Here is a 115,343-nt window from a genome sequence, read left to right on the forward strand (position 1 = left end):
ATCCGAATAGATGGCTGCAAAACGCTTCTTGTTAGATCTTGATTTTGCTTGCAAAAATCGGGGTGTCCATAGATGTTAGGTGAGCATGGATATATCATTAATCGAAGTAATATTGCCTATTTATCATAAAGCTCCCAAAAAGCGACATGATCTACTTTGTGATGACTTAGCAAACATAGCTGAACTAAAAGGTATAAGTGTCGAGACGATAAGTTTGTGCGTAAAAGAAATTGAAACTGTAATCTCAAACTCTGTTGGTATTGCTAGAGATGAGATGTATGGTGCAATTGATAAAGTGGAAGCAATTGAAAGGATAAGAAAAGTCTATCCTACAAAAAATTTGGAAAGCTTAGATATATTCTTTGAAAGAGCACACTATTATGCTTGCAGATAAGTCACCTAACAAAAAGTTGGTGTTCGCACCTGCGGTGCTGGGACGGTTTCACTTCACTCGTTCCTCGCTACGTTTTACCGCCCCACAACAAAAGCGTTAGATTAAATATCGAGTAAGTTTTAAGTATGAATTTTCTAGGAAAAACCGCCGCCGTAGCTACAATAATTGCAGCTGGGTTTACTGTGGCTGCCTATTTTGATCCGAAGCCTTCTAGCACTAAAGAGTGGCAAGAGTTAGTTAATCAGCTGCCAGAAATCCCTAAGCCGCCTATTGCGGAGATCTCGCCAAAAATAAATGATGAAGCGCTAGAGGAAGCTAAAAGCCAAGATGTAATAAAGAGCGTGGTTATTGACTCACCTGAAGCTCTAAAAAATCTTCACGAGATAGCAAAAAAGATATCATATAGCCCTACAAGAAATTCTGAGCTTAAAAAGCTCGTTAAAATTTCTATGCAAAAAGGTCATGTGGAGTATGCAACACTGATCGCTAACGATATTTCGTATTCGCCCACACGGAATGATGCGCTAAAAATCATTTCTACAAGACTTCTAGAGGATGGTGAAATTCAAGCTGCATTGAAGGCTGCAGAGTTAATTAGCTATAGCCCAACAAGAAACGAAATGCTTCAAACCATTTTAAAACGAGTAGCTGAGAACGAACCTAACAAATCACTGCAGCAGACCGCTAAAGCGGCAGCTGAGTGAGGCGTTAGGCTATCTCTGAGGATGACTACGAACTTTTAATAATAAGGACAAACATGGCAGATATTTTAGAATTGCACGAAATAGTGGATAAATATATCCATAAGTTGGTAGCACTGCATGAAGTTTTTCCATATCAGATGACTATGGCGGCAGCCGTTGCTCATAAGTCAGCAGAAAAGCACAAGAAATTTTTGGATGAAAATGCTGAAAAAATTGAAGAAGATGGGGAGACAACTTCATATAAGCTGGATTTTAAGTCCTTCGGTCAATCCTCCAGGTTGGGACGTCGTAGCGATAGATCAAAAACTGTTTTAGATCTACTTCCAAGAAACTTCGTTGTGTCATATGTTTCTGAATATGATTCTTTTTTAGGCCAGTTGATTACTCAGATATTGAAGTTTAAGCCAGAAATAATTGATTCAAAAGACAAGTCAATATCTCTTTCTGATCTAGTAAATTTGGGAAGCGTAGAGGCTGCGAGAGATAAGATCTTTGCCAAAGAAGTTGAATCTATTTTGAGGTCAAGCCATGCAGATCAATTTTCTTGGATGGAAAAAGCGTTTTCCACACCTTTGACAAAAGGGTTAAATTCATGGCCACTATTTATTGAGCTAACAGAACGTAGAAATCTTTTTGTTCATTGTGATGGAGTAGTGTCGGAGCAATATCTTAACGTTTGCAAAAAACATAATGTTTCTGTTAGCTCGGATGCACTTGTCGGCAATAGGCTTCAGGCTGAAAAGAAATATCTCAGACAAGCTCATGAAGTTTTATATGAAATAGGGCTCAAGCTGTCTCAAGTTCTATGGAGAAAACTAAGCCCTGACGATATTGCAAAAGCAGAAACAAGTTTATCTCATTTTACCTATGAGTTATTGATCGAAGAAAACTATAAATTGGCTAAAAATTTACTCGACTTTGCCTGCTGTACGCTGAAAAAGTGGGACTCAGAGGGAACTCGTTTGGTTTATGTAGTTAATCGGGCATTAGCTTACAAGTTTTCCGGCGATAATGATAAATGCATTTCGATTCTAGATGGTGAAGACTGGTCTGCATGTGGTGATAATTACAATCTATGTGTAGCCGTTCTTCGAGAAGAATTTGATTTGGCCAAGAAGCTGATGCTCAGGATAGGGGCATCAGGAAGCGTCAGTGAAGTTGACTATATAGAATGGCCTTGCTTCAAGGATTTTAGATCTACTGATCAATTTGTTGATGCATTTACTGAAGTATTTGAAAAAGCTCCAACTACCATCGAGCAAGTAGATAATGATGAGCTTGAAAGCCAATCAGAGAACAATGAAGAAGTAAGCGAGAATGAAGAAGAATCAGAAGAGATTGATGACTCACTCGAGCTAGAAGTGGCAGATGAAGCCTAACAAGAAATTGCAGCGGATAAATTTCCGCTACGCTTCAATTTACCGCTGAATTAGGCGTTATGTTTTCTGGAGAGATCGTGCGTAAAGAAGATATTAATGACCCTTTAAAGGAGTATGCGTTTGATTTCTTTTATTGGTTCTCACGATTTGAGTTTGCGCTTAAAGAAAACCGTTTCTTAAAACGCAATGGCGCTGGAGAAAATGCAGAACCGGGGTGGGATGCGTTCGTAGAAAGGTACGCAGAGACGTTCGAGCACACAGCGGAAACCAATAAGCTAATCGCACTTAACCCCAAAAGACAAAAGATTGGGGAGCATTCAGACCTTCAATGGCGCGAAGTAGGCTTAGCAGATTGTAACTCTGAACTCTGTAGAGTTGTTCGCTTACTTAAAACGATCAGAAATAACCTCTTTCACGGAGGTAAACACGGTGCAGAGGGCTGGGATAATCCAGAACGAACACAAGACTTATTGGATACAGGTAAATCAATCCTAGATCAATTGGCAAGGTTGGCTGACATTGAAGCAGACTATACCCAATACTATTAAAAACATAACAAGTAAAGGCAGCATCGCCCTGCGGGCTGGACGCGCTACCGCGCGCCGCTGCTTTGGGCGTTATAGCGCTGTTCAAAATTCAGCTAAGGGAACTAGATGAGAGGAAAAGTGGAAGTAGCCTTGAAGTGGCTGAAAGGACTCTTGGATGCAGAAAGTATAGAATATCAAATTGTAGGTGGACTCGCTGCAACTATTCATGGTGGCAGTCGTGACATTGTAGATATTGATCTTTATATCCACAATTCTGACGCAAACAAGGTATTAACTCAGGTATCTGAATTTATATCTAAACCGTTAACTCGTTATACTGAATACGGTTGGGATCTAGAGTATTTTCAGTTGGTTTATCAAAACCAAAAAATTGAAATCGGTTTATCTCAAAATACGAGGATACAATCGGTTTTAGACGGTTCTTGGCATCAGCTTGAAATTGATTATTCAGCGTCAGTTGAAAAAGAGTATCAAGGCATCGCATTGCCAGTAATCCCAGTTCAACATTTAATCGAGTACAAGCGAATATTGGGTAGGGAAGTTGACTTAATTGATATACAAGAGCTAACGTTGAGTTCAGCGCTATAACAAAGCGTTTAAGACAGATTCGCAACACTCAGCGTTTTCAATTTAAGTTGAGTTTTGTGTTTACGGTGTAATGGTTTAGTAAGGTGGTAGTGTTGCTCACTACTTAACGCGGCGTAACCAGTGCCATGTACACAAGCTTTGAAACGGATATTTTTCGAGGCACTAATTGGGCTAATGAAACCCAGAGTTAAACCCCTCCCACCCACATTAAAGGCTTAACCCCGTGCTTTTCGAAATCATTCCCGCCAGATTAAAAGATGCTGATGACATCATGCATCTAACCCAAGCATTAGGTTATGAGGCGAATCGAGAAGAAACGAGCCTCTGGTTACAATCCCTAGTGCATTCAGCTTCCCATCATGTCTTTGTGGCTGTTTGTGAGGGCAAAGTGTCCGCTTGGTTGGTAGTGGAGAAGCGTTTGTTTCTTGAGTCGGGTTATAAGGCAGAAATTACGGGGTTGGTGGTGGGTGAAAATTATCGTCGCTACGGCATTGCCAAGGCTTTAGTCTCAGCTGCTGAGGGTTGGGCGAAAGAGCAGGGTTTAGCAAAAATCGTCGTGAGGTCAAACATATCGCGTGAAGATTCTCATCTTTTTTACGCAGCGATGGGGTTCCGTTGTGCTAAAACGTCTCATGTTTACGACAAGGCGATTTAATAAATAATCAGGAATTTGTACTCTAGCCAAAGACGTATTGATCGGCTTCGCACCCCCCTTTAATCCCCCTTGGTAAGGGGGATTAAAGGGGGGTGTTCAAAATCTTTTAGTCTGACCAAATTGAAATGGCGTGTATTTGGTCATGTACAACATACTGTACATAAAAATATTTCCAAGCTACACTTGTCCCATATAATGTACAAGTGAGGTGCAAAATGCGAATTGTCTCTTTTACCGAAGCTCGCAATAGTCTAAAAGCCGTTTTGGATAATGTCGTTAATGATGCGGATACTACGGTCATTACCCGTCGTGATTCTGAAGATGCTGTTGTCATGTCATTGGATTACTATAACAGCCTCATGGAAACCGTCCATTTACTTCGTTCGCCTGCGAATGCAGAACATTTAAACCGTTCTATTGAACAGTTTAAAGCCAGTAAAACGACTCAGCGAGATCTGATTGATGAGTAACAGGTTGTTATCATGGACTGATGAAGCCTGGAAAAGTTATGTCTATTGGCAGACTCAAGACAAGAAAACCTTGAGGCGTATCAATAAATTAATAACCGATGTTCAGCGCTCTCCGTTTGAGGGAATGGGAAAACCGGAACCCCTTAAAGAAAACCTTTCCGGCTTCTGGTCGCGCAGAATAGATGATGTTAACCGTTTGGTATACGCGGTGGATGATACCGCGATTACGGTAATTTCGTGTCGTTATCATTATTCGTAGCGATAAGCTTAGTGACGTATTAATCAGTTTCGCAAGCCGCTTTAATAATTAGGGGCAGAGTAAAATCATACTTAATTTTACTCTGCCCCTTTACATTTTACTTTAGATTTTAAGAAAGTATGATAAAAGATTCGAGTTAAAGTGATGCTTTCGCTTAGGATTAATTAATGATCAGAACGTCAATAAAATCAAGGAGGATGAATGGGACTTACGATTAATATCATAAATTTTCTAGTGCTGATAATCCCTCCAATTGGTATATGGCTCTATCTGAGACCAAAAAGAAAAAAAATCTTGGCTCGTCATGTTACTACGAGGACTGAAAAAGCTCATCAAAATTTAGATTTGAGAGATTGGAGTAATCATTCCACCCAGTTATTTGCTAAATGTTTATTCCCAATTATTATAACTACAAACCTAATCTCAATATGGACGACAATGATGGACACAAAAGAGCAAGATATTATTAACTTAAAGTCTCAAATATCGACTTTAGCGGAAAATCACCACGATAGAATTAAGTTTATTGAAGAATACCTTTTCCCTCCGGAGGGCCCTACAGGACCAACTATTTTTCAAAGAATGGATTCAATGGAAAAAAGCAGGGATGACTTAGAGACATTAATGCTCAGAGTTACTAATCCGAATCCTGAGCTTAACAGACAGATGGAAAATCTAAAGCAGGAAATTATTTCGCTTAGAGAAGAAATGGATTCTCTCAAGCTTCGTTTAGGCCGTTCTCAACAATCAGGTTATTCTTCTAGTTCGATGTAATTGGAATAATCAGGCTCAGAATCCTAACCCCTTAAATTGGTCTCTTGATGTTTTGCATTTCGTTTAGCGATAGCCCTGTGCTTGTAACGAAAATAAGTGGGCATATTGACCCTGTTGGGCAAGTAGAGCGTCATGGGTTCCGCGTTCTTTGATTTGACCTTGACCCATGACGATGATCTCGTGGGCGAGGCGAACCGTAGAGAAACGATGGGATATTAAAATCGCCATTTTGTCTTTGGTGTGTTGTTGGAAGTGCTGGAAGATACTGGCCTCTGCTTGGGCATCCATGGCCGCTGTGGGCTCATCGAGAACCAGTATATCGGCTTCTTTGCGCATGAAGGCGCGAGCTAGGGCGATTTTTTGCCATTGGCCACCAGACAGTTCTTGTCCATCTTTAAACCAGCGGCCTAGTTGTGTGTGATAGCCGCTTTCTAATTGGTCGATAAAGTCGGTGGCTTTGCCTAGTTCAGCGGCTTTTTGCCAGCCTGTTTGATCGTTGAAACGGTCATTGTCGCCTGCTCCTATGTTTTCACCGACAATGAATTGATAGCGGACGAAGTCTTGGAATATCACACCAACCCGTTTTAATAGGGTCGTTTCATCCCATTCAAGCAAATCTAAGCCATCGAGCAAAATTCGCCCTTCAGTTGGGTTATAAAGGCGAGTAAGTAGCTTAATTAAGGTGGTTTTCCCTGACCCATTTTCGCCGACAATGGCGAGGCTATGTCCGGGTCTAATATGCAAGTTGATTGCTGATAGGGCGGGTTTTGTACTACCTGGGTATTGAAAGCTGACATTCTCGAAGCGAATGCCATCGTTGGGCTTTGTGCCGACCACTAAGCCTTGTTGCGATGATGGGGTTTCTTGTTCCAAATATTCATATAAGTTAGACAGGTAAAGATTGTCTTCGTACATGCCGCTAATCGAGGTTAACGAAGCGGATACCGAGCTTTGTCCTTGTTTGAACAGCAATAGGTACATGGTCATCTGACCCAATGTAATGGCACCGATAATGGTATCACTGACGATCCAGCCGTAAGCACCGTAGAACACCAGAGTGCTGATGATACCGAGGGTGAATCCCCAGCTTTCACGGCGTAGAATTAAACGCTTACTTTCTTTGAATAGCTTGAGAAAAATTTCCGTGTAACGCTGTAAGAAACGCTCGCCTAATTGGTAGAGACGTACTTCTTTAATGTTGTCTTCCCTAGATAATAGGGTTTCCAGATAATTTTGCTGACGAACCTCTGGGGAGCGCCAGCGGAACATGATGAAGGCATCCCCTGAAAATTTGGCTTCAGCCACAAAAGCGGGTAACGCGCCGAGCACTAATAATCCCAAGGCCCAAGGGGAGAATTGCCATAATAAAACCGCAAAGCTTGTAAGAGAGATGGCGTTTTGGATAAGAGCGAACGTTTTATTGACCAGCGCGAGTGGACGACTAGAGGCTTCGCGACGGGCGCGAACCAGCTTGTCGTAAAATTCGGAATCCTCAAAGTGTGAGAGTGTTAATGTCTGGGCTTTCTCCAGAATTAGCATGTTGACCTTTTGCCCTAGTAAACCTTGTAATATGGCCTGTTGAGCTGTGATCGAGCGTTGGGCAGCGGCAATGATTAAAACCAAAATGCCTTCAACGACAACATAGTTAAGTGCGGTTTGATAATGCAGGATTTGATCTTGCTGGTACATTGCCATTGCAGCGACCACCGCATCGACAATTAATTGCCCCACATAGGCCATCGCTGCTGGGACAACACCCGCAATCAAGGTGGATATTGCCAAGCCAATGGTTAGCGCTGGAGAAGTTTGCCACACTAATTCAATAGCACGACGACTGTAGCGAAACACACCTAACATGTTCTTATCGACGGTATTTTTAGGTGCGGCGGCGGGCTTCATTGTTTGTCCTAACGTTAATGAGTGCCTCTATTATAAGGTATTTTTCGTGGCTTTTAGGTATTAAAATCATCGTCCTTTATCGTCCCAAATTCAATAATTAGAGTCAGAGTGAAATTAAAAAACAGCCTGAACCAAGGCACACATAACGAATAAAATCCAATTAATTTGTTATAACTCAAAAGGCGTTACTCAAATGCTATCCATCGAAAACAACATCAAATAGATCATGCTGGTTGCGGGGTTAATGACGTGCACTATGGTGGTTTCGTTTGGAAATCACTCTCTAGACACCGCTATGTTGACGATTGCATTTGATAGTCTCGTAATCATCAAATATCCATGTATCAATCGGATGCGCTGCCACGTAAAGGATAATAGCGTGTTTGGCTGAGAAGCAACGCCATTACCTAAGAAAAAAGCTTAAAAACTAAGCTAAGAAAACCGAGCCAAGGCGCTCGGTTTTCTTTATCTGACTCATCAAGATGGCTCGTTGCCGTCATCCTTTGCTTACTGCTAAGTTGGGTTGGCCTAGAGCTTGGACAAGATTTTGAGAACATCAATAAAGGCATCCACTGATGGTACGGCCACGGATTCGTGCATGGTGTGGTAGCCAATGGTGGGAATTTGTATAGTAGTGCCGTCCACTAGTCGGTTTGACGCGGCGATGATGCGACCCAGCTCTGTGCTACCAAGGGAGCTAGCTGGTAAACCTTGGGCAATACGGCTGGCGTTGTCATTTTCCACGTAACGGTTTTTGTACAAATAGCTGATGTTATTCGCTCGACAGAGAGCTTCGACCTGTTCGGTACTTTCTTGATTGAAGCTAGCGTTGGCGTCTTTTTCACGCAGTACCAAAAGTTGTTGGTTGGCGGCTTCAAGGTTAGGGAAGGGGCTGGTATCAACCACAAACAGGCGGTTTGTTGAGCCACCAAAACGACGAAACCATTCCAAGAGATAGCGCCAGCTTTTACCGGCTTCTTCCTGCGCGGTAAAAAAGGCCGTTCCTTTAAAGCCATGATCGAACAGATGAACCAAGGCCGCGGCGGAAATCACGTTGTCCAACTGGCCTTCAAGACGATTATCAACGAGTTGCAATTGATCTTTGAAGGCAATTGGTGTGCCCGCAACCACGCCTTCAAGGCCGTCTATTTCAAACATTAGGTTGTTTCGAAATTCGCATACATAAGACCGTTTGATCACGCCTTTGCCACGATATACGCCAGACCACGGCTCATAAGCGTAGACTTCTTCGTGATTGAAGCGTTCTGTGACTTTACTCATGAGTTCTTCAGAAACGGAGTTGTTGAGCAAGTCTGTGCGATTCGCTGACACAAAGGCGGCGTATTGGAATTCGTTTGGGCCTGTGCAAACTAAGCCATGACGATCAATATGAGCGGAAAACATGGTGCTAAACGGGTCACTTCCTTGAGCAACCAGCAAGCCTTCGTACCACGTCACTTGTGCGCCACGCTCCTCTAATTCGCGTTGTAATACACGAAAAAAAGAGTGTTCCGCACCCACTACGCTGGGCGCACGAATGAGCAGTTTTAGTAGGTCAATAAAGGCATCGCTTGGCATCTATGAGGCTTCCTTAACAACAAGGCTAATAAAAACTTGGTTATAAACGCAAACCGTTAAATCACCTAACGATTTATGCGTTTTTAGGAGAGAAAATGGGATATTTTTTGCGACTGACAAAACGGTCTTACTGCAGTATGTCTGAGTAATAGATTCGAGCAGATAGAGACTTTACAAATAGACAACTTCTAGTAAGCTCAAAACAGCTTTTAATCAAGATGCAAAGATAGCGAAAAGGCTTGTTCCTTACCCTTTTATAAGGAGTTACCGTGTTGTTTTCATTGTTTACTGAATCGCAATCCCAACAAGTGATTGAGCTTTTTAAGCGAGTCTTCTCTGCCGCTGAGGGGGAAGCCGAAGGTGAGGTGATTGCGAGTTTCGTTACCCAGCTGGTGACGACCACTCAGCCGGAAGATTTAATTGGCTGCATTGCAGAAGAAAATGACAGTCTTGTTGGCTGTCTCTTTTTCAGCCGACTGTGGATTTCTAGTGGTCAAGTGGCTTTTATTCTGTCACCTCTTGCTGTTGCCACAGAAGCGCAAAGAAAGGGAGTGGGTCAGGGGCTTATTCAGTATGGTTTAGATCAGCTCAAGTCCTTAGAGGTCAATTTGGCTTTTACCTATGGTGATCCAAGTTATTATGGCAAAACGGGCTTTCAACAAATCAGTCAAGACTTAGTGAAAGCGCCTTGCCCGTTAAGTCAGCCGATTGGTTGGTTAGCGCAATCATTGGATGGCAGTCCAATCCAGGCTCTGTCTGGTTCGACCCAGTGTGTTGAGGCATTAAATGACCCAAGCTTATGGTAGTGGCGTTATTCTTTTCCCTTGAATTTTAGGAGTAACATATCAAATCATGCGTAAATCCGATAAGAAGCTTGATAATCAAATCCGCTTAGCACTAACGGACGTGTGTGAGTCTGCTCTGAAGAAGATTCATGGTTTTGAGTGGCTTACTCACAGTGCTCAATACGACCGTTTCCCAGACAGTTTGCGGGTGACCTGTATCTTTGATACCAACGAACATCTTGAGGCGTTTAAAGCCTCCACTGCGAATCAGCAGTTACAGCAACAGATTCAAGATGAATTGCAACCCATAGGCATTCGTATTAGGACGATTCAGAAGCAGGTTGCCTACGATACAGAAGAAAATTGCGAGCGCTTTCATGATGGCAATTGGGCCAGACGGTTACAAGATGGTTAATGAAAGAGTCTCGTAATGCTATCTTGTATTGATCATTTTTGGGCGTCACACTTCTCCTGACTCGTGGTAACTGAAGGTATCTTTTTGAGCCAAATGCCCAAGAAATGTTAAGGCTTAAGCAAAGTAATATGAGTATCAAATATCGGAAGGCGTTAAGGTACTTGAGTATGTAGCTGAAGAAACATGGGGAATTTAATGGCTGCTAAGGGGATCAATGAAAAATCATGTCGCTTCTTAAAACGTGGTTTTGAGGTGTTCAGAAAATGAAAAATTTAAATACAGTCGAAATAAAATCATTCGTTCCTGCTAAAGATTTTGAGTGCTCTAAGCGTTTTTATCAGGCCATTGGTTTTGAAATGGCATCGGAATTAGACGGCATCGCTTATTTTAGGTTTGGTTCCTGCTCATTTTTGCTTCAAGACTTTTATGAGCCGACTCATTGTAATAATTTTATGATGCATCTATTGGTTGAGGATGCTCAGAGTTGGTATCAACATGTATTACAGCAGAATATGGTCAAAGAGTTTGCTGTTAAGGTAACGGAATTGGTTAAGCAACCTTGGGGGATGCTCGAATTTTGTGTCACAGACCCTAGTGGTGTTCTGTGGCGAATCGCAGAGAATAAGTAGTTTAATACGAAAAGAGTAGATTTTGTGATGATTGAATTTCTACTCATTTCGCTCATTGTAGTGATGATTCTCAGCCCTGTTTTATGTTGATGAACTTAGCTGCACTTACAGTCAAATTGGCGCTTAGTGAACGTTTGTCGTAACCCATTGCTTGCTGTGTTAGGAAGGACTTTGTCCTTCTCTGTCTGTTGATGCAACGAAAACGCACCATGAAGAAGGTGATAAGCGCAATGCGACGCCAGATTTTGCGAGTGTTGTGTCTTATTCACTTAGAATAATATGAGTTGTATAGGAGTCTTTCCCCCTTGATTTCACAATTACCGAGATGGGTAGAGGTCGGTGCGTTTTTTCTGGCCTTGGTAGCAGGTTGTGTGAATGCCATTGGCTTGCTGAGTTTTGATCATCAGTCTGTGTCGCACTTGTCGGGCACGGCGACCTTGCTTGGTACGGGCTTTTTAAATTCTTCCTTTCAAACCAGTTTGCATTTAATGGGCGTTTTACTGTCCTTTTTGCTGGGTTCCGTTTTATCTGGTGTGTTATTGCATGGATCGAGTCTCAAGCTGGGAAGGCATTATGATACCGCCTTGTTTTTAGAAGGCATCTTGTTATTAGTCTCGTTATTCTTGTTATCGAACGGTTCTTTTTATGGGCATTTTTTTGCGTCGGCGGCGTGTGGTTTACAAAATGCTTTAGCCACGACTTACAGCGGAGCCATCATTAGAACTACTCACGTCACGGGGATTTTTACCGATTTGGGCATTATGCTGGGGAAGTGCATCAGGGGCGAAGCGCTTGATAAACGTAAGGCTCAGCTGTTCCTGTACATCATCATTGGTTTTGTGTCTGGCGGTTCCATTGGGGCCTTATTGTATGAGTCGTATCAGTTCATGGCGCTTTTGTTTCCGGCGGCAAGCTGTTTCATCATGGCGGTTGTTTATCGTGTTTACATGACGGGACAGCCGCAGTAGAGCCGCGATGGCGAGAGATTAAACCGTAGAGATTTTCACCAGAGTGGCCTTGAGTAGACTATGATTGGTGTTATGTTGCTTTTATCGTCCATCAAGTGTGCCGAGGGATAAGTTATGGAAGCTGTCGCTAAATGGTTGTGGAATGTGTTGGTGGCTATTGATCAACTTGGCAATGCCATTGCTGGAGGGGATCCTGACATTACCATCTCTGCGAGGGTGGGGTACTTTGCCAACAGGAGCTCCGATAAGCGATTCCATTATTACTGGAAATTCCTAGAGCAAATCATTGATTTTACCTTTTATCCTTTGGATGGCCCAAAACATTGTTTGAGTTCGTTATTAAACGATAACGAGCAAGGTCATGTGCATGGTAGCGATTTTGTACGGGCGATACTGGCGTTAATTGCGATAACCGCGTGTGTCTTTATTGGTCTTTTGACTTGGAGTACGTATTTACTGGGGCACCGACCAAAGTAAATCAAACAGATTACTTTGCGTGACACCAATAGAGGTATTTAACCAATTTAGACTCAATTCACAGGAGCTTAACATGTCAAAACTTGAGTTGCGTATTCCGCCTGTTTTATTGATGTTTATCTGTCTGATCGGTATGTGGACAACGGCGGTGCTTACGCCTGCTGCCTCTCTGTCTTTTCCTTGGGTTAAGCTTGTTGCTGGTGTCTTTTTTCTACTTGGTGGGGTATTGCCCATTCTGTCGGTGGTCGAGTTTCGCAGAGCGAAAACGACGCTGGACCCACGTTTTCCAGAAAGCTCTTCTTACTTGGTCAGCCGTGGTGTGTTTGGGGTGAGTCGTAACCCCATTTATCTCGGTTTTGTGTTGTTGTTAATCGGTGTTGCTTGGCTCTTGATGAACCTTGCTGCTGTGTTTTGGATTGTGGCATTCGTACTGTATATGACGCGCTTTCAAATCCAGCCAGAAGAGCGGCACATGAAAGAAAAGTTTGCAGAGGAATTTGACTCCTACTTAGCAAGCGTTAGGCGCTGGTTATAGTCCCCTCATTCTTTAGGTAAAAAAATAGGAGCCCATGGCTCCTATTTTTTTGTCTAAAGAATGGTGACGTTAAGCTTGTTTTTTGCTCCATGCAAATGGCTTGAACATCTCATCAACTGGGGTCTTCGCGACATGATTCACATAGTTACTAATCACTTTCTGTGACAATCCTAAGATGATTTCCAACACTTGCTTAGGCTCGTAGCCAGCGGCATAAAAAGCGGCTAATTCTTCATCAGAAGCAAAACCACGCTTTCTGACCAGTGTTAACGTCAAATCTTGCAAGGCTTGTAATTTTTCCGTGGGCATTGGTTCGCTGTTGCGTAAGGCTTCGATTAACGCTTTATCCACGCCCATAGAATGAGCAATGGCCGTGTGTGCAGGAACACAGAAGTGGCACTCGTGTTCAACGTTAATGGTTTGCCAAACAACGGTCAGTTCTTCGGCATCAAAAGAGGTGTTTGTGAAAGCTTGATGCAGTTGAGTGTAAGCTTGAAGAATTTCTGGCGACTCTGCCATAACAGCATACAGGCTAGGTACCGTCCCCATTTGTTTTACGGCGTTTTCTAAAATGGCTTTGCTGCCTTCAGGTGTGGTATCCAAGTTATGTAAGGTAAATTCGGTCATGTTTGCGGCCTTAGGTTGGTGAATTAAACGCTTGGTTTGCTTAAGTAATGAGCAATTTAACTTTAATTGAACGATCGTTCAATATATATTTGAACATTCGCTCAATTATATTTTTTTATAAGGTTATGCTGTGAGTAAAAAGCCAAGGTTTGATCGCCAGCAAGTCATTGAAAAAGCGACAAATTTGTATTGGGGAAAAGGCTATCACGCGACGTCGATGCGCCATCTTCAAGACGCGATTGATATGCGCCCCGGAAGTATTTATGCTGAATTCGGTAGTAAAGATGGGGTGTTTAAGGCGGCGATTGAATACTACGTACAAGTCAGCCTAGATCAGCTTGAACAATTGCGAGCACAATCGGACTCACCGCTTAATACCTTGCAGCGCTTTGTGAGACTGGTGGTGATTGAATCACGTCAAAATGCACCGAGCAGTATGTGTTTGTTGGCAAAAACTGTGGCTGAGCTGACGGAAGAGCAGGGGGAATTGTTTGAGCAAGCCAAGGCCGCTTTAAAAAGAGTGGAAGATGCGTTTGCTAAGCTCATGACCGAAGCGCAACAGCATAATGAAATCTCCAAGCAAAAAGACCCACAACAACTGGCGAGATTGCTACAAATTCAAATCACGGGCTTGCGCGTCTACGCTAAAACCTGTGATGATATTGAGATTTTAGAGGCGATGATCGAGGATGTGTTCGCGCATTCCCAGAGCGGATTAAATGGAGTTCAATGATGAAGTTTTTGGTATTTCTTGGCAGTGTTCGTAACAGTACGCCACCGAAACCGGCCCGCTTGGGTGAACGCGTTGCTAAAGCTTGCTTAGACTGCTTTGCTGAGCGTTTTGCCGACCATGATATCGAACTCATCGATGCATTGGATTACCCAATGGAGCCTGTCTTCAAGCCACATTTTGCCTATGCGAAAGGTAAAGCTCCAACAGCATTAGATGACTTGGCGGATAAGATTGCCACGGCCGATGGCTACGTCATGATGAGCCCAGAATATAATCATTCTATGAGCCCCGCGTTAGCAAACTTGTTGAATCATTTTGGCAGTTCCATTTTTTCTTATAAACCCAGTGCCATTGTGACCTATTCAGCTGGTCAGTGGGGGGGTATGCGAGCGGCGTTAGGCATGAGAAATTTTTTAGCGGAATTGGGCTGTTTGTCTGTCTCGGCTATTATCCATATTCCTAAGGCGCAAGAAGTCTTTCAGGAAGATGGTACATTGCAAGCAGGGGAAGAGCAGAGTGTTTGGTTTGATTATTTTGGTCGCAGCTTTTATCAACTGGTTTGGTGGGCAGAAGCAACCAAACAACAACGCAGTGTAGAAGACCCTTTTACCCATGCTAAGGTGTTTAAAACCACCCCATCACAACGCAATGCGCCATGACGATAAAGTGAACGGTTAACCGTTAAACATCAAAATGCAGCTCGACGAATTTCTCGTAGAGCTGTGCTTCACTTTCTCTGTGCTTAGGATCAGGTTTGACACAATCAATTGGGCACACGGCAACACAAGTCGGTTGGTCGTAGTGTCCCACACATTCAGTGCATCTCTCAGGCGCGATTTGGTAGATTTTAGCTCCAATGCTGATGGCATCATTAGGGCATTCGGGTTCGCACATGTCGCAGTTAATACAACGCTCATTGATCAACAAAGCCATCTTATCCTCTTTAGGCTGTGGTTTGTTTGTGCGGTTGTCGGGTGGTTTGACCCTCTGGCAAGTTGCGCAACAGTATGCCCATAGATGCTTCCATGCCGTCAGGGCAAGGGAGGCTGACAATGTGGCCGCTGCCTTTGGCTACGTCAATATCTTGGTGTTTTTTATCCCACAGTTGAGTGAGTGTGAAGGTGTGGTTGCCCTGCGGTGTCATTAATTCTAAGGAATCGCCCACACTGAAGCGGTTTTTGACTTCCAGTGTCAATTTGTTGTTCTGGCGGGATAAGACTTCACCAACGAATTGTTGTTGATGGCTAACAGAGTTGCCTGTTTCATAGTTTTGCAAATCCACATGGCGATGACGTTGTAAGAAGCCGTCTGTGTAACCACGATTGGCAAGATTTTCTAAGTTGTCCATTAATTGTGGATTAAAGCTTTTGCCAGCCACAGCATCGTCAATGGCTTGACGATAGATTTGTGCCGTTCGCGCGCAGTAATAAAAAGACTTGGTTCGACCTTCTATTTTTAAAGAATGTATGCCCATTTTGACCAAGCGTTCCACATGCTGTATCGCTCGCAAGTCTTTGGAGTTCATGATGTAGGTGCCGTGCTCGTCTTCAAAGGCTGGCATGTATTCGTCTGGACGACCTTGTTCTTGTAATAAAAACAGTTGATCGGTTGGCTCTTGAATTTGCACCGCTGAGTTGGCCGTGGCGATGATGTGGCCGTTGCTGTCTTCGGTGGCAGAGTGAGCATTGTATTGCCAGCGGCAGGCGTTGGTGCAAGCCCCTTGGTTTGGATCGCGTTTGTTCATGTAGCCAGACAGCAAACAACGGCCAGAGTACGCCATGCATAACGCCCCATGAACGAAGACTTCGAGCTCCATTTCAGGTACCTTCATGCGGATTTCTTCGATTTCGTCTAAGGACAATTCTCGGGATAAAATAACGCGGGAAATGCCTTGTTGCTGCCAGAATTTCACCGTGGCCCAATTTACCGCATTGGCTTGAACAGATAGATGTATTGCTTGATCTGGAAACGCTTCACGAACCATCATGATCAGACCTGGATCTGACATAATCAGTGCGTCAGGCTGCATTTTTACGACCGGGGTTAAGTCTTGTATGTAGGTTTTTAGCTTGGCATTGTGGGGGGCGATGTTGCTGACCACATATAGCTTTTTACCCAGCTCATGAGCTTCATTGATGCCGATTTCAAGTTTTTCTAAATCAAACTCATTATTGCGCACGCGAAGAGAGTATCTAGGTTGTCCGGCATATACAGCGTCTGCACCGTAAGCAAAAGCATAGCGCATATTTTTTAATGAACCGGCTGGCGACAATAATTCTGGTGTAAACATGACTTGGCCCTAAAATTGAAAACGCGCGGAGTTTAACTTCTTGAAGAACGAACTCAAGAGATTGTCACGGCTTTGCCAAGCTAATTGAGGGCGGTTTGATTTAGGTCAAAATTTCGCTAAAAGGGAAATCTTGAACACAAAAAAAGCGAGTACTCAGACTCGCTTTTATCGAAGTGTTTATTACCAAGTCACACTAAAATTGGTAAGCCGCGCTCAGGTAAACGCGACGACGTTCACCTACGAAAGAGCCAATTTTATCGGTACTAAGATATGTGTCATCGTAGACTTGTTTGTCATCTATTGGATTTAGTGTTCCTCGCACAAGAGAAAGACAAGTATAGAAATAAGCGACAGGTATCTCTGATATTGGACTAGAAAAACACATTATGTGAACGCATTCGCCTTTCTAAAGGCCACGACGAGTAAAACTGCAATCGCAATTTCTACAGCTAGCGCTGCCAAGATAGCCCCAGAGGGCATACCATCGGCAAATATCCCTATCACTCTACCTAAAGGAAAAGCGAAAAAAACGATTTTTGCGACAACGATTGAGGTCTTAGATAAGGGATGATAGAAGAGGCCGGCTAGCATTAATGCTCCTAATACAGCGAGGTTTGCCCCCGGTCCTCGTAGCTCACTGAGTAGGCTAGGGTCATCAGCGAGCGTAATATTATAGCTTAAGTAAAAAATATGTGGTTCTAGCGCAATAACCCCGCCGATAGTAAAGGCAGTAACCCCTGCTATCCCTAAAACAATACGCTCAAACATAGATACAATCATTGTGCTTTCTCCTTCTAGATTTAATGACATAATTGGATTAACTGACTAGAGCCACAAACTGCGGCAGGCAGTGAACGTTGTTTATTAAATCTAATTAAGCGATGATTTAATTGACAGAAAGTTGCTGAATGTTTGCAGGAAGTACATATTGATGGACGATAAAAGAACACAAGCAATGGCGAAGTTTGAACAAAGTAGGCACCAGCATGAGGAAGTCAGCTCTCCGCTCAGTCAGCTTAAAATGAGTAGCGTTTTTTATACTTACTCGACAATGAAGCAACCTTGGGGTGTGAAGATCCCTTCTATTCCATCTAGCACTATTTTTCACTTAGTTCTAGAAGGCGAAGCGTTCGTTTCAGTGTATGGGGTACGCGTAAAACTGGGCCCCGGTGACTTTATTTTGCTACCACGAGGTACTGGTCATGACATCGTTGACGTGAATAACACACCAGCCAGTGACCTGTTTGACAATGAGATCGAGAAAATCACTGAACACTATGAGCGTTTAACGACGACTGGTGAAGGTGCGTTGACGACGACTTTGTGCGGTACGGTATTGTTTGATAACGAGGTGACGACCTCCATCATTCAATCAATGCCGGATTATATCTTAGTGCCGTCACAATCCCCTGCACATCAAACTATCGAAAGTGTGGTGCAATCTATACACAGAGAAACCGAAAATGAGGATTATGGCGCAGGACTTATCGTCTCGAAGTTGGCGGATGTATTAATCCTTCAATGTATCCGTACTTGGATCAATGAGATATCTGATGAGCATCAGAGTTGGCTACTGGCACATACTGATAAGCGTCTTTCTCGTGCGATGAAAAAAATACATGGAGACCCTTCTGCACATATAGATATTGAGTCTTTAGCCGAGTTATCTGGTATGTCTCGTACGAGATTTATTGATTATTTCAAGAAAATAGTGGGCCAGACGCCTAAGAAGTACATTACACATTGGCGTTTATCGTTAGCGCGAGAGCGGTTGTTTCATGGCAATGAGCATGTTCTCAATATTGCACTCGGTGTTGGATATCAATCTGAAGCCGCGTTCAGTCGTGCATACAAGAATAAGTACGGAGTGTCACCATCTTATACCAAGAAGTTCGGTTAACACCGTTTTATAGCGGTAATGGCTGGCAACCCGATGTTAACTCGGGCAGTCCTATTGAGATGGTTAAATCAACTCGCCTGAATATTTTATCCCCAGTAATCATCTTTAATGACTTTGATTGCAGTAGACCAAACGGCAAGCGAGAGTAGGAACTCGCTTGCCGATGAATAAAAAGTGACGTTAAAACTGATATGCCGCACTCAAGTAAACGCGACGACGTTCACCTACGAAAGAGCCAATTTTATCGGTAAAGCCACTGACGGCGTATTCTTTATCAAACAGGTTTTTGACGTTGACTTGAAATTTCCAATCTTGCCAGTGTGTTTGCCAAGACAAATCGTAAACAGTATAAGGTTTGACTTTTTGTCCTTGACGATTGATCTGACCACTCACGTAATCCGAACCCAAAGCAATGGACGATGCTAGGCTTGGGAAGTCGTAGCGAGTCCAGGCACCAAGTTGATGATAAGGTGTGTTCGCAAAGCGGTCGCCATCGGCGTATTGAATGCCATCGTTGGCTTCTTTCACCACAGTGTCATTGTACGCATAGCTCACATTCGCCACCCAACGAGGCGTAATGTCCGCCATAACATCCAATTCAACCCCTTTGCTGCGGACTTTGCCAATGGCAACCAGCATGTCGCTGTCGTTAGGGTCTTCTTGCAAAATATTCTCGCGAATAATTCGATATGCAGCCAGATTGACGTTCAGCTTGTTGTTTAACCAATAGCTGCGCACACCGACTTCCACTTGGTGGCTTGCTTCTGGGTCAAATGGGCCACCGACACTGCTTTGTTGGTCTGCGGCGTCTTGCGGTACAAAACCTGTAGAGACAGAAGCATAGGGTTTCCAAGTGTCATTTAGTTGATAGCTACCGCCAAAGCGTGCTGTGTAGCCTGTGTCGTTATATTGCTTTTCACCCTCACTGGACATATGGTCTTGGTAGCTTTCTTCATAACGATCAATGCGGATACCACTGAGTAAATTCAGTTTATCGGTAATCTGCCACTGGTCTTGGGCGTATACACCAAGACGATCTGATGTGGTGGTTTCGTCTGTTTTAAGGTTCATGGTGTAATCGCTGACATTGTCTTGACCATAGACAGGATCAGTCAGACTCAGATTGGACACACCATCCGCTGTTTTGCTGGCACGGTAGTATAAAAAGCTGTTTTTTTCATGGAAGTAATCACTGCCAAGCAGCACAGTGTGATCGCCCAGTTCGGCAATCAGATTGCCTGCTAAGGTGATGCCTTTTCTTGAGCGAACTTGATCACGATACTGTCGCTGCGTGGTGTCTATAACACCGTCACTGTCGCTGTCTAATAAGCCAACGACTTCGTGGTATTTTTGGTTTTCGGTATTCTCAAAGTAGCGAAGGGCGACGTTGCTTTCGAACCAGTCATTGATGCTGTGATCAAGGCGCGCTTGGAAAACTTGCGCATCCAGTTCTTGGTAGTCGGATTTCTCATTGTTGTTCCATGAGGTATCGGCTAAGAAATTACCATCGTCATCGGTTGGAATGCCGCGTAAACGAGCACCGGAAAGGTATTGGTGAATGTCTGTGTATTGCACCGTTAAGGTGTTGTCTTGATCAATGTCCCAAGCGTAGCCAAGATCAATGATTTGGTTTTCTTCTTCCACATTGTTGCGGTAAGAGTCTTGCCCATCAGAATAAATGCCCACGCGGTAACGTTGTGAGGCCGCTTCGTTAGCTGGCCCAGATGACTCAATACTGCTACTTAAGAAGTCTTTGTTGCCTGCGGTGACTTGTAGGGTATTTTGCTGTTCATAAGTTGGCTTTTTCGTCACATAGTTGATCACACCGCCCGGTTCACCAGCGCCATAGACTGCACCGGAGGGGCCTTTTAGTACTTGGACTTGCTCGATGGTGAAAAGCTGCGGAATGGAAAAATCGCCAAACGGATCGCCTTTTAAGCCATCATAGAGAATCTCGTCTTGCATAAAACCACGTAATGTCACGGTTGCGGGTTGATATTGTGACAGACCTGAAATGGAGCGATAGAGATCAGTAATCTGACGAGCCGCTTGGTCTTCAATCAGGGTTTTGGTCACCACTTGAACGGATTGAGGTGTGTTGTCGATACTGGTGTTTGTCTTGGTAACCAAATTGGTTTCATCTTCTTTGTAGTAGGATAGAGCGCGACCTTGCACTTCTAATGCCTGTAATTCAATGGTGTTATCATCCGCTGAGGCTTCTGCAAAGGCGATACATGAGAACGTCACAGCGCCGCATGCCTGCATCATCAAAAAGGTTTTCTTAAACATGGAGAGTGTCTCTAGGTCGGGGGGTTGAAATTCGGCATGATAATGATTATGAGAATGATTTACAATTGTTTTTTGTAGGATAATTCTTACAAAAGGGTGGCGACGCTTGGGCTTTTGGGATAGCTTGTTACCTTGATGAGTGGCAGTCTAAATTTGTTATGGATTGCCGGAGTAAACACACTTTAGCGTGAGAAGCTCGTTAGAGAAAGCGTGTTGGCTTAGCGAGAGGAGGAACAAAAAGCGAGCCAGAAAGGCCCGCTTTTTAACGTCTTTGAGTGGTTATGCTGAGGCTTTTTCGGCGGCGGCTTTGCTCGCCCTTATGTAACCTTGCAGTGTGTCTTTTAATTGTAAGCGTTGTTTTTTCAGGCTCTCTTCTTCTTGAGTGGTAGACGGAATCAATTCTTGTTCCATTTTCTCAATCTCATGAGTCAGGTGGTTGTATTCATCAAATAATTTTTTGAAATGGGCGTCTTCCATTTTTAAGTGATGAATGTCGTCTTTGTACTCAGGGAATTCATTGACTAAGTTGTGATCTGAAATTGGCATCGTGTCCTCCGATCTGCATTAATTTAATCATTAAGCTTATTTATAGATTAGCTTAGGCAAGGGGAAACATTCTTGACCCTTGTCAGCTTTTCTAACCTTAATCTTCTTATCTTAAGTAATAGGTCATAAGCCTGTATTTTCAATGCTGTCTTCAGTGACTACGCATTTATTGGACATTTGTGGTGAGACTTGAAAGCTTGCTGACAGAGCATTTGTCCGTTGCGTGACAACGGACAAATAGAAGCGGATTGAAAAAACGAGAAAGGAAAAGCGTTTCAATTAAAAGTTGAGTTCCACTCGTGGTTGGCTGTCTTTGGATAAGTCAATTTCAAGTGAGCAGAGCAAAATACGTGACGAGCGAATACCTGAAGACACAAGGTAATCTTTCAAACGATCTGCTCTTGCTTGTGCCAATTCTCTCGCTTGTGCTTTCTGGCTTTCATCCAAGGTCGCTGGTGGTGTATCAAAACCAAGGTCAACATAGCTGGTGACACCACAGGCTTTAAGTTGGCTGTCTTCTTTGTCTTTCATCAGTTGACTTAGTTGCACTAAAAAGTCATTTTGATTCTCACTGAGTTGAGTTTCTGTTGGCTCGAAGATAAGCGGTTCAACACGAATTTTTAGCAGCTGATCCCCAGCTAATTGAGCAATGCTGATGACATTGGCATAAGGAATGAAAGTTTGCATCAAGTAGTTACTGGACGCTGAGTACAAGGCTTTTCTAACCGGTAGGAATAAGAAGTTACGCCAGCCGAATTCAGGGTTGTCGACGTCCCCTGAGAGTGGAATGTCGAGATCAATGTTATTGTCACTGTCTTTTAAAATTCCTACGGCAATATTGAGCGGGACAACTCCAGCTTGCATTATTGAGCCACTTTCTTGCCGACCGCCCAAGTCAAATTCTCTGAGTAAAATATGTGCATTGCCATCCAATAAGCCCTGTTGCGCATGCAATTTGAGGTCAAGGTCTAATTGTCCTGAGTCAATTTGATACCCTAAAACGGAGGCGAGATAAGCGGAATAAGGCGGTAATTCGGCTTCTTTAATGGTTAACTCACTTTGCATAGTGAGTCTGTCGGCCAACGGCCAAAGGGTTACATCGGATTGGATTTTTGTGTATTTGCCATTATGGGCTTTTAGGGTGACATCCATGGCTTGTTTTTCGTCTTGGGTATTCAAGTTAGCCAGGGTTAGGGTGTCAATGTCTAAGGTGCGCTCTAATGCTGGTGAAATACTGTCGTCTTTAACATAAACATGAGATTTGCCCGTCATGGCATATTGGTTTAACACCAATTGATAAGGGGCTTTAAACGCTGACTCGGTTGTTTCCGTTTCTTGTGTGCTTGAGGGGCTGCTTTCACGGATGTCAGACACTCTCGGGGTAGCGTTCGGTTGCAGTTTTGGCTCTGGCAAGGTCGCTGGCGTGTCGTTGATTGAGACTAGATTAGCGAGATTTTTTTCGACGTCTAACAGCAAATTAATGATCACATCTTGAGTGTTGATGGTGTCTATCTTTGCCGCGTCTTGATCGGCTTCCAGTTGGCTAATGCTAATCTTCCCTAATGTCGCTAGTGCTGGCATGTCTGGGGCGTCAAGATGGTCTGATAAACTGATTTGATTAACGTCTAAACGCTCAGCTTGCACCGAAAATAAGTTCCCTTGTTGTTCAAAATTGACCCCAGAAAGCTGGCTGCTTTGCCATGCGGCAAGGCGCTTATCTTGACTGGCGTAGCTGTCTAAGCCTTCGGTGCTGAGAGAAACCTGTCGACCTGAAAGGCTGGTTGCTATTGGTGACTGATCTGTCGTTTGATCCAGTGTCAGCTGATCTGCCTTTAACTTAGTTGTTTGCAAGGAAATGCTTTGCCCGTTAATGAGGTCGCCATTAAATTCGTCAAGTTGAAGGCTGAATGCTTTACTTTGTGCCTGTGTGTGTTGGGCGTCTTGTAAAAAAGCTAACTGGCTGTCCAGCGCCAGTGATTGGTATGACAAGCTGTTGCCTGCTTGTTTAACCGCCATCTGCTGGCTGTTAAATTGACTGTCGACGGTCACTTTAATTTGCTTATCGGTGGCCAGAGTAAGATCAAGGTTTGCCAGCTGTAGAGCAAGGGCTTGACCACTTAGAATCAGGCTGTCGGAGGAGAGCTTTAATTCAGATAGGGCGAGTGTCGAACGGTCAGACTGCAATTGATATCCGGATTCATCGCTAATGGCCTTGATTGGGCTCGTGATGTCCAATGTTTGCCAAGCCAGACTTTGTTCACCTTGTTGGATGGACACATCTGAAGCCTTTAGGGTTAGCTTGGTATTGGCTGTTAGATTGATGATTTCATGGTCCGCATCGGTCGCTTTGGGAGGAAGGGCATAGTCTAGTTGGCTGTTTTTTAGGTCTAGATTAGCCGCTTGCAAGCGAATGCTCTGTGCTTGCTTAACAGGCACGAAGGCATTTTTAAGGTCTAAGTTAAAGGATGATGCATCGAGTTTAAATTGTCCGCTGGTGGCATCGTGCGTCAAGGATAAGGCGGTATTTAAGGTTATGTCGCCTTCTGTTGTCTGATAGTCGACGGGTAAAAAGTGTCGAATACTGTCAACCGAAAGGTCTGTGGTCAATGTGTTGATGACGAGGTTGGCCTGTTTTTTCTGGTAGTTTAACTCGCTATCAAGGCGCAACGTCGCATCGTTCACTTGTGCTGACAGGGCGATGTCAGCTTGCCAATCTAAACCTTGTCCAATGAGGTTTTGAACCTCTAAATAGGTTAGGCCAAGTCGATCCGTTTGCGCGTTTTCGTTTTGTTTGGTGTCACGGGTGAGATCCACAAAGGCGTTTTTAACCTGGATTTGAGGCACAGAAATGCGCCAAGGAGATCCGTTTGCGTTGGGATCCATGTCTGCTTTTGATTGGTTTGATTCTGCTACATCACTTTTTTCTGTGCTGTCTGATGTCAGTTTTGCCAGATCCAGTCCAGCGATGATCCAATTGTTTGCTTGTTGTTCTACGTTAAGGTTTAAGCCTGCTATGTCGGCAATGGACACCGCTAAAGTTTGGTTGAACAAGGGCCAAAACTCAATGGCCAACTCGGCATGTTCCAGTGTCAGTGTTGGGATATTCTGCTGTTGAACGATGAGGTTATTGACCTCAAGTCGAGGTGGAAAGAAATCAATGTTAGGGGCATCCAGAGTCGCGCTCTGACCATGTTGTTGGAAAAAATCCTGTAGGTAGTGTTTGGCCACAAACGGCGCGGCTCCCCATAAGCACATCATCACTAAGCTGATAACGAGAATAGGGTAGAAGACAAATAGGCGAAACTGGTGACGGGTTATCATGGATGACCTTATGATGGTTTGGAATTTAAATGTCTGTCAATCTGCAAACAGCGCAGGGTGTTAGTCTTGCTGATCTTCGCGGAGCGGTAATCTGAGTAAATAAATGCTGACGCAAACGCCGATGCTTATCAAGCCCACCGTTGCCCAGAAACGGTAAACAATCAGCATGGAAATGCTCATTCCGAGCCACATGAAGATAATGGCTCGGTTGCGAGAGCGTTTTGGAATGCCATCTTCCGATTGCCAATCGCGGACAATGGGGCCGAAGAATTTGTGGTTCAACAGCCAAGAATGGAAACGCTTAGATGACTTGGAAAAACACCAAGCTGCGAGCAGCACCAAAGGTGTGGTCGGAAGCAAGGGGAGGTAGATGCCAATAATACCTGTTATTAACGATAACCAGCCGAGTAGCAGGTAAAGGTATTTTTTTGCTGGCATCATAGCAACCACCTTATGGACGAAGCGAAGACAGTAAAAATCTGCGATAGGGTTTCATTATGGTGCTTATTGACCAGAATTGAAAATCGCAGACATGTCATCTTCGGTTTCGTTAGCAATTAACGGCCAGCCACCAAGGCGTTTCCAACGGTTCACCATTTCACAAAATAATTCGGCGGTTTTTTCCGTATCGTATTTGGCAGAGTGTGCTTCTGAATTACTGAAAGGAATGGAGGCGACTTCACAGGCTTTGGCCAACACTGTTTGTCCGAACACCAAACCGGCTAAGCTGGCTGTGTCAAAACTGGAGAAAGGGTGAAATGGGTTGCGCTTGATGTCAGCTCGTTCGATGGCGGCATTTAAAAAACCATGATCGAATGCGGCATTGTGGCCCACTAGAATCGCCCGTTTACAACCTACAGATTTCAGCTCTTTGCGAACTTTAGCGAACATTTGAGTGATGGCTTCGTTCTCGGTTATGTCTTCTCGACCAGGCTCAAAAGGATCAATGCCAGTAAAATCCAAAGCGGCTTTTTCAAGGTTGGCACCTTCAAACGGTTTGATTAAAAAGCCAACGGTTTCATGTATATAAAGGTCACCATTGTCATCCATTCTTAGGATGCTGGCAGCCATTTCTAACAATGCATCGGTTTTTTGATTAAAGCCTGCGGTTTCGACGTCGATAACAACGGGTAGGAAGCCGCGGAATCGATCTTTGATTTCATGGTTTGACAAAAGAAGGTCCTTAATTCTGCCGCTTGTATAAGATTAACGGTACAATAGGATTTGATGATAACACAACTGATTACGCTTGAACGAGATGTCTCAATGGGAATTGCCCAACAACTGCTAATTCGAACAACGTTTTTACTGACGGCTGGGTTAAGTTTTAACCAGGCCCATGCATTGACTCATTATCAGTCCGGAATTACCGATTCTGAATGGCTGCTATCAGGGGACATTTTCTCTTGTAGCTTGACGCACCCAGTACCGCATTATGGTGAAGGTCAGTTCATTAAAGAAGCCGGTGAGCCAATGAAGTTTGTGTTGCAGCCTAGAAATGAAAAGCTCGGACCGGGTCAGGTATACATTATTTCTCAAGCGCCGGATTGGTCTCCTGGCAGCAAACCTGAAACCTTGGATATTTTACCCTATCCGGGATACGGGCTGACGGTGGAAGTGGGCGGTAAAGTGGCAGAACGCATGCTGACCAGTTTAGACCGCGGACGTCATCCTGTTGTCGCTGGTCGTGCTTGGGAAAACAGTAAAGAAACCGTTGAAGTGGGCTTGTCGAATATCAATTTCGCCCCCGCCTATAATGAATTTCGTCGTTGCTTAGCCACCTTGTTACCCGTTAATTATGATCAAATTGCACGAACGGCAGCTTTATTTCCTTTAAATGGCGTGGATTTAACGGAGCGAATCAAAGCGCGTTTGGATTTGGTGGCGCTGTATGTGTCGTCCGATCCAAGTGTTGAATACATTTACATTGATGGCCATACCGATAACATAGGTTCTCGTCGAGATAACCGTGAACTGTCGAAAATTCGAGCGGAAAAGGTGACGGCCTACTTATTAGAAAAAGGTGTCGCCGCGGGTAAAATTATTTCTCGTTATCACGGTGAGCGTTACCCATCGACCAGCAATAATGATGTGCAAGGTCGTGAGCGTAACCGACGGGTGACCATTCGGTTAGAAAAAAATGACATCAATTAGTCTACCGTTTAATAGTATGAATTGATTTCTCTTCTAAAAGCCTTATTTTCTCTTCTAAAAGCCTTATTTTCTCGCGAAATAAGGCTTTTTACTTGCTAAGCCAGTAGCGAAAATTTAAACTTACAGCCCCTTTTTTAAAATTATTTGCGCCGCCGTGTACTGGTTTGAAGGCATTGGCGTGGGAGCGCGAGCTCGTTGAGGAGAATAGAAATAATGTCTGACGTGAAGAAGGTAGTGCTTGCCTATTCAGGCGGCCTGGATACTTCCGTAATCGTGAAGTGGCTTCAAGAAGAGTATAACTGTGAAGTGGTGACCTTTACCGCTGACCTAGGACAGGGTGAAGAGGTTGAACCAGCTCGCGCGAAAGCTCAAGCGTTGGGTATTAAAGAAATCTACATCGAAGATTTGCGTGAAGAGTTTGTCCGCGACTTCGTATTCCCTATGTTCCGAGCGAACACTATTTATGAAGGTGAATACCTACTAGGTACGTCAATTGCTCGTCCTTTGATTGCTAAGCGTCTGATTGAAATTGCCAATGAAACCGGTGCAGATGCTATTTCTCACGGTGCGACGGGTAAAGGTAATGACCAAGTTCGTTTTGAATTAGGTGCTTACGCATTGAAGCCAGGCGTTAAAGTGATTGCACCTTGGCGTGAATGGGACTTAACGTCTCGTGAAACGCTAATGGCGTACTGTGAAGAACACAAAATCCCAGTGGATTTCTCAACTAAGAAGAAAAAATCACCATACTCAATGGATGCGAACTTGCTTCACATCTCTTACGAAGGTGATCAGTTAGAAGATCCTTGGATGGAAGCTGAATCTGACATGTGGCGTTGGTCTGTTTCTCCTGAAGAAGCACCAAACGAAGCAACATACATTGAAATCGGTTACGAAAAAGGTGACCCAGTATCATTGAATGGTGAAGCGTTATCACCTGCAACCATGTTAGAAACATTGAACAAAATTGGTGGCGAAAACGGTATTGGCCGTGTCGATATCGTCGAAAACCGTTTTGTTGGTATGAAAGCTCGTGGCTGTTACGAAACACCTGGTGGCACCATCATGATGAAAGCTCACCGTGCGATTGAATCTATCACTTTGGATCGTGAAGCGATGCATTTGAAAGATGAAATGATGCCGCGTTATGCGAAAATCATCTACAACGGTTTCTGGTGGTCAGAAGAGCGTCGTATGATGCAAGCCTTGATCGATACGTCTCAAGAGCACGTAAGTGGCACGGTTCGTCTTAAATTGTATAAAGGCAACGTAGAAGTGGTTGGCCGTCAATCACCAAATAGCTTGTTCGATAGCTCTGTGGCGACATTCGAAGATGACGCTGGTGCTTATGATCAGAAAGATGCGGCTGGCTTCATTAAGTTGAATGCTTTGCGTATGCGCATCGCGGCGCAAAAAGGCCGTGGCTTTCTAGATAAAAAATAAAGACTAATATTGTTTTATTCGTGTTTCTAAGAAACGCTCCTTCCAAATTGGATTGAGCGTTTTTTTATGTTTTGTCCAATTGGTCAAAATTTGCTAATTTATCCATTGATGAAGCCGACGAGTGACTTTTTTATCGTACACTCTTGGCTGCGAATAAAAATGGGCCAAGTGTTTGGCTTTGTGTCACCCAGAAGGATGGGCAATATGACAATTTATAATGTTGGTTCGATTAATCTCGACCATCTCTATCAGTTAGACCATTTCGTTCGACCTGGTGAAACCATGGCCTCAGACCATTATCAGTGTTTACTGGGAGGAAAAGGGGCGAATCAATCCGTTGCTTTGGCCAAAGCGGGCGCTGACGTGAAACACGTTGGCGCGATTCACCATAGCGATCAAAGTGTGGTGACACAATTACAGTCTTTGGGGGTCGACACCAGTTTGATCCGACAAATTGATGTACCAACAGGACACGCGATTATTCAGCTGACGAAAGAAGCGGAAAATTCGATTATTCTCTACCAAGGTGCGAACCATGCTTTAACAGAAGAGCAGGTGGATCAGGTATTGGAAAAGGCTCAGCAGGGCGATTGGGTGTTACTGCAAAATGAGACCAATCTCATTGAATATGTGATGCAGAAAGCGCAACAGCAAGGTGTAAAAGTGGCTTTTAATCCTGCGCCAATGGACGCAGCTCTGACCAAACAAGTACTTGGTTTGGTGGATTTATTGATCGTGAATGAAGTGGAGGCGATGGACTTAATCGGCACGCCTGACATTGATAGCACCATTGCGGCTTTTCCAGACGCTTACCCAGATTTAGCGGTACTGATGACGTTAGGTAAAGCCGGTGTGTGTTATTTCAATGGTGAAGAACGTATTCAAGTTGAGGCTTTTTCCGTGCAGGCCGTTGATACCACGGCCGCTGGTGATACGTTTATTGGTTTTTGCCTGTCGGCCATGATGAAAGGCCAAGGCATGGCCGAATCCATCCGACGTGCTTGTGCCGCTTCGGCAATATGTGTCACCCGTTTAGGGGCGGCTTCATCTATACCCACGCAGCAAGAAGTGACTGAATTTCTTGCTCAGCATGACTAGCTTAAAAAGAGGAACAGGCGATATGGCTCGTAAAATTATTATTGATACGGATCCAGGCATTGATGATGCTATGGCGATTTTCTTTGCTTTCCAAGCGCCACAATTAGAGGTACTTGGTCTGACCACAACCTTTGGTAATGTGTCGGTGGATTTAGCTACTCAAAATGCCATCACCTTAACGGAAATTGCAAAAGTCGATGTGCCTGTTGCTAAAGGTGTTGCGGTACCGAGTGTTATTGCACCACGACCACATCCGGATTTTGTGCATGGTACAGATGGGTTCGGTAATATCGATTGGCCAGCACCAAAGGGTCAAGCTGTTGAGCAAAGTGCTGCGCAGTTTATTGTGGATGCAGTACGCGCCAACCCTGGTGAAGTGACGATCGTCGCGCTTGGGCCTTTAGGAAACTTAGCGAAAGTCTTAGAGTTGGACCCTGAAGTGGCCAATCTAGTAGATGAAGTGGTGTTGATGGGCGGCACAGCGATTGAATACGGTAACGTTTCCCCTGTGGCTGAGGCGAACATTATGAACGACCCTCATGCGGCTGATAAGGTCTTTACCGCGCCTTGGCAGGTGACCATGATAGGTTTAGATGTGACGCACCAAGTCTTGTTAGACAATGGCGTGCTTGAGCGTATTCGTGAAGCCAATCCGACTGAAGGTGGTTTCTTGTACGATTGCGCGCAGCATTACATCAATTTCTACAGCAGTCGATTTGATATGGATGGCTGTTACTTCCATGATGCGTCGACCATTGCTTATCTTATGGACCCAAGCATCTTTGGGGTTGAGCTTGGTGCGGTACGTGTTGCTTGTGAAGGCATCGGTATTGGTCAAACTATCTTTGCACCAGAAGGCATGACTTTCCCTGAGCCACATTGGACAGACGTGCCAATGACACAGGTGTGCATGGAAGTAGACAGTGACAAGCTGCTTAAGCTGTTTGAAACGACATTATCTTAACGGAAAATATATGACGTCTTAACGTGACGTTTGTGCGTTAAAAAAACCACAAAGGCATTGGCCTTTGTGGTTTTTTTATGGGCTTTTTATGACAGAAATAGGCGGAATGATTTGCCCTTGTTGGCACATTACTCGTGTGCTTCAACGAAGTCTCTAATAAAGGCCACATCTTTGTCTGAAATGGTGTGGTACTTGAGTTTAATGTAATGCTTGTTGTGTTCGTTGAAAATGTCGAGATCGGGATCACACAATACCTTAATCAGTTTGCGCTCGCCTTCGTGCATGGCTTTCAGTTCCAACTTAACCATTTTGGAACCTTCTAGCCCAGTTGGTGCTTCCACTTCAATCATCTTGGTTGAGATGTGGGTGCAGTGAATTGGCATAACCTTGCCATTGGTAAGATACAAAGAGCCCGTCCAAAAGCAGCGGACATAAGGTGATTGGGTAATAGACATGGGTCAATCCTTTCCTATCTATGAGGTGTCGCCTGTGGCGTTATTGGTAACAGTATAGTGCATGTTTTTTGGGGAAGGAAGGAAGGCAAATCAATAGATTGAAAGAAGGGGGCGAAATTCAATCTATTGATTTTTGGTACTGATTTTAGCGAATTTAGCCGAATTTCTTGATACTTTCCCCTAGCGCGTCAATAAGGCTACTCATTTCAGATTCCTCCGTTGTGAACGGTGGCGCCAATTGAATGGTGTCACCGCCATAACGTACATAATAGCCTTTATCCCACATGGACATCGCAATTTGGAAAGGGCGTTTCGCAGGTTCTCCGTCAGCGGCGGCTAAGGTAATGCCAGCGGCAAAGCCATAGTTACGAATGTCCGTAATGGCATCGCTTGCGCCTTTTAAGGAATGAACGTAATTTTCCCATGTTGGACTCATTTGATGAACTCGCTCAATCAGTCCTTGAGAACGAATGGTTTCTAAAGACGCTAAACCCGCCGCACAAGCAATAGGGTGGGATGAATAGGTATAGCCATGAGGAATCTCTAGCATATAATCTGCGCCACCAGTGTCCATAAAGGTATCGTAAATTTCCTGTTTAAATACCGCCGCGCCCATTGGAATGACACCATTAGTCACTTGTTTTGCCATGGTGATGATGTCAGGCGTGACACCAAAGGCTTCAGAACCAGATTGCGCTCCCATACGGCCAAATGCGGTGATGACTTCATCAAAGATCAACAGGATGTTGTGCTGGTCGCAAATTTCCCGCAAACGTTGTAAGTAGCCTTTTGGTGGTACGATCACGCCTGCTGAGCCCGACATAGGCTCAACAATGACAGCGGCGATGTTAGAGGCATCGTGCATGGCAATCATGTTCAGCAGTTCTTCTGCTCGTTCTTTGCCTGTGTCTGCCATGCCTTTGCTGAACTCTGTGCCTGGTACTTGAGTATGAGGTAAATGGTACGACTCTAAGCCTTGTCCATATAAAATTCGGTTCGCTGGAATGCCACCCACGCTGAAACCAGAAATGCCTGCACCATGATAACCTTTAGCGCGACCAATGAACTTAGTCTTGGTGCCCATGCCTTTTTTGCGCCAATAGGCTCGCGCTACTTTGAGTGCGGTATCCACGGATTCAGAACCTGAGCCTGTAAAGAAAACACGGTTTAAACCCGCTGGCATGAACTGAGTGATTTTCTCTGCCAGCTGAAAAGACTTTTCGTGACCAAATTGAAAGGCAGGGGAGTAATCGAGTGTTTTGACTTGCTTGGCTACGGCTTCGTTGATGGCGGGGACGCTGTGCCCTAGACCACAGGTCCAAAGACCTGACAAGCCGTCAAAGATCTGGCGGCCATCCGCATCTGTGTAATAGTGGCCGGATGCCGCTGTGATAATACGAGGATCTTTCTTAAATTGACGGTTGCCTGTGTAGGCCATCCAATGGGCATCAAGTTGAGCTTGAGTTAGGTTGGTTTTAGCGATGTGGCTCATAGCATCCTCATTATCATGGGTAAAAACATAATAATGAGCATGCCTTGAAGGAAAGGTTAGATAAATGTCAGGTTAGTTAAATTTAGTTTAGCTTTTATTTAACTAAATGGTGTTGGTTAATTGAGCGCTCGCGATAACAAAAAAATAAGATTTAATCGGATGTTTTTTCTTTAAATTCACACAAATCTTCAATGATGCAAGCACCACATTTGGGTTTACGGGCGACGCAAATGTAGCGACCGTGAAGAATCATCCAGTGATGGGCGTCCAGTAGAAATTCTTTTGGGACGAATTTTAAGAGTTTCATTTCCACTTCTAAGACGTTTTTTCCAGGAGCCACTTTGGTGCGATTACTGAAGCGGAAGATGTGGGTGTCCACAGCCATAGCAATTTGTCGAAAGGCGGTGTTCAATACCACATTTGCCGTTTTGCGCCCAACCCCTGGTAGCGCTTCAAGGGCTTCACGGGTTTCAGGTACTTGGCTATTGTGTTGTTCGACCAAAATTTTGCAGGTTTTAATGGCATTTTCGGCTTTGGCATTAAAGAGGCCAATGGTTTTTATGTACTCTTTTAACCCCTCCACACCCAAAGCCAACATGCTCTCAGGTGTGTTGGCGACGGGAAAGAGTTTGCGTGTGGCTTTATTAACACTGACGTCCGTCGCTTGTGCTGAAAGCAAAACCGCAATCAATAACTCAAACGGTGAATGGTATTCCAGTTCGGTCATTGGGTTAGGGTTTTCCGCTCGTAATCTGGAAAAGATTTCATGGCGTTTGGCTTTATTCATTTGTGAGCAACCTTAACCTGTTTGCCCAGTCACACGCACACGTTTGGATTCTGCAGGACCGGCTTTGGCTTTCGCAGCAGCAATGCGTTCTTTCTCTTTTTCATCAAAGTAGTTCTTGCCTGCAATCAGTAAGCCTAATCCGATAAAAGCACCCGGTGGTAAAATGGCAAATAAGACATTCGGGTAATTTTGGAAAACGGTAAGTTTCCAGTGCAGCGCCATGTCACCAAATAACAAATGCATGTCAGAGAAAAGTGTGCCTTGACCAATCAATTCACGCATGGCACCCAAAGCCACCAAAATCACCATGAACCCCAAGCCCATCATTAAACCGTCAATCGCCGACGGCAAAATAGGGTTACGGCTGGCAAAGGCGTCAGCGCGACCTAGAATCGCGCAGTTGGTCACAATCAGAGGGATAAAGATGCCAAGGATCTGATACAGCTCATACGTATAAGCCTGCATGATGAGTTCGATGGAGGTGGTGAAAGAGGCAATGATCATCACGAAAGCCGGCAAACGAACGGCTTCAGAGACATAGTTACGGATAATAGACACCGCGATGTTAGAACCGACCAACACCACCAGTGTGGCGAGGCCAAGTCCTAATGCGTTAACAACCGTACTAGTGACTGCCAACATGGGACATAAGCCAAGTAACTGTACTAAGGCTGGATTGTTCTTCCAGATACCGTTGTAGATAATCTCGGCATAATTTGCGGTTGGCTTTGCCTCAGCTGAATCTGTGCTTTGTGAACTAGGGTCTTGTACGTCGTCAGCGACGGCGGTTTGTGCGCTCATTTTCATCGTCATTCACTAACGCGCCAACAGCGCGTCCTTGTTTTGATCAAAGTACAAAAGGGTGTTTTTGACCGCTCGAACCACGGCTCTTGGCGTAATGGTCGCACCAGTAAATTGGTCAAAGTCACCACCGTCTTTCTTCACCGCCCAGCCAGATAGCTGTGGGTTGCTTAAGGACTTATTGGCAAAGCTAAGGATCCAGTCGGATTTTTTTAAATCCACCTTATCGCCTAGGCCGGGTGTTTCTTTGTGACTGATGACACGACTACCGGTGACGACGCCATCACGGTTAATCGCCACCAGCATATCCAAATTACCATTGTAACCACGAGTGGCGGTGGTTTCGAAGATGATGCCAGTGACCTCACCGTCTTTACGGGCAATATGAATGTTAGTGCCAGTTTCACTGCCTAACAGAGGATCAACTGGTAAAGTGGCGGTGTCCTTGGTGAGATCGTTGTCATACAAATCAGCGGGCAAAATGTCATTAAAGGCAGAGATCTGCGCTTCAAGAATATTGTCCTTAATAGTGTGGTTTGTTAGTTGATGGGTTACGGCAATCAAGCCTGCGGTTAAGACAGCGTAAATGCCTAAGCCAAGACTGTTGCGTCGAATCGAAGCAAGGATTTCCACTATTTGTCCTCCCCGAATTTTAGGCCTTTTTTGGCTTTGCTGTGACCGTAACTGCGTGGTTGTGTGTAGTAATCAATTAGCGGCGCAGCAAAGTTCATCAAGAGTACGCCAAATGCCACACCATCAGGGTAACCACCCCAAGTGCGAATAATGTAAATGAGAATGCCGATACCAAAGCCGTAAATCAGTTTGCCACGGTTGCTGGTGCAAGAAGATACAGGGTCAGTAGCAATGAAAAAAGCGCCAAACATGGCCGCACCTGTTGCCAAATGAAAGGCTGGGGAAGCAAAGTGACTTGGATCAATGGCATAAAATACACCTGATAGAATGAATAGACCGGACAAAAAAGCCACTGGCGTGTGCCAAGTAATGATGCGCAACCAAAGTAGCCCTAAACCACCCATTAGGTAAGCAAGGTTGATCCACAGCCAAGCATTGACGCTGGCCGCTTGTAAGGCTGGAATGCTATTAAACGCAGCATCACTGTCGAGCAAATCTTTGTGCTTAAAGCCGTCTAGTGGTGTTGCCATGGTGTAGCCATCAATGCTAGGTAAATGATGGAAAATGGCTTGTAAGCTTTGTAAGAAAGACAGGGTGTCACTAGACGTCGTAAGGCTGGTGTGACCTAGCCACTGACTCATGGGCACAGGGAAGGATACCAGTACAATGGCGTAGCCAACCATGGCGGGATTGAATGGGTTATTCCCCAAACCACCGTACAATTGTTTGGCGAAAATAATGGCAAAACCAACCGCGGTAACCGTGACCCACCAAGGCACCACAGGGGGAAGGGCAATGCCCAGCAATACCGCCGTTAATAAGGCACTGTAGTCTTTTAGAAAGAAGGCTACTGAGCGTTTACGGATCAACAGAATTAGCGCTTCACTGGCAAGTGCTGTTAAACAAGCAATGATAATGTTGATCAGGGTGCCAAAACCAAACAACCAAGTCTGCACTAGGATGCCTGGCACGGTTGCCAAGATGACCATTTGCATCACCCAAGAAGTGCGATGACCGGCACGTTGCGCATGGGGAGACGATATTCTCAATAATGCCATTTATTGACTCTCTTGCTGTTTCATCAATTGCTCAAGCAAATGTTCCGCTTGCGCTTGCTTGTCTTTAAGTTGAGCGATTTCTATTTGAACTTGCTCTGCATTGTCTGGTTCCACGCCAAGTTTTTTCGCCAGTTTGTTGGCTTGGGCTTTAGCGAGTGCCGCGGCAATTTTTTGTTGTTTAATTTGCTCAGCCAAACTGGCTTGAGGCGCGTCGTCATTTGCTGGTTTGGTTGTCGATGCTTCGGTTTTGGCTGGATTCGACTGTTGCGCTTCGGCCGATTCTAATTGTGCCAATTTTTGTTGAGCTTCAAGCAATTTTTGTGGCCACTCAGACGCTTGGATTGCTTCGTCGCTCTTACCTTGCTCTTTCAATAGAGCAATGTTCTTTTCCGCTTTCTTGATACCGGCTTTGGCAATGGCGAGGTCAATCTTGCGCTTTTTGACATCGTCTGCATTAGTCGGAGCCGCTGACTGTGCTTGCGCCGCCGTCGATGTTTCCTTGGCTGAGGCCATTTCCACTGCTGGTGTTGCGGTTTCTAATTGTGCCAGTTTTTGCTGGGCATCGAGCAATTTCTGTGGCCACTCGGACGCTTGTATGTCGGCTTCGCTCTTACCTTGTTCTTTTAATAGGGCAAGGTTCTTTTCAGCCTTCTTGATACTGGCCTTGGCAATGGCAAGGTCCACTTTACGTTTTTTATCTCCGTCTGCTGTGCCGACACTGTTTTCCGCAGGTTTGGATGCCACGGTCGTTTTAGTTTGTGCATTCGGGTTGGCTAGGGCATGTTCCAATTCAGAGGCTCTTTGCTGAGCGTCTTTGAATTGCTGGCGTAAGGTGTCTAGCTCAGGCGCTTGCAGCTCTTCGGCTTTTTTCAAGGCCTTTTCCACTTTCTTCACAGCTGCTTTGGCAATGGCTGCGTCAATTTTGAGTTTTTTCAACTCATCGTTATTGGCCGTCGTTCCATCATTAGCTGGTTTGGTTGGCGCTGTATCAGTTGTTTGCGCTTGATCTAATTTGGCTTGAGCCGCTTTTTGCTGCGCTTCCAAGTCGGCCACTTTTTGTTTCAAGTCTGCGTCATCAGGTACTTCAGCTAGCTGCTTTTGTGCTTTTTTCAGCTTCACGCCAGCGAGCGCTAGATCTACTTTCGCTTTTTTCAATTCATCGCTGTTAGTGCTTGCTGCTGCTTTTGGCGTCGTCTGAGCGGGTGCGGCACTTGTTGCTTGATCCAATTTGGCTTGAGCGGCTTTTTGCTGTGCTTCCAAGTCTGCGACTTTTTGTTTCAAATCCTCATCGTCTGGTGTTTCGTCCAATTGCTTTTGGGCTTTTTTCAGCTTCACGCCCACCAGAGCAAGATCCACTTTGGCTTTTTTCAATTCATCGCTGGCACTGTCTTGTGCGGCTGGTGTTGGTTTAGCAACCGGTGCAGCCTCTGCAACCTTGGCCATTTGTGCTTCCAAGTCTTTCACTTGGTTCGCTTGGTCTGTCACTTGCAATTGTAAGCTGTTGATTTCTTCAACATGCTCGCTTTCTTGCGCGCTCAGTAATTGCTTCTCTAATTTCTTCAGTTTGGTTTTGGCAATGGCCAGATCCACTTTGAGCTTTTTGGCTTCGTCGTTTGTTGCAGGTGCCGCACTGGCCGCCGCTTTTGGTGCGACTTTGCTGGCGTCTTTAGCTGGTGCCGGTTTTTGGCGTGCCAGACGTTTCGCTTCTTTCTCAGCCGCTTCCGCGTCTTGACGTGCTTTACGCGCTTCAAAGCGTTGCTTAGCCAGATCGGCTTTCACAGCGGATTCACGAGCTTCACGAATGGTACTCTTAGAGTGACGATAATACTGCACTAATGGGATGCTACTTGGGCAAACATAAGAGCAAGCACCACATTCTATGCAATCAAACAGATTATGATGCTCGGCTTTTTCGTGTTCTTGGCTTTTGCTGAACCAAAGCAATTGCTGTGGTAACAAGCTAACAGGGCAGGCTTGTTCACACATGCCACAACGAATGCAGGCTTGCTCTGGGGCTGGCGGCGGCAACTCTTCTTTGGTCGCAGCTAAAATACAGTTACTGGTTTTCACCACAGGTACTTGGGGAGAGTCTAGAGTAAAGCCCATCATAGGGCCGCCCATTACCAAGCGATGCAGTCTATTGTTTTGGGATTCTGCGTATTCCAATAGGTGAGACACAGGTGTGCCCAATAATACTTCCACGTTTTGTGGTGCATTTAAGGCATCGCCCGTTAATGTGGTGAAACGAGAAATTAGGGGTTTGCCCAAATAAACCGCATCGTGCACAGCCACACAAGTGCCGACGTTTTGGCACAAAATACCAATGTCCGCTGGGTGTTGGCCGCTCGGTACTTCTTTGCCAGTAAGCAGTTGAATCAGCTGTTTTTCACCACCTGACGGGTACTTGGTTGGTACCACCGCCACTTTGATGGTGCTGTTACGCTCATTCAGTAAGTCATTCAGTAATTTGATGGCCGTTGGTTTGTTGTCTTCAATGCCGATCACGACTTGGCTGGCGTTGACTAGGTGTTGTAATACTTCGATGCCAAGAATCAATTCCAGGGTTTTTTCGCGGATCAGCATATCATCTGCCGTGATGTAAGGTTCACATTCGGCAGCATTGATGATGAAGTGAGTCAAAGGAGATTTGTTGGCACCTTGCAGTTTGACTTGCGTAGGGAAGCCTGCGCCGCCCATGCCGACAATGCCCATTTCTGATAAATATGCCAACACATCGGTGCGGTTTTGGGTTTGCCAATCGACCAAAGGTTCGAGGGCCTGCCATTCTTCCAAACTGTCTGGTTGCAGAATGACACACAGGTCGCTCAAACCAGACGGATGAGCGATCAAGCGTTCTTCAATTGCGGTGATGGTGCCAGAAGTCGGCGCGTGTAAAAAACTGCTTAAGAAGCCATTGTTCATGGCAAGAGCTTGGCCTTTTAATACCCTATCACCGGCTTTTACCATAGGTCGTGAACTCTGACCAATGTGTTGACCCAACGGCAAAATTAATTCGCTTGGTAGACTTGGACGTCCCAAAGGCAGTTGCAGTGATTGTGCCTTATTTTCTGGTGGGTGAATGCCGCCATGAAAAGAGAAAATATCAAACGCCTGCATTAGTGTGCGGCCTCCGTCTGACGATCTGTCACAATAATATTTAACGAGGTGCTGGCCACGCCTTGAGGTTTATCCCAAGACCAAGTTTTAGTGTTTACGCCCACTTCCACCATATCAATACAATCTACCGGACAAGGCTCAACACATAGGTCGCAACCGGTACATTCATCTGAAATCACTGTATGCATTTGCTTTGCCGCACCCAAAATGGCGTCTACAGGGCACGCCTGAATACATTTGGTACAGCCAATGCATTCGTCTTCACGAATCACCGCGACGCGTTTGGCGCTTTCGGTGCCGTGATCACCATCTAAAGGTATGGCTTCTACATCGAGTAAATCGGCCAGCGCTTGAATCGTTGCTTGACCGCCAGGTGGGCAGTGATTGATGGCTTCGCCATTAGAGATGGCTTCGGCATAAGGTCGACAACCTGGGTGACCACATTGGCCACACTGAGTTTGGGGAAGCAAGGCATCGATTTGATCAACAATCGGATCGCCTTCCACGTGGAAGCGCACATTGGCATAACCTAAGATACCGCCGAAGACTAAAGCTAATAATACTAGGATGCCGATGGCCAATAATACAGTCGTCATGGTTTGGCTCCTAAATCTGTACCAAGGCGGTAAAGCCCATGAAAGCCAAAGCCATTAAGCCTGCTGTGATCATGCCGATTGCTGAACCTTTAAACACCACAGGCACATCGGCCACATTGATGCGTTCACGCATGGCGGCAAACAATACTAGGACAAATGAGAAGCCAACCGCGGCACCGAAGCCATATAAAATGGATTCAACAAAGTTGTTTTGTTTGCTGATGTTTTGCAGCGCCACACCCAATACTGCACAGTTGGTGGTAATCAAGGGTAGGAAAATTCCCAACACGCGGTACAACAAAGGACTGGTTTTGTGTACTACCATCTCAGTAAATTGCACAACAACAGCAATCACCAAGATGAAGGAAATGGTTTGCAGATATTCCAAACCAAAGGGCTGCAATATGTAGGTAAACGTAAGATAACTGCACAGACTAGAAAGTGTCAGTACAAAGGTGGTGGCCATCGCCATACCAATAGAGGTTTCCAGTTTGCCAGACACACCCATGAAAGGGCAAAGTCCTAAAAACTGTACCAAGACAAAATTGTTCACCAAAATGGTGCTGACTAGTATCAACAGATATTCAGTCATCTCACGTCCAAAAAAAGGGTAAATTCATCGAAACTAATAGTGCTTGCCCGAGCACTTCCTGCGAGCGTAACTATACCAATCTGCTTATAACTAACAAAGCTAAAAATCCAGTATATATAGTCTGATTTAGTATATAGATAATAAGTTTCGATTATATAAGCTGGATTTATGTATCTATTACAATGCTATTGTTTAACCTATTAAGAATCTTTCTCATCTAGGTTAAACAATAGCAGATGGCGGCTACATGACGCGTTGGCCAGGTTTGGCGCCAGCGTGTGGTTCCAGTAGGTAAATTTCTTCACCACCAGGGCCTGCTGCTAATACCATGCCTTCAGATAAACCAAACTTCATCTTACGCGGCGCTAAGTTTGCGACCATGACCGTATATTTGCCTTCTAAGTCTTCAGGCTTATAAGCTGATTTAATACCAGAGAAAACGGTGCGTGTTTCACCACCTATATCAAGAGTCAGTTTCAAAAGCTTGTTGGCTTTTTCTACATGCTCTGCTTTCGCAATCAAAGCAATGCGCAAATCCACTTTCGCGAAATCGTCAAAGTTAATTTCCTCAGCAATCGGCTCTTTGCTCAGTTCGGTTTCTTCCTTGTTGGTGTTTGACGATTCTTTCGACGCGGCTTCGGCTGCGGCTTCTACCTTGCCTTCTTCAATCATGTCATCGATCTGTTTTTGCTCAATACGCCCCATTAATGGCTTGAACTTATTGATCGAGTTGCCGAACAATAATGTCGTGCGGTTATCCCAAGTTAGCTCTTTATTCAAGAAGGCTTCGGCGTCAGCGATCATGTTTGGCATAACTGGTTTTAAATACGTCGCCAAAACGCTGAATAGGTTGAGTGCAACGGTACAGACTTCTTGAACCTTAGGTAGCGTGGCTTCGTCTTTTGCCAATACCCAAGGGGCTTGATCAGCAATGTAAGTATTCGCTACGTCAGCCAAACGCATGATTTCACGAACGGCTTTACCGTATTCGCGGCTTTCAAAATGGTCGGCAATTACATCGCCTGCATCAATGAAAGATTGAATCATGTCATTTTCGCTGACCTCAGTAGCCAACTGACCATCAAACTTCTTAGTAATAAAGCTGGCGGTACGGCTGGCAATGTTAACGACTTTACCTACTACGTCAGAATTCACTCGTTGGATGAAATCTTCTAAATTTAAATCTATGTCATCGACACTGGCGTTAAGCTTGGCGGCAAAGTAGTAACGTAAGTATTGCGGATCCAAATGATTCAAGTAAGTACGTGCTTTAATAAAAGTACCACGTGACTTAGACATCTTAGTGCCGTTTACCGTGACATAGCCGTGGGCATTGACGCCAGTTGGCGTGCGGTATCCAGCACAATCCAACATGGCTGGCCAGAACAGGGCATGGAAGTTGATGATGTCTTTACCGATGAAGTGGTAAAGCTCAGCGTCTGAGTCTTTCGCCCAGTAATCATCGAAGTTTAACCCTTCCGTGCGATTACACAGATTCTGGAAACTCGCCATGTAACCGATCGGGGCGTCTAGCCATACGTAGAAATATTTGCCTGGAGCATCTGGAATTTCAAAACCAAAATAAGGCGCGTCACGGCTGATGTCCCATTCTTGTAACCCTGAATCTAACCACTCGGCCAGTTTGTTTGCCACTTGGTCTTGTAAGGTGCCACTGCGGGTCCATTTTGCCAAGAAATCTTGGAAGTCTGGCAGTTTGAAAAAGTAATGCTCAGACTCTTTTTCAATGGGGGTCGCACCGGAATACACCGAACGTGGATTGATCATTTCCATTGGCGTGTAAGTGGCTGAACACACTTCACAGTTGTCGCCGTATTGGTCTTCCGCTTTACACTTAGGGCATGTGCCTTTGATAAAGCGATCTGCTAGGAACATTTCTTTTTCTGGATCGTAAGCTTGCACGATGGAACGTACTGAGATTTTGCCGTTATCACGCAGCGCTTTATAGATGCTGGTAGAAATGTCACGGTTTTCGTCTGAGTGAGTTGAATGGTAGTTGTCGTAACCAATCAAGAAATCATTGAAGTCTTTCATGTGCTCTTGGCGTACGCCTTCGATCAACTCTTCAGAAGTGATGCCATTTTGCTCCGCTTTAATCATGATGGCGGTGCCATGGGCGTCATCGGCACAAACCGCAGTACACACGTGCCCACGCATTTTCTGAAAACGCACCCAGATGTCTGTTTGGATGTGTTCCAGCATGTGTCCTAAATGGATAGATCCATTTGCATAAGGAAGGGCGCTGGTGACGAGTATTTTGCGTTGCGTTTGTGCCATTTTTGATAAGCCTACTGGATTAAAAAAGGTCGAATATTCTATCAGAATTTAGAGGTGGACGACGAAAAAAAGTCTCAGTCTAAATAAGGGATAGCATGTTGGAAGGCGACATTATAAGTCGCCACTTATTCAGTGCAAGTCTAAGCCTTGCTTTTCCACGATTTGCCCCCACATTGGCATCATCATATCCATTTATTCGCGCCGCTTGTTAACTAGGAGCCTACATGCCCACCTTAGACGAACTGCATGCTCAACAGCAGACCATTCTGGCTGAACTGATCGATCCCAATACCCAACAAGCCTATGGTGATGTCTGGCAATTGACCGGTGACGACGCCCGTTTACATTTGCGTATTACCTTACCTTACCCAGCGCAGCAACAGCAGGCACAACTAGAACAAATGGTTCAAACTGCGCTAAACGATACTCGGGAACTGACGTTAGAGGTTGAACACGAAATCAGCCAATACGCTACACAGGGGAATTTACCTGGCCTTAATGGGGTGAAAAATGTGATTGCCGTGGCGTCGGGTAAAGGTGGGGTTGGTAAATCGACCACGACAGTGAACTTGGCCTTGGCCATGGCGCGTGAAGGTGCACGCGTGGGGATTCTGGATGCGGATATTTACGGTCCAAGCCAAGGTATGATGCTGGGTTTTGCCGATGGTACTCGACCACAAGTGCGCGATGAAAAGTTCTTTATTCCGCCGAGCGCTCATGGTGTGCAAGTCATGTCGATGGCCTTTTTGATGACCAAAGATACGCCTGTGGCGTGGCGTGGTCCTATGGTTACTGGGGCTTTGATGCAAATTCTCACGCAAACCGATTGGGATGACTTGGATTATTTGTTTGTTGATATGCCGCCAGGTACTGGGGACATTCAATTGACTTTATCGCAAAAAGTGCCAGTAGCAGGCTCAGTGATCGTCACCACACCACAAGACATTGCGTTGTTGGACGCTCGTCGTGGCATCGAAATGTTTAATAAAGTGAAGATTCCGGTATTGGGTGTGGTGGAAAATATGTCGACACACATTTGCTCTAACTGTGGTCATCATGAAGCCATCTTCGGGGATGAGGGCGGTGCCAGCTTAGCAAAAGAATACGGTGTGAATGTGCTTGGCAAGCTGCCATTGAGTTTATCGATCCGTGAACAGAGTGATTTAGGGAAGCCGATTGTGGTAAATTCCCCCGGTAGTGAGGTGACGGGCATTTATCAGTCGATTGCTCGTCAGTTGGGTGCTACTCTTGCCCGCCTACAAGAACAGCAATTTGTGATGCCAACCATTGGCATGAGCGACGATTGAGGAAGTAACATGCGTTTGTGTGACCGAGATATAATTAAAGCCCTAGACCAAGGCGACATCGTGATTGAGCCACGCCCAGACAACAGCGTGATCAGTGGCGTGTCGGTGGATTTGCGTTTGGGCAACTCGTTTCGAGTGTTTCAAGGTCACCCTGCGCCTTACCTTGACCTGAGCAGTTCCAAAGACGATCTGAGTAAAGTCATCGAATCTGTCATGAGTGATGAGATCTTAGTCGATGATGGCAAACCTTTCTTTATCCACCCTGGTGAACTGGTATTGGGTGTAACTAAAGAGTCGGTCACGATTCCAGACGACTTGGTAGGGTGGTTAGACGGTCGCTCTTCTCTGGCGCGTTTAGGGCTCATGGTGCACGTAACGGCTCACCGTATTGATCCCGGTTGGAGTGGTGGCATTGTTTTAGAATTCCTTAATGGCGGTAAACTGCCGATTGCCTTAAGCCCGGGCATGACGATAGGGGCGATTAATTTTGAAACCTTGTCTGGCCCTGCGGAGCGTCCATACAACAAGCGTGATAATGCCAAATACAAAGATCAAACATCGGCGATTGGCAGTCGCATCAGTGGCGATAAATCTCAATAGAGACGATTTTTTAGTAAACACCATGACGTATCAAAACATTCCAGTGAACATTATTACCGGATTTTTAGGGGCTGGTAAAACGACCCTCATTCGCCAGCTTCTCAGTAAGGTACCTGCGGGTGAACACTGGGCGGTATTGGTCAATGAGTTTGGTGAAGTGGGCATAGATGGTGCGTTACTGGCAGACAGTGGTGCTAGCATCAAAGAAGTACCGGGCGGCTGTTTGTGTTGTGTGACCTCGGCGGCGTTTAGTACAGGCTTGAATGCACTGATCAAACAGGTGAATCCAGACCGCATAATTATTGAGCCCACTGGCATTGGCCACCCCGTGCAAATCATGGCGCAACTGCAAGTCGAACATTACCGTGATGTGCTGGATGTCAAAGCCTCGGTTTGTCTGTTGGATGTGCGTAATCTGCAAGACCCAAGATACTTAGGTCATCCGGCGTTCTTTGATCAGATCGATCAAGCCGATGTGCTGATTGCATCAAAGGCTGACCAATACTCGGAAGCGCAGCAAGATCAATTTCTCGCGTTCGTCGCACAGCTTAACGATCCGAAAAAGTATGCTTTTTCTTATCATGGTGATATTGCTTTATCTTGGCTGGATTATTCAAAGAGCAATGCTTCGTCCGTTCTGCCTCATCACCATGTGCACCATGATCACTCAAACCATAATCACTCCCATGATCATGAAAACAGTCACCATCATGAGTCTGATACGCTCAGATTCCAGCATGAAAAGATCACTTGTTATGAAAAGCGCGATCAAACCCTTTGTAGCATTGGTTGGGTGATTGCAGGTGAAATGCGTTTTCAGCAAGACACGGTTGAAAACCTTGCCCAACAACTCAAACAGCACAAAGGTTTTTGGCGACTCAAAGGCCGACTCAACCTTAATAACGAGAGCGCCATTGAGTGCAACGTCACCCAAACGGAGCTGGATTTCGCCACGCAAGACAGTGTTCCGCAATCCAAAATTGAGTGTCTTGTCGATGATGAACATCAGCTTGCTGAAGTAAAAGGTCTGATAGAAAAGGCGTTGTTTTAGTTTTCCATGCTCTAGGCTTTTACATTAGGTCTGATTAGCTTGAATTGAATTGGGTGTTTTTCTGCCTTTTAATTCAGGGAAGTTGGGCGAATCACTTCATTTATTGAAACTTTTTCCGACGGCGAATTCAACAGCAAACGCTGTCAAACCTGTAAAGAAATCTTCCTTTTATGTATGAATCCGTTAATGCCTTGGGAATAACTAGAAGAGGGTATTGAGCCTTTTTATCCTAAATTAGGGAATGGCAGAAGGCCTTATCTATGATACCCCTGTTGCTGATCACTCTATCACTCTATCACTCTATCACTATGAACTTCAGGTACTTATGTGTTTATCATCGACCAGATGATACGCGCAGTGAGGGGAATCCGTTTAAACATTATAAAATAAGGTTCAATCATCTTGTTTAATGGTATAAAAGTGATGAAATAGCCGTATTACTGGTTGATATTGGACTTTTGGGGAAGTTAAGGTGCATTACTCGACTTGATCGCATGTTTCTAAGTTTTGTGAGTCGATCAAGAATAGGCGTTTATTCTTAATAAACGTACTCTAATCATGCAAAATCGTAGAAATGTTTATGAAGACATCGCATAATCATACCGTATTACATTTTGTAATGCAGATAGCATCTTAAGCTGATGTTTTAGTAATAGTAAATACTTTTAATCGTTTAAATCAGAAAGGATTATCTATGTTACGGTCTTTGAAGTTTCAAATATACATGCTTACCTTATTGCCATTGCTTCTTGCAGGTGTGTTATCGGCTATCGGGATGCTAACCGCTATTCAAGTTGTTCAAGAAAAAACCACAGAAACCATTTCTCATTCTGTTTTGGACGTGGAGAAAAAAGGCCTAATGGCTGTGATGGAGTCGGTGAGGACATTAGTTGAACCCTATGCCGAGAAGCCCAACAAAGAAGGCTTGGATGAAGCGTTAACGCTTTTAAATTCAATAAAATTTAATGATGGCCAAGGCTATATATTTTCTTTTACCTCTGACGGCACCATGCTGCAACATGGCGTAAGTAAGAAAATTGTAGGAACCAATATTCTTGATCGTACCGATGCTAAAGGAACATTTTTCTTCAAAGAGCTGGTTAAGGCTGCAAAAAATGGTACGCATTTTGTCGAATATTTTCACCTCAAACCCGGTGCTGAAGAGCCGTCACTAAAATACGCTTATTCCTTATATATCCCTGAATGGGATTTAATGATTAATGCGGGTATTTATCTAGATGAGACACAAAAAATAGTTGATACGATAAAAGCAGAGATTAATGGTTCTAAAAATTCGATACTGATTCAAAATACAGTCATTACTGTTGTTGTTATGCTGCTTATTATTCTATTGGTTTCTTTCGCTGTATCGATACTGTATCGATCGCTTAATACGCTGCGCCTTTCTGTTGCCGACCTTGCGAATGGTAACGGTGATTTGACTGTAGAGTTACCCTATAGCTATATCGATTTAATTGATGAGATATCGAAAAACTTTAACCGCTTCCTTGCTTCTCTTAACTCTGATATCACGCATTTAAAAGCGACAACTCAAGAGTTAAATCAGATTGCAAAAACGTCTTCAGAGCATCAATTACTCTTGGTTGAGTCTGTTAACACTCAAAAAGATGGTGCTTTACAGGTTGCTGCCGCAATAGATGAAATGTCCTCTACTGCCAGTGATATCGCTAATAATGCGGAGGTTACTCGCTCATCTGCCGAGTCTGCTAATACACAAACCAAAGATGTCCTTAATCAGGTGGAAACATCAAATGAGCAACTTGAGAACCTCAACATCTTGATGACGGATGTTGAGAAGTCTATTAATGAGTTAGGACAAAATGTAGAAGATATTAATTCAGCATTAGGCGTGATTCAAAGCATCTCTGAACAAACTAACCTACTGGCACTGAATGCTGCTATTGAAGCCGCACGGGCTGGGGAGCAAGGTCGAGGCTTTGCTGTTGTTGCTGATGAAGTGAGAACGCTTGCCCAGCGCAGCCAAGAGAGTACTGTCGAAATTAGTGGTATTTTGGAGAAGTTGCAAGCCAGCGCTGCCAACACGGTTAACGATATGGAACGTTCTGGCGTGCAACGCAACAAAGTGCTTGAAGCTATGTCAAATATTCGTGCACTCATCAGCAGTAGCACTGAATCCATTGAGGGGCTGACTCTGTTGAACATTCAGGTTGCGACCGCCGCAACAGAACAGTCAGCGGTTGCTGATGAGATTGCAGAGAATATCAATGGCATTGTGGTACAGGCTGATAACATTAGTTCTGGAGCAGAAAAAGCGTCTGAGCAAATGTCTGGTCTGGAGAAACAATCTCTGCTTATTGAAAGTATAACGAGCAAATTTAAAGTGTAATAATCATTCCCCTCCGTAACGAAGCCCTTGTGCGGAGGGGATTCTGCTCTCAAGGCTAATGAGTCTCCTCTAATAATATTAACTGATTGTTATTTATGAAAATAAATTACATACCTCAGACTCTACCCCTATTAAAACTCAAGATAATTTAATGTCCGAGTGGCTATTATTTAATAGTGCTACGCAGGGATTTAGTAATAAAAAGGATGAATATTATGTGTATAAATAGAAAGTGGTTGTGGACCGCATTCGGGATTGTTTTAGCAATGTCTCCTCTTGTGACGCAGGCAAAAGTCACGGATTTTACTGTTACCAACACCATTCGCCCTGTTTTTGAGGGCACTCGTTTTGGTGAGGTAGGCACCTATGAACGTATCGATGCGATTGCTGAACTGGCGATTGACCCGAACTCAACGCGGGGGAAAAAAATTGTCGATCTGGAATATGCTCCTGTTGGCAAAGATGGACTTGTTCATTACTCAACTAAGGTGTCAATTTTACGTCCTATCGATGCGGAAAAAGCGAACGGCACAGTATTGTATGAAGTGTTAAACCGTGGAAGAAACTTGTCTCTTGCTTTATTAAACAGGGCAAGCAGCCTTGGTATGCCTGAAACAGCTCAAGATGCAGGGGATGGTTTTTTGATGGACAATGGCTACACCCTTGTCTGGAGCGGTTGGCAAACTGATTTGCCCGAGAATAAACTCAAGCTGAATGTTCCCGTGCTGCCTTCTGTTACTGGTCTTTCACGGGAAGAATTTATCTTTGATAAAGCCGATCAGGTTATGACTGCCAACTTGACCTATCCGGCGATGGATATGGACAGTAAAAGTGCCACGCTGACCGTGCGGCAGAGCGCAGATGACCCGCGTTCCACTGTGTCTGGTTTATCATTTAAATACCTGTCACCTACGCAAATCGAGATTACTCGCCCCGAGGGTTTTGATAACGGTGCCATTTATGAATTCATCTATAGGGCGAAAAACGCCGTACCTGCTGGACTGGCTTTTGCTGCCACTGCGGATGTGGTGAGCTTCTTGAGAGGTTACAAGGGGCATGATGTGGTATCGCCATTGAAAAATATCGATAACAGTATCGCTCTTGGCCTTTCACAATCGGGGCGTTTTTTGCGCGATTTCATCTATCAAGGCTTCAATGCCGATGAGTCCAGTACTAAGGTATTTGATGGGGTGATTACTCACATTGCTGGGTCCCGTAAGACTTATACGAATTATCGTTTTGCCAAAGTAGGCCGTTACTCTCGCCAACATGAAGACCATGATGTGCAAGGTGACCAATTTCCCTTTAGCTATGCTTCGTTAACCGACCCTTTGACGGGTCGTACCGATGGCATTTTAAAAGCATGTCGTATCAGTAATACTTGCCCTAAAATCATGCAAACGGATACCTCGACAGAGTTTTGGCAAGCTAGGGCGGCTCTAATGTCTACTGCGCCAGACGGTAGTGAGATAAACATTCCGGACGAGGTTCGTTGGTACTTCTTGGCTGGTGCACCACATTTTAATGTTTGGGGGGCGGTGAGTAAAATCGATGAGGTATGCCAATACCCAACGAATCCTATTAGTGCTGCACCGGTGATGCGGGCGTTAACAAGTGCAATGCAAAGCTGGACAACCAACGGTACTAAGCCTCCTGCTAGTCAGTACCCAAATACTCGTGATGGCAGCCTTGTTGCCTTGTCTGAACTGCATCTACCTAATATTTCAAACGACAGCGTCATGCCTGTTTATAATGTGCTTAAAGTAATGGATCACAGCGTTATTCCTCCTATTGCTGGTGAAGCTTACCCTGTATTTGTGCCACAGCTCGATGCAGATGGTATTGCCACGGGAGGCATAAAGGTGCCCCGTGTCGCTGCACCTTTAGGAACCTATTGGGGGTGGAATTTACGCAATGAAGGTTATGCCAAAGGTAACCTTTGTGGTCTGAAAGGCTCGTTTATTGCCTTTGCAAAAGATAAAGGCGAGATAGAGGGTGATACACGTTCCTCGATATCTGCACGTTATGGTGATGTGGAAGGCTATGTGAAAGTCGTGAAAGCAAAAGTGAAAAGCTTAGTTGATGATGGTTTTATGTTGCCGGGTGATATGGACTTTGTGGTTCAACAAGCGAAAAAAGATTTTGAAAACCTTTAAGGACGGTGCGAATAAGTCTATTAGGTGTCAGGTGAGTATAACGTCTGACACCACCTCTGTTTATTCATTTAGTATCCGTTATTTCATTGGTATTTTTTAAAATAATACGTTTTTGAGGGATTGCGTAGGGAGCCTGTTTAATATCAATTAGACGAAATGGTTGTTGGGCAGCATCAGCAACGTTATTTTGTTGATGCTGCCTAGATTATTTTATGTTTTTAAAAAGCCACTAAAAGGTGTTTTCAAACACCACTTCATCCACAGAAAGTTGTCCACCACGGGGTTGTGCGGGTTTGGTGCCTTTGCCAATAGCCAGCATCATAACAATGACATGGTTTTTCGGCAGTTTAATGAGGTCAGCGACCTTGTCGAATTCGATGCCGATCATAGGGCTAGTGTTGTAGCCCATTTCTTCCGCCGCCAACATGAGGTTTTGTGCTGCCATGGCGCCGGATCGAATGGCTTCATCTCTTTGTAACCATGCTTTGTCACGGTAAAAGTCTTGTAGCATATTGGTTAGCATGTCTTGAACCTCATTCGGGGCATTCTTCCAGTATCTTCTCGGGTTGTCGGACCAAGCTTGGGTATTCGCGACTACGATGATGAGCTCCGACGCAGCGCTGATTTGTCCTTGGTCCCAAGCGGCATTTTGGATGTTTTGGCGCTGTTGTTCGTCCACCACACGCACAAATCGCCAATGCTGAATGTTGAACGAGGTAGGGGCCAAGATCGCCGCCTTGATGAGTTTTTGAAACATTTGATCCGACATTTTATGGTCGGGATCAAAATGCTTAATTGAACGTCTTTTCTCGATTAGATTGAATACACTCATGATTTACTCCTATGTGTTTAAAGTGAATAGGGACATGGTGCGTTTTTTTTATCAATGCATAAACTGCCTAAGTTGGGTTTCTATTTTTGCGTTATACGCAATGATAGGGAATACTGTTTTGCATCGATGTACCGAGGATGAGTGTTGTGTTTGAGGCAATGGAACAATTTGTCAGAGTGGTGGAATTAGGTTCCTTTAGCGCCGCGGCGGAGTCGTTAGGGAAAAAGCCGAGTTCCATCACTAGAAAGGTTAATCAGCTTGAGCATGAAGTGAAAACCAAGTTGCTGATTCGCTCGACTCGTCGGTTAGATCTGACGCCAGATGGGGAACAATTTTATAATCAATGCAAACAAATCTTGCAGTCTGTCCATGCTGCCAAGCACAGCTTTGTCAAAGATGATGCTAAAGTTGATGGCAGTTTGGGTATTGCCACTTTTGATAGCGTAGGGCGGGGTGTTCTTGTGCCGCTTATCGCCCAATTTCGACAGAAGCATCCAGACACTAAGATTGCGATCAGTCTCGATAATAATCTCTCTGATCTTCATAAAGGCCCATTTGATTTGGCCATTCGATATGGGCGTCCAGATGACTCAAGCTTACTTTTTCGCCCGTTAAGAAAGATGCCTAATGTACTGGTTGCCTCTCCGTCTTATCTGCAGCAGTCGGCCCCCATTGAATCGCCAGAAGATTTAAAATCTCACGCTTGCTTAGCTTTTTATCGATCTCGTCAGCATGCTTGGTGGCATTTTAAAAAGGGAACTGAGTACAGAAAAATCCGCATTGATCCAATGCTCTCATCAGAAGGCGGAACGCCTTTGTTGATGTGGGCTAAAGCGCACCAAGGTATTACTTTGGTGAGTAAGCTTTTTATTGAAGAAGATCTAAAAGACGGTCGTTTAGTTGAGGTATTACCTCATTGGCAAGCCTCACTGACAGAGCAAGATAGCGCCATGTTGTATCTAGTATGGAAACCGTCATCGGGACAAAAGCCCATTGTCAGAGCCATGATCAACGACATTGTCGCAGCGCTAAGTGACAGACCGAAAGAGTTTGATCAGATCTAAATAAAGATCATAGGATGAAATATAATAAAGCTCCAATAATATAGGTGTTATATGGTTATCAAGAATAAAAGGTAAATATAAGCATTTAATTGCTTTATGTCTCTGCCTAATAATGAATTAGAGTTGGAATTTTAATTAACTGTTTAGTAATATGTCTAGGCCATATAATATGCTCTTAAGCTTGAGAGAACTCGGTTCTCTCATCATAATGATGGATGTTTAGCTTTAAGGATAAGAGCTCCTTTCTAATATATCTTAATTGCGCTTAAGGATGATTTTACTTTAAAAGGAAGTATCAATGATGCTAAAAAAACTATGCTTATTAATCACTGTCGCAGCAAGCGTCAGTGCCTGCTCATCTTTTTACAATGATAGTGCTGTTGCCCCAGATGGTGGTCGTTTCGTATCTGGCCAATATGATGGTAATAAAGCGATTTTTCACTGTCCATCAACGCCAGATGCAGGTGATTGTGAACGTATAAATGTTGAATTTAAGTAAAAGGATTTTGAAAAATGAAATTTAAATTATTAGCTTCTTTACTGATTGCTGTTGGTCTAACTGGTTGTGCTTCAACATTCACAAGTATTGAACCTGCGGCTGAAGAAAATATGTATTTTGTGACAGAAAATCATAATCGTCCATTTGGCATTTCTGGAGAGCTTCATTTATGTGAGGCAATTGATTCCAGTAATATGGTTTGTGAAACGATAGACGATTAATTGTCGAATTAGACGGCTTTATTTTTAAAGCCGTCTATATTTAGTCTTATCATTTTATCTCTTATTATTTCTTCGTAATGCAATCGAATTGTCAATCCTACTTAGCAAGCTATCTAAAACGTTTACCTAAGGCGCAAGCTGAGCAGTACTCTTCATTTAGTGCGGATTACTTTTGCGCCGATGAGGTCAATGCCAATCTTTGCGCTGAGTTGATTTTGCGCGGTGAAAAGCGGGCGTCTTGCAGTATGGCGCATTGGTATCATCACGAGAATGAAGCGTATCCTCAAGTTGGGCATTTGCAAGTGGTTACCAACTGGCAGGGGCAACCGGTTTGTATCATTGAGACAACCCAAGTTAGCGAATGCCGTTTTAATGAGGTGACGGCCGAGTTTGCTGTGGCCGAGGGTGAGGGAGATAAGTCACTGAGCTGGTGGCGTGAAGCACACTGGGATTTCTTTTCTAAAGAATGTGAAGAATTGGACATTCCTCCAGCGGAAGATATGATGCTGGTGTTGGAACACTTTAAACGCGTTTATCCGTTATGAGTTTTTTAGGCCGCAGAGGCGGCTCTCCAAATATTCGTTTATAAGCTCTGGAGAACGCCGCTTCAGATTGATAGCCCAATTCTTCGGCCAGATCGGCCAAAGTCACTTGAGACTGATTGATTTTGTGTCTCGCCAAATTCATTCGCCATTCGGTAAGGTAATGTTTCACTGAGGTACCAATGACCTGGGTAAAATGGGCAGAAAACCCTGAGCGCGACATGCCAGCTAATGTTGCCAGTTGATCAACCGTCCAAGCGTATTGTGGTTGAGTGTGAATGGCTGACAAGGCTTTAGCTAATTTCGGGTCTTGTAGACCGCTAAGCCATCCATTTGGGGCGTGGCTACTTTTAGTGATCCAGTTGCGAATGGCTTGAATGACAATAATGTCAGCCAGATGTGTCATGATGGTTTCACCGCCAGGGGCAAGCGTCGAGGCTTCTTGTTCTAAGGTGTGCATCATACTTTGCAGAGACAGAGGTAGGTTGTCCTTTGCTTGACTTAGGTGAATGACGTCAGGAAGCTGTGCAATCAGCTTTTGTCCTGCAATATGGTCAAAGCTTAGTACCCCGCAGATGAGCCGAGTTACCTGTGCTTCGCTTTGCCCTTCCACTTTTTCTCTTTCTTTTTCACGTCCTTTTCCGCCATAGCGAAGAAATTCATAACGTTCTGAGAGTTTGGTGACGGGAATGTCGAAGAAAGGTTCACATGTTTGTCCCTTTTCATGACTAATATTATGGCCCAGACCTTTGGCGACTAAGGCCAGTTCACCTGGTTGCAAATAGTGGCTTTTACCGTTTTCGAAGCTTAGCCAACACCCTCCCTCCGTCACGATATGGAACATCATTTTGCCTGCTAAAGGGGGCATGGCAATGCCCCAAGGCTCAATCAGCTCTGAATTGGCGTAGATCAAACCGTTTAGTCTAAGAGAATAAAGAGTTTCCCCTAATGTATCGGAATGAGCGGGTATATCACGAGGTGGAAGCATGTTGGTGTCCATGACTTTGTAATCTGTATTTTTAGACGAACTGCAAAAAAGTATGGATATTAAGGCATTAAATATCAAGTTTTGGCCGATTAAACTGTCATTTAAGTTAGCAAGTACTGGCTGATGTTTAAAATTGAATGAGAGGGTTTGAGATGAAAGACAATAGCATGGCAATCATTGGTGCTCAGGGTAAAACTGGCGCAAGAGTTATGAAAAAGTTGAACGCATTAGGTTTGAATCCCCGTGGCTTATCACGCCACAGTGAAGTGATGTTTGATTGGGCAAGGCGTGATACTTGGGTACCCGCTTTGACTGGAGTGAAAGCCCTGTATGTGACCTATTATCCTGATTTGGCAGTCCCGCAAGCGGAAGAGGATATGAGTGCTTTAGTCGCCGTGGCAAAACAAGTCGGAATCGATCATTTAGTGTTGTTATCTGGCCGAGGTGAAGAAGGGGCGCAGCGCGCTGAGCAGGTGGTCATACACAGTGGACTAAGGTGGAATGTGGTGCGTGCCAGTTGGTTCATGCAAAACTTTAGTGAGAGCTTTATGGTACAGGGCATTGCTGCAGGGAACTTAGTATTGCCTGAGCCTAACGCCACAGAACCTTTTATAGACGCAGAGGACATTGCTGATGTGGTGGTAGCGGCGTTCACGCAGCCGCATTTGACCGATCAATTATTGGAGGTGACAGGGCCTGAGTTACTGAGTTTTATGGATTGCGTCGAAAAAATCAGTGCAATGATTGGGCGAAAGGTGGAGTTCAGCCCTGTACCAGTAGAGGCTTATTTAGCGGGTGCTAAGGCGCAAGGTTTGCCCGATGACATGGCCTGGTTAATCAACGAATTATTCGTCAATGTATTGGATGGGCGTAACGAATCGATCACGGATACGGTATGGCAAGTTTTAGGTCGACCTGCGCGTCGTTTTGATCAATATCTTGTGGATCAGGCAGAGGCGTCGATATGGTGTCAATCACAGGAGAGCACAGGTGGCTGAGTTACTGATTGTCTTATTGGGTATCATGGCGGGAACGTATTTTGCCTTTTCTGCTTTTGTGATGAGAGCATTAAATCGTCTTGCTGCCAACGAGGCGATTAGCGTCATGAACAGCATAAATCGAATGATTTTAAACAGCGTATTTATGCCCATTTTCTTTGTTTCAAGTGCTTGCTTGTTGGGGGCTTTATTATGGCATGTATCTAACTGGCAAGCGGGTGAGTCGGGGTTTTGGATAGCGTCAGCCTTGATCTATTTACTGGGTATGTTTGCGGTAACCTTATTTGGTAATGTGCCATTGAATGAACGACTGAAACAGGGGGCGAAATATTCAGAATTAAGCCACACTCTTTGGCATGAATATGCTGTTAAGTGGACGCGATTGAATCACGTAAGGACATTAAGCAGTGCTTTAGCCTGTTCTATTTTGACTTACGTATAATGGCTTTTTCAGAAGCGCGGCGGTTTCTGATGGATGGTACACTGTGGTATTGCATCGTTGGTGCAATGAAGCAATACCACCGTAATATTGATGGCTATTTGTAGTAGAGGAATGGATATGGCAAAACTGGGTGTAAATCAAGGTCAACTAGCGGCTTGTTCGAATAAGCCGAACTGCGTAAGCAGTCAAGCACAAGACAGAGAGCATTATATTGATCCATTGTTGTTTCATGGCAATCAAGAGAATGCACATCAGGCGATTATAGCCATTTTGCAGCAGACTAAACGTGTGAACATCGTGACCAAGGAAGCAAACTATTTGCATGCTGAGTTTAAATCCGCCTTGTTTCGCTTTGTTGATGATGTGGAATTTTACTTTGTTGAAGAGTCACCGAGCTTGACGACCATTCACATTCGCTCAGCTTCTCGGGTAGGGTATTCCGATTTGGGGGTAAATCGTAAGCGTATGGAGTCGCTTCGAGCACAATTATGATGTTCAGCTTGATGTGCGCTTGGTATGCTTTTTTCAATCTTTTGGCTATTCTGGCTTACGGTTTTGATAAATACGCGGCGATACGTGGCCATTGGCGAGTTCAGGAATCTACCTTGCATTTATTGTCTTTGCTGGGTGGCTGGATTGGGGCGTTAATGGCGCAACGTTTATTTCGTCATAAGCGAAGTAAACAGCGTTTTATGTTGGTGTTTTGGGGAAGTGTGTTTGTCAATTTACTGGGATTGTTCTTGGTCTTAAGCCAATGGTCGGCTTTTATGTAACCAATATGTCAAAAAATATTGAGTATTTCATTTTATTTTCTTCCTAACCTCAGATTTGCTTCCTTCAAACTCGGTTCCGTTTTACTATTTATTCATTGAATGAGTCCTTTTTTAAAGTGGCTCATTCTGTCTTTATTAAACTCAATTTAGGAAACAGTAATGGCGGCTTTTGGTAGCGTTTTTATGCCTAAGATGGCATTAGCGACATTCGAAAATAATCAGTGGAGTGAAGCAAGTATCGTAGCGGCGGACAGCATTCAAATGCATCCAGGTGCGCACGTCTTGCATTATTCTAGTACCTGTTTTGAAGGTTTGAAGGCATTCCGCCACGAAGATGGTAGTGTGCATGTGTTTCGAATGGACCAAAATATCAAACGTTTGGCGCAAAGCAGTCGTTTGTTGTTTTTGCCAGAATTCGATGAGGCAGCCGTTTCGAAAATGATCTTAGATGTGGTCGCAGAATATGCAGAGGATGTACCTACGCCTCCAGGTTCTATGTACATTCGACCAACTCATATTGGTACCGAAGCCGCCATCGGTAAAGCCGCTGCGCCAACGGCTTCTTCTATGTTGTATGTATTGTTGTCTCCAGTTGGGGATTATTTTACGGGTGGGGCTAAAGCGTTACGTTTGTTGTTGGATGAAAACGGCATGCGTTGTGCGCCTCATATGGGAATGGTGAAAAGTGGTGGTAACTATGCCAGCGCATTGGGGCCTATCGCCAAAGCACAAAAAGAAGTACAAGCGGATCAAATCCTGTTTTGTCCAAATGGTGATGTACAAGAGACTGGTGCAGCTAACTTCTTATTGATTGACGGTAACGAAATCATCACCAAAGGATTGGATACTAGTTTCCTACATGGTGTGACACGTTCATCCATTTTGACTCTGGCAAACGATTTAGGCATGACGGTATCAGAGCGTGATCTTACCGTTGATGAGCTACTTGAGCGTGCCGCTAAGCCAGAAGTGGAAGCGGTGTTGTCTGGTACAGCCGCGGTACTGACATCTGTGGGTACTTTTATTCACGATGGTAAAGACTTTAAAGTCGGCAGTGGCGAACCTGGCCCTATTGCACAGAAGCTTCGCCAAGCATTGAATGATATTCAATGGGGTAAGGCAGAAGACAAACATAATTGGCTAACGAAAGTCGTATAAGTCTTTTGTTTTAGAGAAAAAAGTCTGAAAGACAAAAAACGCCTGATGACACTCACTTAAGTGGATGCCATCAGGCGTTTTTGTGTTTAGGTATGAAACCCCTTTTTTTAACGCTTTGGTTTTAGAAACTTAAGCGTAATGAGGCGAACATGGCATCGTAGTTATAGCCTGCAATTTCTGCCGTGTCGTAGTTGGCTGCAACGGAAAAGTTTTTTGTGACATAGTAGCGAGCGGCCACAGCAAAGCTGGAATCAGTGTCTGAGAAAACGTCGTCGTATTTGAATTTACCTTCCAATTCCACTCGATCTGAAATGGTGGTGCGAACACCTGCTGTGATCCGAAAGCCGGTTTCGTCATTGCGGCCAAGATCCACTTGGACATACTGTAACTGACCGAAAATGTTGGATTGACTGCCTACACCGGAATACATACCGGCACCAACGGCCATCACATCTAGGCTGCCATATTCGGTTGATTCGAATGCGACGTAAGGTCCCGCTGAGGTTTCAAATGCACCAGAAAGGGAAGTGTAGCCATCATCAGAAGAGCTAACGTCTACTTTACCAAATCCATAATCAAGGTAGGTAAATAATGATTCTGCATAAGTGCCTGTAGAGAGAGTAACGGCAGCTGTGGCTAAACTCGATAACAAAATCTTTTTCATTTTTTTCTCCATTATATTAGTAAATGAAAACAGTTTGTCTGTGTATTTCTATATCGACGATGAGACTGGGAAGTTTAATCACAATTTGGTTTTATTTTGATGACAGTTGGTTTTTTTTGATTGATGATATTAGGCAAAATACATTAATGACGTAATTGGGATCGAGTTATGAAAGTGGTATTGGAAAAGTTATGTTCACCTATTTTAAACCTCTTTGAGGGTGGTGAAGGGGCGTATGATTACAAACCATCCCATCGTAAAGTGCTCATCACCTTAGGGATACTGTGTCTGGTCATTGGCGCCATTTCGATTTATGTGGCTTTGGTGACAGGGCAATTCGCAGGAATGATTCCAATTGTATTATTCTGTGGTACCGGTTTGGTGTGTGAAGTGGTTGGTTTACTTGGTAGTGATCGTGCTGTTGCTCGTATTTGGAAACGAAACTAAATAATGGTCATGAGTTAATGATCGGGGTAAGAAAGGCAGCGGAAGCTGCCTTTCTAGTGGCCCAGAAGGAATCTTAGTGACGTTTACCTTTATGAGGTTTGTCAGCACAGTCTTCAGCGCGCTCTTGTTGAAGTTCGAAGAATTTCGCTTTTTGATCGGCGGTTAAGACGCTTAGCATTTTATGCTGTTGGCTTAACTTGTGTACTTGACGCTCAATGCGTTTTTCACTCATTTCTTTTACCAGTTCGGTGGCTTTAGCAGGGTTAAAGTTATCGGCCATCATCAGGTCTTTGAGCTGGTTCATATGTGCTTCACGCGCTTGCATGTCAGGTTTTGGAGCCTTATCAAACTCGGCTTTCATTGCTTCTCGGCTGTCTTTGCGCAACTCTTTCAATTGTTCTTTTTGGCTGTCTGTTAACGCCAATTCTTTCATTATGCCGCGGTCAAAACCGCCCATACGGCATTCTTGTTGTGGTCCTCGTGGGCCTTTACCATCTCTGTCGCCATGAGCAAAACTGCTGGTCGCGCCTAATGTTAAAGGTAGAACAAGGGAAGCGATAATAAGTTGTTTAGTGAATTTCATAGTTTGATCCTCAATATGATTAAAGGTTGCTCTCTTGGCAGTGCTCGACTGCATGTGAACTAGAATAGGATCTGCTAGGTAAAGCGCGGTCTAAGCATGGTAAAGTATCGTAAAGGATAAAATTTCAACGGGGTTTCAACGTAAAATAGATTTTAGGATCAGTAAGGTTTGAGAACGCGATGACACATATTTTAATTATTGATGACGATGTTGAATTGAGTGATTTGCTTAAAGAGGTGTTGTCATTTGAAAATTTTCAGATATCGACTGCTTACGATGGTTTGGCCGGATTAGCGACCATGAGTGAGTCCGTGGATTTGGTATTGCTGGATGTCATGATGCCGAAATTAAATGGTTTTGACACCTTGAAGCAGCTGCGTGAAAAATGGTCTGTGCCCGTATTAATGCTCACGGCTAAAGGCGACGAGATCGATCGTGTTGTCGGCTTGGAGTTAGGGGCGGACGACTATTTGCCTAAGCCATTTAGCGAACGAGAACTGCTGGCTCGTATTCGCGCCATTTTACGACGCACTCAGGTGGTTCCTGATGTTGAAAAAACTCAGGATGGCGTTTTGTTTCATGATTTAAAATTGTTTCCAGGTCGTTTAGAAGCCTATTGTGATGAGCAGTTGCTGGATCTGACGAGCACCGAATTTGCCTTGTTACATTATTTTGTTCAACACCCGGGAAAGGTGCTCACTAAGGAAGACCTGAGTCTTGAGGTATTAGGTAAACGACTTGCGGCTTTTGATCGTGCGGTCGACATGCATGTTTCCAATTTACGTAAAAAACTACCTGACTGGGACAATGGTAAAGCGCGCATTAAAACCTTGCGTGGTCGCGGTTATTTGCTGGTGGAGAGTGCTTGATGCGGTTGCCCAAAATCACCAGCTTGTATGGCCGAATTTTTGCCATCTTCTGGTTTACTATGTTTTTAATCGTGATGGCGGTATTGACGCTCCCTCATCTTGACCCGCGTAAGAGCCGGGCCATATCGCCACCTCATCATGATATGATGTTAAAAATGCGTGACCGGCTTGAGGAGCGTTATGCCGAAGTTCACAGCATTGCCCCTGTGATTGCTGTATTAGAAGGGCGCCCGTCACGTAATAAAGACAAAGATGATCGTCACATACGTATGTTCTTAACGGACCCAGACGGTAATGTGGTGACAATGGGTAAGCGTTCTGATTTTCTCGATCGTTCTTTGCGTAATTTTGTTTCCAGTATTGATAACCCCGACATACCTCGTCAGCGCTTATATGGCAAAATGATGTTTTCTGGTCCTATCCCAATTCATCTTGCACATCAAAACTATTATTTGATTATTGCTAACCGTTGGAATGAACCGCCGCATTTCTTATTACAGTTGTTTGATCATCCATTGCGTTTACTTTTGGTCGTAATGTTGGTAAGTACACCATTCTTATTATGGTTGGCATGGGCGCTTAGTCAGCCTGCTAGACGCTTAGAAGAGGCGGCCAAACGTGTTTCTCAAGGGGTGTTTAAAATCGATCCAGACTTGGAAAAAGGTACTCAAGAGTTTCGTCAAGCTGGAGCCAGTTTCAATCAAATGGTAGAAGCCGTCAACATGATGATCAGTCGTCAGCAACGTTTGTTGTCGGATATTTCCCATGAATTAAGGTCTCCTTTAACTCGGTTGCGTATGGCGCAGGCATTGGCATTACGTAAGCAAGGTGAGAGTGTTGAGTTGGAACGGATTGATATTGAAGCGCAACGACTGGAGCAAATGATAGGTAAATTGTTAGAGCTATCGAGTTTGCAAGTCGACAGCCATCTCACGCGCGAACGTCAACCCTTGTCGAGTTTATTGGAGGGTTTATTTGCGGACAGTCAATTTGAAGCAGAGCAAAGGCACAAGCAAGTTGAGCTACCAGACATTCCAGTCTGCGATATCATGTGTCATCCACAATTATTGATGAGTGCTTTGGAAAACATTATTCGTAATGCTATTTGCTATAGTCACAGCGTTGTTAAAGTGTCTCTAGAATTGCAGGACAAGCGTATCATGTTTTACGTAGAAGACGATGGCGATGGTGTGCCTGAAGATGAACTGGAATCCATCTTTAGACCATTTTACCGAGTGTCGACTGCACGTGATCGTCATTCTGGTGGTACAGGGCTAGGGCTCGCCATTACTGAAAATGCCATTCGTCAGCACAATGGTCACATACAGGCGAAGAAAAGTTCTTTGGGTGGCTTGATGATTGAAGTGGTGTTGCCTTTGTCCTAGTTCATTTTTAAAAATGGCAATGAACTGAAGCAATATTTAAGGAAAAAAAATGGGAAGCCAATTGGCTTCCCATTTTTTATGGTGGTCGCCAGTCTTATACGAAGATAAAGAACTTAGCGATAAACAGGGCTGCTAGAGCATATACGGCTAGGCTGACTTGCTTACCTTGACCGGACAGTAATTTGATGACCGCGTAACTGATGAATGACAAAGCGATACCATCGGCGATGGAGTAGGTTAGCGGCATAGTGAAAGCGGCAATTAATACAGGTGCAGCTTCAGAGATGTCATCCCACTCAACACGTGCCAAGCTGCTGGTCATCAACACAGCAACGTACATTAGTGCACCTGCTGTTGCGTAAGCCGGAATGGAACCTGCTAGTGGTGCAAAGAATAGGCTTAACAAGAACAAGGCTGCCACGACAACGGCTGTCAGACCTGTACGGCCACCAGCGGCAACCCCTGAGGCACTTTCAATGTAACTTGTTGTTGAAGAAGTACCTAAAGCAGCACCTGCAACGGTGGCAGTAGAGTCGGCTAACAAGGCTTTCTTCAAGCGCGGTAGGTTGCCATCTTTATCCAGCAAACCGCCACGCTGACCAACACCGACTAACGTGCCAGAAGTGTCAAATAGGTCAACGAAAAAGAACGCAAATACCACACTGATCATGCTGATTTGGAATGCGCCTTCAATATCCATCGCTAAAAAAGTAGGTGCGATGGAAGGTGGCATAGACACTAGACCGCCAAACTGATTTTGGCCAAGTATCATAGACAACACGGTGATAACCAAAATACCAATCATTACCGCGCCTGTTACATTAAGGTAAGCAAGTGCGCAAATAATGAAAAAGCCCATCAGACCGTAAATGGCAGAAGGAGAAGATAAGTCGCCTAGAGCAACCATAGTGGCTGGGTTCTTAACGATAATGCCCGCATTTTGCAAGGCAATCATAGCCAAAAATAAACCGATACCTGCTGCAATACCTAGCTTCAAAGAAGAAGGAATGGCGTTGATGACCCATTCACGAATGCGGAAGATACTGATGATGATGAACAAAATACCAGATAGGAAAACCGCACCTAGCGCTTGTTCCCAAGAGTAGCCCATGCCCAATACAACACCGTACGTGAAGAAAGCATTAAGACCCATACCTGGTGCCATCGCGATTGGGTAGTTGGCATAAAGGCCCATAATCAAACAGCCAATTGCGGCCGCTAGACAAGTGGCAACAAATACCGCGCCTTGGTCCATGCCAGCTTGCGCTAGAATGGATGGGTTTACAAAGATAATGTAAGCCATGGTTAGGAAGGTGGTAATACCGCCAACCACTTCGTTTCGCACGGTTGTATTGTGTGCTTTTAGTTGAAATAAACGTTCAAGCATTGATTTGCCTTAATTGTGGTTTATAAATTTGAGGGTTTAAAAAACGGCGTTAGTATAAAAAAATAAGGCGGATTTGTGCAGTTAATATTGAAAAAATATTAACTGCACAACATTGGCGGGGTCATTTATCGAAGTCGATGGCGCCAACATCGGCCACATGAGGGGCGTTGAACGCCATGATTGCTTGGTGTTCAGGGTGAACTTGATAACGACGTAAATCTTCAATGGAAGCAAACTGCATGTCCAATATGAGATCCCAACTGCGCGTTTCTTTTAACTCATCCCTGCCAATATGAAGTGTTTTAATATCATCAATGCGCTCTTTCAATGCTTGCATCTTTTCAACAAACGCGTCGATGTGATCGGCTGGTGTGTGGTCTTGGTATTTGATAAAGACATAATGTTGCAGCATGTTGATTCCTTATTATCAGGTTAAGACGCTTTTTGGTTGGCGCATTGTTTTTGAATGCTCACGTCTATGGTGGGGGCAGCATTATTAAGCGCTTCCATCGCATAGCCTGCCGCAGCTTTGTATTTGGCCATCAAATCTTGGCGTTCTTGTGCTGGAAAAACGGCTTCAATGTCATCAAATACCCCACCGCAGCGTTTATCTAGCTCATTCAAAATAACAAAGGGTCCGGCACCACGATTACGTAATACCACTTCGGAAATGCCAGCACACAAACGGTTATTGAAATCCGTTACTGCCGCTTGAGTGACACCAAATTTCAAGATGGAAGCACCCAGTTCGCGAGCATCGACAATGGCCTGACTTGCGCCATTGGAGCCAGTCGGGTACATGATGTGTGCAGCGTCGCCCATTAAGCAGACATGACCATCTACCCAACTTGGTACGGGGTCTCTATCTATCATTGGGTATTCGAATACTTCTTCCGCGCCTCGGAGTAAGCCTTGAATGTCGACCCAATCATAATCCCAGCCTTCAAAGTGATGAATAAAGTCTTCTAATTGGACTTTTTTGTTCCAGTCACCGCTGGTCCAGCCCTCAGAGTTGTCCATGGTAACCTCAGCGATCCAGTTGACGGTCGCTAAGCCAGTGTCAGGATTGGCAGGTGTGATAGGGTAGAACACGATACGATGATGATGAGTGCCTAAGCCGACAAAAGAAGCCCCAGTGCGAATCGGTTTTGCTTGTGTGGTGCCGCGCCACATCACCGCACCGCCCCAATGAATGGGCGGTTGTTGTGGATACATTTGGGCACGTACGGCAGAGTGCAAACCATCGGCGGCGATCAACAAGGCACCTTTAAGTTCAATTTTTTCCCCATTGGTTAAGGTAACCATGGCGATGACACCGTCCGTTGTATTCTGGTAATGAGTGACTTTATGGCCTGTTTTGATGGCGTCTTTACCAAGTCGATCAATCGCGGTGCGATATAGCAACATTTGTAACTCACCACGATGTACGGAATATTGTGGCCAATGATACCCAGCATCTAGCCCTCGAGGCTCACTGTAAACCTCTTTACCATTGAGGCCTACTAAGGTCCATTCCTTCGTTTGAATGCCAATGGTGTCGAGTAACGTTTGCTCTAACCCCATGTTATATAATTCACGCACGGCATTGGGTTGTATGTTTATGCCGACGCCAAGGGGTTTGAGTTCCGCTACGGATTCAAGCACTAAACAAGGTATGCCAATTTGGTGAAGTGTTAGGGCAAGGCTTAGGCCGCCAATTCCGCCCCCAGCGATTAAAACTGGCTTTTTGTTATTGGATGTCATAGTTGTTGTAGTCCACAGTTTTTGCTTTAAACGGTTATTATCCCTAACCCTGTTGCGGGATACAATCTTATTCATCCTGTCACCGATGGTCAGAGCTGCTCGACCCGATAACCGTTGTTTTTTAAGCTCTGTAATAGGCTATCTGGTCCTGCTAAATGTAAGGCGCCAACCATAATAAATTCGACTTCCGATGTACTGATTAGGTGTTCTATTTTAGTAAGCCAATTTTGATTCCGTTCGGCAATCAGGGTGTGATAAATGGCAGGGTAACTTTGTTGAAGTTCGTTTAACTCCTGTTTCGCTACCTTATCTAGGTGGCCATTGCGCCAGTTTTGTTTTAAGTCTTGCAACGATTCTGCCATGCCATTGATGTCTTCAAGGGTGTAGTTGATCAGATCATTTGGGTTGATTTGATTGAGGCTACTTAAAATGCGAATTTGCTCATCAGGCGTTTCTAACCATGACTGTGCTTTTTGATCCTGTTTGGCTTTCTCTGCATAGAAGGCATCGACGCCTATTTGGTCCATACCCAGCTGTTTGAGTGCTTGCATACTGAGTAATAGCGAAAGCCCACTGGGTGTAAAGTGTTCAATGGTTTCACTCGCAATGTTCTTAGATTGGAGATAGCGAAAGAGGTTGAGATAGGTTGGTTTGTCTAAAATGTGATGGATTTTTGTGTCATCAGAATAGGTAATGGTGTGTTGAAACTTTCGCTGGAAATGGGGTTGATTTAGGGCGGCGATGTCGGTTTCGAAAACGACTTTATCGGCGGCTGAGTAAGCTTGATCATAGGCGAGTGGTAATGGGTAATCCGAGGCGCTTAGTATATGAATGGTGCCACCTAAGTAGAGACTGTTGGTCTCATTGGATACTTTCCAAACGGAAGCGGCTTCTGCTTGTAATCCAAGCGTGGCTAACAGGGTTAACACGCTGTGTTTTAAGTTTTGCATAATAAGTGTCAGATCCGCCTTTATTAGTGCCACGTTGTGCCAATCAGTTCGCTCAATTTAAAGCGACGATTTGGTTGCCTTAATAAACGAATATTACAGCATAGGGTGGTGGGGGAAAGCCTCGTCCTAGTGTTTTCATATTTGTTGATTCGCTATTTTTATGAAATGACGAGGGGGATAAGCATGTAAAAAAACTCGGATAACAGTAAGTTGTGATGGTCAATGTTAGTGTTATTTCCGAATTTTCCTGGGTTGCTTCTGTCTTGGATAAATTATTTTTTAACGTTTCTTTTTTTTAATAAGTCATTGAAAATAATCGTTTTAATTTTATTTTCCAGAGTTGTTAATTGACTTGGATGACAAGTTGTTAGGGCAGCAAAAATTAAGAAATCATTGCTTGGTGTATTTTGTCATTAACTTTGGCATCTTTTGTTATTGAGAGAATGGCTGTTATAGACGACTCTTTCTAACATCGAAAGAGTTCATTTTGGAACTGTTCCAACAAAAACAATAAGAGGTCATAGGCCATGCCTGAATATAAAGCGCCCTTGCGCGATATCAAATTTGTCACAGAGGAAGTTCTGGATATTTACGGTCATTACGCAAAACTGCCCGGTGCTGAAGAAGCAACGCCAGATATGGTGTCTGCGATTCTAGAAGAAGGCGCTAAGTTTGCAGAGCGTGTTCTTTCTCCTTTAAACCGTGTTGGTGATCAACAGGGTTGTCAGTTCAATGATGGTGTTGTTACCACTCCAGAAGGTTTTAAAGAAGCTTACCAGCAATACGTTGAAGGTGGTTGGCCATCTTTGTCTCACCCTGAAGAAATGGGTGGTCAAGGTTTGCCAGATTCTCTGGGTATGTTGGTGACAGAAATGATTTCTACGGCAAACTGGTCTTGGGGAATGTACCCGGGTTTGAGCCATGGTGCGATGAACACCATCGAGCAACACGGTACCGATGAGCAAAAACAGACTTACCTAAGCAAACTCGTATCCGGTGAATGGACTGGTACCATGTGTTTGACTGAGCCACATTGTGGTACTGACCTAGGTATGCTGAAAACCAAAGCCGAACCTCAAGAAGATGGCAGCTATGCCATCAGCGGTACCAAAATCTTTATTTCAGCGGGTGAGCACGATATGGCAGACAACATTGTCCACATCGTTTTAGCTCGTTTACCTGATGCCCCAGCTGGTACTAAAGGCATCTCATTATTTATTGTGCCTAAGTTCAATGTTGATGACGCGGGTGAAAAAGCCGATCGTAACCAAGTGGCTTGTGGTTCTATTGAACACAAAATGGGGATTCATGGTAATGCCACTTGTGTAATGAACTTTGACGGTGCAAAAGGTTTCTTGATCGGACCGCCAAACCGTGGTTTGAATTGCATGTTTACTTTCATGAATGCTGCGCGTTTGGGTACGGCAATGCAAGGTCTGGCTCACTCTGAATGGGCGTTACAGAACTCTGTTGCTTACGCCAAAGATCGTCTGCAAATGCGTGCTTTGTCTGGTGCAAAAGCGCCTGAAAAAGCCGCCGATCCTATTATCGTTCACCCTGATGTGCGTCGTATGTTGCTGACTCAAAAAGCCTTCGCAGAAGGTGGCCGGGCGATGATTCATTATTGCTCTATGTTGGTGGATAGCACTAAGCATGGTAATAAAGAAGAGAAAGAAGAAGCGGAAGAGTTGATGTCTTTGTTGACGCCAATTGCTAAGGCGTTCTTGACAGAAACGGGCTTTGAAGCAGCTAACCAAGGTCTGCAAGTCTTTGGTGGACATGGTTTTATTGCTGAGTGGGGAATGGAACAAAACGTACGTGATTGTCGTATCGCCATGCTTTACGAAGGTACCACCGGTATTCAGGCGCTGGATCTATTGGGTCGAAAAGTATTGATGACGCAAGGGGCAACACTGCGTCGATTCACTAAAATGGTTCATAAGTTCTGTAAAGAGCACAAGGGCGATAAACGCTTTAAGTCTTACATCACGGCTCTGGATAAACTCAACAGTGAGTGGGGTGATGTCACCATGAAAATTGGTATGAAGGCGATGCGCAATAAAGAAGAAGTGGGCGCTGCGTCTGTAGATTACCTAATGTTCTCTGGTTATGTTGTATTGGCTTATTTCTGGGCACGCATGGCAGTTACAGCGAAAACTAAGCTAGAAGAAGGTACCGACGAAGTGGGCTTCTACACTGCTAAGTTGCAAACAGCGACTTTCTATTACGAGCGTATTTTGCCACGCACTAAAGCGCATGCTGAAGCCATGTTGTCTGGTGCTGATAATTTACTTGCAATGGAAGAAGACAATTTCTTATTTCTAAATGCTTAATGACTAAAGGGCACGCCACGGTAGGTGGTGTGCCTGATAAATAGAATATTGAAGAGGTATATTATGAGCGAAGCCAAAGCAGTTTTTGACGCGATGTTAGGACGTTTTGACGCAGATGAAGCGGATGACATGGAAGCCGTGTTTCAATTTGACTTAGATGATGCGGACAACTATCACTTAAGTATTGAGGATGGGAAATGTGAAATGGGTGAGGGGGAGCATGATGATCCAACCGTGACCTTAAGCATGGACTTGGAAACCCTTAAAGACGTAATGAGTGGTGAATTAGATGGCATGCAAGCCTTTATGCAAGGTAAAATCCGTGCAGATGGAGACATTATGCTAGCCACAAAATTGACGCAAATTTTTCCTCAATAAGTTGAAACATTGCGTAACGCTCTTAAGGCTCAACTGCTAAACTGTAGTTGGGCTTTTGCATTTCTCTCCAACATAAAAAAAACAACTGGAGCTTTTTATGACAATGGATACTTCTCTACATAACAACTCAGAAAACGAGAAAGTGCCAGGTAGTTATTTACCAGACTCGCTTAACCCTAATGGTTATCAAAGCCTTACTGATGTGTTGGCTTTGGCGGTTGAAAAATATTCGGACCTACCTGCTTTCACTAGTGTTGGTCGAACCATTACTTATCGTGAGTTGGACGAAAAATCGGATGCGTTTGCCGCGTATCTGCAAAACGAAACCAACTTATCTCCTGGTGATCGCATTGCTATTCAATTGCCTAACATCATCCAATACCCGATTGTTCTTTTCGGAGCAATGAAAGCGGGCATGGTCGTGGTTAATACCAATCCTCTTTACACACCAAAAGAGTTGGAACATCAATTTAACGATGCCGATGTGAAAGCTTTAGTCGTGTTTGCCAACATGGCGAGCAATGTTGAGAAAATTCTCGAAAAAACCTCGATCAAGCACGTTATCATCACGGAAATTGCTGATTTGCACTCCCCAGTTAAGCGTGTCTTGGTTAATTCTATTGTTAAATACGTCAAGAAAATGGTTCCTGCCTACAATATTCCGTCGGCCATTTCATTGAATGATGTGTTAGCAAAAGGACAGGGTAAGGCGGTCTCAAAAGTACAGGCAACACCACAGCAAATTGCCGTCTTACAATACACAGGTGGTACCACTGGGGTCGCGAAAGGGGCGATGTTGACCAACGCCAATCTGATTGCCAACATGTATCAGCTGTGTTCTCGTCTTGAGTCCATCATAGATGAGCGCACCGAAACTTACATTGCGCCTTTGCCTTTGTACCATATCTACGCGTTCCTGATTCATGGTTTGACCTTGTTGCAGCGTGGTGCACACAGTATTTTGATTCCAAATCCGCGGGACTTACCAGGTTTTGTTTCTGAACTTAAAAAGTGGAAATTCACCGGTTTTGTGGGCCTAAACACGCTTTTTGTTGGTTTATGCAATCGTGAAGATTTCCGAGCGTTGGACTTCTCTAGCTTGAAACTAACCTGTTCTGGAGGCATGCCTCTGACGCATGCGGCAGCCGACGAATGGAAACGCATCACTGGTTGCCAAGTAGTGGAAGGTTATGGTTTGACAGAAACGTCTCCCGTTGTGTCATTCAACCCTATTGGGCAAGAGCGCATTGGTACCATAGGTTTGCCTGTCAGTGATACTGACATCAAGATTCAAGGCGATAATGGTGAAGCTTTGCCACAAGGTGAATCTGGTATGCTGTGTGTGCGTGGACCTCAAGTCATGAAAGGGTATTGGAATCGTGAAGAGGCGACTCGTGACGTCATGACCGAAGACGGTTTCTTGATTACCGGTGACATTGCCATGCAGCACGAAGATGGTTACTTGCAGATCGTTGATCGTGCTAAGGATATGATCATTGTGTCTGGCTTTAATGTCTACCCGACAGAAGTGGAAGATTGTATTTCGTCTCACCCTGCCATTCTTGAGTCCGCAGCCATTGGTGTGCCCGACGACAAAACTGGCGAAGCGGTAAAAGCCTTCGTGGTGATGAAATCCGACGAAGCCATGGATATTAATACCCTGCGCGCATTTTGTAAGGAACATTTGGCTGCTTATAAAGTGCCGAAACACATCGAAGTGCGTACTGAGCTACCGAAAACAAATGTCGGTAAAGTTCTACGTCGTGCTTTACGTGAAGAAGAGATGGCTAGCTAAGGCTGGATCTCAAACCTAAGAGACGGCTGGTCTCTTAGGTGTTTTCTTTCTTTACGCCTTTTCTAGGAGAGAATGATGACGCAAGTGAAACGTCAGTTGTTGCATCGGCGTCGCATTGAGTCATATGGTTTTTTGCGTGATGACGGCTTGTGGGAAGTCGAAGCCACGATGCAAGACCTTAAGGCCCAAGATGTGCACCGCGAATACGATGGTAGCCTAGTTCCTAAAGACAGTCCTTTTCATGATATGTATGTGCGCCTCACGCTAGACGATAGCTTTCTCATTAAAGACATTGAAGTGTCTATGGATGCCTTTCCGTTCCCTGGTTGTGGCGGTGCTGTGCCTGCGTTTGATGTTATTAAAGGTACTCGTATTGGGGCTGGCTGGAACCGTTGGTTAAAGCAAACCTTTGCCGGTAAGTCTGGCTGTACCCATATTATGGAGCTATTGCCAGTAGCGGCAACAACGGCCTTTCAAACCATGTGGCAGCCGTTGAGCGAAAAGTACCCACAGCAGGTGCCAATTGCGATTGGTAAATTAGTGAATAGCTGTCAAGGTTGGGCGGATGATGGTCCTATGGTTAGAAAACTGGTGGATGAACAAGTACTAACATTGCCGAATGAGGAGCATCAGTCATGAGTGAATTTGTTACTCAAAGCATTGAATCTGGTATTCAATACATCTGTTTGAATCGAGTTGAAAAGAAAAACGCCATTACATTAGAGATGTATCAAGCGTTAACGCAGGCTTTGCAGTCTGCCCAGAATAATGCTGAGATAAAAGCCAGTATGATCTATGGCGCTGGGCCAGATTTTTCTTCAGGTAATGACATCAATGAGTTTCTGCAAATTGCTCAAACGCCAGATAAGATGGAAGCCATCATGGCGTTTTTGCAAATGTTGACGCGTTATCAAAAGCCTTTGATAGCAGGCGTTGAGGGGCGAGCTGTCGGTGTCGGTGCGACCATGTTGTTGCATTGTGATATGGTGGTGGCATCACGTCATGCTAAATTACAGTTTCCATTTGTGCAGTTAGGCTTGGTGCCAGAGGCCGCATCAAGTCACCTTCTTCCTCAATTAGTAGGGCATCAAAAAGCGTTTGAAATTCTGATCTTAGGGGATTTTGTTGAGTCTGATGAGGCCAAAAATATGGGTTTGATCAATCACTTATGTGAGCCTGGTGAAGCGTTTCAAGTGGCACAACGATATGTAGAAAGAGTCGCCGCGTTACCTATGGAGGCCGTTGCTCTCAGTAAAGATCTGCTCAAGCATCGAGCACAAGACGATGTGCAGATGGCCTTGATGCGAGAAGGGCGGATTTTCAAAGATAGATTAAAATCCAAAGAAGCCTATCAAGCTTTCGCTTCCTTTCTTTCTCGTAATAAATAAACACCTCAATGTGTCTATGAGCCTCACCTTTTGGTGGGGCTTTTTTGTTTGTACGGTATTTGTCATTTGTTTTATTAAATTCGGTCTAAACTCAAAGAGCGTAAACCGCTGGAATCACTTTGGAATTATCCTCTTGAATATTTTTGTTAGTTAACTGGCGCTTTTTTGTTATTGATGAAAATCGCTCTCAAACTAATATAGACTGCAAGAAAATAATAAATATGAGGGACTTATGAAAATCCTAGTATCTGTTAAACGAGTTATTGATTATAACGTTAAAGTTCGTGTCAAAGCCGACCATACTGCGGTCGATTTAACGAACGTTAAAATGTCTATGAACCCTTTCTGCGAAATCGCTGTGGAAGAGGCTATTCGCTTGAAAGAGAAGGGCGTAGCGTCTGAAGTCGTGGCGGTTTCTATCGGCTCTAAAGCTTGCCAAGAAACCTTGCGAACCGCCCTTGCGTTGGGTGCTGATCGCGCTATTCAAGTAGAAGCGGAAGACGATGTCGATTCTCTCTCTGTTGCGAAATTACTAGCGAAAGTGGCGCAAGAAGAATCGGCTGATTTGGTCATTATGGGTAAACAAGCGATCGATTCTGACAATAATCAGACGGGTCAAATGTTAGCGGCCTTATTGGATTACCCTCAGGCAACGTTTGCTTCTGAAATAGTGATCGAAAACGGCGAAGCGCAAGTAACACGTGAAATCGATGGTGGTCTGCAAACACTGGCTGTGACATTACCTGCTGTGGTAACGACTGACCTACGTTTGAACGAGCCGCGTTTTGCCTCTTTGCCAAACATTATGAAAGCCAAAAGAAAGCCTTTGGATGTGAAAACGCCTGCTGACTTGGGTGTGGAAATTCGCTCTAACGTGAGTGTGGTATCGGTTACACCGCCACCAGAGCGTGCTGGTGGTATCAAAGTAGGCTCTGTTACTGAGTTGGTAGACAAACTTAAAAATGAAGCGAAGGTGGTGTCATGAGTATTTTAGTCATTGCTGAACACGATAATAAGTCTCTTAAACCGGCTACTTTGAATACGGTGACTGCGGCGTCACAAATTGGTGGTGATATTCATTTGTTGGTTGCCGGTTTTGAATGCCAAACGGTTGTTGAACAAGCTGCAGCCGTAGCGGGTGTGGTAAAAGTTTTAGTAGCTGACAATCAAGCATACGAGCATCAGTTGGCCGAGAACACGTCTAAGCTGATTCTCGATGTGGCAGAAGGCTACACACATATTTTAGCGCCGGCCACAACAACGGGGAAAAACGTTTTACCTCGTGTTGCTGCTCTTTTAGATGTGGCTCAGCTATCTGATGTTATCAAAGTGGAATCAGCGGATACTTTTGTTCGTCCTATCTATGCAGGTAACGCTATTGCCACGGTTAAGTCTTCTGATTCCGTTAAAGTGATGACGGTTCGTGCGACAGGGTTTGATGCGGCAGCAAGCGAAGGTGGCAGTGCCGAACGTGAAGTCTTGTCACAAGTTATCGCGGCAGACAAGAGTCGCTTCGTAAAAGAAGCATTGGCAGAGTCTGATCGTCCAGAGTTAACCGCAGCAAAAATTGTGGTGTCTGGTGGTCGTGGTATGGGGAATGGCGACAACTTCAAACTATTGGAAGGTGTGGCTGACAAACTGGGCGCTGCCGTTGGGGCTTCTCGTGCTGCCGTCGACGCTGGTTTTGTACCGAATGATCTACAAGTAGGTCAAACTGGCAAAACCGTTGCCCCCGATCTGTATATTGCCGTGGGTATTTCTGGTGCCATTCAGCATTTGGCGGGTATGAAGGATTCCAAGGTGATTGTGGCGATTAACAAAGATGAAGAAGCGCCAATTTTCCAAGTGGCGGATTACGGTCTGGTAGCGGATTTGTTTGATGCTGTGCCAGAACTGGAAAGCAATCTATAAGTATTCCTTAGGGAAAACAATTTAATCTGGGCCCAGTTCATTTCTGTTGAGCTGGGTCATAATAAAAATAATTGGAGACCAGCATGATTTTCGAAGGACAAGCAGTCAAGGTTGCAGTCGATGATGCAGGTGTGGCAACCGTCACTCTGGATTTGGCCGGTGAGTCGGTTAACAAGTTTAACAGTCTTACGTTAAGCGAATTAGCAAAAGCCGTTAATGTTCTTAAACAAACTGATGACCTACAAGGTGTCGTTATTGCCAGTGCAAAAGACGTTTTTGTGGTCGGTGCCGACATCACTGAATTTACCTCGTGGTTTAAATTGTCAGATGAGGATTTGATTGACAAATTGCGCGATGCTCACAACATTTTTAACGACATTTCAAATTTACCTTGCCCAACGGTAGCTGCCATTAATGGCATAGCTCTTGGCGGTGGTATGGAATTGGTGCTGTCCTGTGATTACCGTGTGATGGCCGATTCGGCGAAGATTGGTCTTCCTGAAACGCAACTAGGTATCTACCCAGGTTGGGGTGGTACAGTGCGTCTACCTCGCCTTATCGGTGTCGACAATGCCTGTGAATGGATCTGTGGCGGTGCGCAAAAACGCAGTGCGGATGCAATGAAAGATGGTGCGGTTGATGCGGTGGTGTCGGCTGATAAAGTTCAAGGGTCTGCGCGTCACCTTATCCAGCAAGTAATCGATGGCAAGCTAGACTACAAAACACGTCGTGAAGAATTGCGTGCGCCAATGGAATTCACACCCATTGAAAAGATGATGATTTTCGAATCCGTTCGTGGTGTGGTTGGAGCAAAAGCCGGTAAACATTACCCAGCACCAATGGCAGCGATTAAAACCATGGAAAAAGGCATCAGCCAATCTATGGAAAAAGCCATTGAGACGGAAATTAAAGGTTTCATTAAGCTTGCTAAAGGGCCAGTAGCCAAATCTTTGGTGAACTTGTTCCTAAGTGATCAAGCCATTAAGAAAACCGCAGGCAAAGTATCGAAAGGTGCGACGCCAGTGAAACAAGCTGCGGTACTAGGAGCAGGTATTATGGGGGGCGGTGTCGCTTACCAATCTGCTTCGAAAGGCACGCCGATTATCATGAAAGACATTCGCCAAGAAGCATTGGATCTTGGTTTGAGTGAAGCGAACAAGTTGTTCAATGGCCAAGTTGAGCGTGGTCGTTTGACCACAGATAAAGCGCTTAAAGCCATGAATGGTATCACACCAGCATTGAGTTATGGTGAGTTTGAACACGTTGATCTAGTGGTGGAAGCTGTCGTTGAAAACGTGAAAATCAAGCAATCTGTTTTGGCTGAAGTAGAGGGTAAGATCGCTGATGACGCGATCTTGACATCCAATACGTCGACCATTTCCATCACAGAATTAGCGAAAGCCTTAAAACGCCCAGAAAACTTCTGTGGTATGCACTTCTTCAACCCTGTGCATCGTATGCCGCTAGTAGAAGTGATTCGCGGTGAAAAAACCAGTGATGAAGCAATTGCTAAGACTGTCGCTTACGCACAGGCTATGGGTAAAACCCCAGTGGTAGTAAACGATTGCCCAGGTTTCTTGGTAAACCGAGTTCTTTTCCCTTACTTCGCAGGTTTCTCTTTGATGATGCAAGAAGGTGCGGATTTCCAAGTGGTTGATAAGACTATGGAGCGTTTCGGCTGGCCAATGGGCCCGGCTTACTTGCTTGACGTAGTGGGTGTGGATACGGCTTATCATGCCGATCAGGTGATGGCGGATGGTTTCCCAGATCGTATGAAGCACGAAGGTAAAAATGCCGTTGATCGTTTGTTTGAGCTAGAGCGTTTTGGTCAGAAAAACGGTAAAGGCTTTTACGCTTACGAACCCGATCGTAAAGGTAAGCCGAAGAAAATCTTTAACGAAGACATTAATGAGTTGCTTGCCCCCGTTGTGACCTCTAAAACGGAATTGAGCGAAGACGATATTATCGCTCGTATGATGATTCCATTGTGCATCGAAACCGTTCGTTGCTTGGAAGAAAACATTGTCTCTTCTGCTGCTGAAGCGGACATGGGCTTGATTTACGGTATTGGTTTCCCTCCATACTTGGGTGGTGCTCTGCATTACTTGGATCAGATGGGACTGCAAGCATTCTGTGATCTTGCAGATAAATACAGCCACTTAGGTAAGTTGTACGAGCCAACCGCGAAGATGCGTGAAATGGCGAAAAACAACGAAACTTACTACAGCGCTTAATTGCCCAAAGGAAGAGGAGAATCTCCATGAAACTGAATCCAAATGATGTCGTAATCATCGACGCAGTTCGTTCACCTATGGGTAAATCCAAAAATGGTGTGTTTCGTAACGTGCGTGCGGAAAATTTATCTGCAGGTCTAGTAAAGGCCTTATTCAAACGTAATCCAGATGTTAATCCTAATGACGTCGAAGATCTGATCTGGGGCTGTGTAAACCAGACTCTAGAGCAGGGTTTTAATATGGCACGTGCGGTGTCTTTGTTGGCAGGTTTGCCAATCACTTCTGCCGCGCAAACCGTGAACCGCCTTTGTGGTTCTTCAATGTCAGCAATCCATACCGCGGCGCAAGCTATTATGACAGGTCAAGGGGATGTGTTTGTGGTAGGTGGTGTTGAGCACATGGGTCACGTAGGCATGATGCATGGGGTTGATGTGAATCCAGCATTGTCTAAGCACATGGCAAAAGCGTCCATGATGATGGGTGTAACAGCGGAAATGTTGGGCAAAATGCATGGCGTCAGCCGTGAAGCGCAAGATGCCTTTGCTGTTCGTTCTCATCGTCTTGCTCATGAAGCGACGCTTCAAGGTCGTTTTGATAACGAACTTGTCGCCATTGAAGGTCATGACGCAGAGGGTAATAAGATCTTAGTTGAAGTGGATGAGGTGATTCGCCCAGAAACGTCTATGGAATCTTTAGCGGGTCTGAAACCTGTTTTCATGCCAAAAGTAGGTACGGTAACGGCGGGTACGTCTTCTGCTCTGTCTGATGGCGCATCAGCGATGTTGATGATGTCGGCACAAAAAGCACAAGACTTGGGCTTAACGCCAATTGCCAAAGTACGCAGTATGGCAGTAGCGGGTTGTGATCCAGCGATCATGGGGTACGGTCCAGTACCAGCGACTAAGAAAGCACTTAAGCGTGCGGGTCTGACGATTGATGATATCGATATGGTGGAACTAAACGAAGCCTTCGCTGCGCAATCTATTCCTGTATTGAAAGACCTTAAATTGATTGATTTGGTTGATGATAAAGTCAACCTAAACGGTGGTGCGATTGCTCTTGGACACCCATTGGGTTGTTCTGGTACACGTATTTCCACCACTCTGCTTAATGTGATGCGTGATAAAGACGCAACACTCGGGCTTGCTACCATGTGCATCGGCATGGGGCAGGGCATCGCAACCGTCTTCGAGCGAGTGTGATGCTGATAACTTGTCGAATGCTACTTCGATAAGATCTATCTCTAACTTCTGTCTTTTGCCCCACCTTGTGTGGGGCTTTTTTTGTCTGCAATTCTGTTGACCATCGTGACACTGTGGTGATTCTGTATCATTATTATAGTGTCCCATCAAATTTCATAAGATATGAAGGAGCTGTGCGTGAAGATTGCCGTATTGGATGATTATCAGGACAGTGTCAAACATCTGACCAGCTTCGACTTGTTAAAAGACCATCATGTGGTGATCTTCAATGACACTTTCAATGAGGATGAATTGGTTGCGAAATTGGGTGATGTGGAGATCTTGGTACTGATCCGCGAACGGACTGTTATCACTGAAACACTGCTAAAACGACTGCCTAACCTCAAACTCATTAGTCAGACCGGTAAAGTCAGTAACCATTTAGACCCAGCATTGTGCCACCAGTATGGCGTGGAAGTAGCGGAAGGTGTTGGTTCTCCTGTGGCACCGGCTGAGCTTTGCTGGGCTTTGATCATGGCGGCGAGCCGTCACATCCCAACCTATGTGAATCAGCTCCAACAAGGAGAGTGGCAGTCGTCGAAAACCCTTGGTTTGGGGCGAACACTCAATGGCCAAACTTTGGGCATTTGGGGCTATGGAAAAATCGGCCAGCGCATTGCTCAATTTGCTAAAGTGTTTGGCATGCAGGTGATGGTTTGGGGCCGTGAGGCGTCACGTGAAAAAGCCATGGCGGATGGTTTCTTGGCGGCGGAGTCTAAAGCGCAGTTTTTTCAATGTGCCGACATAGTGTCGTTGCACTTGCGCCTCAATGAGGCCACCAAATATTGTGTGACCAAAGCCGATCTTGCTTTGATGAAAACCGATTCTTTGTTCGTAAACATCAGTCGTGCAGAGTTGGTTGAGTCGGGAGCTTTGTTTGACGAATTAAGTCGTGTGCCCAGTAAACGCGCCGCGGTGGATGTGTATGAAAATGAGCCAGCGAATGCCCAAAATGAACCCTTGTTAAGCTTGCCTAATGTTTTGTGTTCACCGCACCTTGGCTATGTTGAGTACAATAGTTACGAGCTGTATTTCAAGGCCGCTTTTGAAAATGCTGTGGCTTTCGCGGATGGAAAACCACAGAACTTAGTTGCTCACTCTCAATAAGCCTTAGTTTGTTTGTACGTAGTTTGGCGTGAGAATTTTTGCTGCTTGACGTTGCATAATGATCTCGCCAGCTCGTATTGACAGTAGCACCTCACCTTGGCGACGAATGACACTGTAATCGTCTTCGCCGTCCAGCAATATGCAGTTTGCCGCGTTACCAACCTTGATGCCGTAATCTTCTAAACACAAGGTTTTAGCGCTATTGTCAGTGATTAGGTCCAGTGCTTGTCGATAGTCTTGATAGCCCATCATTTGGCAAATATGCAGAGCAAAGTCTAAGGTTCTCAAAAGTTTGCCATTGCCCAAGGAATACCATGGATCAAAGATAGAATCTTGTCCTAAGCAGACATTCATTCCCGCTTCTAACAGCTCTTTTACTCGAGTCACTCCACGGCGTTTTGGAAAAGTGTCAAAGCGGCCTTGTAAGTGAATACTCTCCGTCGGACACGAAATGAAATGGATGTTTGAATTTTTCAGTAAGCGGAACAGCTTTGAACAATAGGCATTATCATAAGAATGCATAGCGGTCGTGTGACTGGCGGTGACCTTGTGTCCCATATCGAATCTGAGAGCTTCGTAGGCAAGAAATTCCAAGAAACGCGAGTTGGGATCGTCAATTTCATCGCAGTGAACATCCACCAAGCGATCGTACTTTCGCGCCAATCCGATTAAGGTTTTGACGGACTCTTCGCCAAGTTCTCTGGTGTATTCAAAGTGGGGAATGCCGCCGACCACATCGGCGCCTATTTCCAGCGCTTGTTCCATTAAGCTCAAACCGTTTGGGTAAGACAGCATGCCATCTTGTGGGAAAGCGACCACTTGTATATCGATTTTGTCTTTTAATTCATCGCGAATGGCGCAGAGTGTCTTTATGCCAATCAAACTTGGGTCTGTGGTGTCGGCATGGGTACGAATGGCTTGTACGCCATTTTGTACCAATAATTCAATGGTGGAGATGACTCGGCGACGAATGTCGGCTTCGTTGAGCATGGGCTTACGTTGACGCCAGCGTTCGATACCTTCAAATAAAGTGCCGCTCTGGTTCCACTCAGGTTCCCCTGCCGTCAGTGTGGCGTCTAGATGAATATGGGGTTCTACGAAGGGCGCACAAATGAGGTTGTGTTGTGCATCTATTTGTCCTTCAGTGACGCTAATCGTTTGTGTTTGCGCTGTTATTTTCGTGAAGAGACCATGTTCAATATCGAGTGTAAATAGCTCAGATTGGTGACGTAAACGGGCGTTGATAATCTGCATAAGTGTCCTTAATCTTTGGTCAATAATGGGCTTTGATCATCCAAATTATGATGGTGAAATAATATTTGCTCGATCAACAGAGCGTTTTGTAAATTCAGTCGACTAAATGGGTCCTGCAAAGAATAGCCGAGTTTTTGTTCGATTCGCCCCAAACGATAACTTAGGGTATTACGATGAACACTCATGGCATCGGCGGTCTGCTGCAAATGACCAAAGTGGTTGAAATAGTGTTCAAGGGTACTTTTCATTTCTAAACTAGTGGCATCACGACAAAAGCACAAGTCACCTAGATGCTGTTTGCAAAAGTCAGCTAACATGTTTCGTTGTGGAATGGCGGCAAATAATTGGGCAATGCCCAGTTGTTCATAGAAAAAGAGTTTTTGATGAGGGTGCTTTATGGCAAATTGCAATGCTTGTCTGGCTTCTTCAACAGCCGTAGACAAGTCCTCTAAGCCTTGTTTTTGACTGCTAACTCCCATACTCAAAGCCAAATCTGGAAAGTTAGATTGTAGGCGTTCACGCAGTTGCGTAAGGTCTTCATACAGTTCAGTGAGTTCATTTTTCTGAGTAGGCCACACGGCCAGTAGGCCTTTCTCATCAGACAATACAGGCCATTCAATGTGGCGACGTTTTAACAAGGCTTCCAATGCTTGTTCAATTTGTTGATGTTGTTGGAGTTGTTGGTTGGCAGAAGGAGTTTGAGTGGCATCTTTCAGGCGATAGCTCAAGGATAAACCAACGAACGCAGATTGACTGCTGATACCAAGGTCTTTTGCTCTGAGATGAATCAATTCAGGGGCTTGTTGGAAACCATTTATTAACTTGCTTAAAAACAAGCGAACGGATTTACCTAGTAAGTTGTCTTGCACAATGGCGTTGCTGATGATTTCAGTGACCACCACCATCTTCAAGTTATAGGGTTGTTCAAACAAAGGGATTTGGTACTGGTTGGCTAATTCCAACACGGACTTAGGAATTTTTTGAATGAACTCTGGCCCAGTCAAGATAACCACCCCGGCTACTTGGCTTTGTGCTGCTTCGTGAATGAGCTGACCGAGGTTTTGTTCGTCCCGAGTATGATTGATTCCGGTGACAAACACCAATTCACCACCGCTGACCCAGGCTTGAATGGATTCATTTTCAGCAACATAAGGCCAACGCACTATGCGTTGGCCTCCGGTTAACCCAGCTCGAAAGGTGATGCTTTCAAGGCCGGGTAATTTAGGGATATCGGCACAACTGATGCTCATGAATGCTTAATGGCGGCCTTAGGTTGGTTTTGAGTAATCATCGTCAATACAGCATAGATCAGGATAGCACTGATCACACCAACAACAGGAGGCATCACAGGGGAGGCGTATGCTGCAGCAGAGGCAATAGCGTATGCCACTATGCCTGGCCAATGAAAAGCAGCGAGTTGACTGTTCGCTAGACTTGGGTATTGACCCTTATGGCGAATCCAGAAATCCGCCATAATGATGCCACCGATAGGGGGAATAAAAGTGCCCAGCAGCACCAAGAAAGGGATTAAGAAATTGTACATTCCAAAGACGGCAAGTAGGGTACCAATGGCGGCGCCAACAACCGTGACAGTGCGGCGTTTATCGGTGCGCAACAAATTGCAGCCAGCTACCGCAAAGTTGTAAATCGTGTTGTCTTGCGTCGTCCAGATGTTCATAAACAACATGAGTACTGCCAAAACCAAAAATCCTTGCGCTAACATAACATCGACAATGTCGGCTTGTTGGTAGATGAGTGTGCCCAATGCTCCTGTCAGCACCATAAGCCCATTGCCAATGAAAAAGGCCGCCATGGTGGCGATAATGGCAACTTTGCCACTGTTGGCAAAACGGCTCCAGTTGGTCGCTTGCGTGCCGCCACTGATAAAAGTACCAATGACTATGGTGACCGCAGCAGTGAAGCTAAGGCTCTCTGTGGTTTCAATGTTTAATAGACCTGCCATACCGCCTACATCGACTAAACCGGTATAGAGGCTGATTAGAATAAAGATCAGCATCAAAGGCACAGCAAATCGCGATAAAATTTCCATACCTTTGAAACCTATCATGGCGGTAATACAGAAGGCCATGCCAAACAGAATCATCAAAGGTGTTTGCCAACTTTCAGTAATGCCAGTGACTTTAACAAGCACTATGGCGAGAGTAGCGGTTCCCCATGCGTACCAACCGATTTGAGTGAAACCCAATACGAAGTCAGATAACTTACTGCCGACTTCGCCAAAACAATAACGTCCCATCAGCACGCTATTTAAACCGCTTTTAAAAGCAATATAAGCAAGTACTGAGGCGTAAGCGCCAAGTAAGAAATTGCCGAGCAATATTACCCACAAGAGCTCAGAGAAAGAAAAGGCTTTCCCCAAGGTTCCTCCAGCCCACATGGTGGCGGTGAAAAAGGTAAAACCTAACAACACAAACGCCATGGGCAGTAAGCCGCGACGTGCACTTTGTGGAACTTCAGATAACGGATAATCAGATTGGTTCATGACGCTCTCCTAATGCATCTTGTTGATACTCTAGTTGGTAAGCAACATATGAACCAGTTTTGGTGATAACAAAGTGAGAAGTGTTTTTTTGGCAATATGAACAAAAAAGTGTCAAGCATCTTAGGCAATCTATACAACTTCCATCTATCTTGCTCTATATGGGTCTAGGTTTGTTGTGAGTCTGTGCGCCATCTAGTGACGCAAATTGGGGCAAGCCTATCGCATTGTTAGTTTTTATTTATTAGATGTTATTTATTAATAGCTTTATAAATATCATAACGATGTGAAGAAAACCGTTTGCATCCATTTGTAGCAGCCGTCCTGAGTGAGTCAGCAACTCAGGGTAATAAAAAAGTAGGAGAAGGTTATGTCTAATGAAAGCAAGTGCCCATTTCACCATGGGACTGGAGTGTCAACACAAACTGCAGGCCGTGGTACCAGTAACAAAGATTGGTGGCCAAATCAGCTGAATCTTAAAATTCTGCACCAACACTCGAAAGAGTCGAACCCAATGGCAGACGACTTTAACTATGCCGAAGCCTTCAACAGTTTGGATTTAGAAGCGGTGCGACAAGATCTCTACGCTTTAATGACGGATTCTCAAGATTGGTGGCCAGCAGACTACGGGCATTATGGTCCTTTCTTTATTCGAATGGCTTGGCACAGTGCTGGTACTTACCGAACAGCAGATGGTCGCGGTGGTGCTACTTCCGGTACGCAGCGTTTTGCCCCACTTAATAGCTGGCCAGATAATGTCAACTTAGACAAAGCTCGACGCCTTTTATGGCCCATCAAACAAAAATACGGTCGTAAGATTTCTTGGGCAGATTTAATGATTTTAGCCGGTAACTGCGCGTTGGAATCTATGGGCTTTAAAACCTTTGGTTTCGCTGGTGGCCGTGTGGATGTATGGGAACCAGAAGACGATATTTATTGGGGAACCGAAACCACTTGGTTGGATGACGAACGTTACTCAGGCGAGCGTGAGCTAGAAAACCCTCTAGCAGCAGTGCAAATGGGCTTAATTTACGTCAACCCAGAGGGGCCAAATGGCAAACCTGATCCACTCGCGTCGGCGTATGATATTCGCGACACTTTCGCCCGTATGGCAATGAACGACGAAGAAACGGTTGCTTTGGTGGCTGGTGGTCATACCTTTGGTAAAACTCACGGTGCAGGTGATGCTGCGCAGGTGGGTCCTGATCCTGAAGCGGCCGGTATCACCGAGCAAGGTTTTGGTTGGCGCAATAGTCAGGGCAGTGGCCATGGTGTCGATACCATTTCCAGCGGTTTGGAAGGCGCTTGGACGCCGAATCCGATTCAATGGGATAACGGTTACTTTGACACCTTGTTGAACAATGAATGGGAGTTAACCACCAGTCCTGCTGGTGCCACCCAATGGAAACCAAAAGGTGGCGCCTTGGCCGATGCGGTGCCTGATGCTCACGATGCAACGAAACGTCATGCGCCTATGATGTCGACGGCCGACATGGCACTAAAAGTCGATCCTGTTTACGCCGAAATTTCGCAACGTTTTTACGAAAATCCAGACCAGTTAGCTGATGCCTTTGCTCGTGCTTGGTATAAATTGACACACCGTGATATGGGGCCGGTTGAGCGTTACTTGGGACCTTTGGTGCCGAGTGAAGAATTGATTTGGCAAGACCCTGTGTCTGAAAGCACGCGTTCGCTAGTGGATCAAAATGATATTGCATCATTAAAAGAAAAGATTTCACAAAGTGGTCTGTCCGTCGCACAAATGGTATCAACCGCTTGGGCTTCAGCGTCTACTTACCGTGGTTCTGACATGCGTGGTGGAGCCAACGGCGCTCGTATTCGCCTGGCGCCACAAAAAGATTGGGCGGTGAATGAACCGGCTAAATTGGCACTTGTGCTAGGAGAGTTAGAAAGCATACAAACAGAATTCAACCAAGCGCAGACCAGTGGCAAACACATCTCATTGGCTGATTTGATTGTTTTGGCTGGCTCTGTTGGTGTTGAGCAAGCTGCTAAAGCAGCGGGTTTCGATATTGAGGTGCCATTTACACCGGGTCGTGGTGATGCCACGCAAGAGCAGACAGATGTGGAATCTTTTGCGGTATTGGAACCTTTAGTGGATGGCTTTAGAAATTATCAAAAAGCCAAATTCACCGTCAGCACAGAAGAAATGCTGTTGGATAAAGCACAATTATTGACCCTTTCTGCGCCTGAAATGACGGTTCTATTAGGTGGCTTGAGAGTGTTGGGTGTCAATCACGCCGACTCTGAACAAGGTGTTTTAACGCAGCGAAAAGCGGTATTGAGCAATGACTTTTTTGTCAACTTGCTTGATATGGGCACTCAATGGGGGGCGACTTCGGACGATGAAATGGCGTTTGAAGGGCGTGATCGTAAAACCGGTGCCAAACGTTGGACAGCGACTCGAGCAGACCTAATTTTCGGTTCGAATTCGCAACTGCGCGCAATTGCTGAAGTCTATGCTTGCTCTGATTCACATGATGATTTTGTGAAGGATTTCGTAGCGGCATGGACCAAAGTGATGGAGCTGGATCGATTCGATCTAGCTTAACTCCTAAGGGAAGGGTGAATGATTCTGCTAGATTGATTTCCACTTCCTAGTGTTACCACGCAAAGCCCCGCTACTGAAAAGTAGTGGGGCTTTTTGTGTTTCTGCTGTCCGTTTATTTTTGGTCGACTGATCGATGTTGGTGTGGAATGCTTTGGTAATTGAAGCTTGGTGCTTTTTTTGTTTAAAGAACAATCAGATGAATTGCTGTAAGGCAAGGTTTTCAAGGGTTGGCGAAGATTCTTCTCGATTGTATTTTGTAATAAATTGTCAATATCTATCCTGTTTAATCTAAAGAACAGTAATAATCGCGTTTTTATTGCTTCTTTCTCATGATTGCTATGCGCAGGGTTAAAATATGAAAGTATCTCACAAGGTGGTAATGGCGGCGTCTTTGGTCGTTGTATTTGCCTTTTCGCTCTATTCTTTTGTCCAATATCAAAGCTTGAAATCCGCTTTGTATGAAAAAACAGAAGTGAGCACGCAAGAAAGCAGTAAAGCGCTGGCATTGCAGATTAATAATTGGCTAAATGCTAAGTTGGCGGTGATTGATTTGGCCGCACAGAATATTGATGCGAATTTCAGTAAGCAAAAAATTCAGGATACGTTTAATTTACCCCTCTATAAAAATGAGTTCTTGTTGCTGTTTGGTGGTTTAGAGTCTGAAAATGGCAAAGCCATTAGTAATGACCCTTCTTGGATTCCGCCAATGGATTGGGATGCTCGAAAACGCCCTTGGTACGCGACGGCAAAACCGCATGATCGAGCGGTATTAACCGCGCCTTATGCGGATGCGACAACGGGTGATATTCTGATTTCTGTCGTCGCCAATTTCACTGATAACGGACAGTTTAAGGGGGCATTTGGTGGCGACTTAAGTTTGAAAGTGGTTTCTGATGCAGTGAATTCCTTGAATTTTAATCAAACTGGTTACGCTTTTCTAATTAGTAAAAATGGCAAAATCATCAGTCACCCAGATACTGAATTGAATGGTAAATCTGTATCAGACTTATTGCAGGGCGGTATGCCGAAAATGGTGACCGAATTGATGCCGAAAAAACTCGCCGATGGAACAAATGTCTATGTGACATTCAGCCCGTTAGAAGATTTATACGGAGCGGATTGGTATGTTGGTGTGGTGTTAAACGAAAATAAATTGTTTGCCGATGTTCGTTCATTCGGCTGGATCGCATTCTTTAGTACTTTAATTGCCGTTTTGCTTGTGTCTGTGGTTCTGTATTTGGTTATTACTAAACTATTGCAACCATTACGTGCTTTGCAAAGTTCATTGCAAGAGATCAACGATGGTAATGGTGATCTAACGAAACGTTTGGAAGTGAATCGCAATGATGAATTTGGAGTGGTGTCAGATGAGTTTAATAAGTTTGTAGCGCATTTGCAGACACTGATTTCAGAAGTCAAAGGTCGCTCGTTAAAGGTTCGTGAGAACACAGATAAAACAGCGGCTTCTGCAAATCAGTCAGCTAATGCTCTTTACACGCAGTTAAGTGAGTTAGACCATTTGGCCACGGCCATGCACCAAATGTCGGCCACCGCACACGATGTTGCTGATAATGCGCAAACAGCAGCAGGGCGAGCCAATCAGGCCGATGTCGCCGCCAAAGATGGTCAACAAGTGGTTGAACAAACAACCGCATCCATTGCTCGTTTAACTGAGCGCATGGGAGAAGTGGTGGAAACCATCAACGAATTGGTGGGCTACAGTAATAACATTGAATCCATTTTGACCGTGATTACAGACATTGCGGATCAGACTAATTTATTGGCTCTAAACGCGGCGATCGAGGCCGCGCGTGCAGGTGAGCAGGGGCGCGGTTTCGCAGTAGTAGCGGATGAAGTAAGAACACTGGCTTCGAAAACGCAAGAATCTACCGAGCAAATTCAGACCATGATCCAACAGCTGCAAAATGGTGTGCGTGTGGCGGAGAAGGTGATTTTGGAAAACCGTGAAGACGCTACCGTTACTCAAGAAGTGGCAACCAAAGCGAAGGCATCATTAGAAGTCATTCGCAGCAGCATTAATGAAATTAATGATATGACGGTGCAGATTGCCGCCGCCGCAGAGCAGCAAAGTGCGACCTCAAATGAAATTAATCGCAACACCACGAATATCCGCGACATCAGTCAGACTGTTTCTGTGGCTGTAGGTGATCAATCTCAATTATGTGAAACTATGGTTGGCATCACGACGGAACAAGCTGAGTCATTAGACAAGTTTAAGGTTTAACTTTTTAAGCTTTATTTAAAAACTCATATAGCAAAGCCAAACAGAATATTCTGTTTGGCTTTTTTTGTGCGTGTTCCCCAATCTACTTGTCTCATCATGCTTTTGTCATCTTCTCTGGTTAGTCTGTCATTTTTAGGGTTAGAGACACAAATGAAGTTTGAAGGCTTGCATGCATTAGCCTTGATGGAAGGCATCAAAGGAGTAATTGCTTTGACGCTTGTTTTATTGGTGTACTTTTTATCAGGACAAGATTTGCATGCTATTGCGTTGGAGAGAATGCGAGCCTTGGCCATATCTGAGCAAAGCCATTATGCCCAATGGCTATTGATGCTTGCTGATAAAGTCTCACAGGGGCGTTTCCCTATGTTTACTAGCTTGGCTTTATTGTACGCCAGCTTGCGTTTTGTGATGGCGTATGGACTTTGGTTTCATTTACGTTGGACGGAGTGGTTTGCCTTTCTAAGTGGTTGCTTGTATATCCCGGTTGAGCTCTATGCTATTTATCAAGACGTAGCAAAGCTCAGCAATTGGATGATTTTGCTCTTTAATCTCATCGTTGTGAGTTATTTGTTTTGGGTACTACAGCGAGATAAGTCTAAGCCAGCACGGCATGTGGTTTAATCTGGTTAGAACCGAAAGATTCGCTACAAATCATGCTTTCTCTAATGTTTCCACTGTATCTGTTTGGTGTCGCCAATCTGACCATCCGCATTTAAACGGTATGCCAGTGACACCAATAAGGTTTGTGCCAGTGTCATGGAGGAGGTTAGAGAGCGAAATCCCATGACTTCCGCTTCTTTAATGTCAAAACACACATCAGACATGCCGGCCAAAGGGCTGATTTTGCTGTCGGTAATGGCGATGACTTTCGCCCCCGCAGCATAGGCGTACTCACTGACTGTGACGGTTTCTTGTGCGTAAGGGCTGAAGGTAGTGGCTATGATCACATCATCTTTACGAATGTTACTGGCTTGCTCTACCAACATGCCTCCACCACCGTCGATTAAGTGCGTGGTTTTATTCAAGTGGCGTAAGCTGTAGGCAAAATAACTGGAAATAGGAAATGCTCGACGCAAGCCAATTAGGTAGATGTTTTGAGCTTGCTCCAATAGATCCACGGCAGTATTCAAAGCGTCAGGTGAAAACTGATGAGCCATGTGGCTCATGGAAAAGGCATTACTACTGCTAAATTCACTCAGTACATCGCTGGCGTTGATGCTATGCCCAGCGGTGTTTTTGTTCATTTTGACCCGTTCGCTGTAACTGGCGGTTGACGTTTGTTCCACCAAGGATTGGCGAAACAGGTTTTGCATTTCACTGAAGCCATTGTATTCAAACGCCGCAGCAAAGCGTACTAAAGTAGAAGGTGGTACACCACATTGTTGTGCGAGACTGGCAACGGTTTCTAGGGCAACTGTATTCGGATGTTCTAGTAAAAACCGTGCTACCTGTTGTAAACGCTTAGACAGATTATCGTAGTTACGGCTAATAGATTGTTGTAATTGTTCAAGGCTAGAAGGTGCGGCCAAAGTAGCTCTCCTTATCATTATTAGAGTTTTATATGGAGATGCTGATTATGGGCATTCCAGCTGGAGCTACTACTAGATGACTTCCTCTTTGAATAAGGCTTGAGCATTAAAGAGCAGATTCCTAAAACACAAATTTTAGAACCTATGTTTCAAAAAAGCAAATTTTATGAACGTCTTGTTTTCATTGTTAGTTTTTTATCTATATGTTTTTAAAGGGTTTTATTTCTTTAATATGATCTTGAATAAGAAAACCCCTAAAAAAATCAAAATATTTTTTTTATTTGTTGAATTTTTTGAAATAAATATTCTATTATTGTTCTGTTGTTGAAATAAACGATAAATATAAAAACAAATTTTGTTTCGGCGCAGGGTACGTCTGCCACCGCTGAGCAAGTAACAAATAAAGCATAGACTCGGTTTAATTCGGGTTTTGTTTAGAGGTTAAGGTCGATGTCTAAGCAACTTAGAGTGGGAATGGTTGGATCAGGTTATATGGGGAAGGCACATGCGATTGCCTATCGTAACGCGATGGCTGCATTTGAGATATCCAATCAATCTCTGATATGTGACATGTTAGCGGATGCGACACCTGAATTGGCCAAACAGAAAGCGACAGAACTTGGCTTTCATCGCTTCACTGGGGATTGGAAAGAGTTAGTTGCCGATCCGCAGATCGATGTGGTTGATATTTGCGCACCGAATTTTCTTCACAAAGACATAGCCTTAGCGGCTATTGCTGAAGGCAAACATGTATACAGCGAAAAGCCGCTGGCATTGAGTGCGGCAGACGCCAAACTTATGACGGAAGCGGCAGAGGCTGCAGGTGTGAAAACATTAGTCGGCTTTAATTATATCAAAAATCCTACAGTGCAATTTATTAAGCGGCTTATCGAGCGTGGCGAGTTAGGCGACATCGTGCACTTTCGTGGTGTCTTTAATGAAGACTACCTAGCCGATGCAACTTTGCCTTTTAGTTGGCGCTTACAAAAAGAGTTTGCTGGTACCGGTGCATTAAACGACTTGGGATCGCATTTAGTGCAATTGGCATTGCACTTGGTAGGCCCAATTCATGAATTGTGTGCAGATCTGAAGATTGTGCACTCTCAACGTCCAGTGGCAAGTCCTGCTGCGCAAAGCTCAGCCATGGGCGAAGTCGAAAATGATGATCAAGCACACATGGTGGTGCGGTTTGCCAATGGTGCGCAAGGCACGCTGGAAACCTCTCGTGTGGCTTGGGGTAGAAAAAATGGTTTGTCGTTTGAACTCACCGGTACGAAAGGTAGCGTGGTTTTTGATCAGGAAAGTTTGTCTGAATTTTCACTTTACCTGTCTGGTGAGCAGCCAGACGTACAGGGCTTTAAACGAGTATTGGTTGGGCCTGAACATCCGGACTATGCCGCATTTTGTGTGTCGGCTGGGCACGGTTTGGGCTTCAATGATATGAAAGCAGTTGAAATTCGTGACCTCTATGAGGGCATTGTTCATGGTCAAACCCTATGGCCAGATTTTAGAGCGGCTGCGCAAGTCAATGTGATACTCGATGACGTACTTAAGTCATATGAAGGAAATGCTTGGGTCAAGGTTGAACAATATGATGGGGATCGATAATGAAAAATAAGAATCTGGATGTCATCTGTTTAGGTCGTGCGGCGGTGGATTTGTATGCCGAACAAATCGGCGCGCCATTAGAAGATGTCAGTAGTTTTAAGAAGTATTTGGGTGGATCGTCAGCCAATATTGCATTTGGTACGGCTCGCATGGGGTTGAAGTCTGCCATGTTAACTCGTGTCGGCGATGAGCACATGGGACGTTTTGTGCGTAATGAGTTGGCTCGCGCTGGGGTCGATGTATCCCATACGGTGACAGATCAGGACCGCTTAACTGGTTTGGTATTGCTGGGCATTAAAGATCAGGATACGTTTCCGCTTATTTTCTATCGTGAAAATTGCGCCGACATGGCCATTTCAGAAGAGGATTTTGATGAGGAGTTTATTGCCTCATCAAAAGCTTTATTGATTACGGGAACCCATTTCTCTACGGAATCTACCGATAAAACCGCTCGTAAGGCTATTGAATTCGCTAGAGCGAATGACACCAAGGTGGTCATCGACATCGACTATCGTCCTGTACTCTGGGGCTTGACTGGTCGTGGTGAAGGGGAAAATCGTTTTGTTTCTGACGATGCTGTTACGCAACATATTATGTCTATTTTGCCGTTGTGCGATTTGATTGTGGGTACGGAAGAAGAGTTTCACATTGCGGGTGGTTGCGAAGATACCATTGAATGTTTGAAACGTATTCGTAAAGTATCGTCTGCTGAGTTAGTTGTGAAACGCGGTGCTTTGGGATGCTCTGTGTTCAAGGGTGACATTCCTGACACCTTGGATGAAGGTATTACTCGTTACGGTGTGACCGTTGATGTGCTCAATGTGTTGGGTGCTGGGGATGCTTTCTTGAGTGGTTATTTGCGTGGTTGGATCAATCAAGAAAGTACCGAAAACGCGTGTGATTATGCCAATGCATGTGGGGCCATTGTGGTATCGCGTCATGGTTGTTCGCCTGCCATGCCTAGCTTGGAAGAGCTAGATTATTACCTGATACATCGTGATGAAATTTTACGTCCAGATTTGGATCCAGTGTTGAATTATTTGCATCGTGTTACGACCCAACGTATCGAGCGTGAAGGGGAAGACAAAGATTGGCAAGACATGTGTATTTTAGCTTTTGATCACAGACGTCAATTTGTTGATATGTGTCGTGAAGCCGGTGCGCCTATTTCGCGTATCAGCAAAGCGAAAGAGTTGATTTTGCAAGCAGCTTATGAAGGCGCGCAAACCCTAGGCGATACTGTGGGTGGAACGGGGATCTTGGCGGATGGCACCTTTGCACAAAATGTGTTGAATGATATTACAGGTAAGGACCATTGGATTGCACGTCCGGTAGAGATGCCGAGCAGTCGCCCAATACGCTTTGAACTTGGCAATAATATTGGTCAAGCCATTGCGACTTGGCCTGCTAATCACATAGTCAAATGCTTGGTGTTTTATCATCCAGATGACGAAGTAAATTTGCGCAGTGAGCAAGAGCAAAAAGTCATGGACTTGTATCGTGCTTGCTGTACCACCGGACATGAACTTCTATTGGAAATTATTCCGCCAGCAGGTTCTCATGTAGACGATGAGACATTGTCTCGCTCTATTGAGCGTTTCTACAATCTTGGTGTGTTCCCAGATTGGTGGAAGCTACCTCCATCTAGCAAAGCGTCTTGGCAGAGCATAAAGGCTGTTATTAAGGCACGTGCACCGCATTGTCGTGGCGTTGTGTTATTGGGCTTGGATGCGCCTGTGGATGAACTGAAGGCTGGTTTCGAAGCCGCAGATACTGATCTATGTAAAGGCTTTGCCATTGGTCGTACTATTTTCTCTACACCAACCAAAGCATGGTTGAAAAATGATATCAACGATGCCGAGTTTGTGGCTCAGGTGAAAAGTAATTATCTTGAAATGAGTGAACACTGGCGTCAGCGTAACCAAGTGGGTAAGTCTCTTTAATCGCCCGCTAACGGAGGCAAAAAATGGAAACAATTCGTTTGACCATGGCACAGGCCTTGGTAAAGCATTTGCAAGCGCAATACACAGTGATTGATGGTAAAGAAGTGCCATTATTTGGCGGTGCTTGGGCGATTTTTGGTCACGGTAATGTGGCTGGGATCGGGGAAGCGCTGGCGCAAGTTAAAGAAGAATTTACCACTTATCGTGCGCACAATGAGCAGGGCATGGCGCTAGCCGCTTGTGCCTATGCTAAACAACATAGACGTCAGCGTATTATGGCTTGTACCACATCGATCGGCCCCGGTGCGTTGAATATGGTAACGGCAGCGGGTTTGGCCATGGCTAACCGTCTACCTGTGTTGTTCTTACCAGGTGATGTGTTTGCTTCGCGAACGCCAGATCCTGTGCTTCAGCAAGTAGAGCATTTCAATGATCCAAGTATGTCGGTAAACGACAGTTTCCGCCCTGTGTCACGATACTTTGATCGTATTAATCGTCCTGAGCAGCTCATTACCAGTTTGCCTGTGGCGATCAATACTATGTTGGATCCGATTTCATGTGGTCCAGCCACCCTTGCTTTGCCGCAAGACGTGCAGGCCATGGCTTACGATTATCCGCTTAGCTTCTTCGCTAAAAAAGTACATGGGTTGCGTCGCAATCGTGCTGATGTACAACAGTTATCTAATGCGATTGAGGCCATTAAGCAAGCAAAGAAACCTTTGATGGTGATAGGTGGTGGTGCGCATTACAGTGACGCTTTGCCAGAAATCAAAGCCTTCGTTGAAAAACATGGCGTTCCAGCCTGTGAAACGCAAGCGGGTAAGGGCGCTTTACCATGGGATCATCAATGGAATTTGGGTTCAGTCGGTGTGACGGGCTCCAGTGGGGCGAATGCGGCAGCGCAAGAAGCCGACTTGGTCATTGCCGTGGGCACTCGCTTGCAAGACTTTACCTCGGCGTCTCGTACCTTGTTTGCCAATCCAGACTGCACCTTGTTGAGTCTCAATACTGCGCCTTTTGATGCGGAAAAGCACAATGCTTTGCCATTGGTGGCGGACGCGAAAACCAGCCTACAAGAGATGCAAGCGGATTTGTCTGCTTGGCAGAGTGATCAGGCATGGCAAACGCAAGTCATGGACTGGAATAAAGCTTGGTTAGCCGCTGTAGACAAGGCGACAGCTTTGCCACAACAGGCGAGTGATACCGCTTATTTGCCTACTGATGCCAACGTCATTGGCGTCATCAATCGTCAGGCACAAGCTAATACCACCATAGTGCAAGCGGCAGGTGGTCTGCCAGGTGAGCTACATAAGTTATGGCGTACTTCGGATGACTTGGGTTATCACGTGGAATATGGCTTCTCTTGCATGGGCTATGAAATTGCTGGTGGCATGGGCGTGAAAATGGCCACACCTGAGCGTGACGTGATTGTGATGGTTGGTGATGGTAGCTATTTGATGCTCAATTCTGAGATCGCGACCTCAGTCATGCTGGGTTTGAAACTCACCATAGTGGTGTTGGACAACCGTGGTTATGCCTGCATTAACCGTTTGCAAAATGCCTGTGGTGGTGAGTCGTTCAACAACCTACTACAAGACTGTCATACGGTGGAAGCCGGTGCGCCAAAAACCGATTTTGCGGCACACGCCAAAGCGTTAGGTGCTGAGTCCGAGCAGGTCGCTTGTTTGGCCGAATTGGACGCCGCGTTAGAGCGTGCCCGAGCCAGTGACAAAACTTATGTAATCGCCATTGATACTGACCCTATGCCAAGTACACAAGAAGGTGGTGCTTGGTGGGATGTGGCCGTACCAGAGGTATCGAGTAGACAGCAAGTAGTGGATGCTGAGCGTCACTATCAAGTTGCGAAACAAAAACAGCCTTATTAATCATTGAAACGATTTAGGATGCAATCAGATGAACAAAAATAACAACGCAGTAGCTGCTTCTAACGTTCGAATTGGCATTAATCCGCTGACTTGGACAAATGATGATTTGCCTTCATTGGGGGCTGATACGCCTTTGGAAGTGTGTTTGAGTGAAGCCCGCCAAGCCGGCTACAGTGGCATCGAATTAGGTAATAAATTCCCACGTGACCCTGTGGTACTTGGGCCAATTCTGCAAAAACATGACTTGTCCTTGGTGTCAGGCTGGTACAGCGCGCGTTTAATGGAGCGTAGTGTGGAAGAAGAAATTGCCGCCATGCAAGATCATTTAAACCTGCTTAAAGCACTAGGATCTGATGTCATGGTGTTTGCCGAAGTCACTAATTGCATTCACGGTGATCAGTCTGCTCCTTTGTCACAGCGTCCAGGTATGACTGAGCTGCAATGGGTTGAATACGCTAAGCGTATTACCCAAGTGGCGGATTACATGGCCGAGCAAGGTGTTAAATTGGCTTATCACCATCATATGGGCACTGTCATTGAAACCGCTGAAGAAGTGGACAAATTGATGGCCATGACGGGCAATAATGTTGGGTTGCTATTAGACACAGGTCACATCACCTTTGCGGGTGGTAATCCTCTGGAAATGGCGAAGAAACATGCTCAACGTATTGTTCATGTGCATTGTAAGGATATTCGTCCAAGCATCTTAAAGGACAATCTAAACCGTGACAGTGCGTTTTTAAATGCCGTATTAGATGGTGTTTACACCGTACCAGGTGACGGCAGCATAGATTATGCCCCGATTTTCGATGTGTTAAAAAGCGTCGATTATCAAGGTTGGATTGTGGTGGAAGCTGAGCAGGATCCTGCGATTGCGCATCCGCTAACCTATGCCACCATGGGATATAAGTACTTGTCGAGCAATCTGCAACAAGCAGGGTTTGCGATTTAACACAAGCTGATAATAAACAACAGGGAGCGCCAAAAAGGTGTTCTGTTTACCGAATTGATGAATGAAAGAGAGAAGGTTTATGTCTAGTTCAAACACACTGATGGGTAATTTTATTGATAATCAGTTTGTCGCGAGTGCCTCAGCTCGTCAGGCTAATGTATTCAATCCTGCTACTGGTGATGTATCGTTGCAGGTGTCGTTAAGTACGGTTTCTGAGACGGAAGCAGCGATTGCATCCGCGCAAACTGCCTTTGAAACTTGGTCTCAGGTGACACCGCTAAATCGTGCCCGAGTGTTGTTTAAGTTTAAAGCATTGGTAGAAGCGAACAGTCGTGAATTGGCGGAGTTGATTTCCAGTGAACACGGTAAAGTATATTCCGATGCCTTAGGTGAATTGACTCGTGGTCTTGAGGTCGTGGAATTTGCTTGCGGTATTCCACATCTACAAAAAGGTGAACACAGTTTAAATGTGGGTCGTGGTGTAGACAGCTACAGTTTGATGCAGCCACTGGGTGTGTGCGCTGGTATCAGTCCATTTAACTTCCCAGCCATGGTGCCAATGTGGATGTTCCCTGTGGCGATTGCTTGCGGTAATACTTTTGTGATGAAACCATCCGAAAAAGACCCAAGCACCATTATGCGTTTGGCGGAATTGTTGAAAGAAGCTGGTTTACCTGATGGTGTGTTTAATGTGGTGAACGGCGATAAAGAGTCGGTTGATGTTTTGCTAACAGACGAGCGTGTTCAATCGGTGAGCTTTGTGGGTTCTACGCCCATCGCAGAATACATTTATGCGACAGCCAGCGCTCATGGTAAACGAGTTCAAGCCCTTGGTGGTGCAAAAAACCATATGTTGGTGATGCCTGATGCGGATCCGAATCAAGTAGTGAATTCCTTGATGGGCGCGGCTTACGGCTCTGCGGGTGAGCGTTGTATGGCAATCTCAGTGGTGGTTTGTGTTGGTGATGAAGTGGCGGATAACTTGATTGCGAAATTGCAGCAAGAGATTTCGACCATGACAGTTGGTCCTGGTCTGTATAAACAGTTTGGTCTAGAAGAAGAGCCTCACATGGGACCGCTGATCAGTAAAGAGCATGCTCAGAAAGTACGTGATTACATCACATCAGGGGAAGCAGAGGGTGCGACCTTGGTCGTGGATGGTCGTCAGTTTGTCCGCAAAAATCATGAACAGGGTTACTTTGTTGGACCAACCTTGTTTGACCATGTGAAAGAGAATATGCGAATTTACAAAGAAGAGATTTTTGGCCCAGTGTTGTCTGTGGTTCGCGTCGATTCTTACGAAGAAGGTTTGGCTTTAATCAACCAACACGAATACGGCAATGGTACGGCCATCTTTACTCGCGATGGTGATACTGCACGTCAGTTCACTGAGAAAGTACAAGTGGGCATGGTCGGCGTCAATGTACCGATTCCTGTGCCAATGGCCTTCCACAGTTTCGGTGGTTGGAAGCGTTCTTTATTTGGTCCTTTACACATGCATGGTCCAGATGGCGTACGTTTTTACACTCGTATGAAGACCGTCACAGCGCGCTGGCCAACAGGGCTTCGTGCAGGGCCAGAATTCTCTATGCCAACCATGAAGTAATGTTTTACGAGGGGAAGCACTATGTCACGTTTACTCAGTAAAAAGCGTCAACAGGCTGGGCAGTCACAAACTCAGTTGGTGACGCCAGCCAGTGCCAATTGGCAGTATGTTGGCTTTGAGGCTCATCAGCTAAAAGCAGGTGAGTCAGTTAGCCTTGCGACCGGCAGCGACGAAGTTTGCGCGGTGATTTTGAGTGGTAAGGCGAATGCGCGCACTCAGAATGAGTCCTGGGATGACATTGGTGATCGCATGAGTGTGTTTGATCAAAAAGCTCCTTATGCGGTGTATGCGCCTGCTCAAGATGAAATTGCTATTGAGGCGCTGACCGATGTGGAAGTGGCGTTTTGCAAAGCGCCAGGCAAAGGTGGCCATGGGGCTAAATTGATTCGTCCTGATCAGTGTCAGTACGAAACCCGTGGTGTGGCGAGTAATACGCGCCACGTTTGCAATATTTTGTTTGGTAATGAACCTGCTGATAGTTTGTTAGTGTGTGAAGTGATCACACCTAGTGGTGGTTGGTCTAGCTACCCGCCTCACAAGCATGATACCGACGCAGCGCCAGCGGAAACTCAGTTAGAGGAAACTTATTACCACAAGATAGATCCACCTCAAGGTTTTGCCTTTCAGCGTGTCTATACAGACGATCGCAGCATTGATGAAACCATGGCGGTGGAAGATGGGGACTTGGTAATGGTGCCAGAAGGCTACCATCCTGTGGGCGTTCCTCATGGTTATCAGTCTTACTATCTGAATGTCATGGCAGGACCTAGTCGTAACTGGATCTTTCATAATGACCCCGATCATGAATGGATCATAGAACGCGATAAAAAAGTAAATAATGGTTGATTGAATAAAAATAACTTAAGGATTTCACTATGTTGAATTTTGCTTTATTTGGTGCGGGTCGTATTGGCAAGATGCATGCGCAAAACCTTCAGGCGTTCGCGCATTCAAATTTGAAATACGTTTATGATGTGTATGCACCAGCCGCACAAGAAGTAGCAAAAGCCACTGGTGCGGAAGTGGCGGTCAGCGTTGATGACGTTTTAGCGGATCCAGAAGTGGATGCGGTATTGATCGCGACCAGTACTGACACGCACGTGGATTTGATCATCAAAGCGGCAAAAGCGGGTAAAGCGATTCTGTGTGAGAAACCGATTGATCTGGATACAGCGACCGTTAATGCTTGTATGGAAGAGATCAAAGATTGCAATGTGCCGATTCAAATTGGTTTCAATCGTCGTTTCGATCCAAGCCATGATGCAGCAGCCAAAGCCGCTCATGATGGTAGTGTTGGTAAACTAGAGCAAGTTATCATCAGTAGCCGTGATCCAGGTATGGCGCCTGTGGAGTATTTGAAATCCTCAGGTGGTATTTTTCGTGACATGATTATCCATGACTTTGACATGGCTCGCTTTGTCTTGGGTGAAGAAATAGTGGAAATCCAAGCCTTTGGAAGTGCCTTGGTAGACGAAAAAATCACTGAAATTGGTGACGTTGATAGTGTCATGGTGATTATGAAGAGCCAATCTGGTCGCTTGATTCACATTAATGGATCACGTCGTGCTGCTTACGGTTATGACCAGCGGGTTGAAGTATTTGGTTCTGAAGGTATGGTGATTTCTGAGAATCAAACACCAACCTCTGTTGTGCGCTACAACACGGATACAACCGGTGTGAAAGATCCACTGTTTAACTTCTTTATTGATCGCTATGGTGCGGCGTATAACCTACAACTAACTTCGTTCATAGAGAATGTGTTGGCGAAGCGCTCTGTCTCTCCAAGTTTTGAGGATGGTCGTCGTGCTCAGATTTTGGCTGACGCGGCGCAGAAGTCATTTGATACCGGCGAGAAAGTAACACTCTCTTGGTAATGGGTTTGTTTAGCTATTTTTTCTTTTAACGAAAAAGCCCCTTTGCATTTGCACAGGGGCTTTTTATTAAAAAATGTCCCGTCCTGAAACTGTTAAAAACAAGAGTGCTCGATCGCTGATTTAGGCCAACCAGTTTGTTGTCTCAACACCGCTCCAATTGATGTAGGAGGCTGGGCTATTAGGATTTGGGAATCGCTCAAGCTTGGCTTCGGTAAAGAGAAATTTATACGCTTTGTTTAGTAGTTTCATGGTGTCTTTTAACCTTCTTGTGAACAGCAGAATTATCATGATTTCACCCCTACTGGGTGTTGAATGAGGCAAGCTTAAAAGGCGGCTTTGATGAGCACAACTGATGTGTTCTCAGGTGAATGGTGAGCTTATTTCAACTATCTGATTTGGAATGTGTTTTTCGCTAAATCAGGTAGTTTTATGCTTAATTGAGGAGGATAAAGGCCCAATTGTGCACAATGCTTTATGGGCCTTAATATGAAGTTTGAAAAGCTTCAAACAATCGCCAGTTCGATTTTTTGGCGATAGTCTTCTGGCAGAGGAATGGCCGCTTGCTGTTCTTTTGAAAAACACACATAAGTGACGTCTGCTTCCACCACCAGTTTTTTGTTGCTGGCATTCACGATACGCTGTTTCATTGTGATACTACGATTGCTTAATTTGGCAAATTGAGTTTCGACTTCCAGCACATCCCCAAATCCTGCCTCCGCTTTGAAGTTGATATTAATATTCACCACTGCCCACACAATACCTTGTTTTAGCATGTCATCGCCGACATCGAATTCATCAAAAAAGGCCCAGCGACCTTCTTCTAAAAACTCCAAATAGCGGGCATTGTTAACATGTTGAAAAATATCGAGATGATAGCCTCTGACTTTGATTTGCACTTTACCTTGCATGCAGTCCTCCTATTATTTTTATTCATAGCAAGGTTAAAGCGACAAGCCGTGCAAACAAATAACAAAATCGCTTGATTTTAATGACAGTATGGCAGTGCAAGGAATTAGGGGATCATGCTTTGTAAATGTTTGGCGATCAACGCGGCTTGTTCTGCAGCGTTAATCAAAGCTGGTTTTGGGGTTTCATGCCATTCATCTGGGTGTAATGCTCGTTTGTCACGGATTAAATCAATGGCTGATTGCAGACTAGGGTAGATCTGTGGGTATTCTAGATGTAAAAACAGCGCGAGTAAGGCCACAGAACGGCTTCTTCCACCCCGACAGTGGATTAAAAGGTTACCTTGCTCCTTAATCGGATATGAGGCTTTTTCCGGCATACGTTGGCGTAAGGCCGCGCGCAGTAAATAGTATCCAGACAGTAGCATTTCTGGCGGATTTCCAGGACCATCGATTAAGCCAATTTTATAGTAACGCACATGACCAGTACCAAAGTTCAGCAAAGGTGGCTGATGTTTGTGGTCGGTTGTGCTGGCAAAGTCGATGTCGAGATTTACGGCGCAGTTAAAAATCACCTTAATATTGTATTGCTGGTGAAGCTGATGATCCGCTGCACCAACAGATCCTCCCAAATAAATGTCGACATGATACCCGTCAATATTCTGCACAATTAAGCTCATTGGTGGGCGAGGGTAGCGTTTCTTAACGTTACTGCTGGTCATAATCAGTGTTTGCCTTGTCAGTGATTGGGGGACGTGATGCTTTGCTCAGTTTAACATGAGTGCTAAGGCCAGCTCCTTTTACTCTTAATTTTTGTTTAGTTGCTAAGATTGGTCAGCTATAGTGAATGTTGCGTCACGAATATTTCATTTATGTTAATGAACTGGGCAAGAAAAAGTTAAATGTTTGTGTTTAATGCAAGTTTTCGTCATTTCGGTCATTTTTTGTCACGCTTGGTGGTAGGATCCTGCACCAAATTTTGATACTGCGAGTACCAAAAGTCGTGTCATTTTTTCTAATGATAAAGTGACGTGAATTTTTGGTATTTGAGCATCATTATCAATGTCTGACAGCTGCGGAAAGCCTTTTCTGATGACAGTCTGTCTTCTAACTATAAATATAGATGTTGTTGCTTTATGAAAAATCAAAACTCAGTGATCCAAGAAAATGTTTCTAACCAGTTCGTGTATGGCAATATGAAACTGGCCTTTATTTTATTGATTACCTGCTTCGCAGCCTGGGGTGTGGCGGCCAATATGACCGATCCTCTGGTAAAAGTATTCAGTAAAATCTTTACTATGAGTACTTTCGAATCGGCCTTAGTGCAATTTGCTTATTATGGTGCTTATTTCTGCTTAGCGATTCCTGCAGCCTTTATCAATGCACGTTATTCATATAAAGCGGGTGTGTTAAGCGGTCTTGGCTTGGCGATTGTGGGCGCGTTGGCTTTTTATCCTGCCAGTGCTTCTATGACCTACGGGTTTTTCTTAGCCGCTCTATTTATTATGGCGGCAGGTATGTCTATTCTAGAAACGTCTGCTAACCCGTTTGTTATGGCAATGGGGCCGGAAGCTACTGCGACACGTCGTTTGAATTTAGCGCAAGCCTTTAACCCAGTAGGGACCAACATCGGTGTTTTTCTTGCGGCGACTTTGATTTTGCCAAAGCTAAATACAGCGACAGCTGAAGAACGTGCTAGCATGGCGCCAGAGATGCTTAAGAGCATTCAAGCAGAAGAGTTAACAGGGGTTATGACACCTTACGTTGGTATGGCTTTTGTGCTTATGTTGATTTGGATCTTGGTGTTCTTTATTCGAGTGCCAAAAGCGAATGAATCTGGTGCGGGTTATCGTGAAGAAGCGACTAAAATTGATTTTTTTGCCACCTTAGGACGTTTATTTGGCAATGCACAATATCGCTGGGGTGTGGTTGCTCAATTCTTTAACGTTGCAGCGCAAACCTGTACTTGGACTTTCACTATCCAATATGTTCAGGAAGCGATTGGAGGTACGGAAGCGAGTGCGGCTGATTACTTACAGTACAGCTTGATCATTTTCCTAATTTCTCGTTTTGTGATGACTTGGTTGATGGGCTTCTGCCGTCCGGCATTATTGCTTAGCTTACTGGCAGCGACAGGCACCGTATTGTGCTTGTATGCTGTATTGACGCCAAATGTATCTGGCGTTTGGGCTATTGTGTCTATTTCAGCTTGCTTATCTCTTATGTTCCCAACTATTTATGGGGTCGCTTTGAATGGCCTAGGTGGCGATACTAAGTTCGGATCAGCTGGCTTGGTTATGGCTATTCTAGGTGGCGCGATTATGCCATTGGTACAAGGCGCGACAATTGACGCTTACAGTGCAACGGTATCCTATGTGGTGCCCGCTGTTTGTTTCCTAGTCGTTGCTGCTTATGGCTTGTTTGCAATGAAACGTACTTAGTCGTTTTATCGCTTTTTGAGAAGCCTCGCTATGCGGGGCTTTTTAATGTCTGCAAAATAATTCATAATATGTTTTTTTGTTTTCATACTATGTTTTATAAGGAAGTGAATGTGTTTGCAAATGATTTTTTTATTCGTCGATCAGTAGTCTTTGTCTCAGCGGTAATTTGTACATTTCTTTGGGGTAGTTCTTATCCAGCTATTAAAACAGGCTATGCATTGTGGCAAATTGAGGCAAACGACATCGTGTCGCAAATGGTATTTGCTGGTTTAAGGTTTTTGTTGGCGGGTGTGTTTTTGCTCGTCTTGATTGAAGTGATAGGGCGAAAAAAAGAAACCTTTCAATGGTATAAATTCCGTCAGGTTAGTCTTCTAGGTGTTATGCAAACTAGCTTTCAGTACGTTTTTTTTTATATCGGCTTAGCGTTTACCACAGGCGTAAAGGCTTCCATTATGAATGCCACGGGCACATTCTTTAGTGTCATTTTAGCCCATTTTATCTATACCAATGACAGACTCAGTCAGCGCAAAGTACTAGGGTGTTTATTGGGATTTTGTGGTGTTTTTATGGTGAATTTTAGTGATTCTTTACTGACATTTGACTTCAGTTTAGCGGGAGAGGGGGCAATTATCTTTGCCGCTTTTATTCTGGCGGCGGCCTCAATTTACGGCAAAAAAATTTCACAGTCTATGGATCCGATGCAAATGACAGCCTGGCAGTTAACCATTGGAGGATTGGTGTTACTGATATTGGGGGCGGCTTCAGGCGGCAAGGTTCATCATTTTTCGTTTGATGCCGGACTCATTTTAGTCTACCTAGCTTTCTTGTCTTCCGTTGCTTTTGCTTTATGGAGTGTACTATTAAAGCATAACCCTATTGGTATGGTGACTATTTTTAATTTTTTAGTACCTGTGTTTGGCACTATGTTGTCAGCAGTGTTTCTGCATGAAAGTATTCTCGAATGGAAGAATTTAATGGCGTTGATATTAGTGTGCTTAGGTATATATTTGGTGACGAGTTTAAAGACAAAACGCTCAATGACGACTTAAATCATGCTGTGTGGTGTTGTTTAAGTGATGAGTTAACCCCTTAATTCGCCCTATGCGACACACTTTCGTCCACAAAGCGTTTAACACGTTTTAGTGTTGTTGTTCGCGTTTGAGTAAGCATAAAAAAGCGAGGTTACGGAGACCTCGCTTTTTTTTACAGCTTAAATATTAGTTTGTATTTTCTCGTTATGGCAATTTGTCTTTTTTATTTTTGAGCGGCTTAATCTGAGCTTTGTTTAATTGGTTACGCAGTATCGGAGCTATTTGGCTAAGTGCTGCAGGATCCAACATTTCCTGATGACGACAGGCAATTTGATGACTTTCAACACGACCTTCTGTGCGATTTTGCCAGGCAATGCTAGAGTGTTCGAGTATCTTTTCCATTGAACCATTAACGCTGTCAGAGGCGGCAAAGAAGAGAATGTCTGCCTTGATGGTATGAGCTTTATATTGACTCGCCAGTGCTAGATTGTGCTCAATGGTTGCTTGAATGCGACTCATAATATCCTCTTGGCTAGCTTGTATTTTCTTCACCACCGACATGGAAGAGTCGTCATAATCACGCCAGAGTAAGGCCGCTAATTCAGCTTTATTGATAGGCAAAGCTTCAAGTTTACTCAGATCGTATCCTAAAAATATTAACGCAGATTTGATAATATCAGCTTCATTTTTGGGCTCCTGATAGCCTGTTTTATATGGGTAACTGTCTAACATACACAGGAAAGAAACAGATTCCCCTTGAGCTTCTAATTGTCGTGTAATGGCATGAGCAACTAAGCCGCCGAACGACCAACCTAATAATTGGTATGGTCCTTTAGGTTGTACACTTTGTATCAGGGTTAAGTAGTGAGCAGCAATGTTTTCTAAGCTCTCTGGTTTGGTCTCCATTTGCGTTAAGCTTAGAGACTGTAAGCCAAACAGTGGTGTGGATTGAGGTAGGTGCTTGAGTAATGCTGCGTAACCCCAAGACAGCCCTAATGCAGGGTGGATACAAAACAGAGGAGCATGTTCGCCTGAAGACTTAATAGGCAATAAAGCTTGTAGTGGGTTCCAGTGGGAGGTTTGTTGTAAATGCTCCGCCAATTCAGCAATGGTCGCCGCTTTAAATAAGACGCCCAATGGAATATCCATACCGAGATTTTGTTCTAATTTGTGCAGAAGACGAGTAGCCGTTATGGAATCACCACCTATTTCAAAGAAGTTGTCGTGAATACCCACTAAGGTCAGTCCAAGGGTTTCTGCCCACAGGTTAGCGAGCATCTCTTCAGTGTGGTTGCGTGGCGCTTGATAATGATTTGCCGCTTGCCAACTGGGCTGTGGTAGTGCTTTTCGATTGATTTTACCGTTCGGCGTTAAAGGCATTTCATCTATGCTGATAAAGTGACTCGGAATCATGTAGTCGGGTAACTTAGTGATTAATGTCTGTCGAATATCATGAATGTCTAATTCAGCCAGATCCGTAAGTAGATAAGCGACGAGTTGTTTACTGCCGGTTGGAGAGGTTTGCGGCATAACAACGGCTTGTTCTATGGTCGCCATAGTCGCTAAAGCTGATTCGATGTCTCCTGTTTCAATGCGGAAACCACGAATTTTCACTTGGTTATCTTCACGTCCTAGATATTCTAAAATACCGTCTTCTCGCCATCTGGCTTTGTCTCCCGTGATGTAAACCTTTTCACCGCTGGTAAATGGGTGATCAATAAAACGCTCAGCGGTTAAGTCGGGACGTTTATAATATCCCAATGCTAAACCGTGTCCTGCAATATAGAGGTCGCCCGTGACGCCAACGGGAACGGGTTGCATGGTTTTATCAAGCACATACATTTGAGTATTAAAAATGGGGCGACCAATGGGGGGACTTTGGAGGTCTTGTTCATGCTCAAGAGGCATGACACTTGACCAGATGGTGGTCTCAGTTGGTCCATAGAGGTTCATCACTGGATGACCTAAGGCATGCATATGTTTAGCCAGTTGCCCTGATAAGGCTTCACCACCGACTAATGCTCGCACGCCGTGCCATTGTGTCTGAAACTCTGGCAACAGAGCTTGCCATAATGAGGGCGTGGCTTGCATAAAGGTGATCTGGTACTCGTTTGCCAACTGGGTAAGGCGTTCTGGCGCTCTGACAGTATCTCGAGTAGCAATGACCACAGAACCGCCAAGCATGATAGGCAAAAAGAGTTCCAACAACGAAATATCAAAAGAGATGGTGGTCACTGCTAAAAAACGATCTAGCTGACTGAATTTGAGTTCATGTTGCATCGCGAGCAAGAAATTTTTTAGTGCATGATGGGATATTTCAACCCCTTTAGGACGTCCTGTGGACCCTGAAGTATAGATTACATAAGCGGGTGAATGAGGGTTGGTTGGTTGAGGCCGTTGCCTTACCGATAAGTTGCTCTTTGTTGTCTCTGTTTGATCTGTATATAACACCGTAAACTTTGTGTCTGGTAGACAAGAACTGACTTGGTGGTTGGTGATGATGCACGCAGGCTCGGCGTCTTCTAATATGCTGGCCAATCTGTCTTGTGGAAACTCTGGGTCGAGTGGTAAGTAGGCGGCGCCCGCTTTCCAGATTCCCAAAAGTACGGCTAGCATCTCGCTATTGCGGGGTAGACAAGCCGCCACTAATTGAGCGGGTATGACCCCATGATCAATGAGGCGTTGAGCCCAATATTCTGCTTTTGAATTGAGTGCTTGATAGGTGAAATCCCCATCCTCTCCTATGACCGCTGTGCTTAATCCAAGCTGCTTTACTTGCTGATGGAACATTTCTAAGTAGCTGCTGTCAGTAAGTTTGGTGTGCGTTTGATTCCACTTATAAAGGATCTCCTGTTGTTCCGCATCACTCAATAGAGACGCTTGTGAAATAGGCTGTTTTACTGAGCTTAGTAAGCTTTTAATCAAACGTTCAAACTGTTGTAAGTGCTGGGCCAACTCTTTATCTGTATAACGTTTTGGATTGGCATCAAATTCGATGCTTGGGCCTGAACCGTTCTGTCTATCAAAGATAAATACCGTAAGATCTTCGATCATAGCATTACTGAGATTGTGTAATGTGGTCGAACAATGACCAAATTTCACGTCGTAATCAAAGGGCTCAATATTGACTCCTAGTGACGCAATCTGTTGATTGGCTGATAACATGCCCAAATCCCGCTTTAGATCTTCATAGCGATATTGTTGATGACGTAATGCATGTCGTACGACTTTAGCGGTTTGCTCCAATAATTCTTGAAAACACATGGATGAGGAAAACGTTAAGCGGATCGGTACTGCATTAGCTAACATTGCCGGCGTTTTTTTTTGTATTGCGTTCACTCTGGCGGAGACTGGCATTGCCATCACCAGATCATCAGCTCCTGTCATGCGATAAAAGTACGCCGCCACTAAAGCAATAAGAGTCTGTGGTCGACTGGCACCAAATGCTTGACCTATTTGATTTAAATGTTCAGAAAGAGCAGCCGATAGACGCAAGGTTTGACGACGCATTGGACTTGGGTCATCAGAGCGAATGCGTTGTGCTAAAGACACACTTTCAGGAAGGTGGAGCAGATTATTGAGCCAATATTGTCGATCTGCTTTAAAGCGCTTACTGTTTTTGTAGTGTTGTTCTTGCTCAAGCAAACTTTCTAATGTGCGAAAGGGACAATCCTCAACCTCTCGGTGGAAAAAATACCCATTGTATAAGTGTGATAGACGTTGCGTAATCAGATGACCGCCAAAGCCGTCTAATGCGACATGATGACAGCGGTGATACCAGAAATAGTGGTTGTCGGCGATCTTTATCAAAGCACTAAACCACAATCGATCACCTTTTTGCGTTAGAGGCTTAAGGTAATCTTGTTTCATCCAGTGCAAAGCACTGTTGATGGGGTTGGCCTCATGACTCATATCTAACAAAGAGAAGTAATCATCGTAAGACTGAGAGATAAACTGATACGTTTCATTTTCAGTTTCGACAATTTGTGAGCGAATGCAGTCAGCTTCTGTGATCAGTTGATTAATGGCTTTTTGAAAGAGTAAGACATTTAACTCGCCCTGAATTTCAAGGTACTCTGCGACATTGAAGGCTGTACCTTTGGGAGCCAGTTTTTGTGCGATCCATTGACCGCGTTGAGCCGTCGAAAGAGGCAGTAGGGTATGAGGTGATTGAGCATCAGGCGTGTTTAAACCGTCGGCATGGGGTTGCTTATTCATCGTGGTTTGCTCCTGCAAGTTGGGAAGCGTTTCTTAATAAGACGCTACCGTTATTCATAATCCGTATGAAACTGGATAAATATTATTACTTATGTTCTCTTAATTTAAGTACATATTGGGATGAATTTAAATAGTCATTTATTATTAATGGAAAGGTTTTACGTTTTAATGACACCTAAGTAAATGAAATTTTGTTTTTATGGGCTTAATTTACCTTGAAGATTTCTAATTTGCCAAAATAACAAACTACCAGAAATAGCGCCACAGCAAGCCAGACCAATCCAAATATAAGAGTGATTTATACTGGTAGATGAAAGTAGCCAGCCAATGGTGATGTTGCCAGTAAAGGCATAAAGGCCTCCTATACAAGAATACAAACCATAATGGCTGCCAAGTGTTTTAGCTTCGCAGAAGGTAGGGACATGTGCACCCAATAAAGGAAATACTAACATGGAGCCAAGACTGAAAAACAACGCACAAAAAAGAAATGGCATGGCTGGAAAGGGGACGAAATGCAGGTTCAGCCATAAATAACTGCTGCCCATAATCGACATGCCTAATCCCATACCCAGTGCGGTGCCAAGTCGATGTTCTACAAAACGACTAACCGGCATCTGCATGAGGACGCCGGTAATGGACGAGGTGGCAAACACCCAAGTAATGATGCTGATATCTTGAGTCACGACTCTTACTTCATGGGGAATGGCGATGTAAAGTTGGTGGAATAGCAGATGATAAACAGAAGAACAAAGCACAAATGCCATAAACGTTTTATGGGTTAACATGCTGAACCATTGTCGCCAAAATGCAGGCTGAGGCTCTTTCAATGTGCTTTGCTGAGAGTCTAACTCTGGTAAAAAACGCCACTGAATCAGCAGCAGAATACTGAATAACCCAGCAGAAAGTAGACCCACTAGAGCAAAATCTACTACCAATAAACTTAGACCAACCAGAGGACCTAACAGCATGCCCGCTTCAGACGTTAGGTTTTGCAAGGCAAAGACTTTTTGTCGCTGATTTTGATGTGGGTATTCTGACGCTAAATAGGCTTGGCTACTTGGTGTAAACAAGGCGCCTGCAAAGCCTGAACAAAACGCGCCAATTAACAGCACAGGGACCGTTTGGCCTATACCCAGTAAAGCAAAGCCAATAATGCGTATAGCACAGCCTAGTAAAATCAGCTTTTTATAGCCAAATAGATCCCCCAGCGTGCCACCGACTAAAAACAGGCCTTGTTGGCTCAATACTCTCAAACCTATGATGGCACCGACAAACCAACCCGTAATACCCAAATCGTGCTGCAAATGATCCGCCAAATAAGGCAGCAGCATGTAAAAGCCGAGATTAAAGGTAAAACCATTTATCACCAGTACTTTGCCTGCTGGTGATAAAAGCCGAGAGTCGTTTATAAAGTGCTTGAAAAGCATGTTGTTGGGTTCTTTAAAGCGTTGTGGTGGCTAGCGAATTTGATTTAATAGGGTATCCATTCGATCGGGCTTAAGGGCCATTTTAGAGCGTAAACGGGGGGCTTTTTTGTTAATCAAAGCTCGGTTTTTAGCATCGCCAACTTGGATCATACCGACCATGCCCATCATCAAATGTGGCGGGCAATAGTATAGGTGTACGCCTTCTGTATCAAGCGTGATGGTATAGGCTTTGTCCAAAGCAGATTTCCACTGTTCACTACCTTCAGGCACCACATAAGACTGAGCGTTATGACCGGAATGGTTGGGAAGAAAAGTGACTGTATCGCCAACTTGAGCGTGAATAAAAGCAGGCTCGAATATCATGCCACCTTGTTCTGCTGAACCATAATTTAGCATTTGAATTTGCCATTCTTTGGCATAAGCAGTGTGGCCGAATAGGGTGATGCTAAGCGTCATTATCACGGCGTCAAGTTTAGATCGCATTGGCTATTCCTTTGGTTGATTGCGTGACTTTATTGTCTGGGTGTGCGTTTGCTTCTGCGCGGCTTCTACGTATGGTCCGTACGAAGGGTAGACCATGACTGTCTTTGGATATTTCAGCTTGAACGCTATACACATCTTTGATCAGCTCAGGAGTGAGAATTTCTTTCGGGTGGCCACTTTTCACCAATTGACCTCCTTTTAGCACCAACAAATTATCTGCATATTGAGCGGCCAGATTCAGGTCGTGTAACACCATTAAGGTCACCCAGCCTTGTTGCTTAGTTTGTTCATCAAGGTGATCCAATAAAACATGCTGAAAGTGTAAGTCTAGAGCACTGACGGGCTCGTCTAACATGAGAATTTTGGGGTTCCGCATTAAGGCTTGAGCGAACAAAATCATCTGGCATTGACCACCGCTGAGTTTGTTTACTGAACGATTGGCCAAGTGCAACAGGCCGATTTTATCTAACGCCGATAAGGCTTGCTCAATTAAGGCATCATCAAGTCGTAAACTCAGTGCGTCAAGTTGACCTAGCAAAACCACTTCCAACACGCTGAGCTCAACATCCAGTCGGATATCTTGCGGCATGTAGCCGAAGAGTGTACGCCAAGCTGACACTTGTTTTGTTGATAACGCTTGATCAAAAAAACGTATGTCGCCAGACTTGGCTTTAATATCGCCAAATAGGGTTTTTAGTAGAGTGCTTTTGCCTGTGCCATTCGGGCCAATGATGACGTTGACTTTACCCGGCTGAAGAGAAAAAGACATATCTTTTGCGAGCGTTAAAGTATCTAACGTGACATTGAGTTGATTTATCGTCAGCATAATCTAGCGCCTTTTTCCTAAAATTAACCAGAAGAAGAAAGGCACACCTATGATGGCGGTAACTATGCCAATGGGGAATAAAGCACCGGGAACGATGACTTTCGATAACACGGATGCACTGGACAGTAAAAAGGCACCAATCAAAAAAGACAGTGGGATGAAAAAACGTTGATCTTCGCCTACCAAAATTTTCGCAATATTGGGTGCCACAATACCAATAAAGCCGATGATACCGACAAAGCTAGTCACCGTAGCGGTCATTAAGGCGACGATAAAGAGGGTTTTGAGACGCAAGCGACTGACATTGACCCCCAAACTTTTTGCTCTTTCTTCCCCTAGACGTAACGCGGTGAGTTTCCACGCATCTTTTATCAAAAAGATCATGCAGACCAAAGTGACGCTTCCAACAATCAGCAGATTAGACCAAGACGCTTTAGAGAGACTGCCAAATAGCCAGAAAAGAATTTGCTGACTCAACTCTGGAGATGAAATGAATTGCACCAATGACAATAGAGATTGAAACAAAAATAGAAGGGCAATACCGGCCAAAATCAGCTGTCCTGAGCTGATGTGTTGCATGGTTGCTAGGGCAAACAAGAAGGCTGCTGCTAGCATGCAGCAAACAAACGCGCCAAGAGGTACGGCCACATTTGCATTTAAACCAAGCGAGCCAACATACAAGATCATGGCGGCACCAAACCCGGCTGCCGCGGCCATACCTAAAGTATAAGGACTGGCCATGGGGTTGTTTAACAGGGTCTGCATTTCAGCACCACCTACCCCTAAAACACCACCAACGATGACCGCCATGATGGCAATGGGCAACCTTAGGTTTGTTACTATGACTTCTGTAGTGGGATCAACGGGCGTGTCAAAACCTATGAGATGAAGCAGGGCGTTCGCTACTTCTTTGATGTTTAATAACGATGGGCCAGTGGCCACATCCAAAATGAAAGAGGTGATCAACACCACGAATAGGATACTCATAACAAACCAGCGACGTTGTTCAGAACGTCGCTGGTTTGAAATAGCATCAGAAAGTAAACCTGATGACTGCATAGTTAGAATACCGACTTAAATGTTAGGCGGTATATTACTCCGAAAGTTGAACAGTAAAAGTACCAGTAGGGGTAACAGGTAGGTATTTCTTATAGAAATCCAGATAAGCTTGCTCAGGGTTTACGTTTTTGAACAGGTCTGGGTACATGGCTTTGGCCATGAATTGAGCCATAGAAGCATCTAAAATGGTACGGGAAGCGCCTTGGTAAAGACCATAGACTTGATCATTTTCTACCGCTGGCATTTGCGCCCAGCCTGCACGTTTTGTGAAACCGGCTAAGCGTTGTTCCGCTAAATCACGATCAATACCTTGTCCCATTGGCAGAGCATCGCCTTTTACGCCAGACTCAGTACCTGTAATGAAGACCACTTGTGGTTTGGAAGCCAGCACTTGTTCTGGGTTCATTGGTCCCCACCATTCTACGAAGGGAGCGGCAATATTATCGCCTTGCAACATGGTTACCATGGCGCCCCACATGTTCTTACCGTAGGTAAAACTATATTGACTTGGTCCTTTGTTACCAAACTCGACGTAGGTACGTGGTTTCGGTAGCTTCGCTTCTTTAATGCGCTTGATAGTATTTTTAATGGTAGTTTGGTACTCGTTTGCGATTTGATCCGCGCGTTGTTCTTGACCTGTTAACTGACCAATAATCTGTGTGCTTTTTACGTGGCGTTCCAAGGTTTGTGCGTTGTAATCCACTACAACAATTGGAATACCAGCGTCTTCTAAGCGCTCAACATCCATTCCTAAGCCTTTGTATTGCCAATCGGATAATAAAATAACGCTGGGTCTTAGGCTCACTACTTTTTCAATGGAAAACGTTTGCGCTTCCACTTCGCCCACATCTGGGATCTGTTTCAGTGAAGGACGGTAGTTGGTGTATAGATTCCAGCTAGCCGGACGCCAAGCTTCCCAAGTATCACGGGATAATCCGACCACATGATCAAAGGCTTTTTCTGTGCCTATCGCCATATAATCTTCAGCATAAAACCCGAGGACAACTCGTTTAGCGGGTAAGTCAACTTCAACTTGTCTGTCTAAGACGTCATTAATAACCGTTACTTTTGCTTGGGCTGTAGCTGTCAATATGGACATTCCAAGAGCCATGGCAAGGAGGGAGCCGAGTTTCATCAATGTGATCCTTTATTTGAGAATGATTTTCGCATGCGAATCTTACTCAAATACGACTTTTTTTCAAGAAGTATTCATAGCGAGTACCAAAATGATGCTTATTGATAGGATATTGTCTAAAAAGTTTTCGCTTCCAGCCCCTCTGACCCTTACTTGCAGATTTTTTACATTGAATGACTGGTTTAATTAAATGCAATTGATTATCATTCGCTGAATCATTATAGAGTTAATGATTCTCATTATTGGAGGCTTTTATGGATGTTGCTTTTCCGGACTATGATTATGATGCTGATCTTTTGTCGTCGTCAGACCAGCACAAAACCGATTTATTTTTATTCAATTCCAGTCAGAATTTGGTGCGAGCTAGAGGCGTGAGTCAAACACTAGAGACGCCTCTGTCAGCCAAGACCTTTCAACATGATGTTCAGAGAGTCTTTGACGCTGAAAAAATGAAAGGCATAGATAAGCCTATTTTAGTGGGGGCTATTCCATTTGATTTGGATCAACCATGTCACCTTTTAGCCCCTAAATGGTCTGAAAGAGTTAAGCCCTTCTCTGCTAATTTCCCAGCTTTTAAAGACAAAGATTTTGCACATCACGTTCTAAGCCATTCGTTTACACCAGATCACAATAGCTTCGTGAAAATGATTGAAGAGGCTTTGGTGACACTTCGTCACGATGATTTGAAGAAGATCGTATTGTCAAAAACCTTAGATTTGACCCTTGATAAGTCCGTAGACATCCCTCGTTTATTAACCAATATCATGGGACAAAACCCGAATGCCTATCATTTTAGTGTGCCGCTTGAGACGGGCATTCTGATTGGCGCGAGCCCTGAGCTGTTAATCAGGAAAGAAGGTAACACGCTTTTTTCTAACCCGTTAGCAGGCTCTGCTAAGCGCAGCAAAGACCAGCAAGAGGATCGACGAATTTCACAAGCATTGCTGCAATCCAAGAAAGATCAATATGAACATCGTATTGTTGTGGATGCCATTCGTAGAGCACTAATTCCTATGGTTCAGTCAATGAAGTTAGAGGATCAGCCAAGTCTTATTTCCACTCCGACGATGTGGCATTTATCCACGCAAATTGAAGCCATATTAGCGAATGACTCAGAGATGAGTATTTTTGATGTGATCAAGCAACTGCATCCAACACCAGCCATGTGTGGCACCCCTACAGGTTTAGCACATGACCACATTGCGGCACTAGAACCACATCAAAGAGGTTTCTTTAGTGGTTTGGTTGGTTGGTGTGATGCGCAGGGTAATGGTGAATGGGCCATTGCGATTCGCTGTGCTGAAGTGGCCAGTAACAAGGTGAGACTGTTTGCTGGTGCAGGTGTGGTACCGGATTCCTGTGTAGAAAGTGAATGGCGAGAAACCAGTGCAAAAATGCAAACCATGATTAATGCTTTTGGTATAAAGGATTTTAACAATGACAATTGAGTTTACAGCTTGGCCAGAAGAATTTGCGACAGCATACCGGGAAAAAGGTTACTGGACGGATCGTCCAATGACGGATTTGATCGATCATGCTCCTAAAGAGAGTCTCGCGGTTTTGTGTGGTGAGCGCCAATTTACCTACGCTGATTTATGCCAAAAGTCTCAGAACCTAGCCGGTTATTTGCATCATCTAGGTCTTAAAAAAGGTGACACAGCACTGGTGCAGTTGCCTAATATTGCTGAGTTTTATGTTGTCTTCTTTGCGTTGTTGCGAATTGGGGTCGTACCAGTTAATGCTCTATTTAGCCACAATGAAAATGAGTTGTCCGCTTACGCGAAACAGATCAAACCAAGCCTTGTTATCGCCAGCCAACAGCACAGGTTATTTGCAAATGATCAATATTGGTTAACCCTGCAGCAGCAAGAGTCTAGCCTGAAGCACATTTTATTGGCTGGAACTGGCTGGGGGGCATCCTTGGATGAAGCAATGGCAACCTCGTCACAACAATTGGTTGACCACCCTAATGCACCAGACCAAGTGGCATTTTTCCAGCTCTCAGGTGGTAGTACAGGTACGCCAAAGCTGATTCCAAGAACCCATAACGATTACTTTTTCAGCATACGTCGCAGTGTTGAAATATGTGAATTCTCCTCATTGACTGTGTATTTGTGCGCTTTACCTTGTGCTCATAACTTTCCCATGAGCTCTCCTGGTGCTTTCGGTGTGTTCCACGCTGGTGGCACTGTGGTGATGGCCCCTAATCCGGAAGCGAACGTCTGTTTTGATTTAATTGAACGACATCAAGCCAATGTTGTGGCATTAGTGCCACCGGCGTTGGCTCTTTGGCTGCAAGTTGCTGTGGATCGGAAATCCTCTTTAACCTCTCTGTCTTTAGTTCAAGTAGGAGGGGCGAAGTTAAGTGAAAGCATTGCAAGACAAGTTCCCGAGACATTGGGTTGTCAATTACAGCAAATCTTAGGCATGGCTGAAGGTTTGGTGAATTACACCAGATTGGATGATGACTTTGAAACCATTGTTAAGACACAGGGTTACCCAATGTGCTCAATGGATGAAGTGAAAGTAATTGGGCTGAACGGCCACCCCGTTGCTCCTGGTGAAGAAGGTGAGTTGGTGACACGTGGGCCATACACCATTCGAGGCTATTACAAGGCACCAGAACACAATGCCAAAGTATTTGATCGCGAGGGTTTTTACCACACGGGGGATTTGGTAAGCCAAGATACGAATGGGTATCTAACGGTTGTTGGTCGAGATAAAGATCAAATTAACCGTGGTGGTGAAAAAATAGCGGCAGAAGAAATCGAAAATCTATTACTTAAGCATGAACACATTTTACACAGCGCCCTTGTTGCTATGCCGGACAGTATTATGGGTGAAAAAACCTGTGCTTTTGTTGTGCCTAGGCATGATGGATCAAAGTTGAAAAGTGTACAACTGAGAAAGTTCTTAAGAGGGTTTGGTGTTGCTGATTATAAGGTGCCTGATCGCTTTGAATTCATCGATGCTTTACCGCTAACACCAGTAGGGAAACCTAATAAAGTGGCGTTACGAGACATTATTCGTCAGCGTCTTCAGTTAAATAATGTGTCATAAGGGGAACAATATGAGCATTCTAACAATACCGTCTTATCCTATGCCGACTTCAGATACTTATCCCAACCAAAAAGTGAATTGGGTGTTAGAACCAAAGCGTGCGGTACTTTTGATTCATGACATGCAGGCGTATTTTTTACGTTTTTATGATGCAGAGTCTGAGTTGATCAAAACCCTTAAACAAAATCTGGCTGCGATTAAAGCTTACTGCCGAGCGAATGGCATTCCCGTTGTGTATACAGCGCAACCAAACAATCAAAAACCTGAAGATAGAGCTTTGCTTAATGACATGTGGGGAAGTGGGTTAAATGATTTTCCTGAATTGCAGCATGTGGTTAAGGAGCTGACGCCAAGCGAACAAGATACAGTATTGGTGAAGTGGCGATACAGTGCTTTCCACCGTTCTAATTTGCAGGAATTGATGGAAAGCTGGGGGCGTGATCAGCTATTGATCGGCGGAGTTTATGCACATATTGGCTGCATGATGACTGCTGTAGATGCTTTTATGCGTGATATTCAACCCTTTATGATAGGTGATGCGTTAGCGGATTTTAGTGAAAGTGAACATTATCAAGCCCTAACTTACACCGCTGGACGAGCGGGTAGAGTGATTTCCACCAATGAGGTATTGCTAGCAACCAGTGCTCGCTCAAGTGGTTTGCATTATGAGCAATTTAAAACGCAAATTCTGAGTTTATTAGACGAAGAAGAGCTTGAAGATTTTCAAGCAGATGATGAGTTGATTGATTATGGTTTGGATTCTATTCAAATTATGAATTTGGTTTCTCAATGGAAAGAATTGGGAATAGAGGTTTCCTTCCAAGAGTTGGCAACGGCAGCGACTTTAAATGCGTGGTGGGATCTACTGCAAACCAAAATGACAACGAAACCAGTGGATGTCGTGAAATGAGCCAACTCGATTTTACCGGAAAAACCGTTTGGGTGACGGGGGCTGGGCGAGGCATTGGCTTGGAAGTGGCAAATCAATTTCTCAGTCTTGGTGCTAATGTCATTGGTTTCGACCTTGCGTTTGATGATGCATCCTATGAGTTTGAGTGCATTACATTGGACATTAGTGATGAACAAAGGGTGAAAAGCCTTGTTGATCATGTGTTGCTTAAACATCC

General features: G+C 44.7%; 107 protein-coding genes (1 of these 107 running past the window's edge). 65 read left to right on the forward strand and 42 right to left on the reverse strand.

Translation table 11 applies throughout. The annotated features are described in order from the left end of the window. Positions 1 to 85: 85 nt before the first annotated feature. From ACHUFM_RS03965 to ACHUFM_RS04005, 9 genes are all read left to right on the forward strand, one after another. Positions 86 to 394: a hypothetical protein gene (locus tag ACHUFM_RS03965; protein ID WP_394179781.1), complete on the forward strand. Its 309-nt coding sequence runs from the start codon at positions 86 to 88 to the stop codon at positions 392 to 394. Between the two features lie 125 nt (positions 395 to 519). Continuing rightward, a complete protein-coding gene (locus ACHUFM_RS03970) occupies positions 520 to 1,098 on the forward strand; it encodes a hypothetical protein (RefSeq protein WP_394179783.1) in 579 nt (192 codons plus the stop codon). A 53-nt stretch (positions 1,099 to 1,151) separates the two neighbouring features. After that, positions 1,152 to 2,477 (forward strand): hypothetical protein, encoded by a 1,326-nt coding sequence (locus ACHUFM_RS03975; protein WP_394179785.1) that lies wholly within the window; start codon positions 1,152 to 1,154, stop codon positions 2,475 to 2,477. Positions 2,478 to 2,554: 77 nt separating this feature from the next. Continuing rightward, positions 2,555 to 3,025: a hypothetical protein gene (locus tag ACHUFM_RS03980; protein WP_394179787.1), complete on the forward strand. Its 471-nt coding sequence runs from the start codon at positions 2,555 to 2,557 to the stop codon at positions 3,023 to 3,025. A gap of 105 nt (positions 3,026 to 3,130) precedes the next feature. After that, positions 3,131 to 3,613 (forward strand): MazG-related protein, encoded by a 483-nt coding sequence (locus tag ACHUFM_RS03985; RefSeq protein WP_394179789.1) that lies wholly within the window; start codon positions 3,131 to 3,133, stop codon positions 3,611 to 3,613. A gap of 223 nt (positions 3,614 to 3,836) precedes the next feature. Beyond that, entirely contained in the window at positions 3,837 to 4,268 is a 432-nt protein-coding gene (locus ACHUFM_RS03990) for a GNAT family N-acetyltransferase (RefSeq protein ID WP_394179791.1), read from the forward strand. Positions 4,269 to 4,483: 215 nt separating this feature from the next. After that, entirely contained in the window at positions 4,484 to 4,738 is a 255-nt protein-coding gene (locus ACHUFM_RS03995) for a type II toxin-antitoxin system Phd/YefM family antitoxin (RefSeq protein ID WP_394179793.1), read from the forward strand. Beyond that, a complete protein-coding gene (locus tag ACHUFM_RS04000) occupies positions 4,731 to 4,997 on the forward strand; it encodes a Txe/YoeB family addiction module toxin (RefSeq protein WP_394179795.1) in 267 nt (88 codons plus the stop codon). Before ACHUFM_RS03995 ends, ACHUFM_RS04000 begins: the two co-directional genes overlap by 8 nt. Before the next feature lie 201 nt (positions 4,998 to 5,198). Beyond that, a complete protein-coding gene (locus tag ACHUFM_RS04005) occupies positions 5,199 to 5,771 on the forward strand; it encodes a hypothetical protein (RefSeq protein WP_394179797.1) in 573 nt (190 codons plus the stop codon). Positions 5,772 to 5,834: 63 nt separating this feature from the next. Here ACHUFM_RS04005 and ACHUFM_RS04010 read toward each other — a convergent pair whose 3' ends face one another. After that, complete coding sequence (locus ACHUFM_RS04010) at positions 5,835 to 7,670, reverse strand: ABC transporter ATP-binding protein (RefSeq protein ID WP_394179799.1); 1,836 nt, start codon at positions 7,668 to 7,670, stop codon at positions 5,835 to 5,837. A gap of 528 nt (positions 7,671 to 8,198) precedes the next feature. Then, positions 8,199 to 9,248 (reverse strand): peptidase M42, encoded by a 1,050-nt coding sequence (locus ACHUFM_RS04015; RefSeq protein ID WP_394179801.1) that lies wholly within the window; start codon positions 9,246 to 9,248, stop codon positions 8,199 to 8,201. A 269-nt stretch (positions 9,249 to 9,517) separates the two neighbouring features. Between ACHUFM_RS04015 and ACHUFM_RS04020 the strand changes: the two genes are divergently transcribed. From ACHUFM_RS04020 to ACHUFM_RS04045, 6 genes are all read left to right on the forward strand, one after another. Then, on the forward strand, positions 9,518 to 10,054 hold the full coding sequence (locus ACHUFM_RS04020) for a GNAT family N-acetyltransferase (protein ID WP_394179803.1): 537 nt from the start codon (positions 9,518 to 9,520) through the stop codon (positions 10,052 to 10,054). A 46-nt stretch (positions 10,055 to 10,100) separates the two neighbouring features. Further along, positions 10,101 to 10,448 (forward strand): Fis family transcriptional regulator, encoded by a 348-nt coding sequence (locus tag ACHUFM_RS04025; RefSeq protein WP_394179805.1) that lies wholly within the window; start codon positions 10,101 to 10,103, stop codon positions 10,446 to 10,448. Between the two features lie 263 nt (positions 10,449 to 10,711). Beyond that, positions 10,712 to 11,077, forward strand: a complete 366-nt coding sequence (locus ACHUFM_RS04030; RefSeq protein WP_394179807.1) for a VOC family protein — start codon at positions 10,712 to 10,714, stop codon at positions 11,075 to 11,077. 305 nt (positions 11,078 to 11,382) lie between these two features. Further along, entirely contained in the window at positions 11,383 to 12,045 is a 663-nt protein-coding gene (locus tag ACHUFM_RS04035) for a YoaK family protein (protein WP_394179809.1), read from the forward strand. 114 nt (positions 12,046 to 12,159) lie between these two features. Beyond that, on the forward strand, positions 12,160 to 12,522 hold the full coding sequence (locus tag ACHUFM_RS04040; RefSeq protein WP_394179811.1) for a hypothetical protein: 363 nt from the start codon (positions 12,160 to 12,162) through the stop codon (positions 12,520 to 12,522). Between the two features lie 73 nt (positions 12,523 to 12,595). Next, the gene (locus ACHUFM_RS04045; protein WP_394179813.1) at positions 12,596 to 13,057 is read left to right on the forward strand and encodes a methyltransferase family protein; all 462 of its coding nucleotides are present in this window, start codon (positions 12,596 to 12,598) and stop codon (positions 13,055 to 13,057) included. Positions 13,058 to 13,126: 69 nt separating this feature from the next. Here the strand turns inward: ACHUFM_RS04045 and ACHUFM_RS04050 are convergent, their stop codons facing one another. Then, entirely contained in the window at positions 13,127 to 13,684 is a 558-nt protein-coding gene (locus tag ACHUFM_RS04050) for a carboxymuconolactone decarboxylase family protein (RefSeq protein WP_394179815.1), read from the reverse strand. A 130-nt stretch (positions 13,685 to 13,814) separates the two neighbouring features. Between ACHUFM_RS04050 and ACHUFM_RS04055 the strand changes: the two genes are divergently transcribed. Beyond that, on the forward strand, positions 13,815 to 14,417 hold the full coding sequence (locus ACHUFM_RS04055) for a TetR/AcrR family transcriptional regulator (RefSeq protein ID WP_063333022.1): 603 nt from the start codon (positions 13,815 to 13,817) through the stop codon (positions 14,415 to 14,417). Beyond that, positions 14,417 to 15,076: an NADPH-dependent FMN reductase gene (locus tag ACHUFM_RS04060; protein WP_394180326.1), complete on the forward strand. Its 660-nt coding sequence runs from the start codon at positions 14,417 to 14,419 to the stop codon at positions 15,074 to 15,076. Before ACHUFM_RS04055 ends, ACHUFM_RS04060 begins: the two co-directional genes overlap by 1 nt. Positions 15,077 to 15,098: 22 nt before the next feature. Here ACHUFM_RS04060 and ACHUFM_RS04065 read toward each other — a convergent pair whose 3' ends face one another. From ACHUFM_RS04065 to ACHUFM_RS04075, 3 genes are all read right to left on the reverse strand, one after another. Continuing rightward, a complete protein-coding gene (locus tag ACHUFM_RS04065; protein WP_394179817.1) occupies positions 15,099 to 15,350 on the reverse strand; it encodes a YfhL family 4Fe-4S dicluster ferredoxin in 252 nt (83 codons plus the stop codon). Positions 15,351 to 15,360: 10 nt separating this feature from the next. Further along, positions 15,361 to 16,707 (reverse strand): prephenate-dependent tRNA uridine(34) hydroxylase TrhP, encoded by a 1,347-nt coding sequence (gene trhP / locus ACHUFM_RS04070; RefSeq protein WP_394179819.1) that lies wholly within the window; start codon positions 16,705 to 16,707, stop codon positions 15,361 to 15,363. 384 nt (positions 16,708 to 17,091) lie between these two features. Beyond that, entirely contained in the window at positions 17,092 to 17,487 is a 396-nt protein-coding gene (locus ACHUFM_RS04075) for a DUF4345 domain-containing protein (protein ID WP_394179821.1), read from the reverse strand. Between the two features lie 151 nt (positions 17,488 to 17,638). Here ACHUFM_RS04075 and ACHUFM_RS04080 point away from each other — a divergent pair, with 151 nt between their 5' ends. Continuing rightward, entirely contained in the window at positions 17,639 to 18,607 is a 969-nt protein-coding gene (locus tag ACHUFM_RS04080) for an AraC family transcriptional regulator (protein WP_394179823.1), read from the forward strand. Between the two features lie 180 nt (positions 18,608 to 18,787). Here ACHUFM_RS04080 and ACHUFM_RS04085 read toward each other — a convergent pair whose 3' ends face one another. The 5 genes from ACHUFM_RS04085 to rnt all read right to left on the reverse strand — a co-directional run bounded on the left by ACHUFM_RS04085 (position 18,788) and on the right by rnt (position 25,936). Further along, positions 18,788 to 20,896: a TonB-dependent siderophore receptor gene (locus ACHUFM_RS04085; protein WP_394179825.1), complete on the reverse strand. Its 2,109-nt coding sequence runs from the start codon at positions 20,894 to 20,896 to the stop codon at positions 18,788 to 18,790. Positions 20,897 to 21,175: 279 nt separating this feature from the next. Beyond that, on the reverse strand, positions 21,176 to 21,442 hold the full coding sequence (locus ACHUFM_RS04090; RefSeq protein WP_394179827.1) for a YdcH family protein: 267 nt from the start codon (positions 21,440 to 21,442) through the stop codon (positions 21,176 to 21,178). Between the two features lie 279 nt (positions 21,443 to 21,721). Beyond that, complete coding sequence (locus tag ACHUFM_RS04095) at positions 21,722 to 24,763, reverse strand: DUF748 domain-containing protein (RefSeq protein WP_394179829.1); 3,042 nt, start codon at positions 24,761 to 24,763, stop codon at positions 21,722 to 21,724. A gap of 60 nt (positions 24,764 to 24,823) precedes the next feature. After that, entirely contained in the window at positions 24,824 to 25,204 is a 381-nt protein-coding gene (locus ACHUFM_RS04100) for a YbaN family protein (protein ID WP_082825440.1), read from the reverse strand. 63 nt (positions 25,205 to 25,267) lie between these two features. Beyond that, a complete protein-coding gene (rnt, locus tag ACHUFM_RS04105) occupies positions 25,268 to 25,936 on the reverse strand; it encodes a ribonuclease T (RefSeq protein WP_063333028.1) in 669 nt (222 codons plus the stop codon). 54 nt (positions 25,937 to 25,990) lie between these two features. On the opposite strand from rnt, the gene ACHUFM_RS04110 reads away from it, so the two are divergent. The 4 genes from ACHUFM_RS04110 to ACHUFM_RS04125 all read left to right on the forward strand — a co-directional run bounded on the left by ACHUFM_RS04110 (position 25,991) and on the right by ACHUFM_RS04125 (position 30,422). After that, positions 25,991 to 26,917: a flagellar protein MotY gene (locus ACHUFM_RS04110; protein WP_394179832.1), complete on the forward strand. Its 927-nt coding sequence runs from the start codon at positions 25,991 to 25,993 to the stop codon at positions 26,915 to 26,917. A 213-nt stretch (positions 26,918 to 27,130) separates the two neighbouring features. Further along, positions 27,131 to 28,360 carry an argininosuccinate synthase gene (locus ACHUFM_RS04115; RefSeq protein WP_063333029.1) on the forward strand — a complete coding sequence of 410 codons (1,230 nt, stop codon included), beginning with the start codon at positions 27,131 to 27,133 and terminating at the stop codon, positions 28,358 to 28,360. 204 nt (positions 28,361 to 28,564) lie between these two features. Continuing rightward, positions 28,565 to 29,458 (forward strand): ribokinase, encoded by an 894-nt coding sequence (locus ACHUFM_RS04120; protein WP_394179834.1) that lies wholly within the window; start codon positions 28,565 to 28,567, stop codon positions 29,456 to 29,458. A gap of 22 nt (positions 29,459 to 29,480) precedes the next feature. Further along, a complete protein-coding gene (locus ACHUFM_RS04125; protein ID WP_394179836.1) occupies positions 29,481 to 30,422 on the forward strand; it encodes a nucleoside hydrolase in 942 nt (313 codons plus the stop codon). 128 nt (positions 30,423 to 30,550) lie between these two features. On the opposite strand, the gene ACHUFM_RS04130 is transcribed toward ACHUFM_RS04125, so the two are convergent. From ACHUFM_RS04130 to metG, 10 genes are all read right to left on the reverse strand, one after another. Then, on the reverse strand, positions 30,551 to 30,877 hold the full coding sequence (locus ACHUFM_RS04130; RefSeq protein WP_394179838.1) for a hypothetical protein: 327 nt from the start codon (positions 30,875 to 30,877) through the stop codon (positions 30,551 to 30,553). Positions 30,878 to 31,031: 154 nt separating this feature from the next. Further along, entirely contained in the window at positions 31,032 to 32,369 is a 1,338-nt protein-coding gene (gene aptA, locus ACHUFM_RS04135) for an omega-aminotransferase AptA (protein WP_394179840.1), read from the reverse strand. Positions 32,370 to 32,520: 151 nt separating this feature from the next. Then, the gene (nth, locus tag ACHUFM_RS04140; RefSeq protein ID WP_394179842.1) at positions 32,521 to 33,156 is read right to left on the reverse strand and encodes an endonuclease III; all 636 of its coding nucleotides are present in this window, start codon (positions 33,154 to 33,156) and stop codon (positions 32,521 to 32,523) included. 12 nt (positions 33,157 to 33,168) lie between these two features. Continuing rightward, positions 33,169 to 33,963: an electron transport complex subunit E gene (locus tag ACHUFM_RS04145; protein ID WP_394180328.1), complete on the reverse strand. Its 795-nt coding sequence runs from the start codon at positions 33,961 to 33,963 to the stop codon at positions 33,169 to 33,171. A 9-nt stretch (positions 33,964 to 33,972) separates the two neighbouring features. Continuing rightward, positions 33,973 to 34,590, reverse strand: a complete 618-nt coding sequence (rsxG, locus tag ACHUFM_RS04150; protein ID WP_394179844.1) for an electron transport complex subunit RsxG — start codon at positions 34,588 to 34,590, stop codon at positions 33,973 to 33,975. Beyond that, positions 34,590 to 35,648, reverse strand: a complete 1,059-nt coding sequence (rsxD, locus tag ACHUFM_RS04155) for an electron transport complex subunit RsxD (protein WP_394179846.1) — start codon at positions 35,646 to 35,648, stop codon at positions 34,590 to 34,592. The genes rsxG and rsxD overlap by 1 nt, the downstream gene beginning before the upstream one ends. Then, entirely contained in the window at positions 35,649 to 38,765 is a 3,117-nt protein-coding gene (gene rsxC, locus ACHUFM_RS04160; protein ID WP_394179848.1) for an electron transport complex subunit RsxC, read from the reverse strand. Further along, a complete protein-coding gene (rsxB, locus tag ACHUFM_RS04165) occupies positions 38,765 to 39,361 on the reverse strand; it encodes an electron transport complex subunit RsxB (protein ID WP_394179850.1) in 597 nt (198 codons plus the stop codon). The genes rsxC and rsxB overlap by 1 nt, the downstream gene beginning before the upstream one ends. A gap of 10 nt (positions 39,362 to 39,371) precedes the next feature. Next, entirely contained in the window at positions 39,372 to 39,953 is a 582-nt protein-coding gene (rsxA, locus tag ACHUFM_RS04170; protein ID WP_394179852.1) for an electron transport complex subunit RsxA, read from the reverse strand. A gap of 243 nt (positions 39,954 to 40,196) precedes the next feature. Next, a complete protein-coding gene (gene metG / locus ACHUFM_RS04175; RefSeq protein ID WP_394179854.1) occupies positions 40,197 to 42,248 on the reverse strand; it encodes a methionine--tRNA ligase in 2,052 nt (683 codons plus the stop codon). Positions 42,249 to 42,472: 224 nt separating this feature from the next. Here metG and apbC point away from each other — a divergent pair, with 224 nt between their 5' ends. From apbC to ACHUFM_RS04200, 5 genes are all read left to right on the forward strand, one after another. Continuing rightward, positions 42,473 to 43,555 (forward strand): iron-sulfur cluster carrier protein ApbC, encoded by a 1,083-nt coding sequence (apbC, locus tag ACHUFM_RS04180; protein ID WP_394179856.1) that lies wholly within the window; start codon positions 42,473 to 42,475, stop codon positions 43,553 to 43,555. Between the two features lie 9 nt (positions 43,556 to 43,564). Then, a complete protein-coding gene (gene dcd, locus ACHUFM_RS04185) occupies positions 43,565 to 44,155 on the forward strand; it encodes a dCTP deaminase (RefSeq protein WP_394179858.1) in 591 nt (196 codons plus the stop codon). Between the two features lie 22 nt (positions 44,156 to 44,177). Further along, positions 44,178 to 45,206, forward strand: coding sequence for a CobW family GTP-binding protein (locus tag ACHUFM_RS04190; protein ID WP_394179860.1), 1,029 nt, complete (start codon positions 44,178 to 44,180; stop codon positions 45,204 to 45,206). A 694-nt stretch (positions 45,207 to 45,900) separates the two neighbouring features. Further along, positions 45,901 to 47,574 carry a methyl-accepting chemotaxis protein gene (locus ACHUFM_RS04195; protein WP_394179862.1) on the forward strand — a complete coding sequence of 558 codons (1,674 nt, stop codon included), beginning with the start codon at positions 45,901 to 45,903 and terminating at the stop codon, positions 47,572 to 47,574. 215 nt (positions 47,575 to 47,789) lie between these two features. After that, complete coding sequence (locus ACHUFM_RS04200; protein ID WP_394179864.1) at positions 47,790 to 49,730, forward strand: alpha/beta hydrolase domain-containing protein; 1,941 nt, start codon at positions 47,790 to 47,792, stop codon at positions 49,728 to 49,730. A gap of 229 nt (positions 49,731 to 49,959) precedes the next feature. On the opposite strand, the gene ACHUFM_RS04205 is transcribed toward ACHUFM_RS04200, so the two are convergent. Further along, a complete protein-coding gene (locus ACHUFM_RS04205; protein ID WP_394179866.1) occupies positions 49,960 to 50,562 on the reverse strand; it encodes a nitroreductase family protein in 603 nt (200 codons plus the stop codon). A 146-nt stretch (positions 50,563 to 50,708) separates the two neighbouring features. Between ACHUFM_RS04205 and ACHUFM_RS04210 the strand changes: the two genes are divergently transcribed. The 4 genes from ACHUFM_RS04210 to ACHUFM_RS04225 all read left to right on the forward strand — a co-directional run bounded on the left by ACHUFM_RS04210 (position 50,709) and on the right by ACHUFM_RS04225 (position 52,891). After that, entirely contained in the window at positions 50,709 to 51,626 is a 918-nt protein-coding gene (locus tag ACHUFM_RS04210; protein WP_394179868.1) for a LysR family transcriptional regulator, read from the forward strand. Positions 51,627 to 51,924: 298 nt separating this feature from the next. Further along, complete coding sequence (locus ACHUFM_RS04215; protein WP_394179870.1) at positions 51,925 to 52,125, forward strand: hypothetical protein; 201 nt, start codon at positions 51,925 to 51,927, stop codon at positions 52,123 to 52,125. Positions 52,126 to 52,139: 14 nt separating this feature from the next. After that, on the forward strand, positions 52,140 to 52,346 hold the full coding sequence (locus tag ACHUFM_RS04220; protein ID WP_394179872.1) for a hypothetical protein: 207 nt from the start codon (positions 52,140 to 52,142) through the stop codon (positions 52,344 to 52,346). Between the two features lie 77 nt (positions 52,347 to 52,423). Continuing rightward, positions 52,424 to 52,891, forward strand: a complete 468-nt coding sequence (locus ACHUFM_RS04225; RefSeq protein WP_394179874.1) for an ASCH domain-containing protein — start codon at positions 52,424 to 52,426, stop codon at positions 52,889 to 52,891. Here the strand turns inward: ACHUFM_RS04225 and ACHUFM_RS04230 are convergent. After that, the gene (locus ACHUFM_RS04230; RefSeq protein ID WP_394179876.1) at positions 52,869 to 53,876 is read right to left on the reverse strand and encodes an AraC family transcriptional regulator; all 1,008 of its coding nucleotides are present in this window, start codon (positions 53,874 to 53,876) and stop codon (positions 52,869 to 52,871) included. The two genes, ACHUFM_RS04225 and ACHUFM_RS04230, sit on opposite strands and share 23 nt — an antisense overlap. Before the next feature lie 152 nt (positions 53,877 to 54,028). Between ACHUFM_RS04230 and ACHUFM_RS04235 the strand changes: the two genes are divergently transcribed. The 5 genes from ACHUFM_RS04235 (at position 54,029) to ACHUFM_RS04255 (ending at position 57,247) form a co-directional block, all read left to right on the forward strand. Next, positions 54,029 to 54,874 (forward strand): NmrA family NAD(P)-binding protein, encoded by an 846-nt coding sequence (locus ACHUFM_RS04235; RefSeq protein WP_394179878.1) that lies wholly within the window; start codon positions 54,029 to 54,031, stop codon positions 54,872 to 54,874. Further along, entirely contained in the window at positions 54,867 to 55,316 is a 450-nt protein-coding gene (locus ACHUFM_RS04240; RefSeq protein WP_394179880.1) for an anthrone oxygenase family protein, read from the forward strand. The genes ACHUFM_RS04235 and ACHUFM_RS04240 overlap by 8 nt, the downstream gene beginning before the upstream one ends. A 117-nt stretch (positions 55,317 to 55,433) precedes the next feature. Further along, entirely contained in the window at positions 55,434 to 55,808 is a 375-nt protein-coding gene (locus tag ACHUFM_RS04245; protein ID WP_394179882.1) for a DUF1499 domain-containing protein, read from the forward strand. Next, a complete protein-coding gene (locus tag ACHUFM_RS04250; protein ID WP_394179884.1) occupies positions 55,805 to 56,089 on the forward strand; it encodes a DUF1294 domain-containing protein in 285 nt (94 codons plus the stop codon). The genes ACHUFM_RS04245 and ACHUFM_RS04250 overlap by 4 nt, the downstream gene beginning before the upstream one ends. A 159-nt stretch (positions 56,090 to 56,248) precedes the next feature. Continuing rightward, the gene (locus ACHUFM_RS04255) at positions 56,249 to 57,247 is read left to right on the forward strand and encodes a branched-chain amino acid aminotransferase (RefSeq protein WP_063333052.1); all 999 of its coding nucleotides are present in this window, start codon (positions 56,249 to 56,251) and stop codon (positions 57,245 to 57,247) included. Positions 57,248 to 57,368: 121 nt separating this feature from the next. Here ACHUFM_RS04255 and ACHUFM_RS04260 read toward each other — a convergent pair whose 3' ends face one another. After that, positions 57,369 to 57,911 (reverse strand): hypothetical protein, encoded by a 543-nt coding sequence (locus ACHUFM_RS04260; protein ID WP_394179886.1) that lies wholly within the window; start codon positions 57,909 to 57,911, stop codon positions 57,369 to 57,371. Positions 57,912 to 58,079: 168 nt separating this feature from the next. Between ACHUFM_RS04260 and ACHUFM_RS04265 the strand changes: the two genes are divergently transcribed. Next, the gene (locus ACHUFM_RS04265) at positions 58,080 to 58,358 is read left to right on the forward strand and encodes a hypothetical protein (RefSeq protein WP_063333054.1); all 279 of its coding nucleotides are present in this window, start codon (positions 58,080 to 58,082) and stop codon (positions 58,356 to 58,358) included. Positions 58,359 to 58,431: 73 nt separating this feature from the next. Here ACHUFM_RS04265 and ACHUFM_RS04270 read toward each other — a convergent pair whose 3' ends face one another. After that, positions 58,432 to 58,941 (reverse strand): CpxP family protein, encoded by a 510-nt coding sequence (locus ACHUFM_RS04270; protein ID WP_394179889.1) that lies wholly within the window; start codon positions 58,939 to 58,941, stop codon positions 58,432 to 58,434. Between the two features lie 179 nt (positions 58,942 to 59,120). Between ACHUFM_RS04270 and ACHUFM_RS04275 the strand changes: the two genes are divergently transcribed. Together ACHUFM_RS04275 and cpxA are read left to right on the forward strand one after the other, a co-directional pair. Further along, complete coding sequence (locus ACHUFM_RS04275) at positions 59,121 to 59,810, forward strand: response regulator (protein ID WP_394179891.1); 690 nt, start codon at positions 59,121 to 59,123, stop codon at positions 59,808 to 59,810. Then, positions 59,810 to 61,195 carry an envelope stress sensor histidine kinase CpxA gene (cpxA, locus tag ACHUFM_RS04280; RefSeq protein ID WP_394179893.1) on the forward strand — a complete coding sequence of 462 codons (1,386 nt, stop codon included), beginning with the start codon at positions 59,810 to 59,812 and terminating at the stop codon, positions 61,193 to 61,195. The genes ACHUFM_RS04275 and cpxA overlap by 1 nt, the downstream gene beginning before the upstream one ends. Before the next feature lie 94 nt (positions 61,196 to 61,289). On the opposite strand, the gene ACHUFM_RS04285 is transcribed toward cpxA, so the two are convergent. From ACHUFM_RS04285 to ACHUFM_RS04300, 4 genes are all read right to left on the reverse strand, one after another. Beyond that, on the reverse strand, positions 61,290 to 62,582 hold the full coding sequence (locus ACHUFM_RS04285; protein ID WP_394179895.1) for an NCS2 family permease: 1,293 nt from the start codon (positions 62,580 to 62,582) through the stop codon (positions 61,290 to 61,292). A gap of 121 nt (positions 62,583 to 62,703) precedes the next feature. Further along, positions 62,704 to 62,994: a Dabb family protein gene (locus tag ACHUFM_RS04290; protein ID WP_394179897.1), complete on the reverse strand. Its 291-nt coding sequence runs from the start codon at positions 62,992 to 62,994 to the stop codon at positions 62,704 to 62,706. A gap of 20 nt (positions 62,995 to 63,014) precedes the next feature. Further along, the gene (locus ACHUFM_RS04295; protein WP_394179899.1) at positions 63,015 to 64,325 is read right to left on the reverse strand and encodes a flavin-dependent oxidoreductase; all 1,311 of its coding nucleotides are present in this window, start codon (positions 64,323 to 64,325) and stop codon (positions 63,015 to 63,017) included. An 89-nt stretch (positions 64,326 to 64,414) separates the two neighbouring features. Beyond that, a complete protein-coding gene (locus ACHUFM_RS04300; protein WP_394179901.1) occupies positions 64,415 to 65,308 on the reverse strand; it encodes a TraB/GumN family protein in 894 nt (297 codons plus the stop codon). A gap of 494 nt (positions 65,309 to 65,802) precedes the next feature. On the opposite strand from ACHUFM_RS04300, the gene ACHUFM_RS04305 reads away from it, so the two are divergent. The 10 genes from ACHUFM_RS04305 to ACHUFM_RS04350 all read left to right on the forward strand — a co-directional run bounded on the left by ACHUFM_RS04305 (position 65,803) and on the right by ACHUFM_RS04350 (position 77,662). Then, positions 65,803 to 67,608: an acyl-CoA dehydrogenase C-terminal domain-containing protein gene (locus ACHUFM_RS04305; protein WP_394179903.1), complete on the forward strand. Its 1,806-nt coding sequence runs from the start codon at positions 65,803 to 65,805 to the stop codon at positions 67,606 to 67,608. A 63-nt stretch (positions 67,609 to 67,671) separates the two neighbouring features. After that, positions 67,672 to 67,986 (forward strand): SCP2 sterol-binding domain-containing protein, encoded by a 315-nt coding sequence (locus tag ACHUFM_RS04310; RefSeq protein ID WP_394179905.1) that lies wholly within the window; start codon positions 67,672 to 67,674, stop codon positions 67,984 to 67,986. A 97-nt stretch (positions 67,987 to 68,083) separates the two neighbouring features. After that, positions 68,084 to 69,781 (forward strand): AMP-binding protein, encoded by a 1,698-nt coding sequence (locus tag ACHUFM_RS04315; protein WP_394179907.1) that lies wholly within the window; start codon positions 68,084 to 68,086, stop codon positions 69,779 to 69,781. A 72-nt stretch (positions 69,782 to 69,853) separates the two neighbouring features. Continuing rightward, positions 69,854 to 70,420 (forward strand): DUF2889 domain-containing protein, encoded by a 567-nt coding sequence (locus tag ACHUFM_RS04320; protein ID WP_394179909.1) that lies wholly within the window; start codon positions 69,854 to 69,856, stop codon positions 70,418 to 70,420. Further along, positions 70,417 to 71,169 (forward strand): enoyl-CoA hydratase-related protein, encoded by a 753-nt coding sequence (locus ACHUFM_RS04325; protein WP_394179911.1) that lies wholly within the window; start codon positions 70,417 to 70,419, stop codon positions 71,167 to 71,169. The genes ACHUFM_RS04320 and ACHUFM_RS04325 overlap by 4 nt, the downstream gene beginning before the upstream one ends. Before the next feature lie 232 nt (positions 71,170 to 71,401). Then, entirely contained in the window at positions 71,402 to 72,154 is a 753-nt protein-coding gene (locus tag ACHUFM_RS04330; RefSeq protein WP_394179913.1) for an electron transfer flavoprotein subunit beta/FixA family protein, read from the forward strand. Then, a complete protein-coding gene (locus tag ACHUFM_RS04335) occupies positions 72,151 to 73,080 on the forward strand; it encodes an electron transfer flavoprotein subunit alpha/FixB family protein (protein WP_394179915.1) in 930 nt (309 codons plus the stop codon). The genes ACHUFM_RS04330 and ACHUFM_RS04335 overlap by 4 nt, the downstream gene beginning before the upstream one ends. An 83-nt stretch (positions 73,081 to 73,163) precedes the next feature. Next, positions 73,164 to 75,314 (forward strand): fatty acid oxidation complex subunit alpha FadB, encoded by a 2,151-nt coding sequence (fadB, locus tag ACHUFM_RS04340; RefSeq protein WP_394179917.1) that lies wholly within the window; start codon positions 73,164 to 73,166, stop codon positions 75,312 to 75,314. Positions 75,315 to 75,340: 26 nt separating this feature from the next. Further along, the gene (gene fadA, locus ACHUFM_RS04345) at positions 75,341 to 76,516 is read left to right on the forward strand and encodes an acetyl-CoA C-acyltransferase FadA (RefSeq protein WP_394179919.1); all 1,176 of its coding nucleotides are present in this window, start codon (positions 75,341 to 75,343) and stop codon (positions 76,514 to 76,516) included. A 177-nt stretch (positions 76,517 to 76,693) separates the two neighbouring features. Further along, positions 76,694 to 77,662: a D-2-hydroxyacid dehydrogenase family protein gene (locus ACHUFM_RS04350; RefSeq protein WP_394179921.1), complete on the forward strand. Its 969-nt coding sequence runs from the start codon at positions 76,694 to 76,696 to the stop codon at positions 77,660 to 77,662. Positions 77,663 to 77,665: 3 nt separating this feature from the next. Here the strand turns inward: ACHUFM_RS04350 and codA are convergent, their stop codons facing one another. The 3 genes from codA to codB are packed head-to-tail and all read right to left on the reverse strand — an operon-like array spanning position 77,666 to position 81,419. Next, a complete protein-coding gene (gene codA, locus ACHUFM_RS04355; protein ID WP_394179923.1) occupies positions 77,666 to 78,916 on the reverse strand; it encodes a cytosine deaminase in 1,251 nt (416 codons plus the stop codon). A gap of 8 nt (positions 78,917 to 78,924) precedes the next feature. After that, positions 78,925 to 80,166, reverse strand: a complete 1,242-nt coding sequence (locus ACHUFM_RS04360) for a PucR family transcriptional regulator (RefSeq protein WP_394179925.1) — start codon at positions 80,164 to 80,166, stop codon at positions 78,925 to 78,927. Beyond that, the gene (gene codB, locus ACHUFM_RS04365) at positions 80,163 to 81,419 is read right to left on the reverse strand and encodes a cytosine permease (protein ID WP_394179927.1); all 1,257 of its coding nucleotides are present in this window, start codon (positions 81,417 to 81,419) and stop codon (positions 80,163 to 80,165) included. Before codB ends, ACHUFM_RS04360 begins: the two co-directional genes overlap by 4 nt. A 367-nt stretch (positions 81,420 to 81,786) precedes the next feature. Here codB and katG point away from each other — a divergent pair, with 367 nt between their 5' ends. The 3 genes from katG to ACHUFM_RS04380 all read left to right on the forward strand — a co-directional run bounded on the left by katG (position 81,787) and on the right by ACHUFM_RS04380 (position 86,854). Beyond that, on the forward strand, positions 81,787 to 83,988 hold the full coding sequence (katG, locus tag ACHUFM_RS04370) for a catalase/peroxidase HPI (RefSeq protein ID WP_394179929.1): 2,202 nt from the start codon (positions 81,787 to 81,789) through the stop codon (positions 83,986 to 83,988). Between the two features lie 355 nt (positions 83,989 to 84,343). Beyond that, positions 84,344 to 86,233, forward strand: coding sequence for a methyl-accepting chemotaxis protein (locus ACHUFM_RS04375; protein WP_394179931.1), 1,890 nt, complete (start codon positions 84,344 to 84,346; stop codon positions 86,231 to 86,233). Positions 86,234 to 86,383: 150 nt separating this feature from the next. Further along, positions 86,384 to 86,854 (forward strand): DUF2127 domain-containing protein, encoded by a 471-nt coding sequence (locus ACHUFM_RS04380; RefSeq protein WP_394179933.1) that lies wholly within the window; start codon positions 86,384 to 86,386, stop codon positions 86,852 to 86,854. Between the two features lie 41 nt (positions 86,855 to 86,895). On the opposite strand, the gene ACHUFM_RS04385 is transcribed toward ACHUFM_RS04380, so the two are convergent. After that, complete coding sequence (locus ACHUFM_RS04385) at positions 86,896 to 87,762, reverse strand: MurR/RpiR family transcriptional regulator (protein ID WP_394179935.1); 867 nt, start codon at positions 87,760 to 87,762, stop codon at positions 86,896 to 86,898. 450 nt (positions 87,763 to 88,212) lie between these two features. Here ACHUFM_RS04385 and ACHUFM_RS04390 point away from each other — a divergent pair, with 450 nt between their 5' ends. The 7 genes from ACHUFM_RS04390 (at position 88,213) to iolG (ending at position 97,631) form a co-directional block, all read left to right on the forward strand. Continuing rightward, the gene (locus ACHUFM_RS04390) at positions 88,213 to 89,370 is read left to right on the forward strand and encodes a Gfo/Idh/MocA family protein (protein ID WP_394179937.1); all 1,158 of its coding nucleotides are present in this window, start codon (positions 88,213 to 88,215) and stop codon (positions 89,368 to 89,370) included. Next, positions 89,370 to 91,313 (forward strand): bifunctional 5-dehydro-2-deoxygluconokinase/5-dehydro-2-deoxyphosphogluconate aldolase, encoded by a 1,944-nt coding sequence (locus ACHUFM_RS04395; protein ID WP_394179939.1) that lies wholly within the window; start codon positions 89,370 to 89,372, stop codon positions 91,311 to 91,313. Before ACHUFM_RS04390 ends, ACHUFM_RS04395 begins: the two co-directional genes overlap by 1 nt. 23 nt (positions 91,314 to 91,336) lie before the next feature. Continuing rightward, positions 91,337 to 93,199, forward strand: coding sequence for a 3D-(3,5/4)-trihydroxycyclohexane-1,2-dione acylhydrolase (decyclizing) (gene iolD, locus ACHUFM_RS04400; protein WP_394179941.1), 1,863 nt, complete (start codon positions 91,337 to 91,339; stop codon positions 93,197 to 93,199). A 28-nt stretch (positions 93,200 to 93,227) separates the two neighbouring features. Continuing rightward, on the forward strand, positions 93,228 to 94,151 hold the full coding sequence (iolE, locus tag ACHUFM_RS04405) for a myo-inosose-2 dehydratase (protein WP_394179943.1): 924 nt from the start codon (positions 93,228 to 93,230) through the stop codon (positions 94,149 to 94,151). Positions 94,152 to 94,230: 79 nt separating this feature from the next. After that, entirely contained in the window at positions 94,231 to 95,757 is a 1,527-nt protein-coding gene (locus ACHUFM_RS04410) for a CoA-acylating methylmalonate-semialdehyde dehydrogenase (protein ID WP_394179945.1), read from the forward strand. Positions 95,758 to 95,778: 21 nt separating this feature from the next. Beyond that, the gene (gene iolB, locus ACHUFM_RS04415; protein WP_394179947.1) at positions 95,779 to 96,603 is read left to right on the forward strand and encodes a 5-deoxy-glucuronate isomerase; all 825 of its coding nucleotides are present in this window, start codon (positions 95,779 to 95,781) and stop codon (positions 96,601 to 96,603) included. Positions 96,604 to 96,632: 29 nt separating this feature from the next. Then, a complete protein-coding gene (gene iolG, locus ACHUFM_RS04420; protein ID WP_394179949.1) occupies positions 96,633 to 97,631 on the forward strand; it encodes an inositol 2-dehydrogenase in 999 nt (332 codons plus the stop codon). 120 nt (positions 97,632 to 97,751) lie between these two features. Here the strand turns inward: iolG and ACHUFM_RS04425 are convergent, their stop codons facing one another. The 3 genes from ACHUFM_RS04425 to ACHUFM_RS04435 all read right to left on the reverse strand — a co-directional run bounded on the left by ACHUFM_RS04425 (position 97,752) and on the right by ACHUFM_RS04435 (position 99,258). Continuing rightward, on the reverse strand, positions 97,752 to 97,919 hold the full coding sequence (locus tag ACHUFM_RS04425; RefSeq protein ID WP_394179951.1) for a hypothetical protein: 168 nt from the start codon (positions 97,917 to 97,919) through the stop codon (positions 97,752 to 97,754). 215 nt (positions 97,920 to 98,134) lie between these two features. Further along, the gene (locus tag ACHUFM_RS04430; RefSeq protein ID WP_394179953.1) at positions 98,135 to 98,539 is read right to left on the reverse strand and encodes an acyl-CoA thioesterase; all 405 of its coding nucleotides are present in this window, start codon (positions 98,537 to 98,539) and stop codon (positions 98,135 to 98,137) included. A 104-nt stretch (positions 98,540 to 98,643) separates the two neighbouring features. Continuing rightward, positions 98,644 to 99,258, reverse strand: a complete 615-nt coding sequence (locus ACHUFM_RS04435) for a protein-tyrosine phosphatase family protein (RefSeq protein ID WP_394179955.1) — start codon at positions 99,256 to 99,258, stop codon at positions 98,644 to 98,646. A gap of 414 nt (positions 99,259 to 99,672) precedes the next feature. Here ACHUFM_RS04435 and fucP point away from each other — a divergent pair, with 414 nt between their 5' ends. Continuing rightward, positions 99,673 to 100,977, forward strand: a complete 1,305-nt coding sequence (gene fucP / locus ACHUFM_RS04440) for an L-fucose:H+ symporter permease (RefSeq protein ID WP_394179957.1) — start codon at positions 99,673 to 99,675, stop codon at positions 100,975 to 100,977. A 110-nt stretch (positions 100,978 to 101,087) separates the two neighbouring features. Next, on the forward strand, positions 101,088 to 102,026 hold the full coding sequence (locus ACHUFM_RS04445; RefSeq protein WP_394179958.1) for a DMT family transporter: 939 nt from the start codon (positions 101,088 to 101,090) through the stop codon (positions 102,024 to 102,026). Positions 102,027 to 102,212: 186 nt separating this feature from the next. On the opposite strand, the gene ACHUFM_RS04450 is transcribed toward ACHUFM_RS04445, so the two are convergent. From ACHUFM_RS04450 to ACHUFM_RS04475, 6 genes are all read right to left on the reverse strand, one after another. Further along, a complete protein-coding gene (locus ACHUFM_RS04450) occupies positions 102,213 to 106,226 on the reverse strand; it encodes an amino acid adenylation domain-containing protein (RefSeq protein WP_394179960.1) in 4,014 nt (1,337 codons plus the stop codon). 197 nt (positions 106,227 to 106,423) lie between these two features. Next, positions 106,424 to 107,653, reverse strand: coding sequence for an MFS transporter (locus tag ACHUFM_RS04455; RefSeq protein ID WP_394179962.1), 1,230 nt, complete (start codon positions 107,651 to 107,653; stop codon positions 106,424 to 106,426). Positions 107,654 to 107,683: 30 nt separating this feature from the next. Beyond that, positions 107,684 to 108,136, reverse strand: coding sequence for a pseudoazurin (locus ACHUFM_RS04460; protein ID WP_394179964.1), 453 nt, complete (start codon positions 108,134 to 108,136; stop codon positions 107,684 to 107,686). After that, positions 108,126 to 108,962 (reverse strand): ABC transporter ATP-binding protein, encoded by an 837-nt coding sequence (locus ACHUFM_RS04465; RefSeq protein ID WP_394179966.1) that lies wholly within the window; start codon positions 108,960 to 108,962, stop codon positions 108,126 to 108,128. Before ACHUFM_RS04465 ends, ACHUFM_RS04460 begins: the two co-directional genes overlap by 11 nt. A gap of 3 nt (positions 108,963 to 108,965) precedes the next feature. After that, positions 108,966 to 110,021, reverse strand: a complete 1,056-nt coding sequence (locus ACHUFM_RS04470; RefSeq protein WP_394179968.1) for a FecCD family ABC transporter permease — start codon at positions 110,019 to 110,021, stop codon at positions 108,966 to 108,968. Between the two features lie 34 nt (positions 110,022 to 110,055). After that, entirely contained in the window at positions 110,056 to 111,156 is a 1,101-nt protein-coding gene (locus tag ACHUFM_RS04475; RefSeq protein ID WP_394179970.1) for an ABC transporter substrate-binding protein, read from the reverse strand. A gap of 254 nt (positions 111,157 to 111,410) precedes the next feature. Here ACHUFM_RS04475 and ACHUFM_RS04480 point away from each other — a divergent pair, with 254 nt between their 5' ends. The 4 genes in view from ACHUFM_RS04480 to dhbA are tightly spaced (at most 10 nt apart) and all read left to right on the forward strand, a layout consistent with a single transcriptional unit that may run on beyond the window. Beyond that, positions 111,411 to 112,604, forward strand: a complete 1,194-nt coding sequence (locus tag ACHUFM_RS04480) for an isochorismate synthase (RefSeq protein ID WP_394179972.1) — start codon at positions 111,411 to 111,413, stop codon at positions 112,602 to 112,604. After that, a complete protein-coding gene (locus ACHUFM_RS04485) occupies positions 112,594 to 114,216 on the forward strand; it encodes a (2,3-dihydroxybenzoyl)adenylate synthase (protein WP_394179974.1) in 1,623 nt (540 codons plus the stop codon). The genes ACHUFM_RS04480 and ACHUFM_RS04485 overlap by 11 nt, the downstream gene beginning before the upstream one ends. Positions 114,217 to 114,226: 10 nt before the next feature. Further along, a complete protein-coding gene (locus ACHUFM_RS04490; RefSeq protein ID WP_394179976.1) occupies positions 114,227 to 115,126 on the forward strand; it encodes an isochorismatase in 900 nt (299 codons plus the stop codon). After that, positions 115,123 to 115,343: the 5' portion of a 2,3-dihydro-2,3-dihydroxybenzoate dehydrogenase gene (gene dhbA, locus ACHUFM_RS04495; RefSeq protein WP_394179978.1), read on the forward strand. Its footprint extends 535 nt past the window's final position; the window shows 221 of its 756 coding nt (coding positions 1–221); it begins with the start codon at positions 115,123 to 115,125; its stop codon lies beyond the right edge, outside the window. Before ACHUFM_RS04490 ends, dhbA begins: the two co-directional genes overlap by 4 nt.

Origin of the sequence: Marinomonas posidonica, from assembly GCF_043643765.1 — a bacterium.
Classification (GTDB): domain Bacteria; phylum Pseudomonadota; class Gammaproteobacteria; order Pseudomonadales; family Marinomonadaceae; genus Marinomonas; species Marinomonas posidonica_A.

Excerpts from the sequence above, each read along its gene's own strand:
- ACHUFM_RS04425 (WP_394179951.1), bottom strand. The coding sequence starts at position 97,919 with ATGATAATTCTGCTGTTCACAAGAAGGTTAAAAGACACCATGAAACTA.
- ACHUFM_RS04410 (WP_394179945.1), top strand. The coding sequence starts at position 94,231 with ATGTCTAGTTCAAACACACTGATGGGTAATTTTATTGATAATCAGTTT.
- ACHUFM_RS04435 (WP_394179955.1), bottom strand. The coding sequence starts at position 99,258 with ATGACCAGCAGTAACGTTAAGAAACGCTACCCTCGCCCACCAATGAGC.
- dcd (WP_394179858.1), top strand. The coding sequence starts at position 43,565 with ATGCGTTTGTGTGACCGAGATATAATTAAAGCCCTAGACCAAGGCGAC.
- ACHUFM_RS04395 (WP_394179939.1), top strand. The coding sequence starts at position 89,370 with ATGAAAAATAAGAATCTGGATGTCATCTGTTTAGGTCGTGCGGCGGTG.
- rsxD (WP_394179846.1), bottom strand. The coding sequence starts at position 35,648 with ATGGCATTATTGAGAATATCGTCTCCCCATGCGCAACGTGCCGGTCAT.
- fadB (WP_394179917.1), top strand. The coding sequence starts at position 73,164 with ATGATTTTCGAAGGACAAGCAGTCAAGGTTGCAGTCGATGATGCAGGT.
- ACHUFM_RS04205 (WP_394179866.1), bottom strand. The coding sequence starts at position 50,562 with ATGAGTGTATTCAATCTAATCGAGAAAAGACGTTCAATTAAGCATTTT.
- ACHUFM_RS04275 (WP_394179891.1), top strand. The coding sequence starts at position 59,121 with ATGACACATATTTTAATTATTGATGACGATGTTGAATTGAGTGATTTG.
- ACHUFM_RS04450 (WP_394179960.1), bottom strand. The coding sequence starts at position 106,226 with ATGAATAAGCAACCCCATGCCGACGGTTTAAACACGCCTGATGCTCAA.
- ACHUFM_RS03985 (WP_394179789.1), top strand. The coding sequence starts at position 3,131 with ATGAGAGGAAAAGTGGAAGTAGCCTTGAAGTGGCTGAAAGGACTCTTG.
- ACHUFM_RS03995 (WP_394179793.1), top strand. The coding sequence starts at position 4,484 with ATGCGAATTGTCTCTTTTACCGAAGCTCGCAATAGTCTAAAAGCCGTT.
- ACHUFM_RS04485 (WP_394179974.1), top strand. The coding sequence starts at position 112,594 with ATGACAATTGAGTTTACAGCTTGGCCAGAAGAATTTGCGACAGCATAC.
- ACHUFM_RS04100 (WP_082825440.1), bottom strand. The coding sequence starts at position 25,204 with ATGATGCCAGCAAAAAAATACCTTTACCTGCTACTCGGCTGGTTATCG.
- codB (WP_394179927.1), bottom strand. The coding sequence starts at position 81,419 with ATGAACCAATCTGATTATCCGTTATCTGAAGTTCCACAAAGTGCACGT.
- ACHUFM_RS04290 (WP_394179897.1), bottom strand. The coding sequence starts at position 62,994 with ATGCTGCAACATTATGTCTTTATCAAATACCAAGACCACACACCAGCC.
- ACHUFM_RS04200 (WP_394179864.1), top strand. The coding sequence starts at position 47,790 with ATGTGTATAAATAGAAAGTGGTTGTGGACCGCATTCGGGATTGTTTTA.
- ACHUFM_RS04265 (WP_063333054.1), top strand. The coding sequence starts at position 58,080 with ATGAAAGTGGTATTGGAAAAGTTATGTTCACCTATTTTAAACCTCTTT.
- apbC (WP_394179856.1), top strand. The coding sequence starts at position 42,473 with ATGCCCACCTTAGACGAACTGCATGCTCAACAGCAGACCATTCTGGCT.
- ACHUFM_RS04195 (WP_394179862.1), top strand. The coding sequence starts at position 45,901 with ATGTTACGGTCTTTGAAGTTTCAAATATACATGCTTACCTTATTGCCA.
- ACHUFM_RS04260 (WP_394179886.1), bottom strand. The coding sequence starts at position 57,911 with ATGAAAAAGATTTTGTTATCGAGTTTAGCCACAGCTGCCGTTACTCTC.
- ACHUFM_RS04465 (WP_394179966.1), bottom strand. The coding sequence starts at position 108,962 with ATGCTGACGATAAATCAACTCAATGTCACGTTAGATACTTTAACGCTC.
- ACHUFM_RS04305 (WP_394179903.1), top strand. The coding sequence starts at position 65,803 with ATGCCTGAATATAAAGCGCCCTTGCGCGATATCAAATTTGTCACAGAG.
- ACHUFM_RS04050 (WP_394179815.1), bottom strand. The coding sequence starts at position 13,684 with ATGACCGAATTTACCTTACATAACTTGGATACCACACCTGAAGGCAGC.
- ACHUFM_RS04030 (WP_394179807.1), top strand. The coding sequence starts at position 10,712 with ATGAAAAATTTAAATACAGTCGAAATAAAATCATTCGTTCCTGCTAAA.
- ACHUFM_RS04230 (WP_394179876.1), bottom strand. The coding sequence starts at position 53,876 with ATGCTTCCACCTCGTGATATACCCGCTCATTCCGATACATTAGGGGAA.
- ACHUFM_RS04015 (WP_394179801.1), bottom strand. The coding sequence starts at position 9,248 with ATGCCAAGCGATGCCTTTATTGACCTACTAAAACTGCTCATTCGTGCG.
- ACHUFM_RS04455 (WP_394179962.1), bottom strand. The coding sequence starts at position 107,653 with ATGCTTTTCAAGCACTTTATAAACGACTCTCGGCTTTTATCACCAGCA.
- ACHUFM_RS04130 (WP_394179838.1), bottom strand. The coding sequence starts at position 30,877 with ATGTCTATTACCCAATCACCTTATGTCCGCTGCTTTTGGACGGGCTCT.
- ACHUFM_RS04325 (WP_394179911.1), top strand. The coding sequence starts at position 70,417 with ATGAGTGAATTTGTTACTCAAAGCATTGAATCTGGTATTCAATACATC.
- ACHUFM_RS04285 (WP_394179895.1), bottom strand. The coding sequence starts at position 62,582 with ATGCTTGAACGTTTATTTCAACTAAAAGCACACAATACAACCGTGCGA.
- trhP (WP_394179819.1), bottom strand. The coding sequence starts at position 16,707 with ATGTTTACACCAGAATTATTGTCGCCAGCCGGTTCATTAAAAAATATG.
- ACHUFM_RS04235 (WP_394179878.1), top strand. The coding sequence starts at position 54,029 with ATGAAAGACAATAGCATGGCAATCATTGGTGCTCAGGGTAAAACTGGC.
- ACHUFM_RS04490 (WP_394179976.1), top strand. The coding sequence starts at position 114,227 with ATGAGCATTCTAACAATACCGTCTTATCCTATGCCGACTTCAGATACT.
- katG (WP_394179929.1), top strand. The coding sequence starts at position 81,787 with ATGTCTAATGAAAGCAAGTGCCCATTTCACCATGGGACTGGAGTGTCA.
- ACHUFM_RS04125 (WP_394179836.1), top strand. The coding sequence starts at position 29,481 with ATGGCTCGTAAAATTATTATTGATACGGATCCAGGCATTGATGATGCT.
- ACHUFM_RS04375 (WP_394179931.1), top strand. The coding sequence starts at position 84,344 with ATGAAAGTATCTCACAAGGTGGTAATGGCGGCGTCTTTGGTCGTTGTA.
- ACHUFM_RS04475 (WP_394179970.1), bottom strand. The coding sequence starts at position 111,156 with ATGAAACTCGGCTCCCTCCTTGCCATGGCTCTTGGAATGTCCATATTG.
- fucP (WP_394179957.1), top strand. The coding sequence starts at position 99,673 with ATGAAAAATCAAAACTCAGTGATCCAAGAAAATGTTTCTAACCAGTTC.
- iolD (WP_394179941.1), top strand. The coding sequence starts at position 91,337 with ATGGAAACAATTCGTTTGACCATGGCACAGGCCTTGGTAAAGCATTTG.
- ACHUFM_RS04310 (WP_394179905.1), top strand. The coding sequence starts at position 67,672 with ATGAGCGAAGCCAAAGCAGTTTTTGACGCGATGTTAGGACGTTTTGAC.
- ACHUFM_RS04190 (WP_394179860.1), top strand. The coding sequence starts at position 44,178 with ATGACGTATCAAAACATTCCAGTGAACATTATTACCGGATTTTTAGGG.
- iolG (WP_394179949.1), top strand. The coding sequence starts at position 96,633 with ATGTTGAATTTTGCTTTATTTGGTGCGGGTCGTATTGGCAAGATGCAT.
- ACHUFM_RS04470 (WP_394179968.1), bottom strand. The coding sequence starts at position 110,021 with ATGCAGTCATCAGGTTTACTTTCTGATGCTATTTCAAACCAGCGACGT.
- ACHUFM_RS04060 (WP_394180326.1), top strand. The coding sequence starts at position 14,417 with ATGAAGTTTTTGGTATTTCTTGGCAGTGTTCGTAACAGTACGCCACCG.
- iolE (WP_394179943.1), top strand. The coding sequence starts at position 93,228 with ATGAACAAAAATAACAACGCAGTAGCTGCTTCTAACGTTCGAATTGGC.
- ACHUFM_RS04270 (WP_394179889.1), bottom strand. The coding sequence starts at position 58,941 with ATGAAATTCACTAAACAACTTATTATCGCTTCCCTTGTTCTACCTTTA.
- ACHUFM_RS04250 (WP_394179884.1), top strand. The coding sequence starts at position 55,805 with ATGATGTTCAGCTTGATGTGCGCTTGGTATGCTTTTTTCAATCTTTTG.
- ACHUFM_RS04080 (WP_394179823.1), top strand. The coding sequence starts at position 17,639 with ATGGACGATAAAAGAACACAAGCAATGGCGAAGTTTGAACAAAGTAGG.
- ACHUFM_RS04010 (WP_394179799.1), bottom strand. The coding sequence starts at position 7,670 with ATGAAGCCCGCCGCCGCACCTAAAAATACCGTCGATAAGAACATGTTA.
- ACHUFM_RS03975 (WP_394179785.1), top strand. The coding sequence starts at position 1,152 with ATGGCAGATATTTTAGAATTGCACGAAATAGTGGATAAATATATCCAT.
- cpxA (WP_394179893.1), top strand. The coding sequence starts at position 59,810 with ATGCGGTTGCCCAAAATCACCAGCTTGTATGGCCGAATTTTTGCCATC.
- ACHUFM_RS04255 (WP_063333052.1), top strand. The coding sequence starts at position 56,249 with ATGGCGGCTTTTGGTAGCGTTTTTATGCCTAAGATGGCATTAGCGACA.
- rsxB (WP_394179850.1), bottom strand. The coding sequence starts at position 39,361 with ATGACGACTGTATTATTGGCCATCGGCATCCTAGTATTATTAGCTTTA.
- ACHUFM_RS04480 (WP_394179972.1), top strand. The coding sequence starts at position 111,411 with ATGGATGTTGCTTTTCCGGACTATGATTATGATGCTGATCTTTTGTCG.
- rsxA (WP_394179852.1), bottom strand. The coding sequence starts at position 39,953 with ATGACTGAATATCTGTTGATACTAGTCAGCACCATTTTGGTGAACAAT.
- ACHUFM_RS03970 (WP_394179783.1), top strand. The coding sequence starts at position 520 with ATGAATTTTCTAGGAAAAACCGCCGCCGTAGCTACAATAATTGCAGCT.
- ACHUFM_RS04040 (WP_394179811.1), top strand. The coding sequence starts at position 12,160 with ATGGAAGCTGTCGCTAAATGGTTGTGGAATGTGTTGGTGGCTATTGAT.
- ACHUFM_RS04460 (WP_394179964.1), bottom strand. The coding sequence starts at position 108,136 with ATGCGATCTAAACTTGACGCCGTGATAATGACGCTTAGCATCACCCTA.
- ACHUFM_RS04065 (WP_394179817.1), bottom strand. The coding sequence starts at position 15,350 with ATGGCTTTGTTGATCAATGAGCGTTGTATTAACTGCGACATGTGCGAA.
- ACHUFM_RS04335 (WP_394179915.1), top strand. The coding sequence starts at position 72,151 with ATGAGTATTTTAGTCATTGCTGAACACGATAATAAGTCTCTTAAACCG.
- metG (WP_394179854.1), bottom strand. The coding sequence starts at position 42,248 with ATGGCACAAACGCAACGCAAAATACTCGTCACCAGCGCCCTTCCTTAT.
- ACHUFM_RS04215 (WP_394179870.1), top strand. The coding sequence starts at position 51,925 with ATGATGCTAAAAAAACTATGCTTATTAATCACTGTCGCAGCAAGCGTC.
- ACHUFM_RS04145 (WP_394180328.1), bottom strand. The coding sequence starts at position 33,963 with ATGAAAATGAGCGCACAAACCGCCGTCGCTGACGACGTACAAGACCCT.
- nth (WP_394179842.1), bottom strand. The coding sequence starts at position 33,156 with ATGAATAAAGCCAAACGCCATGAAATCTTTTCCAGATTACGAGCGGAA.
- ACHUFM_RS04000 (WP_394179795.1), top strand. The coding sequence starts at position 4,731 with ATGAGTAACAGGTTGTTATCATGGACTGATGAAGCCTGGAAAAGTTAT.
- rsxC (WP_394179848.1), bottom strand. The coding sequence starts at position 38,765 with ATGCAGGCGTTTGATATTTTCTCTTTTCATGGCGGCATTCACCCACCA.
- ACHUFM_RS04330 (WP_394179913.1), top strand. The coding sequence starts at position 71,402 with ATGAAAATCCTAGTATCTGTTAAACGAGTTATTGATTATAACGTTAAA.
- aptA (WP_394179840.1), bottom strand. The coding sequence starts at position 32,369 with ATGAGCCACATCGCTAAAACCAACCTAACTCAAGCTCAACTTGATGCC.
- ACHUFM_RS04115 (WP_063333029.1), top strand. The coding sequence starts at position 27,131 with ATGTCTGACGTGAAGAAGGTAGTGCTTGCCTATTCAGGCGGCCTGGAT.
- iolB (WP_394179947.1), top strand. The coding sequence starts at position 95,779 with ATGTCACGTTTACTCAGTAAAAAGCGTCAACAGGCTGGGCAGTCACAA.
- ACHUFM_RS04095 (WP_394179829.1), bottom strand. The coding sequence starts at position 24,763 with ATGATAACCCGTCACCAGTTTCGCCTATTTGTCTTCTACCCTATTCTC.
- fadA (WP_394179919.1), top strand. The coding sequence starts at position 75,341 with ATGAAACTGAATCCAAATGATGTCGTAATCATCGACGCAGTTCGTTCA.
- ACHUFM_RS04110 (WP_394179832.1), top strand. The coding sequence starts at position 25,991 with ATGATAACACAACTGATTACGCTTGAACGAGATGTCTCAATGGGAATT.
- codA (WP_394179923.1), bottom strand. The coding sequence starts at position 78,916 with ATGCAGATTATCAACGCCCGTTTACGTCACCAATCTGAGCTATTTACA.
- ACHUFM_RS04075 (WP_394179821.1), bottom strand. The coding sequence starts at position 17,487 with ATGATTGTATCTATGTTTGAGCGTATTGTTTTAGGGATAGCAGGGGTT.
- ACHUFM_RS04390 (WP_394179937.1), top strand. The coding sequence starts at position 88,213 with ATGTCTAAGCAACTTAGAGTGGGAATGGTTGGATCAGGTTATATGGGG.
- ACHUFM_RS04120 (WP_394179834.1), top strand. The coding sequence starts at position 28,565 with ATGACAATTTATAATGTTGGTTCGATTAATCTCGACCATCTCTATCAG.
- ACHUFM_RS04005 (WP_394179797.1), top strand. The coding sequence starts at position 5,199 with ATGGGACTTACGATTAATATCATAAATTTTCTAGTGCTGATAATCCCT.
- ACHUFM_RS04090 (WP_394179827.1), bottom strand. The coding sequence starts at position 21,442 with ATGCCAATTTCAGATCACAACTTAGTCAATGAATTCCCTGAGTACAAA.
- ACHUFM_RS04085 (WP_394179825.1), bottom strand. The coding sequence starts at position 20,896 with ATGTTTAAGAAAACCTTTTTGATGATGCAGGCATGCGGCGCTGTGACG.
- ACHUFM_RS03965 (WP_394179781.1), top strand. The coding sequence starts at position 86 with ATGGATATATCATTAATCGAAGTAATATTGCCTATTTATCATAAAGCT.
- ACHUFM_RS04295 (WP_394179899.1), bottom strand. The coding sequence starts at position 64,325 with ATGACATCCAATAACAAAAAGCCAGTTTTAATCGCTGGGGGCGGAATT.
- ACHUFM_RS04220 (WP_394179872.1), top strand. The coding sequence starts at position 52,140 with ATGAAATTTAAATTATTAGCTTCTTTACTGATTGCTGTTGGTCTAACT.
- ACHUFM_RS04360 (WP_394179925.1), bottom strand. The coding sequence starts at position 80,166 with ATGAGCATCAGTTGTGCCGATATCCCTAAATTACCCGGCCTTGAAAGC.
- ACHUFM_RS04320 (WP_394179909.1), top strand. The coding sequence starts at position 69,854 with ATGATGACGCAAGTGAAACGTCAGTTGTTGCATCGGCGTCGCATTGAG.
- ACHUFM_RS04245 (WP_394179882.1), top strand. The coding sequence starts at position 55,434 with ATGGCAAAACTGGGTGTAAATCAAGGTCAACTAGCGGCTTGTTCGAAT.
- ACHUFM_RS04025 (WP_394179805.1), top strand. The coding sequence starts at position 10,101 with ATGCGTAAATCCGATAAGAAGCTTGATAATCAAATCCGCTTAGCACTA.
- ACHUFM_RS04430 (WP_394179953.1), bottom strand. The coding sequence starts at position 98,539 with ATGCAAGGTAAAGTGCAAATCAAAGTCAGAGGCTATCATCTCGATATT.
- ACHUFM_RS04380 (WP_394179933.1), top strand. The coding sequence starts at position 86,384 with ATGAAGTTTGAAGGCTTGCATGCATTAGCCTTGATGGAAGGCATCAAA.
- ACHUFM_RS04315 (WP_394179907.1), top strand. The coding sequence starts at position 68,084 with ATGACAATGGATACTTCTCTACATAACAACTCAGAAAACGAGAAAGTG.
- ACHUFM_RS04225 (WP_394179874.1), top strand. The coding sequence starts at position 52,424 with ATGCAATCGAATTGTCAATCCTACTTAGCAAGCTATCTAAAACGTTTA.
- ACHUFM_RS04045 (WP_394179813.1), top strand. The coding sequence starts at position 12,596 with ATGTCAAAACTTGAGTTGCGTATTCCGCCTGTTTTATTGATGTTTATC.